The 112,933-nt window shown below is 70.9% G+C and carries 104 protein-coding genes and 1 tRNA gene (2 of these 105 running past the window's edge); 53 read left to right on the top strand and 52 right to left on the bottom strand.

What is annotated here, in order from left to right; translation table 11 throughout:
* On the top strand, positions 1-441 hold the 3' end of the coding sequence (locus ACIBCK_RS20810) for a DNA polymerase thumb domain-containing protein (protein WP_399392177.1). The gene continues 534 nt to the left of window position 1, outside the view; 441 of the gene's 975 nt are visible here — the last part of the coding sequence; its start codon lies off the left edge, out of view; it ends in the stop codon at positions 439-441.
* Positions 442-452: 11 nt separating this feature from the next.
* On the opposite strand, the gene ACIBCK_RS20805 is transcribed toward ACIBCK_RS20810, so the two are convergent.
* Together ACIBCK_RS20805 and ACIBCK_RS20800 are read right to left on the bottom strand one after the other, a co-directional pair.
* The gene (locus ACIBCK_RS20805; protein ID WP_399392175.1) at positions 453-1,316 is read right to left on the bottom strand and encodes an ABC transporter permease; all 864 of its coding nucleotides are present in this window, start codon (positions 1,314-1,316) and stop codon (positions 453-455) included.
* Positions 1,313-2,221, bottom strand: a complete 909-nt coding sequence (locus ACIBCK_RS20800; RefSeq protein ID WP_399392174.1) for an ATP-binding cassette domain-containing protein — start codon at positions 2,219-2,221, stop codon at positions 1,313-1,315. Before ACIBCK_RS20800 ends, ACIBCK_RS20805 begins: the two co-directional genes overlap by 4 nt.
* 133 nt (positions 2,222-2,354) lie before the next feature.
* On the opposite strand from ACIBCK_RS20800, the gene ACIBCK_RS20795 reads away from it, so the two are divergent.
* The 3 genes from ACIBCK_RS20795 to ACIBCK_RS20785 all read left to right on the top strand — a co-directional run bounded on the left by ACIBCK_RS20795 (position 2,355) and on the right by ACIBCK_RS20785 (position 5,440).
* A complete protein-coding gene (locus ACIBCK_RS20795; protein ID WP_399392172.1) occupies positions 2,355-3,686 on the top strand; it encodes a sensor histidine kinase in 1,332 nt (443 codons plus the stop codon).
* Positions 3,683-4,372 carry a response regulator gene (locus tag ACIBCK_RS20790; protein WP_399392170.1) on the top strand — a complete coding sequence of 230 codons (690 nt, stop codon included), beginning with the start codon at positions 3,683-3,685 and terminating at the stop codon, positions 4,370-4,372. The genes ACIBCK_RS20795 and ACIBCK_RS20790 overlap by 4 nt, the downstream gene beginning before the upstream one ends.
* 186 nt (positions 4,373-4,558) lie before the next feature.
* Positions 4,559-5,440 (top strand): esterase/lipase family protein, encoded by an 882-nt coding sequence (locus tag ACIBCK_RS20785; RefSeq protein ID WP_399392168.1) that lies wholly within the window; start codon positions 4,559-4,561, stop codon positions 5,438-5,440.
* A 61-nt stretch (positions 5,441-5,501) separates the two neighbouring features.
* Here ACIBCK_RS20785 and ACIBCK_RS20780 read toward each other — a convergent pair whose 3' ends face one another.
* Both ACIBCK_RS20780 and ACIBCK_RS20775 read right to left on the bottom strand, forming a co-directional pair.
* A complete protein-coding gene (locus ACIBCK_RS20780) occupies positions 5,502-6,515 on the bottom strand; it encodes a lytic polysaccharide monooxygenase (RefSeq protein ID WP_399392166.1) in 1,014 nt (337 codons plus the stop codon).
* Between the two features lie 286 nt (positions 6,516-6,801).
* Positions 6,802-7,488, bottom strand: a complete 687-nt coding sequence (locus tag ACIBCK_RS20775; RefSeq protein ID WP_367040368.1) for a response regulator — start codon at positions 7,486-7,488, stop codon at positions 6,802-6,804.
* A 226-nt stretch (positions 7,489-7,714) separates the two neighbouring features.
* Between ACIBCK_RS20775 and ACIBCK_RS20770 the strand changes: the two genes are divergently transcribed.
* Genes ACIBCK_RS20770 through ACIBCK_RS20755 form a run of 4 tightly spaced genes read left to right on the top strand, consistent with a single transcriptional unit; the run spans position 7,715 to position 11,199 of the window.
* Complete coding sequence (locus ACIBCK_RS20770) at positions 7,715-8,698, top strand: Bug family tripartite tricarboxylate transporter substrate binding protein (protein WP_399392318.1); 984 nt, start codon at positions 7,715-7,717, stop codon at positions 8,696-8,698.
* Positions 8,695-9,237, top strand: coding sequence for a tripartite tricarboxylate transporter TctB family protein (locus ACIBCK_RS20765; protein WP_399392163.1), 543 nt, complete (start codon positions 8,695-8,697; stop codon positions 9,235-9,237). Before ACIBCK_RS20770 ends, ACIBCK_RS20765 begins: the two co-directional genes overlap by 4 nt.
* Before the next feature lies 1 nt (position 9,238).
* Positions 9,239-10,747 carry a tripartite tricarboxylate transporter permease gene (locus tag ACIBCK_RS20760; RefSeq protein ID WP_399392161.1) on the top strand — a complete coding sequence of 503 codons (1,509 nt, stop codon included), beginning with the start codon at positions 9,239-9,241 and terminating at the stop codon, positions 10,745-10,747.
* Positions 10,744-11,199, top strand: coding sequence for a GNAT family N-acetyltransferase (locus ACIBCK_RS20755; RefSeq protein WP_399392159.1), 456 nt, complete (start codon positions 10,744-10,746; stop codon positions 11,197-11,199). Before ACIBCK_RS20760 ends, ACIBCK_RS20755 begins: the two co-directional genes overlap by 4 nt.
* A gap of 21 nt (positions 11,200-11,220) precedes the next feature.
* On the opposite strand, the gene ACIBCK_RS20750 is transcribed toward ACIBCK_RS20755, so the two are convergent.
* Positions 11,221-11,361 carry a hypothetical protein gene (locus ACIBCK_RS20750; protein WP_399392157.1) on the bottom strand — a complete coding sequence of 47 codons (141 nt, stop codon included), beginning with the start codon at positions 11,359-11,361 and terminating at the stop codon, positions 11,221-11,223.
* A gap of 108 nt (positions 11,362-11,469) precedes the next feature.
* Between ACIBCK_RS20750 and ACIBCK_RS20745 the strand changes: the two genes are divergently transcribed.
* On the top strand, positions 11,470-12,621 hold the full coding sequence (locus ACIBCK_RS20745; protein ID WP_399392155.1) for a methyltransferase domain-containing protein: 1,152 nt from the start codon (positions 11,470-11,472) through the stop codon (positions 12,619-12,621).
* A complete protein-coding gene (locus ACIBCK_RS20740) occupies positions 12,618-12,758 on the top strand; it encodes a hypothetical protein (RefSeq protein WP_399392154.1) in 141 nt (46 codons plus the stop codon). Before ACIBCK_RS20745 ends, ACIBCK_RS20740 begins: the two co-directional genes overlap by 4 nt.
* A gap of 29 nt (positions 12,759-12,787) precedes the next feature.
* Here ACIBCK_RS20740 and ACIBCK_RS20735 read toward each other — a convergent pair whose 3' ends face one another.
* Together ACIBCK_RS20735 and ACIBCK_RS20730 are read right to left on the bottom strand one after the other, a co-directional pair.
* Entirely contained in the window at positions 12,788-13,318 is a 531-nt protein-coding gene (locus ACIBCK_RS20735; protein ID WP_399392152.1) for a DUF402 domain-containing protein, read from the bottom strand.
* Positions 13,299-14,228 (bottom strand): GNAT family N-acetyltransferase, encoded by a 930-nt coding sequence (locus ACIBCK_RS20730; protein WP_399392151.1) that lies wholly within the window; start codon positions 14,226-14,228, stop codon positions 13,299-13,301. The genes ACIBCK_RS20735 and ACIBCK_RS20730 overlap by 20 nt, the downstream gene beginning before the upstream one ends.
* Positions 14,229-14,298: 70 nt before the next feature.
* Between ACIBCK_RS20730 and ACIBCK_RS20725 the strand changes: the two genes are divergently transcribed.
* Entirely contained in the window at positions 14,299-14,706 is a 408-nt protein-coding gene (locus tag ACIBCK_RS20725; RefSeq protein WP_399392150.1) for a GntR family transcriptional regulator, read from the top strand.
* 148 nt (positions 14,707-14,854) lie between these two features.
* Here the strand turns inward: ACIBCK_RS20725 and ACIBCK_RS20720 are convergent, their stop codons facing one another.
* Positions 14,855-15,949 carry a DUF5925 domain-containing protein gene (locus ACIBCK_RS20720; protein WP_399392148.1) on the bottom strand — a complete coding sequence of 365 codons (1,095 nt, stop codon included), beginning with the start codon at positions 15,947-15,949 and terminating at the stop codon, positions 14,855-14,857.
* Positions 15,950-16,100: 151 nt separating this feature from the next.
* Between ACIBCK_RS20720 and ACIBCK_RS20715 the strand changes: the two genes are divergently transcribed.
* The gene (locus tag ACIBCK_RS20715; protein WP_399392147.1) at positions 16,101-17,525 is read left to right on the top strand and encodes a xylan 1,4-beta-xylosidase; all 1,425 of its coding nucleotides are present in this window, start codon (positions 16,101-16,103) and stop codon (positions 17,523-17,525) included.
* Between the two features lie 50 nt (positions 17,526-17,575).
* Here the strand turns inward: ACIBCK_RS20715 and ACIBCK_RS20710 are convergent, their stop codons facing one another.
* The 6 genes from ACIBCK_RS20710 to ACIBCK_RS20685 all read right to left on the bottom strand — a co-directional run bounded on the left by ACIBCK_RS20710 (position 17,576) and on the right by ACIBCK_RS20685 (position 26,052).
* Positions 17,576-21,445 (bottom strand): lipopolysaccharide biosynthesis protein, encoded by a 3,870-nt coding sequence (locus ACIBCK_RS20710; protein ID WP_399392145.1) that lies wholly within the window; start codon positions 21,443-21,445, stop codon positions 17,576-17,578.
* On the bottom strand, positions 21,438-22,238 hold the full coding sequence (locus ACIBCK_RS20705) for a polysaccharide deacetylase family protein (RefSeq protein ID WP_399392143.1): 801 nt from the start codon (positions 22,236-22,238) through the stop codon (positions 21,438-21,440). The genes ACIBCK_RS20710 and ACIBCK_RS20705 overlap by 8 nt, the downstream gene beginning before the upstream one ends.
* Before the next feature lie 37 nt (positions 22,239-22,275).
* Positions 22,276-23,307, bottom strand: a complete 1,032-nt coding sequence (locus tag ACIBCK_RS20700; RefSeq protein ID WP_399392141.1) for a glycosyltransferase family 2 protein — start codon at positions 23,305-23,307, stop codon at positions 22,276-22,278.
* A complete protein-coding gene (locus ACIBCK_RS20695) occupies positions 23,304-24,137 on the bottom strand; it encodes a glycosyltransferase family 2 protein (RefSeq protein ID WP_399392139.1) in 834 nt (277 codons plus the stop codon). The genes ACIBCK_RS20700 and ACIBCK_RS20695 overlap by 4 nt, the downstream gene beginning before the upstream one ends.
* Before the next feature lie 381 nt (positions 24,138-24,518).
* Complete coding sequence (locus ACIBCK_RS20690; RefSeq protein WP_399392137.1) at positions 24,519-25,619, bottom strand: GNAT family N-acetyltransferase; 1,101 nt, start codon at positions 25,617-25,619, stop codon at positions 24,519-24,521.
* 1 nt (position 25,620) lies between these two features.
* Positions 25,621-26,052: a hypothetical protein gene (locus ACIBCK_RS20685; protein ID WP_399392135.1), complete on the bottom strand. Its 432-nt coding sequence runs from the start codon at positions 26,050-26,052 to the stop codon at positions 25,621-25,623.
* A 234-nt stretch (positions 26,053-26,286) separates the two neighbouring features.
* Between ACIBCK_RS20685 and ACIBCK_RS20680 the strand changes: the two genes are divergently transcribed.
* Positions 26,287-27,111: an SGNH/GDSL hydrolase family protein gene (locus ACIBCK_RS20680; RefSeq protein ID WP_399392133.1), complete on the top strand. Its 825-nt coding sequence runs from the start codon at positions 26,287-26,289 to the stop codon at positions 27,109-27,111.
* Between the two features lie 45 nt (positions 27,112-27,156).
* On the opposite strand, the gene ACIBCK_RS20675 is transcribed toward ACIBCK_RS20680, so the two are convergent.
* A complete protein-coding gene (locus ACIBCK_RS20675) occupies positions 27,157-28,848 on the bottom strand; it encodes a serine/threonine-protein kinase (protein WP_399392316.1) in 1,692 nt (563 codons plus the stop codon).
* Between the two features lie 488 nt (positions 28,849-29,336).
* On the opposite strand from ACIBCK_RS20675, the gene ACIBCK_RS20670 reads away from it, so the two are divergent.
* Together ACIBCK_RS20670 and ACIBCK_RS20665 are read left to right on the top strand one after the other, a co-directional pair.
* The gene (locus ACIBCK_RS20670) at positions 29,337-29,603 is read left to right on the top strand and encodes a hypothetical protein (protein WP_351165136.1); all 267 of its coding nucleotides are present in this window, start codon (positions 29,337-29,339) and stop codon (positions 29,601-29,603) included.
* Between the two features lie 200 nt (positions 29,604-29,803).
* Positions 29,804-31,531 carry an amidohydrolase gene (locus ACIBCK_RS20665; protein WP_399392131.1) on the top strand — a complete coding sequence of 576 codons (1,728 nt, stop codon included), beginning with the start codon at positions 29,804-29,806 and terminating at the stop codon, positions 31,529-31,531.
* A gap of 28 nt (positions 31,532-31,559) precedes the next feature.
* Here the strand turns inward: ACIBCK_RS20665 and ACIBCK_RS20660 are convergent, their stop codons facing one another.
* Positions 31,560-32,342 (bottom strand): ABC transporter permease, encoded by a 783-nt coding sequence (locus ACIBCK_RS20660; protein ID WP_399392129.1) that lies wholly within the window; start codon positions 32,340-32,342, stop codon positions 31,560-31,562.
* A 61-nt stretch (positions 32,343-32,403) separates the two neighbouring features.
* Positions 32,404-33,342, bottom strand: a complete 939-nt coding sequence (locus ACIBCK_RS20655; RefSeq protein ID WP_399392127.1) for an ATP-binding cassette domain-containing protein — start codon at positions 33,340-33,342, stop codon at positions 32,404-32,406.
* 63 nt (positions 33,343-33,405) lie between these two features.
* On the opposite strand from ACIBCK_RS20655, the gene ACIBCK_RS20650 reads away from it, so the two are divergent.
* Positions 33,406-34,116, top strand: coding sequence for a TetR/AcrR family transcriptional regulator (locus tag ACIBCK_RS20650; RefSeq protein WP_399392125.1), 711 nt, complete (start codon positions 33,406-33,408; stop codon positions 34,114-34,116).
* Positions 34,117-34,470: 354 nt separating this feature from the next.
* On the opposite strand, the gene ACIBCK_RS20645 is transcribed toward ACIBCK_RS20650, so the two are convergent.
* Genes ACIBCK_RS20645 through hmgA form a run of 3 tightly spaced genes read right to left on the bottom strand, consistent with a single transcriptional unit; the run spans position 34,471 to position 37,839 of the window.
* Positions 34,471-35,679 carry a type ISP restriction/modification enzyme gene (locus tag ACIBCK_RS20645; protein ID WP_399392123.1) on the bottom strand — a complete coding sequence of 403 codons (1,209 nt, stop codon included), beginning with the start codon at positions 35,677-35,679 and terminating at the stop codon, positions 34,471-34,473.
* Between the two features lie 15 nt (positions 35,680-35,694).
* Entirely contained in the window at positions 35,695-36,444 is a 750-nt protein-coding gene (locus ACIBCK_RS20640) for a GntR family transcriptional regulator (protein ID WP_399392121.1), read from the bottom strand.
* 48 nt (positions 36,445-36,492) lie between these two features.
* Positions 36,493-37,839, bottom strand: coding sequence for a homogentisate 1,2-dioxygenase (gene hmgA / locus ACIBCK_RS20635; RefSeq protein ID WP_399392313.1), 1,347 nt, complete (start codon positions 37,837-37,839; stop codon positions 36,493-36,495).
* Between the two features lie 102 nt (positions 37,840-37,941).
* On the opposite strand from hmgA, the gene ACIBCK_RS20630 reads away from it, so the two are divergent.
* From ACIBCK_RS20630 to ACIBCK_RS20600, 7 genes are all read left to right on the top strand, one after another.
* Complete coding sequence (locus tag ACIBCK_RS20630) at positions 37,942-38,574, top strand: TetR/AcrR family transcriptional regulator (protein WP_399392119.1); 633 nt, start codon at positions 37,942-37,944, stop codon at positions 38,572-38,574.
* A 122-nt stretch (positions 38,575-38,696) separates the two neighbouring features.
* Positions 38,697-40,949, top strand: a complete 2,253-nt coding sequence (locus ACIBCK_RS20625) for a molybdopterin-dependent oxidoreductase (RefSeq protein ID WP_399392117.1) — start codon at positions 38,697-38,699, stop codon at positions 40,947-40,949.
* Positions 40,950-41,070: 121 nt separating this feature from the next.
* On the top strand, positions 41,071-42,525 hold the full coding sequence (locus ACIBCK_RS20620; RefSeq protein WP_399392116.1) for a CitMHS family transporter: 1,455 nt from the start codon (positions 41,071-41,073) through the stop codon (positions 42,523-42,525).
* Entirely contained in the window at positions 42,525-43,763 is a 1,239-nt protein-coding gene (locus tag ACIBCK_RS20615) for an MFS transporter (RefSeq protein WP_399392114.1), read from the top strand. The genes ACIBCK_RS20620 and ACIBCK_RS20615 overlap by 1 nt, the downstream gene beginning before the upstream one ends.
* 62 nt (positions 43,764-43,825) lie before the next feature.
* The gene (locus ACIBCK_RS20610) at positions 43,826-45,214 is read left to right on the top strand and encodes an aldehyde dehydrogenase family protein (RefSeq protein ID WP_399392112.1); all 1,389 of its coding nucleotides are present in this window, start codon (positions 43,826-43,828) and stop codon (positions 45,212-45,214) included.
* A gap of 36 nt (positions 45,215-45,250) precedes the next feature.
* On the top strand, positions 45,251-46,333 hold the full coding sequence (locus tag ACIBCK_RS20605; RefSeq protein ID WP_399392110.1) for a Zn-dependent alcohol dehydrogenase: 1,083 nt from the start codon (positions 45,251-45,253) through the stop codon (positions 46,331-46,333).
* Between the two features lie 220 nt (positions 46,334-46,553).
* Positions 46,554-47,909, top strand: coding sequence for an MFS transporter (locus tag ACIBCK_RS20600; RefSeq protein WP_399392108.1), 1,356 nt, complete (start codon positions 46,554-46,556; stop codon positions 47,907-47,909).
* Here the strand turns inward: ACIBCK_RS20600 and ACIBCK_RS20595 are convergent.
* Together ACIBCK_RS20595 and ACIBCK_RS20590 are read right to left on the bottom strand one after the other, a co-directional pair.
* On the bottom strand, positions 47,875-48,918 hold the full coding sequence (locus ACIBCK_RS20595; protein WP_399392106.1) for an urea transporter: 1,044 nt from the start codon (positions 48,916-48,918) through the stop codon (positions 47,875-47,877). The two genes, ACIBCK_RS20600 and ACIBCK_RS20595, sit on opposite strands and share 35 nt — an antisense overlap.
* Before the next feature lie 93 nt (positions 48,919-49,011).
* On the bottom strand, positions 49,012-49,662 hold the full coding sequence (locus ACIBCK_RS20590; protein WP_399392104.1) for a TetR/AcrR family transcriptional regulator: 651 nt from the start codon (positions 49,660-49,662) through the stop codon (positions 49,012-49,014).
* 109 nt (positions 49,663-49,771) lie between these two features.
* On the opposite strand from ACIBCK_RS20590, the gene ACIBCK_RS20585 reads away from it, so the two are divergent.
* From ACIBCK_RS20585 to ACIBCK_RS20575, 3 genes are all read left to right on the top strand, one after another.
* Positions 49,772-50,923, top strand: coding sequence for an acyl-CoA dehydrogenase family protein (locus ACIBCK_RS20585; RefSeq protein ID WP_399392102.1), 1,152 nt, complete (start codon positions 49,772-49,774; stop codon positions 50,921-50,923).
* A 76-nt stretch (positions 50,924-50,999) separates the two neighbouring features.
* Positions 51,000-51,290: a YiaA/YiaB family inner membrane protein gene (locus ACIBCK_RS20580; protein ID WP_399392100.1), complete on the top strand. Its 291-nt coding sequence runs from the start codon at positions 51,000-51,002 to the stop codon at positions 51,288-51,290.
* A gap of 68 nt (positions 51,291-51,358) precedes the next feature.
* Entirely contained in the window at positions 51,359-51,982 is a 624-nt protein-coding gene (locus ACIBCK_RS20575) for a TetR/AcrR family transcriptional regulator (RefSeq protein WP_399392098.1), read from the top strand.
* Here ACIBCK_RS20575 and ACIBCK_RS20570 read toward each other — a convergent pair.
* Positions 51,973-52,437 (bottom strand): MaoC family dehydratase, encoded by a 465-nt coding sequence (locus tag ACIBCK_RS20570; protein ID WP_399392096.1) that lies wholly within the window; start codon positions 52,435-52,437, stop codon positions 51,973-51,975. The genes ACIBCK_RS20575 and ACIBCK_RS20570 overlap by 10 nt on opposite strands.
* Positions 52,438-52,566: 129 nt before the next feature.
* Here ACIBCK_RS20570 and soxR point away from each other — a divergent pair, with 129 nt between their 5' ends.
* The gene (gene soxR, locus ACIBCK_RS20565) at positions 52,567-53,034 is read left to right on the top strand and encodes a redox-sensitive transcriptional activator SoxR (protein WP_399392094.1); all 468 of its coding nucleotides are present in this window, start codon (positions 52,567-52,569) and stop codon (positions 53,032-53,034) included.
* A gap of 28 nt (positions 53,035-53,062) precedes the next feature.
* Here the strand turns inward: soxR and ACIBCK_RS20560 are convergent, their stop codons facing one another.
* Complete coding sequence (locus ACIBCK_RS20560) at positions 53,063-54,133, bottom strand: RNA ligase (ATP) (protein WP_399392093.1); 1,071 nt, start codon at positions 54,131-54,133, stop codon at positions 53,063-53,065.
* Between the two features lie 59 nt (positions 54,134-54,192).
* Positions 54,193-54,942, bottom strand: a complete 750-nt coding sequence (locus ACIBCK_RS20555; RefSeq protein ID WP_399392091.1) for a 3-keto-5-aminohexanoate cleavage protein — start codon at positions 54,940-54,942, stop codon at positions 54,193-54,195.
* Positions 54,943-54,983: 41 nt separating this feature from the next.
* Here ACIBCK_RS20555 and ACIBCK_RS20550 point away from each other — a divergent pair, with 41 nt between their 5' ends.
* Positions 54,984-55,502: a hypothetical protein gene (locus ACIBCK_RS20550; protein WP_399392090.1), complete on the top strand. Its 519-nt coding sequence runs from the start codon at positions 54,984-54,986 to the stop codon at positions 55,500-55,502.
* A gap of 33 nt (positions 55,503-55,535) precedes the next feature.
* Here ACIBCK_RS20550 and ACIBCK_RS20545 read toward each other — a convergent pair whose 3' ends face one another.
* On the bottom strand, positions 55,536-56,144 hold the full coding sequence (locus tag ACIBCK_RS20545) for a hypothetical protein (RefSeq protein WP_399392089.1): 609 nt from the start codon (positions 56,142-56,144) through the stop codon (positions 55,536-55,538).
* A 238-nt stretch (positions 56,145-56,382) separates the two neighbouring features.
* Between ACIBCK_RS20545 and ACIBCK_RS20540 the strand changes: the two genes are divergently transcribed.
* A complete protein-coding gene (locus ACIBCK_RS20540; protein WP_399392087.1) occupies positions 56,383-59,205 on the top strand; it encodes a penicillin acylase family protein in 2,823 nt (940 codons plus the stop codon).
* Between the two features lie 38 nt (positions 59,206-59,243).
* Here the strand turns inward: ACIBCK_RS20540 and ACIBCK_RS20535 are convergent, their stop codons facing one another.
* The 4 genes from ACIBCK_RS20535 to ACIBCK_RS20520 all read right to left on the bottom strand — a co-directional run bounded on the left by ACIBCK_RS20535 (position 59,244) and on the right by ACIBCK_RS20520 (position 64,727).
* Positions 59,244-60,515, bottom strand: coding sequence for a serine-threonine protein kinase (locus ACIBCK_RS20535; RefSeq protein ID WP_399392086.1), 1,272 nt, complete (start codon positions 60,513-60,515; stop codon positions 59,244-59,246).
* Positions 60,516-60,611: 96 nt separating this feature from the next.
* The gene (locus ACIBCK_RS20530; RefSeq protein WP_399392312.1) at positions 60,612-61,865 is read right to left on the bottom strand and encodes an MFS transporter; all 1,254 of its coding nucleotides are present in this window, start codon (positions 61,863-61,865) and stop codon (positions 60,612-60,614) included.
* A gap of 152 nt (positions 61,866-62,017) precedes the next feature.
* A complete protein-coding gene (locus ACIBCK_RS20525) occupies positions 62,018-63,343 on the bottom strand; it encodes an erythromycin esterase family protein (protein WP_399392085.1) in 1,326 nt (441 codons plus the stop codon).
* A 115-nt stretch (positions 63,344-63,458) separates the two neighbouring features.
* Positions 63,459-64,727, bottom strand: coding sequence for an exo-beta-N-acetylmuramidase NamZ domain-containing protein (locus tag ACIBCK_RS20520; protein ID WP_399392084.1), 1,269 nt, complete (start codon positions 64,725-64,727; stop codon positions 63,459-63,461).
* Between the two features lie 155 nt (positions 64,728-64,882).
* Here ACIBCK_RS20520 and ACIBCK_RS20515 point away from each other — a divergent pair, with 155 nt between their 5' ends.
* From ACIBCK_RS20515 to ACIBCK_RS20505, 3 genes are read left to right on the top strand one after another with little or no spacing between them, the layout of a single operon-like run.
* On the top strand, positions 64,883-65,650 hold the full coding sequence (locus tag ACIBCK_RS20515) for an SDR family oxidoreductase (RefSeq protein ID WP_399392310.1): 768 nt from the start codon (positions 64,883-64,885) through the stop codon (positions 65,648-65,650).
* Entirely contained in the window at positions 65,647-67,326 is a 1,680-nt protein-coding gene (locus tag ACIBCK_RS20510; RefSeq protein ID WP_399392082.1) for a class I adenylate-forming enzyme family protein, read from the top strand. Before ACIBCK_RS20515 ends, ACIBCK_RS20510 begins: the two co-directional genes overlap by 4 nt.
* A 49-nt stretch (positions 67,327-67,375) precedes the next feature.
* Entirely contained in the window at positions 67,376-67,969 is a 594-nt protein-coding gene (locus tag ACIBCK_RS20505; RefSeq protein ID WP_399392079.1) for a TetR/AcrR family transcriptional regulator, read from the top strand.
* 83 nt (positions 67,970-68,052) lie between these two features.
* Here the strand turns inward: ACIBCK_RS20505 and ACIBCK_RS20500 are convergent, their stop codons facing one another.
* The 3 genes from ACIBCK_RS20500 to ACIBCK_RS20490 all read right to left on the bottom strand — a co-directional run bounded on the left by ACIBCK_RS20500 (position 68,053) and on the right by ACIBCK_RS20490 (position 70,843).
* On the bottom strand, positions 68,053-69,267 hold the full coding sequence (locus ACIBCK_RS20500; RefSeq protein WP_399392077.1) for an acyl-CoA dehydrogenase family protein: 1,215 nt from the start codon (positions 69,265-69,267) through the stop codon (positions 68,053-68,055).
* Between the two features lie 7 nt (positions 69,268-69,274).
* Positions 69,275-70,309: a phosphotransferase family protein gene (locus ACIBCK_RS20495; protein WP_399392075.1), complete on the bottom strand. Its 1,035-nt coding sequence runs from the start codon at positions 70,307-70,309 to the stop codon at positions 69,275-69,277.
* Between the two features lie 237 nt (positions 70,310-70,546).
* Entirely contained in the window at positions 70,547-70,843 is a 297-nt protein-coding gene (locus ACIBCK_RS20490; RefSeq protein ID WP_367040291.1) for a hypothetical protein, read from the bottom strand.
* Positions 70,844-71,017: 174 nt separating this feature from the next.
* Here ACIBCK_RS20490 and ACIBCK_RS20485 point away from each other — a divergent pair, with 174 nt between their 5' ends.
* Positions 71,018-71,974, top strand: a complete 957-nt coding sequence (locus tag ACIBCK_RS20485; RefSeq protein WP_399392073.1) for an NADP-dependent oxidoreductase — start codon at positions 71,018-71,020, stop codon at positions 71,972-71,974.
* A 35-nt stretch (positions 71,975-72,009) separates the two neighbouring features.
* Here the strand turns inward: ACIBCK_RS20485 and ACIBCK_RS20480 are convergent, their stop codons facing one another.
* The 6 genes from ACIBCK_RS20480 to ACIBCK_RS20455 form a co-directional block, all read right to left on the bottom strand.
* Entirely contained in the window at positions 72,010-72,351 is a 342-nt protein-coding gene (locus tag ACIBCK_RS20480) for a DUF202 domain-containing protein (protein WP_399392071.1), read from the bottom strand.
* Complete coding sequence (locus ACIBCK_RS20475; protein WP_367040287.1) at positions 72,339-72,731, bottom strand: DUF202 domain-containing protein; 393 nt, start codon at positions 72,729-72,731, stop codon at positions 72,339-72,341. The genes ACIBCK_RS20480 and ACIBCK_RS20475 overlap by 13 nt, the downstream gene beginning before the upstream one ends.
* A 20-nt stretch (positions 72,732-72,751) precedes the next feature.
* Positions 72,752-73,288, bottom strand: a complete 537-nt coding sequence (locus ACIBCK_RS20470) for an NUDIX hydrolase (protein ID WP_399392069.1) — start codon at positions 73,286-73,288, stop codon at positions 72,752-72,754.
* Positions 73,289-73,333: 45 nt separating this feature from the next.
* A complete protein-coding gene (locus ACIBCK_RS20465) occupies positions 73,334-74,107 on the bottom strand; it encodes a glucose 1-dehydrogenase (RefSeq protein ID WP_399392067.1) in 774 nt (257 codons plus the stop codon).
* Positions 74,104-74,733 (bottom strand): TetR/AcrR family transcriptional regulator, encoded by a 630-nt coding sequence (locus ACIBCK_RS20460; RefSeq protein WP_399392065.1) that lies wholly within the window; start codon positions 74,731-74,733, stop codon positions 74,104-74,106. The genes ACIBCK_RS20465 and ACIBCK_RS20460 overlap by 4 nt, the downstream gene beginning before the upstream one ends.
* Positions 74,734-74,854: 121 nt before the next feature.
* Complete coding sequence (locus tag ACIBCK_RS20455) at positions 74,855-75,724, bottom strand: DMT family transporter (protein ID WP_399392064.1); 870 nt, start codon at positions 75,722-75,724, stop codon at positions 74,855-74,857.
* A gap of 189 nt (positions 75,725-75,913) precedes the next feature.
* On the opposite strand from ACIBCK_RS20455, the gene ACIBCK_RS20450 reads away from it, so the two are divergent.
* From ACIBCK_RS20450 to ACIBCK_RS20440, 3 genes are all read left to right on the top strand, one after another.
* Complete coding sequence (locus tag ACIBCK_RS20450; protein WP_399392062.1) at positions 75,914-77,569, top strand: FAD-binding dehydrogenase; 1,656 nt, start codon at positions 75,914-75,916, stop codon at positions 77,567-77,569.
* Between the two features lie 233 nt (positions 77,570-77,802).
* Complete coding sequence (locus ACIBCK_RS20445; RefSeq protein ID WP_399392060.1) at positions 77,803-78,762, top strand: hypothetical protein; 960 nt, start codon at positions 77,803-77,805, stop codon at positions 78,760-78,762.
* Between the two features lie 42 nt (positions 78,763-78,804).
* Positions 78,805-80,397 carry an APC family permease gene (locus ACIBCK_RS20440; RefSeq protein WP_399392058.1) on the top strand — a complete coding sequence of 531 codons (1,593 nt, stop codon included), beginning with the start codon at positions 78,805-78,807 and terminating at the stop codon, positions 80,395-80,397.
* Positions 80,398-80,459: 62 nt separating this feature from the next.
* Here ACIBCK_RS20440 and ACIBCK_RS20435 read toward each other — a convergent pair whose 3' ends face one another.
* Both ACIBCK_RS20435 and ACIBCK_RS20430 read right to left on the bottom strand, forming a co-directional pair.
* Complete coding sequence (locus ACIBCK_RS20435; RefSeq protein WP_399392056.1) at positions 80,460-81,857, bottom strand: gluconate:H+ symporter; 1,398 nt, start codon at positions 81,855-81,857, stop codon at positions 80,460-80,462.
* Positions 81,858-81,905: 48 nt separating this feature from the next.
* Positions 81,906-82,415, bottom strand: coding sequence for a gluconokinase (locus tag ACIBCK_RS20430; protein ID WP_399392053.1), 510 nt, complete (start codon positions 82,413-82,415; stop codon positions 81,906-81,908).
* Between the two features lie 189 nt (positions 82,416-82,604).
* On the opposite strand from ACIBCK_RS20430, the gene ACIBCK_RS20425 reads away from it, so the two are divergent.
* The 5 genes from ACIBCK_RS20425 to ACIBCK_RS20405 all read left to right on the top strand — a co-directional run bounded on the left by ACIBCK_RS20425 (position 82,605) and on the right by ACIBCK_RS20405 (position 89,263).
* Positions 82,605-83,306, top strand: coding sequence for a FadR/GntR family transcriptional regulator (locus ACIBCK_RS20425; RefSeq protein WP_399392051.1), 702 nt, complete (start codon positions 82,605-82,607; stop codon positions 83,304-83,306).
* Between the two features lie 35 nt (positions 83,307-83,341).
* A complete protein-coding gene (locus tag ACIBCK_RS20420; protein WP_399392049.1) occupies positions 83,342-83,743 on the top strand; it encodes a YchJ family protein in 402 nt (133 codons plus the stop codon).
* Positions 83,744-84,106: 363 nt separating this feature from the next.
* A complete protein-coding gene (locus tag ACIBCK_RS20415; RefSeq protein ID WP_399392047.1) occupies positions 84,107-86,983 on the top strand; it encodes a peroxidase family protein in 2,877 nt (958 codons plus the stop codon).
* Positions 86,970-88,373 (top strand): hypothetical protein, encoded by a 1,404-nt coding sequence (locus tag ACIBCK_RS20410; RefSeq protein WP_399392045.1) that lies wholly within the window; start codon positions 86,970-86,972, stop codon positions 88,371-88,373. Before ACIBCK_RS20415 ends, ACIBCK_RS20410 begins: the two co-directional genes overlap by 14 nt.
* Positions 88,374-88,462: 89 nt before the next feature.
* The gene (locus ACIBCK_RS20405; protein WP_399392043.1) at positions 88,463-89,263 is read left to right on the top strand and encodes an SAM-dependent methyltransferase; all 801 of its coding nucleotides are present in this window, start codon (positions 88,463-88,465) and stop codon (positions 89,261-89,263) included.
* Between the two features lie 89 nt (positions 89,264-89,352).
* On the opposite strand, the gene ACIBCK_RS20400 is transcribed toward ACIBCK_RS20405, so the two are convergent.
* A tRNA-Leu gene (locus ACIBCK_RS20400) sits at positions 89,353-89,440 on the bottom strand.
* A 181-nt stretch (positions 89,441-89,621) separates the two neighbouring features.
* Here ACIBCK_RS20400 and ACIBCK_RS20395 point away from each other — a divergent pair.
* From ACIBCK_RS20395 to ACIBCK_RS20385, 3 genes are all read left to right on the top strand, one after another.
* On the top strand, positions 89,622-90,974 hold the full coding sequence (locus tag ACIBCK_RS20395) for a M20/M25/M40 family metallo-hydrolase (RefSeq protein WP_399392041.1): 1,353 nt from the start codon (positions 89,622-89,624) through the stop codon (positions 90,972-90,974).
* A 184-nt stretch (positions 90,975-91,158) separates the two neighbouring features.
* Positions 91,159-91,392: a chaplin ChpH gene (gene chpH / locus ACIBCK_RS20390; protein ID WP_399392039.1), complete on the top strand. Its 234-nt coding sequence runs from the start codon at positions 91,159-91,161 to the stop codon at positions 91,390-91,392.
* A 141-nt stretch (positions 91,393-91,533) separates the two neighbouring features.
* The gene (locus tag ACIBCK_RS20385) at positions 91,534-92,277 is read left to right on the top strand and encodes a chaplin family protein (RefSeq protein ID WP_399392037.1); all 744 of its coding nucleotides are present in this window, start codon (positions 91,534-91,536) and stop codon (positions 92,275-92,277) included.
* 103 nt (positions 92,278-92,380) lie between these two features.
* Here ACIBCK_RS20385 and ACIBCK_RS20380 read toward each other — a convergent pair whose 3' ends face one another.
* Positions 92,381-92,569: a DUF5703 family protein gene (locus ACIBCK_RS20380; protein WP_055544534.1), complete on the bottom strand. Its 189-nt coding sequence runs from the start codon at positions 92,567-92,569 to the stop codon at positions 92,381-92,383.
* A gap of 47 nt (positions 92,570-92,616) precedes the next feature.
* On the opposite strand from ACIBCK_RS20380, the gene ACIBCK_RS20375 reads away from it, so the two are divergent.
* Complete coding sequence (locus ACIBCK_RS20375; RefSeq protein ID WP_399392035.1) at positions 92,617-93,399, top strand: hypothetical protein; 783 nt, start codon at positions 92,617-92,619, stop codon at positions 93,397-93,399.
* A 66-nt stretch (positions 93,400-93,465) separates the two neighbouring features.
* Here ACIBCK_RS20375 and ACIBCK_RS20370 read toward each other — a convergent pair whose 3' ends face one another.
* Together ACIBCK_RS20370 and ACIBCK_RS20365 are read right to left on the bottom strand one after the other, a co-directional pair.
* Entirely contained in the window at positions 93,466-95,970 is a 2,505-nt protein-coding gene (locus ACIBCK_RS20370) for a helix-hairpin-helix domain-containing protein (protein WP_399392033.1), read from the bottom strand.
* Positions 95,967-96,947 (bottom strand): aldo/keto reductase, encoded by a 981-nt coding sequence (locus ACIBCK_RS20365; RefSeq protein ID WP_399392031.1) that lies wholly within the window; start codon positions 96,945-96,947, stop codon positions 95,967-95,969. Before ACIBCK_RS20365 ends, ACIBCK_RS20370 begins: the two co-directional genes overlap by 4 nt.
* A 174-nt stretch (positions 96,948-97,121) precedes the next feature.
* On the opposite strand from ACIBCK_RS20365, the gene ACIBCK_RS20360 reads away from it, so the two are divergent.
* Together ACIBCK_RS20360 and ACIBCK_RS20355 are read left to right on the top strand one after the other, a co-directional pair.
* Positions 97,122-98,171 (top strand): LLM class F420-dependent oxidoreductase, encoded by a 1,050-nt coding sequence (locus ACIBCK_RS20360; protein WP_399392029.1) that lies wholly within the window; start codon positions 97,122-97,124, stop codon positions 98,169-98,171.
* A 230-nt stretch (positions 98,172-98,401) separates the two neighbouring features.
* Positions 98,402-99,181 (top strand): ferritin-like domain-containing protein, encoded by a 780-nt coding sequence (locus ACIBCK_RS20355; protein WP_399392308.1) that lies wholly within the window; start codon positions 98,402-98,404, stop codon positions 99,179-99,181.
* A 31-nt stretch (positions 99,182-99,212) separates the two neighbouring features.
* Here ACIBCK_RS20355 and corA read toward each other — a convergent pair whose 3' ends face one another.
* Complete coding sequence (corA, locus tag ACIBCK_RS20350; protein ID WP_399392027.1) at positions 99,213-100,220, bottom strand: magnesium/cobalt transporter CorA; 1,008 nt, start codon at positions 100,218-100,220, stop codon at positions 99,213-99,215.
* 53 nt (positions 100,221-100,273) lie between these two features.
* On the opposite strand from corA, the gene ACIBCK_RS20345 reads away from it, so the two are divergent.
* The 5 genes from ACIBCK_RS20345 to ACIBCK_RS20325 all read left to right on the top strand — a co-directional run bounded on the left by ACIBCK_RS20345 (position 100,274) and on the right by ACIBCK_RS20325 (position 107,003).
* The gene (locus ACIBCK_RS20345) at positions 100,274-100,960 is read left to right on the top strand and encodes a histidine phosphatase family protein (protein ID WP_399392025.1); all 687 of its coding nucleotides are present in this window, start codon (positions 100,274-100,276) and stop codon (positions 100,958-100,960) included.
* An 81-nt stretch (positions 100,961-101,041) separates the two neighbouring features.
* Positions 101,042-101,632, top strand: coding sequence for a DUF3090 domain-containing protein (locus ACIBCK_RS20340; RefSeq protein ID WP_399392023.1), 591 nt, complete (start codon positions 101,042-101,044; stop codon positions 101,630-101,632).
* Positions 101,596-102,435, top strand: coding sequence for an SCO1664 family protein (locus tag ACIBCK_RS20335; RefSeq protein WP_399392021.1), 840 nt, complete (start codon positions 101,596-101,598; stop codon positions 102,433-102,435). The genes ACIBCK_RS20340 and ACIBCK_RS20335 overlap by 37 nt, the downstream gene beginning before the upstream one ends.
* Before the next feature lie 162 nt (positions 102,436-102,597).
* Entirely contained in the window at positions 102,598-103,827 is a 1,230-nt protein-coding gene (gene mshC / locus ACIBCK_RS20330; protein WP_399392019.1) for a cysteine--1-D-myo-inosityl 2-amino-2-deoxy-alpha-D-glucopyranoside ligase, read from the top strand.
* Positions 103,828-103,940: 113 nt separating this feature from the next.
* A complete protein-coding gene (locus tag ACIBCK_RS20325) occupies positions 103,941-107,003 on the top strand; it encodes an NPCBM/NEW2 domain-containing protein (RefSeq protein ID WP_399392017.1) in 3,063 nt (1,020 codons plus the stop codon).
* Between the two features lie 67 nt (positions 107,004-107,070).
* Here the strand turns inward: ACIBCK_RS20325 and ACIBCK_RS20320 are convergent, their stop codons facing one another.
* From ACIBCK_RS20320 to ACIBCK_RS20310, 3 genes are all read right to left on the bottom strand, one after another.
* Positions 107,071-108,885 (bottom strand): S8 family peptidase, encoded by a 1,815-nt coding sequence (locus ACIBCK_RS20320; protein WP_399392015.1) that lies wholly within the window; start codon positions 108,883-108,885, stop codon positions 107,071-107,073.
* A 154-nt stretch (positions 108,886-109,039) separates the two neighbouring features.
* Positions 109,040-110,086 carry a PAC2 family protein gene (locus ACIBCK_RS20315; protein ID WP_399392013.1) on the bottom strand — a complete coding sequence of 349 codons (1,047 nt, stop codon included), beginning with the start codon at positions 110,084-110,086 and terminating at the stop codon, positions 109,040-109,042.
* Positions 110,087-110,226: 140 nt separating this feature from the next.
* Positions 110,227-110,898: a FadR/GntR family transcriptional regulator gene (locus tag ACIBCK_RS20310; protein WP_399392011.1), complete on the bottom strand. Its 672-nt coding sequence runs from the start codon at positions 110,896-110,898 to the stop codon at positions 110,227-110,229.
* Positions 110,899-111,080: 182 nt separating this feature from the next.
* On the opposite strand from ACIBCK_RS20310, the gene ACIBCK_RS20305 reads away from it, so the two are divergent.
* A complete protein-coding gene (locus ACIBCK_RS20305; RefSeq protein ID WP_399392009.1) occupies positions 111,081-111,623 on the top strand; it encodes a MarR family winged helix-turn-helix transcriptional regulator in 543 nt (180 codons plus the stop codon).
* A gap of 25 nt (positions 111,624-111,648) precedes the next feature.
* On the opposite strand, the gene ACIBCK_RS20300 is transcribed toward ACIBCK_RS20305, so the two are convergent.
* The 3 genes in view from ACIBCK_RS20300 to ACIBCK_RS20290 are tightly spaced (at most 18 nt apart) and all read right to left on the bottom strand, a layout consistent with a single transcriptional unit that may run on beyond the window.
* On the bottom strand, positions 111,649-112,677 hold the full coding sequence (locus ACIBCK_RS20300; protein ID WP_399392007.1) for a Rieske 2Fe-2S domain-containing protein: 1,029 nt from the start codon (positions 112,675-112,677) through the stop codon (positions 111,649-111,651).
* A 5-nt stretch (positions 112,678-112,682) separates the two neighbouring features.
* Complete coding sequence (locus ACIBCK_RS20295) at positions 112,683-112,907, bottom strand: recombinase-like helix-turn-helix domain-containing protein (RefSeq protein WP_399392005.1); 225 nt, start codon at positions 112,905-112,907, stop codon at positions 112,683-112,685.
* A gap of 18 nt (positions 112,908-112,925) precedes the next feature.
* Positions 112,926-112,933, bottom strand: partial view of a PDR/VanB family oxidoreductase gene (locus ACIBCK_RS20290; RefSeq protein ID WP_399392003.1) — the final stretch only. Its footprint extends 928 nt past the window's final position; only the last 8 of its 936 coding nucleotides appear in the window; its start codon lies beyond the right edge, outside the window; it ends in the stop codon at positions 112,926-112,928.

Here is a 112,933-nt window from a genome sequence, read left to right as displayed (position 1 = left end):
GCCCGCTCCCTCGCCGCCGAACGGCCCTTCCCGCGCGACGAGTTGGATCCCACGCGGCACCGCAGGGCGCTGCTCTCCCTCACCGAGGAACTCGGTGCGCGGATGCGCGACGAGGACCAGGTGTGCCGCTCCCTGACCCTCACCGTGCGCTACGCGGACCGTTCCACCACGACCCGCACACGCGCGCTGCCCGAGCCGACCGCGCACTCCTGCGCGCTGACCGGGTCCGCGTACCGGATGTACGAGGCGCTCGGCCTCCAGCGGGCCAGGGTGCGCGGCATCTCGCTGCGCACCGAAGGGCTCGGCCCCGCCGAACACGCCGCACACCAGCTGATGTTCGACCCGGTGGACGACAGGTCCCGCAAGCTCGAGGCGGTGGCCGACCGGGCGCGGGCGAAGTTCGGTCCTGGCGCGATCGTGCCGGGCACGCTGGCGGCGTAGCACCGCACTCCTCACAGATCCCGGCGGCGCACGGCAAGGACCATGACGATCACCGCGGCCACCGGCCACGCCGCGAACACGATCCACGCCTCCGTGACCGTCTCCGCGTACTTGGCCGGCGGGTGTTCCATCGCGGGGTTCTCGATGAGGGTGTTCCATGCCGTGATCGGCATCGCGTTGCCGAGCTCCGCCACCCACCGATATGTGTCGCCCTGGAGGAAGGCGGGCGCCAGGATCAGCGACACGAGGGTCGTGACGATGCTGCCCGTGGCGTGCCGCACGAGCGCCCCGACGGCCATGCCCACGAGCGCGCTCAGCGGGACGAGCAGCGCGGACGCCGCGACGGCACGCAGCGCGCCCGGATCGCCGATCGACAGGCCGCCGTGCTCCCGCAGGATCGCCTGCGTCACACCGAACGAGGCCACGGAGACGAGCACCCCGAGCACGGCTGTCACCGCCGACATGACGGCCGCCTTGGCCAGCATCACCGCACGCCGGTCGGGGACGGCCGTGAACGTCGTACGGATCAGACCGCTGGTGTACTCGCCGAAGACCGCGAGAGCGCCCACGCTGCCCGCGACGACCATCAGGATCTGCCAGGCGGGGTCGACGAACGCGCTGGACAGCGCGTCGTACCGCATCTGGGGCTCCAACCCCGGGGCTGGGTCCTGCCGTGAGAGCCAGTCGAGATTGGTCAGCGCCGAGTTCACGTTGATCCCGGTGACCGCCGGCGCGCCGATGGCGAGGACCCAGTAGGTCGAGCGCAGCGACCACAGCTTGATCCACTCGGCGGCGAGGAGATGGCGGAAACGGGCTCGTGGTCCGGTGGCCCCGGTGACTTCGGTGGCCGGGGAAGGGGTGATGGTGGTCGTCATCGGGCATCTCCCGCGAGGTATTCGACGCTGTCGGCGGTCAGTTCCATGAACGCCGCTTCCAAAGAGGCGGCGCGCGTGGCGAGTTCGTGGAGCCGTACCCCGTGCCGGAAGGCGAGGTCGCCGATGCGGGCCGCGGGCAGACCGGTGACGGTGAGGGCCTCGCGGTCCTCCTGGACGCAGGCGCCCTCGGCGGTCAGGAGCTCTTTCAGGGTGAGGGCGTCGGGTGTGCGCACCGTGACGCTCAGGCGCGTGCTGCGGGCGGCGAACGCGGTGACGCTCTCGGCGGCGATGAGCTCGCCACGGCCGATGACGACGAGCTGGTCGGCGGTGTTCTCCATCTCGGACATGAGGTGGCTGGAGACGAACACGGTGCGGCCATCGGCGGCCAGCCGGCGGAAGAGCCCGCGCACCCACAACACGCCTTCCGGGTCGAGGCCGTTGAGGGGTTCGTCGAAGAGGAGCACCGGCGGGTCGCCGAGCAGCGCGGTGGCGATCCCGAGGCGCTGGCGCATGCCGAGGGAGAAGCCGCCCACGCGCCGCCCGGCCACCTCGGTGAGGCCGACCTCGTCGAGGACCTCGGCCACTCTGCTCCGGGGGATGTCGTTGCCATGGGCCAGGGCACGCAGATGGGCGCGGGCCGTACGGCCGCCGTGCACATCGCCCGCGTCGAGCAGCGCACCGACGTGCCGCAGGCCGCGCGGCCGGTCCCGGAAGGGGATGCCGGCGATGGTGGCGCTTCCGCCGCTGGGGGTCACCAGGCCGAGCAGCATCCGCAGGGTGGTCGTCTTGCCCGCGCCGTTAGGGCCCAGGAACCCGGTGACCTGCCCAGGGCGCACCGTGAAACTCAGGTTCTGTACAGCGCTCTTGGCGCCGTAACGCTTCGTCAGTTCGTTGACCTCGATCATGAGGACCACGGTGCCGCCGACCGGGGCGGCACGGCATCGGGCCGAGGGCCACACCGCCGCGGGCCCAGGCAGCCCACGGGCGTACGACTCCGGGCCAATACCCCCGCGAGGAAAGGGCACATACGATCAGCGCATGGACATGGACCCAGGTCGGACCGCAGTCGAGGAGGGGTGGAGCCGACGCGTGCCCGGACGCCTGTGGCCGGCCGTGCGCACCGGCCTCGCCTGGACCGGGGCCGTCCTCTTCCCGGCCGTCACGTACGTCACGTTCTCCGACGGGCAGCAGGGCTTCGACCTCCTGATGGTCCTCGCGTCGATCCTGCTCCTCGCCGTGGTCGCCTCGCTGCTGCGGCGCAGGCCACTGCCCGCCCTGGCCCTGCTGCTCCTGGGCGGGGTCACGGCCACGATGGAGATGCGCACGACGCAGGTCAGCTATCTCCAGGCCCTGGTGGGGGTCTGCGCCGTCGGCTATCTCGCGGCCACCCGTCCGCGCCGTACGTCGGTCACCGCCGCCCTCCTGGCGTTCACGGCGCAGCTGGGCAGCCTCTTCGGCTTCCCGGTCGACCCCGACTGCTACCCCCGCCAGTACGAGAGTCACTGCGTGGCGGCGTCCCAGTGGGGCAACGACAGAGGTCAGGCCGCCGTGTTCGTCGCCGTCGTCCTCATCGCCGTCTGGATGGCGGGCAGTTCGGCCCGGGAACGCCGTGCCCATGCCGAAGCCCTGCGTGCCCAGAACACGGCCCGCGCCATCACCGCCGAACGGCTGCGCATCGCCAGGGAGTTGCACGACATGATCGCGCACAGCATCGGCGTCATAGCCATCCAGGCGGGTGTGGGCAGCCGGGTCATCGACACCCAGCCCGCGGAGGCCCGCAACGCCCTCAGGACCATCGAGGCCACCAGCAGGGAGACCCTCGCGGGGCTGCGCCGGACGCTGGTCGCGCTGCGCAGGTCCGAGCCGGAACCAGGAGCCGCAGCCGGAGCCGCCGATCGCGCCGCCGGCCGTACTGCCGACGGAGCCGCCACCGGTGACTCGTCCGCGCCGCCCCGTGAGCCCGCCCCCGGGCTCGCCGACATCGACCGACTCGCCGTGGCGGCCCGGGACGCCGGGGTCCGCGCGGAGATCCGCAGGGTGGGGGAGTGCGGGTCGCTGCCGGCCGACATCGACCTGGCCGCGTTCCGCATCCTTCAGGAGGCCCTCACCAACGTCGTACGGCACGCGGGAACGGACACCTGCCGGGTGACCGTCGAGCAGAGGGAGGGCGAACTGTCCCTCGCGGTCGAGGACGACGGGCGCGGTGGCCTGCCCGCCGGCACCGGGTTCGGCCTCGTCGGCATGCGTGAGCGAGTCGCCCTGCTGCACGGCCGGTTCACCGCTGGACCGCGGCCCGAGGGCGGCTTCGGGGTGACCGCGCTGCTGCCTCTGCCGCCGGTGGAGGCCCTGTCGCCGGTGGAGGCCCGATGACCGGCACCGCCGGCCCCGCCGCCTCCGCGGTCCGGGTGCTGCTCGTCGACGACCAGCCCCTCGTCCGCGCGGGCCTGCGCGTCCTGATGGCCGACACCCCGGACATCGAGGTCGTGGGGGAGGCGGGGACGGGCGCCGAGGCGGTCCGGATGGCCCGCGACATACGCCCCGACGTCGTCGTGATGGACATCCGCATGCCCGGCATGGACGGCATCGAGGCGACGCGTCTGATCACTGCCGAGCTGGGGCAGACGCGCGTACTCGTCCTCACCACCTTCGATGACGACGACCATGTGTACGGCGCGCTTCGCGCGGGCGCGAGCGGATTCCTCGTCAAGGACATGGCTCTGGAGGAGATCCTCGGCGCGATCCATGTCGTGGCCGCCGGTGAGGGCCTGATCGCGCCGAGCGTCACCCGGCGCCTGATCGCGGAGTTCGCCGCGCGGCCGGACCCGGCGCCGCGGGCGGACCGGCGGACGGTCGACGGCATCACCGAGCGCGAGTGCGAGGTGCTCACGCTGGTCGGCCGCGGTCTGTCCAACGCGGAGATCGCCGCTGAACTCTTCATCACCGTGGCGACGGTGAAGGCGCATGTGGCGCGGCTCTTCACCAAGCTGGACTCCCGGGACCGGGTCCAACTGGTCATCATCGCGTACGAGGTGGGGCTGGTGTCGGCCCCGCGGTAGGCCTCCGGGGTCCATGGCGGCGACAGGTCCCGGGGCGACCGTGCCAGTGCCTGCTGGAAGTTTTGCCGACGCGCAACTTCACACTTTTACTACTCGCCCGTAATTTGTCGTGTGCACGGCATCCTCGTGATCCGGATCACAGGGCTCACTCATCGCACCTCCCTTGAGCCGCAAGGAGATCACCCGATGCTGCCCTGGAGACGCACGCTCAGAGCGTTCACCGCCGCCCTCCTCATGACACTTCTCGTGACGGGCCTGCTCACCCTCACCCCCGCCGCCACCTCGGCGTCCGCCGCTCCCGCCGCTCCTGCTGCCACCTCGCGCGGCTGGAACGACTACGACTGCAAGCCGTCCGCCGCACACCCCCGGCCCGTGGTCCTCGTCCACGGCACCTTCGGCAACTCCATCGACAACTGGCTCGTCCTCGCGCCCTACTTGGTGAAGCGCGGCTACTGCGTCTACTCCCTCGACTACGCCCAGCTGCCCGGAGTGCCGTTCTTCAACGGGCTCGGTCCGATCGACAAGTCGGCCGAGCAGCTCGACGGCTTCGTCGACAAGGTCCTCGCCTCCACGGGCGCGGCCGAAGCGGACCTCGTCGGCCACTCGCAGGGCGGCATGATGCCCCGTTACTACCTGAAGTTCCTCGGCGGCGCGCAGAAGGTTAACGCCCTGGTCGGCCTCGCGCCGGACAACCACGGCACCACGCTGCTCGGCCTGACCGAGCTGCTGCCCTACTTCCCCGGCATCGAGGACCTGCTCACCACCAAGACCCCGAGCCTCGCCGACCAGGTGGCCGGATCGCCCTTCCTCACCAAGCTCAACGAAGGCGGCGACACCGTGCCCGGCGTGCGCTACACCGTCATCGCCACCAAGTACGACGAGGTGGTCACCCCATACCGCACGCAGTTCCTGAACGGCCCCGGCGTACGCAACGTGACCATCCAGGATCTGTGCCCCGTCGACGTGTCGGAGCACGTGGCGATCGGGATCCTCGACCGTGTCGCCCACCACGAGGTCGCGAACGCGCTCGACCCGGCGCACGCGACGCCGAGCACCTGCTTCTCCTGAGCCGAGAGCCGCCGCCGAGGGGTCTCAGCGGCGGCTCAGCGCGTCCTCGTTCTCAGAGGATTCAGCGGCCGTGGCGCGCCGTGCGGCGGCGGGCCGTGCCGAACATGGCCGCGGCGCCGATCGCGAGGGCGGCGGCGCCGCCGATCGCGATGTACGGGGTGGTGCTGTCGCCGCCGGTCTCGGCGAGGTTCTCGTTGGTGGCAGCGGCGGGCTTCGCGGCGCCGCCGTTCACCTCGGGCTGGTTCGCGGCGGTGTCGTCGCCCGGGGCAGGCGCCGCCTCGGAGGCGTCGGCGCCGGTCTCGGCGTCACTGTCGCCGTGGCCGTGGTGCTCGACGGTGGACTTGTCCGCGCCCGCGGCGATGTCCTGCTCGGAGGGCGCGGAGGCGGTCGGGGCCGGAGCCACGGCCTCGGCGCCGCCGCTGTCACCACCGCCGCTGTCCTTGCCGAAGACGACGTCGGAGCAGGTGTAGAAGGCCTCGGGGGAGTCCGAGCGCTGCCAGACCGAGTAGATCAGGTGGCGGCCCGACTTGGCCGGGACCTTGCCGTCGAAGACGTAGTCACCGTTCTCCATCTTCGGGTCGGCGACGTCGACGAACGGCTTCTCCTCCAGGTCCGACCACTTCAGGGGCTTGGACGGGTCGTACGAGTCCTTCGTGATGTACAGCTCGAAGGAGCCCTTGTGCGGGGCGGTGCCCTTGTAGCGGAAGGTGTGGTTGCCGCCGGACATCTTGCTCGACGGCCAGTCGGTGCGCGGCAGGTCGAGGCCCTTGTACTTGTCGTTGCCCGCGCTGCACAGCTTCCCGTCGGGGATGATCTCCTTCGACTTGCCCGCGGCGTTGGCGATGTTCACGCCGTTCCAGTCGTAGAAGGCCTGCACACCACTGGCGGCGACCGCGGCCTTGCAGGCAGCCGACTTCGGGGACTCGGGACCCTCCTGGAAGCACGCGGAGACACGGCTCACCGGGTCCGTCATCGAACCGTGCGCGGCGGCAGGGGCGGCCGACAGGGCGGTCAGGGCGAGCGGGGCGATCCCGACGGCGGCGATCGCGGCGACCTTGCTTCGGCGTGCGGTCATGAGTGGTTCTCCTCAGCGGCGGTTCTAGGGGGGTGGGGGACACGAGACGGTTGCGAACGGCCGGTGCCGCCCCCCGATCACGTGCGGCGCCGACGGTTCGTAACCGGCCCGGCGACGAGAAAACTAGCCGCTGAAATCCCCGAATTCGCCTGCTGGGAGGGGGTGATGGCGATCTTTATGGTGGGGTTAAGGGAGCCCTCAGGCTCCGCTCAGGTCGCGCCCGATTTGCCCCGCCGAGGCCACCGGCCCGCCGTCACCTTGCCCCGGCGAGGCCACCGGCTCGCCGTCACCGGACCCACCGGTACCGCCGCTCCGGTCGCCCCGTCCCCCCGTACCGCAACGTCACCTCGACGCGGCCCGTGTCCGCGAAGAACTCCAGGTAGCGGCGGGCGCTGACCCGGGAGAGCGCGCCCTCCTGTGCGCACTCCGATGCGGAGAGTCCGGCCGGGTGGCCCCGTAGCGTCTGCTCGACCAGGTCCGCGGTGTGTGCCGCCAGGCCCTTGGGGAGCTCGCGGGAGCCGGGCGGGCGGGGGCCGAAGAGCTGGTCGACGTCCTCCTGGCGCGCCTCGTCCAGACCGTCAAGGCGCGCCCGGAGCGCCGCCACGTGCAGCAACTGCTCACGCAGCGCCGCCTGGTTGAACGGCTTGATGAGGTAGTGCAGAGCCCCGGCCCGCAGCGCAGCCCGCACGATCCCCGCGTCCCGCGCGGCCGTGATGAACAGCGCGTCCAGCGGCTGCCGGTCCCGGTCGCGCTCCTCGACGGCACGCAACTCCCGTAGCACCGCGATGCCGTCCATATCGGGCAGATAGATGTCGAGGAGGACCAGATCGGGACGCAGCCGCTCCACCGCGGCCAGCGCCTCCGCACCGCTGTGCGCCACTCCCACCACCGAGAATCCGTCCACCGCGGACACATAACGGCTGTGCAGTTTGGCGACCATGAAGTCGTCGTCCACGACCAGCACCCTTGTCATCGCCGCAGGCTATGGGCGCGACCACAACGACCACAACGTCCGTTGATTCCGGAAGAGAGACAGCTTCTTAACGCGCAGGCAACATGTGGGCCACCTCACAGGTTCCCCGTCCCCACGGACGGCGGCCGGGTTCCCGCCCCCACGGGGAGCCCGGCCGCTCAACTCCTCCGTACCGAACGGCGTACGGAACCACGTACCGACTACGTACCGACAGGTGGTGGCACACGTGCGTCTGCGCACACCCCTTGCCCTGCTCGGGGCCGCGCTGCTCGTGCTCGCAGGGCCGCCGCTGCTCTCCACGGGCAGCGACGCCGAGACCGGCACCCAGATCCCCGGACTGCGCTTCATGGTCCCCAACACCCCGGGCGGCGGCTACGACATCACCGCCCGCACCGCGGCGAAGAACGCCGAGGACGCCGGACTCACCCACAACATCGAGGTGTTCAACCTGCCCGGCGCCGGCGGCACCGTCGGCCTCAGCCGCCTCGTCGGCGAGCACGGCAACGGCAAACTCGCGATGTCCATGGGCCTCGGCGTCGTCGGCGCCGCGCGCTCGAACGACTCGCCCAAGACCCTCGCCGACACCACCCCGATCGCCCGCCTCACCGAAGAGCCGGACGTCGTCGTGGTCGCCAAGGACTCCCCGTACAAGAACATCAAGCAGCTCATCACCGCCTGGAAGAAGAACCCGGGCAAGCTGCCGGTCGGCGGCGGCTCCTCCCCGGGCGGCCCCGACCACCTCGCCCCCATGCTGATGGCACGCGCCGCCGGGATCGCCCCGAAGAAGGTCAACTACGTGCCCTTCGACGGCGGCGGTGAACTCCTCGCCTCGATCCTCGGCAAAAAGGTCGCCTTCGGCGTCTCGGGCGTCGGCGAGTACCTCGACCAGATCAAGTCGGGCGAGCTGCGCCTCCTCGCCACCACCGGGCCCAAGCGGGCCAAGGGCCTGGAAGGGCCGACCCTCAAGGAGTCCGGCTACGACGTGGACTTCACCAACTGGCGCGGCATCGTCGCCCCGCCAGGACTCTCCGACGCCGAACGCAAGAAGCTCACCGGCCTGGTCAGGAAGCTCCACGACTCCCCTCAGTGGAAGAAGTCCCTCAAGACCAACGGCTGGGACGACGCCTTCCTCACCGGCGACAAGTTCGGCGACTTCCTGGCCGAACAGGACAAGAGCGTGGTGTCCGTGCTGAAGGAGCTGGGACTGTGACGACCCCGACCACCGAGACCCCGCCCGACGAGCACGGCGGCAGCCGCCGCGCCTGGCTGCGCGAACACTCCGAACTCGGCGTCAGCCTCATGCTGTTGGCCCTCGGCGCCCTCGTCCTCACCGACGCGCTCACCATGGACGTCGAGATCACCCAGCGCGGCCCCATCGGCCCCAAGACGGTCCCGATCGCCGTGGGCATCGGACTGCTCGTCGTCGCCGTGCTCCTCGCGATCGACGTCCTGCGCGGCGGCCGGGGCGAGGCCGAGGGCGGCGAGGACATCGACCTGTCCGAACCCGCCGACGGGCGCACCGTCCTGCTCCTGGCCGGGGTCTTCCTCGGCGCCGCCGTCCTCATCGAACCGCTCGGCTTCCCCGTCGCGGGTGCCCTGCTCTTCTGGGGCGCCGCATACGCGCTCGGCAGCCGGCACCTGGACCGCGATCCGCTCATCGCGGCGGGGCTCTCCCTCCTCACGTACGTCGTCTTCAACAACCTGCTCGGGGTGCCGCTGCCCGGCGGACCACTGATGGGAGTGCTGTGACATGAACGCCTTCAACTCCCTGATGGACGGCTTCGGCACGGCCCTCACCCCCATGAACCTGCTCTGGGCCGCACTCGGCGTGCTCCTGGGCACCGCGATCGGCGTCCTGCCCGGCATCGGCCCCGCGATGGCGGTGGCGCTGCTGCTGCCCGTCACCTACGGCCTGGAGCCGACCGGCGCGTTCATCATGTTCGCCGGCATCTACTACGGAGCGATGTTCGGCGGCTCCACGACCTCCATCCTCCTGAACACACCGGGCGAGAGCGCGGCGGTGGTGGCCGCCATGGAAGGCAACCCGATGGCCAAGGCGGGGCGTGGCGCACAAGCGCTCGCGGCCGCCGCCATCGGGCACTTCGCGGGCGGCATCATCGGCACGATCCTCCTGGTGGCCTTGGCGCCGACGGTCGCCGACCTCGCGGTCGACATCGGGGCGCCCGACTACTTCGCCATCATGGTGCTCGCGTTCATCGCCGTGACCTCGGTGCTCGGTTCCTCGCGCGTACGAGGTCTTGCCTCCCTCCTCATCGGCCTCACCCTCGGCCTGGTCGGCCTCGACCAGATGACCGGACAGCAGCGCCTGACCTTCGGCTCGCTCCAACTCGCCGACGGCATCGACGTGGTGATCGTCGCCGTCGGTCTCTTCGCGATCGGCGAGGCCCTGTGGGTCGCCGCCCATCTGCGGCGCACCAGCGGCGAGGCGATCCCCGTCGGCCGGCCCTGGCTGGGCAAGGCGGACGTCAAGCGCACCTGGAAGTCCTGGCTGCGCGGCCCGCTCATCGGCTTCCCGTTCGGCGCGATCCCCGCGGGCGGCGCCGAGATCCCCACCTTCCTCTCCTACGTCACCGAGAAGCGCCTTTCCAAGCACAAGGACGAGTGGGGCAAGGGCGCGATCGAGGGAGTGGCGGGCCCTGAGTCGGCATCGTCCGCTTCGGCGGCGGGCACCCTCGTCTCCATGCTGACGCTCGGCCTGCCCACGACGGCCGTGGCGGCAGTGATGCTCGCCGCCTTCCAGCAGTACGGGATCCAGCCCGGCCCGCTCCTCTTCGAGCGCGAGCCCGACCTGGTCTGGGGCCTGATCGCGTCCCTCTTCGTGGGCATGGTCCTGCTCCTGGCCCTGAACCTGCCGCTCGCCCCGGTCTGGGCGAAGCTTCTTCGCATCCCGAGGCCCTACCTCTACGCGGGCATCCTCTTCTTCGCCGCGGTGGGCGCCTACGCGGTCGGCGGCGAGGCCCTGGACCTGGTGATCCTGCTCATCATCGGCCTGATCGGCTTCGGCATGCGGCGCTACGGGCTGCCCGTCCTGCCCGCCGTCATCGGCGTCATCCTCGGCCCGAACGCGGAACAACAGCTGCGCCGCGCGCTTCAGATCAGCGACGGCAGCGTGAGCGGCCTGGTCGACACGCCCTTCTCGATCACGGTGTACGTGATCATCGCGCTGATCGTGCTCTGGCCTCTCCTGAAGAAACTGCTGGTGCGGGGCAGGAGGAGTGACGTAGACGTAAAGGCATGACCCGAGGCACGAACGACGACATCCGCCCCGCGACCGCCGCCGACGTCCCCGCCGTGCGGGCGGTGACGGACGCGGCGTACCACCCCTACATCGAGCGCATCGGTGTCGTGCCCGTCCCCATGGAGGCGGACCACGCGGCGGAAGTGGCGGCGGGGCGGGTGTATGTCACCGGTGACCCGGTGGTGGGTGTCCTGGTCCTCGTCCAGCGGGAGGACCACCTGTTCCTGGACAGCATCGCGGTCCACCCCGAGGCCGCGGGCCAAGGGGTGGGCCGCCGCCTGCTCGCCTTCGTGGACGAGCGGGCGCGGTCCCTTGGACTGCCGGAGGTCCGGCTCTACACGAACACGATGATGTGGGAGAACCAGAAGATCTACCCTCGGTACGGCTACGAGATGGTGGAGCGCAGGGTGGACGGCCCGTACGACCGCTACCACTACCGGAAGAGGCTCTAACTCCCTCCCCGCCCCGGGATCTCACCCGTCCGGCCACCAGGTCCGCTGGATGTCCTTGCGGACCTCCGAGCGCTCGCGGGGCCGCTCCTCGGCCTCGTACTTCTCCCGGATCTGCCGATTGGTGGGCTTACCGACGGTCTTGTGCACGGTCACACGGCGCATGGCTGCCTCCCTGTACTACCGATGTCCAAGGTGGGACGTCTGTAGACCTCTGCGGGGAGGGTTTCTCATCCGAGTTGGATTGTCAGTGGCGAGTGTCACCATCGCCGGATGACGATCGACTGGGACACAGAGGCGGCCACCTTCGACGACGAGCCGGACCACGGGCTGCGGGACGCGGCGGTGCGGGACGCGTGGGCGGGGCGCCTGCGGGACTGGTTGCCGGCGGCCCCCGGGGACGTTCTCGACCTGGGCTGCGGCACCGGGAGCCTCTCTTTGCTGGCCGCCGAGCGGGGGCACCGCGTCACGGCGGTGGACCTCTCCCCGAACATGGTGGAGCGGGCCCGCGAGAAGCTGGCGGGGCATGCGGCGGAGGTGCTGATCGGTGACGCGGACGCGCCCCCGGTGGAGGGGCGCCGCTTCGACGTGGTCCTGGCCCGGCATGTGCTGTGGATGCTGCCGGACCTGGAGGCGACGCTGCGGCGCTGGTGCGGGCTGCTGCGGCCGGGCGGACGCCTGATCCTCGTCGAGGGCGTATGGGGAACGACGAACCCCTCCGGCATCCCCGCGAGCCGCCTGATCGCGGCCCTGACGCCGTTGGCCGCCCGTCTGCACTCCGAACGCCTTTCGGGCGACGAGCTGTTGTGGGGCAAGCGAGTGGAGGACGAGCGCTACGCGGTGGTGGCGGTCCTCCCCGAGGCGCAGGCGCCCGTCCGCCACAAGGAGGTGGTGGACGTCCACCTCATCCTCCGCCGCGGCGACGAGATCCTCCTCGCCCGCCGCGCCAACACCGGTTACGGCGACGGCCTGTTCAACCTCCCCTCCGGCCACGTGGAGCCCGGCGAGGACGTCCGTACGGCGGTCATCCGCGAGGCACGGGAGGAGATCGGCCTCGACCTCGCCCCCGAGGACGTGAGCGCCGAACTGGTCCTCCAGCACAGGGGCCCTGGCGGGAAGGCCCGCATCGGCTGGTTCTTCGAGGCGCGGTACGGCGCGGGAGGCGCCCCCTTCAACGCGGAGCCGGACAAGTGCAGCGAACTCACCTGGCACAAGGCGGCCACACCGCCGGACGACATGGTGGCGTACTGCAGGGCGGCCCTCGAGGCCTGGCGGGCGGGGGAGCGGTTCGCGCTGCACTGGCAGGAGGAGGGGGACGCGGTGAGGTTCGAGAGGGGTGGGGCGGACAGGGCGGTGGCCCTTGCCCGCGCCGGGGGTGTGCACGAGGCGGGGGCGGGGGCAGTTGGCGGCAGCGACCCGGCTTGAACCACCTGGCGTTTCACGTGCCGAGTCCGGCGAAGCTCGACCGGCTGGTGGTGGAGGCCCCGGAGCACGGTTGGCGTTTGCTTCCGGAGCGGCATCACGAGGCAGGCTTCGAGGTGGAGTTTGTGGTCGAGGGCTGACGCTCGCTCGCCGGCCCCCGGCCACGTGGTCAGTGGTCGTCCGAGGTGGCGGGTCCGGTGGCTGGAGAGGGCGATGGTGGTGACAGGGGGGCGCCGGTGCGGGCCAGGTGCTCCAGTTCGTCCAACGCGGACAGGGCCTTGGACGCCGCCTCGGGGTCGCGGGTGGCCAGGCCGCTTTCCGCGAACTCGTCCTCGTCCAGGCGCAGGATCGTCCCGCCGTCCGCGGAGCACCACAGGTCGAGGTCCAGGTCCTCCACCGTGAGGGTGGCGCCGTTCCGCACCGCGGGGCGTGTCACGTCGCAGTACCAGCCCTTCAGGACGCCCGTGGACGTGCGGACCTCCTTCACGGAGTACCAGCGGTCTCGCCAGTAGTGCTCCGTGAAGACATCGCCCGGCTCGAAGCGTACGAAGCCGAAGTCCCGTACCCCGTCCGCCGCCCACGGTGCGCGGACCGTCACCACGGTGCCGTCGTCCGTCATCACCTCCGCCGGGTAGCGGATCTTCGTGCGGCCCGCCTTCAGCAGGATGACCTCCACCGTGTCAGCCGAGGTCTCGGACATGGCGTACCTCCGTCGCGCAGATCTCGTAGCCGAACCACTTGTTGATCGCCAGCATCGGCCCGTTCCCGGCGTCGTTGCCCGTGAACGCCTCCGTGTAGCCGGCGGCCCGCGCCCGATGCAGGGAGTCGTTCTTGGCGAGCTTGGCGAGGCCGCGCCCGCGGAACGCACGCCCCGTACCGGTCATGCCGCTCGCGTAGCGCGACGCGTCGTCCGTGCGGGCGAGCGTGAAGGCGGCGGGACGGCCGTCCACGACCGCCACGGTGGTCAGTTCGCGGTTCACCAAGGGGTGGTTCCAGGTCTCGGCGAGCCAGTGCCCGTAGTCCGTGAACTCCGCGGCCACATCGCTCGGTTCGTCCGCCACCGTCTCCGCGTCAAGATCGAAGAGGGCGCGCGGGTCGTCCCCGAACTCCGCTCCCGTACGCAACTCCACCCCGGCGGGCGCCTCTTGGCGCGGCGGCAACGGGCCACCTGTCAGGTCGAGGCGGAGGAAGTGGGAAGAGCGGCTCGCGCGGTAGCCGCGGGAGGTGGCGAAGGCACGGTTCGCGGGCTCGTCGAGGACCCAGGAGAAGACTGTCGTCGCTCCCTGGTCCGCGAGGTGAGCCTCCGCCGTGCGCAGGATCAGTGAACCCGCACCGAGACCGCGCCGCTCCGGCAGTACGTTGACGTTGGCGAAGCCCTGTCCCGGCTCGGGGCTGTCGTGGGCGAGGCCCACCTGCGCCGTGCCGACGATCTCCCCGCCGGCCTCGGCGACCAACTGGAGGTAACGGGAGCCGGGATGGGCGTGCGCCAGGTCGAACCGGACGGAATCCGCGGTGGCGAGCATGGCGGGCACGCAGGCGCGGCGGACGGCGGCGAAGGCCTCGGCGTCGGGGCCGTTGCCGGGGCGCAGGGCGCGGACGAGGACGGTCATGGGGCCGCACGCTACGCGCGTGGCGCGTCGGGGTGCCTCCTATTTTCCCGCGGTGCGGGACAATCGCCGCGTGACTTTGAAGATCGAGATCGAGAGTGACGGCAGCGCCGGGGGCGGCGCCGGTGCGGGTGGACTGCCGCCCTACGAGCAGGTGCGGACCCAGATCGCCGAGCAGGCGCGGGGCGGGACGCTGCCGGTGGGCTACAAGTTGCCGACCGTGCGGGGGCTCGCCCAGGAGCTCGGGCTTGCCGTTAACACGGTGGCCAAGGCGTATCGGGCCCTTGAGGCGGACGGGGTGATCGAGACGCGGGGGCGTCACGGGACGTTCGTGGCAGCGGCCGGTGACGCGGCCGCCCGGGAGGCGTCGGCCGCCGCCCAGGCCTTTGCCGAGCGGGCTCGGCGGCTCGGCCTCTCCGAGGCGGGGGCGCTCGCCGCTGCCCGGGATGCGTTGCGTGCTGCCTATGGGGACTCGGGGTGACTTCTACCCCGTGGCGGGGCGGTACTTGACGCCTGGCTGTTTCGGCACCCGGTAGCTTCGCGTTGTGCCCACCCTTCCCCAAGCTCTCGGCTTCGCTCGAGCAGGGGAGGCCCCAATCGCCCTGCGGAACGCCTGCCCACAACGGAAACTACAGATACAGCCCCGCGTCCGCCCCGCCCCGGGGGTCCGGGACCGACGTAGGAGACGTGCCGCGGCGCAACGCGTAGAGCTCGGCCAGCGTCGCGCCCTCGCGGGAAACCCCCTCCTCCGTGCCGAGCCAGTCGATCGACTCGGCGCGGGTCAGGCTCCCGACCTCGATGCGGGCGAGGCACCGGCCGGGGCGGACCACCGCCGGGTGGAGCCGCTCCAGGTCCTCGTTGGTGGTGACGCCGACCAGGACGTTGCGGCCCTGCCCGAGCAGCCCGTCCGTCAGGTTCAGCAACCGCGACAACGCCTGCCCGGCGGTGTGCTTCGCCTCCCCCCGGATCAGCTCGTCGCAGTCCTCCAGGAGCAGCAGCCGCCAGCGGCCCTTCGCCGTGCCGTCGTCCTCGCCGATCGCGATGTCCATCAAGTACCCGACGTCACTGAACAGCCGCTCCGGGTCCAGGACGCAGTCCACCTGGCACCAGTCACGCCAGGACCGCGCGAGCGTCCGCAGCGCCGACGTCTTGCCCGTGCCGGGCGGGCCGTGCAACAGGAGGAGGCGGCCCGAGATGTCCTCGGGGCCCGTCTTCATCAGGGTGTCCATGGCCTCGGCCACCGGCGCGGTGTAGTTCTCCCGCACCTCCTCCCACGTACCGGCGGCGATCTGCCGCGTGGTGCGGTGCGGGCCGCGCCTGGGGGACACGTACCAGAACCCCATGGTCACGTTGTCCGGCTGCGGCTCCGGCTCGTCCTGCGCGCCGTCCGTGGCCTGCTTCAGGACCTGCGCCGCGAGGTCGGCGCTCGTCGCCGTCACCGTGACGTCCGCGCCGCGGTTCCAGCGCGAGATCAGGAGCGTCCAGCCGTCGCCCTCGGCCAGCGTCGCGCTGCGGTCGTCGTCGCGGGCCGCGCGCAGCACCGTCGCACCCGGCGGCAGCAGCGTGGAACCGGACTTGACGCGGTCGATGTTGGAGCTGTGCGAGAAGGGCTGCTCGCCGGTGGCGAAACGGCCGAGGAAGAGGGCGTCCACGACATCCGACGGCGAGTCGCTGTCGTCGACGTTGAGCCGGATCGGCAGGGTGTCCTGAGGGTTCGCAGACATGCCGCCATGATCCGGCACACAAGTGCCCGCGTGCACCCCGGTTTACGCACTCCGCCGCACTCCCGCCGCACTCCGTCGTACGACGTTCGGTTGCGAACCCGTGGCACGGAACCTGTCCTACCGCCAACGGTCGCCGTTACTGTTGTCCTTGATGGCACGTCATGGGTGGAATTCGGGGGCACAGCGGTGGCGGCTCGCCGCGCTGCTCGGCGTCGCTCTGGCCGCACTGGCCCTGATCCTGACCGTCACCACCACGCTCCCCGGTGACGATTCGGGCACCGAAGGCACCACGCGTGACGGCGACAAGGTGCACGGCACCCCCGCCGTCCCGCCCGGTGACGCGGAGCCGGCCGTCGGGTGGGGCTTCACCCACACCCAGTACAGCGCGGACGAGGGCGGCGACGCGGCCACGCGCCGCGCCGAGGAGCTGCTCGCGGGCCTGCCGCGCCCGCTGCCGCAGATCCAGCACATCATGGGCTGGGGCGCGGGCAACCCCGAGCCGGTCAAGGGGCGTTACGACTTCTCGGCGATGGACCAGCGGATGGACTTCATCCGCGCCACCGACGGCACGCCGGTCGTCACCCTGTGCTGCGCCCCGGACTGGATGAAGGGCGGCGAGCCCGGCGCGGACAACACCGACTGGAGCCAGCAGGCCCTGGAGACCGCCCCGGAACCCGCCCACTTCGAGGACTACGCCAAGCTCGCGGCGACCGTCGCCAAACGCTACCCGGACGTCCGGCACTTCATCGTGTGGAACGAATTCAAGGGCTTCTGGAACAACGAGAAGGCCCGCTGGGACTACGAGGGCTACACCGAGCTCTACAACCTCGTCTACAAGGAGCTCAAGAAGGTCAACAAGGACATCATGGTCGGCGGCCCCTACCTCGTCATGGACAGCGTCGACCCGCGCCAGACCGAGGGCGCGTCGAGCGAGGTCGAGGGCGAATGGGGCCGCATGGACCAGCGGGCCCTCGACGCCTTCGACTACTGGAACAAGAACAAGACCGGCGCGGACTTCGTCGTCGTGGACGGCTCCAGCTACACCGTCGACGACGAGATGCTCCCCGACGAGTTCAAGGCCACCGAGAAGCTCACCGCCGTCGGCAAGTGGGTGCGGGAGCGCACCGGAGACCTGCCCCTGTGGTGGGCCGAGTACTACGTGGAACCGGGCGACAGCGACGACAACCGCGACGACTGGTCCGAGCCGCACCGCGTCGCCGTCCACGCCACGGGACTGATGGCGATGGCGCGCGGCGGCGCGAGCAGCGGCTTCTACTGGAACCCGCAGAAGAGGGGCGAGACCTGCGCGGGCTGCCTGTGGCGCTCCACCGAACTCGACGACGGGGGCACCGAGTTGCCGATGCTGGCGATGCTCTCCCGCTTCAGCGACGCGTTCCCGCCCGGCACGCGGTACGAGAAAGTCTCCGTCGCCGCCGATGACGAACCGAACGTACGCGTCCTCGCCACCAAGGAGACCATGCTCGTCGTCAACACCCTCGACCGCCCGATCGACGCGAAGGTCGACGGGCAACGCTTCAAGATGAAGGGGTACGAGGTGAAGTGGCTGAAGCGGTGATCCGCTTCAGCCCTCTGTGCCTACCCCCGGATTCTGCGCCCACCCCCGGATCACGCCATGGTCAGGAACCGCTGGATCAGTGACGCGAGCAGCACCGCGAGCAGCGGCAGCGAGAACCAGAAACTGCTCTGCAGCCAGCGCAGTTGCCGCACGCTCGGCGCCCACGCCACCCGCACGACCTCACGCGTGACGAGCAGCAGGACCACGGCGATCGCCGCGAGCGCGCCGATCACCGACCAGGGGGTCCACGTCACCTGCGGGCCGATCGGGCCCGGCTCGGCCTTGGCGACCTTGCCGTTCGGCTGCTTGCTCAGGGTGTAGAGGGTCGCGTCGTCGTTCGTCAGGACCTTCTTCAGCTCCCGGCGGTCGTCGAGGTTCTTGATCAGCCGGGTGTCCCACGTCCTGGAGTAGCCCACGTCCATCTGGAGATAGACCGTCTGACTCTTGTTGATCATCAGATACGAGTTGGGGCCCGCGTCCTTGAGCGCCTTCACCAGTCTGGAGACCAGGACGGGGTCGGCCGGGGCGAGGGTCGGGACGTAACTCACCTTCTCCATGTCCCGTGTGCCCCACGGCATCGCCGGCGTCACGTTGTTGACGGTGTCGTCGCTCATCCACAGCAGCCGCACCGTCGGATCGTCGTGCTCGTACACGTACTCCATCGCGGCGACCTCGCCGGCCCGGGTCCGCTCGAAGGGCTCGTTGCCCCAGCGCGCCACCAGGAAGCCGCCCATCAGGATGAGCCCCGCCATCAGTGCGGCGAGCGGCGCCAGACTCACCTTGTCGCGGTCCCGCTCCTTCGCGGTGATGCCCGCACGCGGGAAGAACGCGAGCCCGGCGAGGAGCGCGGCGCCCGGCAGCGCGAACATGAAGACCCGCAGGGCCATCTCGCCGCCGTACGACTGCATGCCGAAGCCCAGGAACGGGATGAAGGTCAGGACGAGCAGCGAGCGTTCCGTGTACTTGTGGTCGCGCCGCCGCCACCAGCCCCAGCAGGCGAACGCCATCACACCGCCTGCCAGCGCGACGCGCGCGTACAGGACGAGCTGGTGGGTCGAGCTGCCGCCCTCGATCCGGCCGGACACCGACGAGGTCACATTGCCGCCGACGCCGCCGATCCCGCCGAACAGCTCGTCGAAGTGCCCCGACCAGTACGGCTCGGCGAGGAAGCCCACCCAGACAGCGACCAGGACCGCGAAGAGGATCGGCAGCCCGCGCAGCTCCGAGCGGCCCACCAGGACGAGGCCGGCAAGGACACCGAGCATCACGAACGGCGTGAGCTGGTGCGCGGGGACCGTCGCAGCGAACAGGGCGATCAGGACGGCGAGCAGGACCGCGCGCTGCCGCCGGTCGGCGGGCTCGACCTCCAGCTCACCGGGGCGCCGCTTGGCCCACAGCACGTGCGGCGCGCGGAACCACACGAGGAGCACCGCGACGAACACCAGATAGAGCAGATAGGTGAAGCCCTGCGGGGAGAAGTAGTCCTGGCCGACCCAGCCGCTCAGCGCGAAGATCCAGAGACCGGCCCACTTGGCGCGCCAGGACGCCCGCATGGCGCGCACGAGCAGGAACATCGGTGCCAGGTAGAGCAGTTGCATGGCCAGCGGCCACCAGCGGATCACCTCGGTCATGTCCGAGACGCCGCACGCCTTCGCCACGAACGTGGCCGCGGCGAAGAATCCGGGCCAGCTCCAGCGCGCGTCCAGGTCGGGCACCGCGGAGCCGGTCCTGTCGATGTACTCCATGAAGCCCAGGTGCTGCCAGGCCGTCGCGAACCGCGGCTCGTCCTCGAGGACGGCGGGCAGCGCGTGCAGACACACCACCGTGGCGATCAGCGTCGCCAGGAGCAGGGCCTTGTGCGGCCGCTCCAGCCACAGCAGCGAGGCGAAGACGACGACGAGCAGCGCGGCCCCGACAAGGGTCGGCGCGGGCAGGATCGAGATGAGCCCGAGCCCACCCATCGCGTCCAGATCGCCCTCGGTCATGCCCACCGTGGGCAGCCAGTACAGGGCCAGCGCGAAGGCGAGGACGAGCGCCATGAGGACGGCGCGGCGGCGGGGGAGCGGTCCGGACGCGACGCCGGTCTCCGCCGGCTCCTCCGTCGCACCCGGTGCGGTGCCCGGCTCCTCGGCGGGCGCGGTGACGGCCGACGACACAGAAGGCGGGATCGCTGACGACGCCGCCGGTTCGCGCGGTCTGACCGGTGTTCGCAGCGCCCAGGTCGGGCGGTGCTCCAGGTCCCCCCTGTCCTGCATGTCCTCCCCCTCGTCCCCCGTGCCTGCCTCCGGGACACCGGCCTTCTTGAAGGCCGGTGTCCCGGACGCGGGCGTCCCCGGTCCCGGACGCATGTCGGGCCTGCGTTCGGGATGCTCGAAGTCCGGCTGCACCGCCAGCTGCAGCGTGTCCGAGTCCAGCGACTCGCGCAGGGCCCAGGCGGGCCCGCGCCGCCGCTCCTGCTGCTGACCCGCCTCGTCCGCGGACACTGTGGACGGCGGCACCGGCGCCCCCAGGTCCGCGAGATCACCGTCCGGCGCCCCGCCCGCGTCCGACCCCGACGGCCCGGCCCCCCGCGCCACGCGGTACAGCTTCGGCGCCACGATCGCCACGATCACCGCGAGGCTGCAGATCTCGGCGACCCCCGCCCCCGTGAGACCCATCCGAGGCAGCAGAAGCAGCGTCAGACCGAGCACGAGTGCGCACAACAGGCCCTGCATCCAGGCGATCCCCGACGTACGGCTCTGGGCGCGCTGCACCGCGAAGTACGTCTCCATGACGACCCGCAGCGCCGCGCCCACCGCGAACCAGCGCAGCAGCGGCGTCGCCGCGTCCGCGTACCCCTGGCCGAAGACCCGCAGGATGAACGGCGCCCCGACGAACAGCAGACCGCACACCGGCAGCATGATGCGCGCCATGCGGCGCAGCGCGGCCCGAGTGTTCGCCGCGAGCCGCGCCGGGTCGTGCGCGCCCTCGACGGTCAGCGAGGCGCCCATGTTGATGGCGAGCAGGTTGACCGTGCCGCCGATCGTGGTGGTGATGTAGAAGTACGCGTTGTCGACCGAGCTGACCTGCGAGGCGACGATCACCGGTACGAGATAGACCACGGCGAGCGAGAAGAGCGAACCGGTGTAGTCACCGGCAAGGAACCGGCCCATCTCGCGCAGCGTCGGCGGGCGCGTCTTGTCCTGGGTCGCCTTCACGTGCCGTGGCACGAGCCGCCGGAACACCAGCCAGCCCAGCGGGATGACGGACATGGCGATCGCGGCCACCCACGACACGAACACGCCCGCCGTCGGGATCGCCGCCGCCACCGCGATGAGCAGCCCCAGCTTGACGACCGAGAAGATCGTGTTGCCGACCGGCACCCACAGCGCGCTGCGCAGCCCCGTGAGCACCCCGTCCTGAAGGGTGAGCAGCGACCAGGCGATGACCGCGGCGATGAAGCCGAGACCGTTCAGCGGGCCGTGCAGGAACGCGTACGAGGGCCCCCACAGGTCGAGCGTGAACAGGAAGATCAGTGCGGCGCACGCGACGACGAGTGAACTGGTCGCGTACGTACGGAAGATGAGCCGGCCCGTGGCGCGTCCCGCGACGGGGATGAAGCGCGCGAGGGCCCCCGTCAGGGTGAGGGCGGTGAGCCCCGCGAGGAGCTTCATGGCGGCGATCGCCGCCGAGCCCTGGCCGACCGCCGACTCGGAGTAGTACCGAGCGGCGGCCAGCCAGAAGCCGACGCCGAGCACGCCGGAGATGCCGGTGTTCAGCATCAGCGCGTAGGCATTGCGGAACAACGGACTCCCGCCACCGCCGCCGCCCCGTCCGGGCAGCCGCATTCTGCGCGGCCTGCCCGACTTGCCGGACGGCTGCTGCTGTTCGCTGCTCGGAGTCCCAGAGACGTCTGCCTGGGCGGTCGACGTGTCAGACACGGGTACGAGTTGCCTTCCGGCGGGCCTGGCGGAATCTGCGGACCACGGCGTACCCCTTGGTGTGGGCACGGTCCCTTGCGAAAGTGCGGGCGATCGCACGGCCCTCGACGAGCCGTTCGAACTCCGCGATGCCGGTGGAGCGGCGCACGGTCACCCGCTGCAGGGCGTACGGCCCCTGCGTACGCCGCGCGAGGCCGTTGCCGACCGCGAGCGACTGGGCGAATCCGGCACCGCGCACCGTCTGGCGCACCCGACGGCTCGAATAGCCGTACGGGTAGGCGAAGGAGACCGGACGGGTGCCGAGCTCCTCGGTGACGATCTCCTTGCAGCGAAGCAGTTCGAACCAGAGGTCGTCGTCGTCCAGTTGGTCGAGCTGCGGGTGCGTATGGCTGTGCCCGCCGATCTCCGTGTTCGCCGCGGCCAGTTCGCGCACCTGGTCCCAGTCGAGCATCACGTCGAGGCCGCCCCCGGTGTCGTGCGCCCCGCGCAGCCAGCCCGTCGAGACGAAGAGCGTCGAGGCGAAGCCGTGCTTGGCGAGCACGGGCAGCGCGTGCCGGTGCACGCCCTCGTAACCGTCGTCGAAGGTGATCAGGACGGGCCGCGGCGGCAGGGCGCGGCCGGGAGTGCGCCAGATCGCGGCGAGCCCGGCCGTGCTCAGCGGTGTGAAACCCCGCTCGCCGAGCAGCTCGAGCTGCTCGGCGAACGCCCCTGGAGACACGGACAAGTCCCGTGTCTCCAGGGTCGGTTCATGCGCGATCGAGTGGTACATGAGTATCGGCACAGGAGCGTTCATGGCGGTCCCCCCAGGCCTGTCGGTGCCGCACCCGTCCTCATGCCGCAGCCCCCTCGCCGTCCGCATCCGTCCCCATCTCCACGACCGAGAAAGCGGCGCCTCCCCTGCGCGCGCGGACACTCCCGAGGACGTACCCCCCGGCTGCCGTGACCACGCCCGCCACGATGGCGCCCGCGCGGCCCGCGCCGCCGGGACGCGCGAGCAGCGCGTCCCGCAGACCGCGCCCGACCCCGGCCGGCAGGACGCGCGTGGCGTACCGCCGCTCGGACTCAAGGCCCTTGTCCGCGCCGACACTCCGGGCCACGAGCGCCTTGGAGAGGCCCTCCGCGTACGTCCGCGTGCGGAAGTACTGGAAGCGCTCCCGCGCCGCGGGGACCCGGTGGTGGATCACCGCGCGGTCGTCGATGAGCAGGATCGCGTCCGGCCTCGCCCGGGTGAGACGGATGCACAGCTCCGTCTCCTCGCAGCCGAGCGGACGCTTGTCGCCGTCACGCCCGATGCCGGTCGCGAAGCCGCCCGCCGCCTCGAACGCGGTGCGCCGGAAGGAGGCGTTGCCGCCCAGGACGTTGCGTACCCGCACGCGCCCCTCGGGCAGGCCCTTGTACGTACAGCCGACGACCCAGTCGAACTCCTCGGGGAACCAGGCGGGCCTGCGCCGTGACTCCCAGACGGGCATGGTGCGCCCGCCCACCGCGAAGACCTTCGGGTCGGCGTACCCCTCGGCGAAGTGGCGCAGCCAGTCCCGCTCCGCGACGGCGTCGTCGTCGAGGAACGCGATGATCTCGCCGCTGGAGGCGGCGATCCCGGTGTTGCGGCCCGCCGAGAGGCCGCGGGGGCCCGCGTTCGCGAGCACCCGCACCCCTTCGGTCTCCTTGTACTCCTTGGCCAGACGGTCGAGGAGCGAGGCGTTGTGATCCACCACGAGCAGCGTCTCCAGCGCCGTCAGGGTCTGCGCCCGCACCGAGGCGACCGCCGCGAGGATGTCCTCCCAGCGGTCCTCGGTGTAGACGCAGATGACGACGGAGACGCCCGCGACCGTGCTCCCCCCGTGCTGGCCGGGACCGCTCAAGACACCTCTCCCTGACGCGTGCGGAACGGAACTCCACGGGTACGACGGCGCTGCCCACGGCGGCTTGAGCGCTCCGTGAGGATCACCTTCAGGACGCGCAGCCCGTCGCGCACGGCGCTGAGGTTGCTCACGCCGTGGATGCGCAGATACTCGTGGCTGGGGATCTCCTGCACCTTGAGCCCCGCCTTGACGACCCGGATGTTCATCAGGGTCTCCACCTCGAAGCCCGTGCAGTCGAGCTCTATCTTGTCGAGGCAGTGCCGCCAGAAGGCGTTGTAGCCGTAGCACAGGTCGGTGTAGCGGGCGCCGAACTTGGCGTTCACGACGGAGCACAGGACGTGGTTGCCGAGCTTGCGGATCGGCGTCATGTCGTCAGTGGCACCGCCGTTGGCGAACCGCGAACCCTTGGCGAAGTCCGCACCCGAGACGAGAGCGGAGACGTAGCTGACGATCTCGTGGCCGTCGGCTGAGCCGTCCGCGTCGACCATCACGATGATGTCGCCGGTGCACGCCTCGAATCCGGTGATCAGGGCATCGCCCTTGCCCTTGCCGAGCTGCCGGACGACCTTCACGTCCGGCCACAGCTCGCGCGCGACGGCCACCGTGTCATCCGTCGAATTTCCGTCCACGAGTACGACCTCGTGAATCCAGTCGGGCAGGGTCTTGAAAACGTAGGGAAGATTCTCCGCTTCGTTCATGGCGGGAATCACGACACTCACCGGTGGTGTGATCGCCAGGTGTGAGGAAATCGGCCGGTAGTTACCGGACAGTGTCGGCTTGTCTAACGGGTCTGGACCCGGCTCGGTGGCCGGGTGCACGACAGAACTCATGAGTCTGATCCCTCTCGTCCGGTGGACCGCCCACCCCCGGGCAGTCCGGATATGTATCCGGTTCGAAAGGGGGGTTCTCACTTTGCGCATGACGAAATAGATCTCCGTGCATGCCGAGTGAGCTGGCATTGCGCGGGACGTGACTCGGCACGAATTCAGTCGCCGAGCACGGCACCCCCCTACCGCGCCCCGCGCCGGTTCCACACGCGACCCTGAGCCCTCCCCTGGATCGCACTGCGTGATGGACCGATGCGGGTGGATGTACGACGGTATTGATGATTGACACCGTATGGCAAGACCTGGAACGAGGCCTCACCCTTTTGATGAAATGGCCGGTCTTGGTGGCCACATATGGAGCGCTCTGTTCCTTGTCGCTCTCTCTTATTCCTTCTTTCTTGATCGAATTTGGCCCACTCGTTTCAGCAGCTTGTCGGCCGGTTCGAACAGCTCCGGTCGTGACAGGACGGTGTTGCGCAGCGCCCTGACCGGAGCGCGCCGCGCCCGGTGCCCGATCGCTGCCGGATGGCGCAGAGCCACCCACCCCTCGGACACGGTGAGTTCGCGTGTCTTCAGGGAGTCCTTGTACTGCTTCTGGCCCCGCCCCAGATCGAGATACGCGATGCCGTCGGCGGCGGCGGCCTCGGCCATGCGCAGATGCATGACCAGGCCGGGCGAGTACTTGGCGAACGCCGGGTCGTAGGCGGGGAACCACTGGGCGATGATCCGCTCGGAGCGCAGCCCGAAGTGCGCGGCCACCGGCACCTCGTCGACGTACAGCACGGAGAGCAGGCCGGCGAACTGATCGGACCTGGTGTGGAAGAGCTGGTGCACGAGCTGGTTGATCCAGGCCTGTGCGAAGCGGTCGCTGCGCCCGGTCCTGCGGTACTGGGCCGACTTCCACTGCATCAGGGTGCGCAGGGCCGCGGGGTCGCGCTCGTCGTGCACGTAGCGCACGGAGCCGTGGTCGCGGCCGAGCCTGCGCTCCTTGGAGAAGGTCGTACGGGCGAACTTCGGCGACTTCGCCCTGAGCCGGCCCAGATATGCCTCGTACCCCTGGTCGATGTCCATGACGGGGGAGGCGAAGGAGCCGGCGGCGCCCGCCTCGAACGGCTCCTGGCCCGTGGCCAGATGGTCGAACTCGTACATCGCGAGCCCGCAGGCCCGTAACAGTTCTCGCGCGTCCCAGGTGAAGCCGGGCCGGTGCACCAGGCCCTGGCAGTCCGAGACGCCGAGGCCGATGGCCCGGCCGACGCCGGTGATGGATCTCTGGAACGGGAAGAAGGCCGCCGGCTCGCCGCCCTCGCGTACGACCGCGATCCGCACCCCGCGCCGCCAGTGACCCACCGCGAGGGTGAACTCGGGGGAGAGGAACGGATTGCCGAGTTCCGGCGAGCCGTTGAGGTGGGCCTTGGACTGCAGCGCCGTCCAGGCCGCCCGGTCCGCGGCGGTGAGTTCCCCGGGGCGGTGCACGGTGATGTCCACGTCAGGAGGTCCGACTCGTCGGGGCACGGCGTCGCAGCCGACGTGCCAGTACCAGCAGATGGATGAGCGTGCCGATCGCGGTGATGGCGGCGACCCCGCCGCGCACCGACCACATGTGGAGGGCGAGCATCGCCTGGGCCACCAGCAGATTGACCGCGACGGCCCCGGAAACGGAAGCGATGATCCGGCCCCACGGGTCAAGCCCCCTGAGCGCGGCGGCGATCGCCGAGCCGGGCACCGCCAGGAGAAAGAACAGGGTGAAGGGGCCGCGCAGCGGCGAATCGATGTCCGTGAGCGCGAGCATCGCGCCGACGGCGCCCACCGCCACGGCCGTGCCCGCGAGCAGCGAGAGCGCGTCGTCGCGTCGGACCGGCCGGTCGTCGGGCTCTCGCCCGGTGTCTGATGACGGTGACTTGATCCTGATGGTCTGCATTGGCGACTTTGCCCCCCGACGCGCCGGATGCCGGGCTTCAATGTCGCGCAGTCCACGGCAGCGCGTCAAGATGCGGAGGGAGTGTGGAGATGTTCGACGTCGGGCCCCTGAACCACGACGGAACTCCCTGCGAGGGCAAGGGAATTGCAGGAGAACTCATTGACATGAGCACTACCGACGCCCTGGGGGGAGTGGTACCACAGTCGTGGCAGAAATCCTGCTAAGGGAGGTTCCATGAGATTGTCCCGAATCACGGCATACGCTTCCTCACTCCTCCTCGCCACCGCCTTCGCCCTCACCGGGGCCACAGCGGCTCAAGCGGACCAGCAAACCGACCAACAGGCCGCCGCCACCGGCTATGTGGCGCTCGGCGACTCCTACTCCTCCGGCGTCGGAGCCGGCGGATACGACAGCGGCAGCGGCGACTGCAAGCGCACCCCCCGCGCGTACCCCGCGCTCTGGGCGGCCGCCAACTCACCCTCCAGCTTCCACTTCACGGCTTGCTCGGGCGCCCGTACGGGTGACGTGCTGGCCAACCAACTCGGCCCGCTCGGCTCCGGAACGGGCCTCGTCAGCCTCTCCGTGGGCGGCAACGACGCCGGCTTCGCCGACGTCATGACGACCTGTGTGCTCCAGTCCGAGAGCAACTGTCTCGCCCGGATCGCACAAGCGCGCAGTTACGTCGAGACGACGCTCCCCGGCAACCTCGACCGGGTCTACTCGGCGATCAGCGCCAAGGCACCGGCCGCCCAGGTCGTCGTGCTCGGCTACCCCCGCTTCTACAAGCTCGGCGGCGGCTGCCTCGCCGGCCTCTCCGAGAAGGAGCGCGGCGCCATCAACAGCGCCGCCGACTTCCTCAACTCCACGACCGCCAAGCGCGCCGCCGACCACGGCTTCACCTTCGGTGACGTGGCCTCCACCTTCGCCGGGCACGAGATCTGCTCCGGCAACCCGTGGCTGCACAGCGTCAACTGGACCAACATCGGCGAGTCCTACCACCCCAAGGCCGCGGGCCAGTCCGGCGGCTACCTCCCTGTGTTCAGTGCGGCGGCGTCCTGATCCACCCCTCCTGATCCACCCCCTCCTGATCCACTGTGTACGGCCCTACTCGTTCGGCGCATAGGAGGAGGCCCCGCCCGTCGGGGTCTCCTCCTCGCATGTCACGGAGTACGCAACTGAGTTCGAGTCGGCCTTCACCGGGCTGCGCACCTCCACGCTGATCTCGTTCTGATGCGTGGAGCCCGGTTCCCCGTCGACCGTCTCCGTGTGATGCACCTGCTTGGTCCTCCCCCCGCCGGAGGCGAAGCTGAGCGTCTTCCAGCCGGGGTCGCTCGGCTCGCCGGAATTGGTCACCCAGCGGTAGTCGACGGTGACCGGGACCCGCCCCACGGTGAACGTCGCCAGGAACGCGGGTGCCTGCCCGGCGGCCGGCGGACAGGCACCGCTGTACTCCGTGTTCGCGCCGGTGACCGAGACCTTGACGGACTGCGCCGGGTGCGTGGTCGTGCCGCCGCCGTTGCCGCCACCGCCGGTGTTGCCGCCTCCGCCGCCACCGTCCGTGGAGCCGCCGCCGGTGGAGCCGCCGTCACTGCCGCCGCCGTCGCCCGACCCGCCGCCGCCGTCGCCGCCGTCCGACGTGCTGCCGCCGTTCTTGCCGCCGTCGGAGCCACCGCTCCCGTTCCCGCCGCCGTCACTTCCACTGCCCTCGGAGGCCCCGCTCGTGGTGCCGCCCCCGCCCCCGTCGTCGCGGTTGGCCAGGGCGTAGATGAGTCCACCCAGGGCGAGCGCCAGGGCGACCAGGCCCGCGGTGAGGACGAGGGCCGTGCGGCGCGAGCGTGACACAGGAGCTGTGGTGGTCGTCGTGACGACGGGCTCTTGCCGGTACGGAGGAGGCGGAGGCGGCGAGGGCGCTTGCTGGTGTTGATGTTGCTGCTGTGATGTGACGGTCGGCATGTACGGAAGGGGCGTCGCCACCTGCGGGGTGCCGCCCGCCGCGACGAGCCGCAGTTGGTTCTCCGCATCGGCGGCGGAGATCCGGGCCGCGGGGTCCTTCCGCAGCAGCCCTTCGATGACCGGGACCAACGGCCCCGCGTTCCTGGGCGGGGGCAGCTCCTCGTCGACGACCGCGCGCAATGTACTGAGCGGGGTGTCCTGCCGGAACGGCGAATGGCCCTCCACGGATGCGTAGATCAGCACGCCCAGCGACCACAGATCCGACTCGGGCCCCGGGCGCTGCCCCAACGCCCGCTCCGGGGCCAGGAATTCGGGTGAGCCCACCACCTCACCCGTCATCGTGAGGGCCGAACTCCCCTCCACCATGGCGATCCCGAAATCGGTGAGGACGACACGGCCGTCGTTCGCGATGAGTACGTTGCCGGGCTTGACGTCGCGGTGCAGGACCCCGGCGTCATGGGCCGCGCGCAGGGCGGCCAGCACCTCGGCGCCGATACGAGCGGCACGCTTCGGGGCCATCGGGCCCTCGGCGTCCAGGACGTCGGACAGGGAGAGACCCCGCACGATCTCCATGACGATCCACGGACGCCCGTCCTCGCTCGCCACGTCATAGACCGTCACCACATTGCGGTGCGGGATACGGGCGGCGGCCCACGCCTCGCGCTCCAGGCGGGCGTACAGCCGGTCGACCTCGCCGGCCGGGAGCCCCGCGGGCGCGCGCACTTCCTTGACGGCGACCTCGCGGCCGAGGACTTCGTCGCGGGCCCGCCAGACCGTGCCCATGCCGCCCTCGCCCAGCGGGGCGAGCAGGCGGTAGCGCCCCGCGATCACACGCTCGTTCACGCTCACGGGGGTCCCCCATCCGCAGCCGTGCGATTCTCCACAAAACTACCTCAACCGAGCCCGGTTGCCGCCCCCTTGGGAAGCGGTGCGTGGCCCGACGCGGCCGGAGCCGCACCCGAGGGCGCCCGCCGCTCCGCACGCGCCCCCTCGCACGCGCACGCTTCTTGTCTCCGTCGCACGCAGTGAGATCGCCCACGTCCCGGCAGCTGTACGCCGACGCTGCTCGACGGCGAAACGCCCGCCACCAGCGAGGACCCCCGTGCGTTCGCCGTGTCACTCACCGTGACCTTCGCGCCGGACGGCAGCTCAGAGAGGCCCAGTAACGCCCCGCTTGTCCAACTCGCCCTGGAATCAGTTGGATTCGGAGAGTAATCGTCAACCGCCTTACGGGGTAGGTGAATCCTGTGACCGGGATACACGAGTGTCGTGATGGGGCGATAGGGTTAACCTGCCCTGGGCCGGGTGCCCTCGTACGGGTGGGGAGTGACATGGAACAGATAACGGTGCGCAGCAGGGCGCGTGTCCCTGCGATCACCTGCGGGAGCAGCGCGACCAGCTCGCGTCTCGACCGCCATCTCTCAGTGCTGGGCGGCCCCGCCGTTCCGCAGCGCGAGACGGCGGAAGCGACGCTGCTGATGCGTGAGCTGACCTCACGGGGTGCGCATGATCACAGTGGCCGCGGTGCACGTGTGCGGAGGGTCTCCCTCTTCGCTCCCTTGCGCAGGCTGCGGCGGTCGCTCTTTGGGGGTCGCTGACCACGGGTGGTCGGGGGTTCGGGCCGCCGCTCAGCGGCGGATTGCTCCCACCCACCCGCCCCTTCCCTCTCCTTACGCGTCACTCATTACGTACCCCTCGTAACACCCGTGTCATGCGCACCTGTTGACGCCGCAACTTTCCGGCCCCAGTGTGGCTGGTCGATTGGCCGATACACCCAACCTCACCCCCGGAGGTGCGCGTGTGTGACCTGCACGATCAGCATGAGCATGAAGCACTCCCCGCGAGCGGCCCGTCGCTGAGCCGCCGCCACATCATGCAGCTCCTCGGCGCGGCCGGTGTCACCGCCGGTGTCATGACCGCCGACGCCGACCCGGCGATGGCCGCAGGTGCCGACGACAGCCCCGCCGCCTACGAGGCTCCCGGAGACCTCGCGGCCGACACCCCCGCCAAGCGCGCGGCGCTCGACTGGATCACCTCCCACGACGACCGGATCACCGGCCTCAACGCCGAGATCTGGGACCACGCCGAGCTGTCCCTGCGCGAGTGGAAATCGTCCATCGCCGAGGCCGAATTCCTCGAACGGGCCGGATTCGACGTGCAGTTCGGCACCGCGGGATTCCCGACGGCGTTCACCGCGACGTTCACGCACGGCAAGGACGGCCCGGTCCTCGGCTTCAGCGGGGAGTACGACGCGCTGCCCGGCCTCTCGCAGAACAAGGGCGTGGGCCACCACGATCCGCGCGAGTACATCCACGATCCGTTCGCGCCCAGCTACGGCCCCGGCCACGGCTGCGGCCACAGCGCGCTCGGCACGGCGGCGGCCGCCGCCGCGGCGGCCGTCGCACAGGCCGCGAAGAAGCACCGCCTTCCCGTCACCGTGAAATTCTTCGGCTCCACGGCCGAGGAAGCGCTGATCGGCAAGACGTACGCCGTCAGCAAGGGGGTGTACGACGGACTCGACGCGTTCCTGGACTGGCACCCCTCGACGGCCAACGCGACCGGCTGGGGCACCACCACCGCGATGACCGCCGTCACCTTCACCTTCCTCGGCGTGGCAGGCCACGGCGGCACCCCGCTCGGCAACAAGTCGGCGCTCGACGCCGCCGTGATGATGGCGACGATGTCGGAGTTCCTGCGCGAGGAGAACCTCGCGCCCAGCGGCCGTCTGCACTGGGTGATCAACAACGGCGGTGACATCCCGAACGTCACCCCGGAGATCGCCGAGATCTCGTACTACGTACGCGAAGGAAGCCCCGCCCGCGTCAAGGTCCTCCTGGACAAGGTGATCGCCGTCTCCGAGGCGGCGGCCAAGGCGTCCCAGACGACCGTCCGCCACCGCGTCACCTCGGCCTGCTGGAACCAGCTCCCGGCCAAGGCCTTCGCCGAACTCCTGCACGCGAACATGCGGGAGATAGGCCCGCCCCGATTCACCGACGCAGCGCATGAGTTGGCCAAGGAGCTCCAGGAGTCCCTCGGTCTCCCGCAGAAGGGCATGCACGACGAGATCGGCGAGCTGACCCCGCCCAACCCGGTGTTCATGGGCGGCGGTTCGACGGACGTAGCCGACATCAGCTGGAACGTCCCCACCGTCTCGATGGGCGCCGCCCTCGCCCCCATCGGCACCAAGATGCACACCTGGTCCACCGCCGCCTGCGCGGCGGCGGCCCCCGGCCAGGCCGCGGTGATCGCCGCGGCGAAGTACCTGGCGGCGACGGCGGTCGACCTGATCACGCAGCCCGAACGCCTGAAGGCGGTCAAGGACGAGTTCAAGGAGCGCACGAAGGACGTCAGTTGGCGGACCGCCCTGCCGGACGGTTACGAGCCGCCGATGTACGAACCTCCGGCGTGGTTCCTGAAGAAGACGGGCCAGAAGTGGCCGCCGCCGAACATCACATGGCCGCCGAAGCGGGTGGTGTCCCAGGAGAAGTTCTCCTCGCTGGGGCCGGAGCTCGCGCCCCAGAAGTAGGCCGCCCGCGGCAACTTCGGCAGTCCGTTCACCGTCCGCCGCGCGTGTACCGGCGGACGGCGAGCGGCACGCACACGGCGAGCAGCACGAGCGACCAGAGGACCGACCCGGCCACGGGATGCGCCACCGGCCAGGCGGCGTCCGTCGGCACGGCCGCGTTGCCGAACAGCTCACGCACCGCCGTGGCGACCGCGCTGATGGGGTTCCACTCGGCGACGGTGCGCAGCCACCCGGGGAGCCCATCGGTGGGGAGGTACGCGTTCGAGAGCAGCGGCAGCATGAACGTCGCGCTGCCCAGCTGCCCCGCCGCTTCCTCGCTCTGCGAGGCGAGCCCGAACAGGATGCCGACCCAGGTCGTCGCGAACCGGAAGAGCAGCAACAGGCCGAAGGCGGCGAAGGCTTTCAGAGGCCCGCCCTCGATCCGCCACCCCATCGCGAGCCCGACGAGTATCAGCGGCACGAGCCCCACGGCCGTGGTCAACAGGTCCGCGACGGCCTGCCCGAGCGGCACGGCCGAGCGGCTCATCGGCATCGTACGGAACCGGTCCATGACGCCCCGGTGGGAGTCCTGGGCTGCGGTGAACATGCCGGTCATGATGCCGTTCGCTGCGGTCGCGACGAGCATGCCCGGAACGAGGTAGGCGCGGTAGTCGGAGCCGGGCATGGCGAGGGCGCTGCCGAAGACGTAGCCGAAGAAGAGCAGGAACACGATGGGCAGCGTCTGCGTCATGACGAGGATGGCGGGCGCGTGCCTGATGCGCTGCAGATGCCGGCCGAGGATGGTGGTGCCGTCGTAGAGGATGACGCTCAAGGGGAATCCCTTCGGGGCAATCGGGTGGGTGGGCGGGAAACATCCGCCGCGAAGCGGCGGCCTAGGAAACACGAGCGACGAGCCGCAGAAACACCTCGTCAAGCGTCGGCGCCCGCAGCGTCGCGTCGACGACAGGCACCCCGGCGGCATCAAGCTCCCGTACGACGCGCGGCAGCGTGAGCCCGGAGTCGAGAGCGACAACCCCGGCGGTACGCCGCTCGGCATCCAGGACGGGCTCGGCCCCGGTGAGCTGATCCAGGACGACCGCGGCAGCGGCCAGCGCCTGCTGGGCCGAGTCCTTCGGGAGGACCACCTCGACGTAACTCCCGATCTGCGCCTTCAACGCGGCCGGCGTCCCGCGATGCGCGACCCGCCCCCCGTCGATCAGGACGACGTCGTCGGCAAGCTGATCCGCCTCCTCCAGATACTGCGTGGTCAGCAGCACGGTCGTCCCCTCGGCGGCCAACTCCCGCACCGCGTCCCAGATGCCGTTGCGGCTGTGCGGATCGAGCCCGGTGGTGGGTTCGTCGAGGAAGAGCACCCGAGGCCGCACCAGCAGACTTGCCGCGAGGTCCAGCCGCCGCCGCATGCCACCGGAGTACGTCCGCGCGGGTCGGTCGGCTGCGTCCGTGAGGCCGAACCGTTCGAGCAGCTCATCACCCCGCGCCCGCGGAGCCCGCAGCAGTCGGGCGAAGAGCCGCAGATTCTCCCGCCCCGTCAACTCCCCGTCGACGGAGGCGTACTGCCCGGTCACGCCGATGAGCCCGCGCACCGCGGCGGCATCCCGCACCACGTCGTGCCCCGCCACGAACGCCCGTCCGGCGTCCGGGGTCTGGAGCGTGGTGAGCAGGCGCACGGCGGTCGTCTTGCCCGCCCCGTTGGGGCCGAGCAGCCCGCAGACGGTGCCCTCGACGACGGCGAGGTCGAGGCCCCGCAAGGCGTGCACGTCACCGAAGCGCTTCTCCAGACCTTCACTAAGTACAGCGTACGTAGAAGTCATGTCCGCACCGTACCCCACTACGTACGCTGTACGTAACTAACATGGTGAGCGAGGTGATGATCAATGGCGGGCCGAGCGGCCGAACCGGAAGTGATCTGGGCGCGCCCCGAGCGTGCGGGCCGCGGCCCGAAGCCCGCGTACAGCAGGGCGGACATCGCGGCGGCCGCCGTCCGCATCGCCGACGCGGACGGCATCGACGCGCTCTCCATGCGCAGGGTCGCGGCCGAACTCGGCTGCGGCACGATGTCGCTCTACAACTACGTGCCGCGCAAGGAAGACCTGAACGAGCTGATGGTCGACGCGGTGAGCGGTGAGTACGAACTGCCGGCCGGGCCGCCGGGCGGCGACTGGCGCGCCGAGATGCTGGCGCTCGGCCGCCAGACGCGCGGGATCATGCGACGCCACCCGTGGCTGCCGAGGATCATGTCGGCGCTGTACGGCTTCAGCCCGAACGCCCTGCGCTACTTGGAGCACTGCCTGGGCGCCCTCGAAGGGCTCGACGCGCCGTACGGCACCAAGATGGAACTGATCGGCATGATCAACGGCTCGGTCATGACGTACGTCGTCAACGAGTTCGCCATGGCGGAGCGCGCGCGGGCACTGCCGTGGTCGGAGGAGCAGGAACAGCGGGCGCGGCTCGCGTACCTCGCCGGCCAGGTCGCGGGCGGGTCCTATCCGCGGCTCGCGGAGGCACTGGCGGAGGGGCCTTCGCCCGGGGACGCGGACGAGCTCTTCGACCGAATGCTCAACCGCCTCCTGGACTCGTTCGCCTAGCCTTCCTGGCCCGCCCCGAAGGGGCGCGGGGAACTGCGCGCTCAGCCGCGGCCGGGCTGCGGGAGGGCGACTGGGTGCTCTGGCCGTTCAGGTGGCGCTCGGGCCAACTGGCCCAGCGGGGGGAGTGCTCCGAAGGGGCGCGGGGAACTGCGCGCGCAGCCACGGCCGGGCTGTGGGAGGGCGACTGGGTGCTCTGGCCGTTCAGGTGGCGCTCGGGCCTACTGGCCCAGCGGGGGGAGTGCTCCGAAGGGGCGCGGGGAACTGCGCGCTCGGCCGCCGTCGGGGCGCGGATAGGCGACGGGAGTTGGCCGGCGAGGTGCGCGAGTCGCGCCCGCCGGGACGGCCCCGGTTCGGTCAGAGGAGGGCGAACTGGCCGCCCGGCCCCTCCTCGTGGTGGTCGAGCACCGACGCGGGGCGCCGCGCGGCGTCCGGCGCGGGGAGCACGCCCGCCCGGCGCAGCGCCGACGCCGTGACCCGGGAGCCGAGGTCACCGGTCAACTCCGCTCGCAGCGGTTGGAGTTCCGCGAGGAGGGCTAGCGCCGTGATGAGCTCAAGCAGCTCGGACGTCCAGGCCTGCGGCCACTCCGCGGGCCGGATCGCTTCCAGGGCTTCCGGGGAGCCCGCCTCGCCCGTCTCCGTACGCCGTGCGAACCACAGCTCAAGGACCCGCACCCCGCTCACCTCGAACTCCCACGCCTCCCGCGGCACCGGAGAGATGCGGCCCGCGTCCACACACAGGGCCTCCTCGTCGGCGTCGTACGAGATCTCCGCGGGGCGGGCGGGGAACGGCGCCCGTACGTAGGGCCGCCGGCCACCGGGAAGCTTCGGCCGGGCGCCGTCGCCGCGGGCCTGGAGCGCGAGGATGCGGCGCCCCAGTTCCGTGCCCCGCGTCCAGACGTCGGCGTCCGAGGTCAGCGGCACCCGGCACCCGCCCGGCGAAGCCTCCGCGACGGTGAGCGTCCAGGCCAGCAGGTCCACGGCACCGACGTCCAGGCCGAGCGCGGCGGAGAGGTGGGCGAGCAGACCGGGCGCCGCATTGGGTTCGAGGCCGCCGGGGCGGCGGAACAGCGGACGGATGCGGCCGGGCCGCCCGGCGGGGGAGCGCCCGTCCGGCAGCACGGCGGACGCAAGGACCGCGGGGCCCGTGGAACCGGTGACGTGCCCCTGCTCGACGAGGTACAGCTGGCCCTCGCCCGCGACCCGCCACAGCTCCGGGCGCGCGGCGTCGATGAGCCGGTGGTCCGGGATCAGCCACTGCTCGTCGAAGGGGCCGTGCAGGACGCGCACCGGCTCGGGGCAGGGCCCCGACGCGGCGGCCAGCGGGACCGTCGCGCCCTGGTGGCCCGGGAGTTGGGCGACCGCGGTGTGCAGGGTGCGCGTGCGCGAGGGGGAGAGCAGCCGCTCCCGCTCCGCCGTGTCCGCCTGCACGAAACGGGCCCAACGGGCTTTGAGGGATGCGGCGTCAGGGCCCATCGGCCACCCGCGGCCCGGCCGGAGCGGTGCGACGGACCACGGCATCAGGTCGGCGAGCAGCGCCGCTTCGTCGTGCGTCACGCCCGGCATCGTACGTCGAGACCCTTACGTCGCGTCGAGGGTGACCGTGAAGGAGAAGCGGTCGCCGCGGTAGTGGATGCGCGCCACGTCCAGGGCGCGTCCGTCCTCGTCGTACGTGATGCCGGTGTAGTGCAGGATCGGGCTGAGCAGCGGTACTTCGAGGAGGCGGGCCGTCTCCGGGTCGGCGAGCGTGGCCTCGACGGTGTCTGTTATGCGGCTGATGCGTACGCCCACCACATCGCGCAGGACCTTCGTCATGGGCCAGCGCGTCAGGTCGTCGAGGTCGATGCGTTCGGCGAGCTCGGGGCGGATGAAGTTATGGGCGTGATTGGTCGGTTCGCCCGTCTTCTCGTCGCTGCGCAGCCGGTGGTACGTCGCCACCTCGGCCAGATCCGGGAAATGCTCGGCCAGTTCGCCGGAGACCGGAGCGGTGCCGTGCGCGAGCAGCCGAGTGCTCATGCCCGACTGCTGGGCCACGATCGCGTCGACGGAGCCGAGCAGCCGGACCGGCGAGCCGCGCTGGGCGCTGGGCTCGATGAATGTGCCGCGCCGCCGGTGCCGGGTGATCAGGCCCTCGTCCTCCAGCTCCTTGAGCGCCTGGCGCATGGTCAGGACGCTCACGCCGTAGTGCCCCGCGAGCTGCTCCTCGGTGGGCAGCCGGAGCGGGGCATCGGGCGTGCGGCCGAGTATCGAGGCGCGCAGGGACTGCGACACCTGATACCAGAGCGGCAGTTTGCGATTCAGGACGATCGAGTCCGGGGCGAAAGCGGTCACGGTCTCTCCGAATCAGTCCGAGTCTGTCGCATCGGCTTCGAAACGGGGTCAGTTTCGAAAATGGCGCTCCAGACCCTCCCACACATCGTCGTATCCGCGCTGCAGATGGGCGGCCTGAGCTGCCTGTTCGGTCGCCGTCACCGGCCAGCGCGTCTCGAACATGAAGGCAAGCCCGTCGTCGATCTTCTGCGGCTTCAGCTCGGCGGCGGAGGCCTTCTCGAAGGTGTCGCGGTCGGGGCCGTGCGCCGACATCATGTTGTGCAGCGAGCCGCCGCCGGGCACGAAGCCCTCCGCCTTGGCGTCGTACGCGCCCTCGATCAGGCCCATGTACTCGCTCATCACGTTCCGGTGGAAGTACGGCGGTCGGAAGGTGTCCTCGCCCACCAGCCAGCGCGGCGCGAAGACCACGAAGTCGACGCCCGCGAGGCCCGGGGTGTCCGACGGCGAGGTGAGCACCGTGAAGATCGACGGGTCCGGGTGGTCGTAACTGATGGTCCCGATGACGTTGAAGCGGCGCAGGTCGTACACGTACGGGACGTGGTTGCCGTGCCAGGCGACGACGTCGAGCGGCGAATGGTCGTAGGTCGCCCGCCACAGGTTGCCGCAGAACTTGTTCACGACCTCCACCGGGCGGTCGACGTCCTCGTACGCGGCGACCGGAGCCCTGAAGTCCCGTGCGTTGGCGAGGCCGTTCGCGCCGATCGGGCCCAGGTCGGGGAGCTGGAACGCCGCCCCGTAGTTCTCGCACACGTACCCGCGGGCGGTCTCGTCGAGCAGTTCCACCCGGAAGCGCACCCCGCGCGGAATCAGCGCCACCTCACCCGGCTCCGCGCGCAGCAGGCCGAACTCGGTGCGAAGGAGCAGACCGCCCTGCTCGGGTACGACGAGGAGTTCGCCGTCCGCGTCGCTGAACACCCGCTCCATCATGGAGGAGTTGGCGTGGTAGAGGTGCACGGCCATGCCGGTGCGCTGGGTGGCGTCCCCGTTGCCGCCCAGCGTCCACAGGCCCGCGAGGAAGTCCGTGCCGGGCGCGGGCACCGGGAGCGGGTTCCAGCGCAGCCGGTTGGGGTCGGGCGTCTCGGTGAACGGCGCCGTGCGGATCGCGCCGTTGTCGATACGGGTGAACGCCGGGTGCGCGGCCGAGGGGCGGATGCGGTAGAGCCACGAGCGGCGGTTGTGGGCGCGGGGCTCGGTGAAGGCGGTGCCGCTCAGCTGCTCCGCGTAAAGGCCCAGGGGAGCGCGCTGGGGCGAGTTGCGGCCGTGCGGCAGGGCGCCGGGCACCGCCTCGGAGCTGTGTTCGTTGCCGAAGCCGGTGAGGTACGTCAGTGCCTCCGCCGTCTTGCGCGGGTCGTTCGCGTCCGCACGTCCGGCGTCGCTGGTGTGTTCCCGGCTCATCATCGCTCCCTCGTCAACGATTCCTATGGGTCACCGTAGGATTCACGTTTTCCTTCCGCAAGGGGGATCCATGGATGTGAACAATGCTCTACTCTCCCGGGGATGCCCCACCGTGATCAGAAGAAGCCGCCGCCGCCCCCGAGAACCCTGCGCCGCGTGCCCGTGCAGGAGCGCAGTGCCGAGCGGCTGACCCGCATCCTCGACGCCTGCGCCGACCTTCTCGACGAGGTCGGGTACGAAGGTTTGAGCACCCGCGCCGTCGCCACCCGCGCGGGCGTGCCGATCGGCTCGGTCTACCGCTTCTTCGGCAACAAGCGGGCCATGGCCGACGCCCTGGCCCACCGCAATCTCGACGCCTACGGGGAGCGCGTGGCGGCCCGTATGGCCGGGGTGGAGCGCGGTGACTGGCGCGGCGCCGTCGACGCGGCCTTCGACGAGTACCTCGCCATGAAACGGAGCGTCCCCGGCTTCGGCCTGGTCGATTTCGGCATCCCATCGGCGCCCGACGCGATGCCCGACGCCAACTCGGACGTCGCCGAACGGGTCGCGGGACTGCTCGCGGCCCACCTCGACCGGCCGCTGGACAAGAAGCTGCGCCGCACGGTGCTCGTCGGCGTCGAAGCGGTCGACGCCGTCCTCCAACTCGCCTTCCGCGCACACCCGTCGGGCGATCCCGACCTGATCGACGAGACGCGGGCCCTGCTGCACTCCTACTTCGCGGGGTCGCTGGACTGACACCGGGGGCATCCGCGACGGCGGTTTCGCGCTCTGACCCTTCGCGGGTCCTGACGCCATGCATACCGGTCGGTATGGTGAGAGCGCACGTGCGTTGTAGCCGCCGCCCCGGAGGGTCCTCCATGCCCAGCACCGCCCTGCGTATCTGCCCCCTCTGCGAAGCCACCTGCGGGCTCACGCTCACCATCGAAGGGGCCGCCGACGGCGCGCGCGTGACCGGTGCGCGCGGGGACCGGGACGACGTCTTCAGCCGCGGCTTCATCTGCCCCAAAGGCGCTTCCTTCGGAGAGGCCGACTCCGACCCCGACCGCCTGAAGCACCCCCTCGTACGCAAGGACGGCGTACTCCAAGAGGCAAGCTGGGACGAGGCGTTCGACGCCGTCGCCGCAGGTCTTCGCCCCCTGATCGAGCGGCACGGGCCGCAGGCGGTCGGCGTGGTGCTCGGCAACCCGAACGTGCACACCATGGCGGGCGGCCTCTACCCGCCCGTGCTGCTGAGCTCGCTCGGCACCCGCAACATCTTCACCGCGAGCACCGTCGACCAGATGCCCAAGCACGTCTCCAGCGGGCTCCTCTTCGGCGACGCCTTCGCCATCCCCGTGCCCGACCTGGACCGCACCGGCCATCTGCTCCTGCTCGGCGCCAACCCCCTGGAGTCCAACGGAAGCCTGTGCACCGCCCCCGACTTCCCGGGCAAGCTGAAGGCGCTGCGCGCCCGCGGCGGCACACTCACCGTCGTCGACCCGCGCCGCACCCGCACCGCCAAGCTCGCCGACCGGCACCTCGCGATCCGGCCCGGCACGGACGCGCTGCTGCTCGCGGCCATGACTCATGTCCTCTTCGAGGAGAAGCTCACCGACCTGGGCGTGCTCGAAGACCAGGTCGAGGGCGTCGACGCCGTGCGCGAGGCCATACGTCACTTCACCCCCGACGCCGTCTCCGCGGCCTGCGACGTGCCCGCCGACACCATCCGCGCACTCGCCCGCGAGCTGGCCGCCGCGCCCACCGCCGCCGTCTACGCCCGCGTCGGAGCGAGCACTGTCGCCCACGGCACCCTCACCAACTGGCTCGTCGACGTCCTGAACGTCCTGACCGGCAACCTCGACCGGCCCGGCGGCGCCCTCTTCCCGCTCTCGGCCACCGACCGCGCGCCCCGCCCCGCGGGCCCCGGCAAGGGATTCGCCCTCGGCCGCTGGCACAGCCGCGTCAGCCGGCACCCCGAGGCCAAGGGTGAACTACCGATCGCCGCGCTCGCCGAGGAGATCGACACCCCCGGCGACGACGCGATCCGCGCGGTCGTCGCCGTCGCGGCCAACCCCGTCCTCTCCGCGCCGGACGGCGACCGCCTCGACAAGGCCCTGGCCGCACTGGACTTCATGGTCAGCGTCGACCCGTATCTGAACGAGACCTCACGCCACGCCCACGTGGTGCTGCCACCGCCCCCGCCCTCCCAGAGCGCGCACTTCGACTTCGCCTTCAACGGATTCGCCGTACGCAACCAGGTCCGCCACACCCGCGCCGCACTGCCCCTGGCGGACGGCAGGATGGCGGAGACGGAGATCCTCGCGCGTCTCGTCCTGGCCGCGAGCGGCATGCACGGCGCCGATCCGGCAGCCGTCGATGCCATGGTCATCGACAAGACCCTCGGAAGGGCCGTCACCGAGCCGCACTCCGCCGCGTACGGCCGCGACCCCAAGGAACTGGCCGCTCTCCTCACCGGCGACAGTGGCCCCGAGCGGCGGCTCGACCTGATGCTGCGCCTTGGCCCCTACGGCGACGGCTTCGGCGCACGCGCGGACGGCCTGACCCTGGAGAGGCTCCTCGCCCACCCGCACGGCATCGACCTCGGGCCGCTCGAACCCCGCCTCCCGCAGGTCCTCAAGACGCGCAGCGGACGGGTGGAACTCCTCCCGGGACCGATCGAGGACGACCTGCCGCGCCTCACCGAGGCGTTGCGGACCGCCCCGGACGAGCTCGTCCTCGTAGGACGCCGCCATCTGCGCTCCAACAACAGCTGGATGCACAACGTGCGCACCCTCACCGGCGGCTCCAACCGCTGCACCCTGCACGTCCACCCCGAGGACGCGGCCCGCATCGGCATCGAGAACGGCGGCCACGCGCGCGTGGAGTCCGCCGGCGGCTCGCTCACCGTCCCCGTGGAGGTGACCGACGCCGTGCGCCCCGGCGTGGTCAGCCTGCCGCACGGCTGGGGACACGACCGCCCCGGCACACGCCTCACCGTCGCCGCGGAGAACCCCGGAGCCAATGTGAACCAGCTCCTGGACGGCACGCTCCTCGATCCGCTCTCCGGGACGTCCGTGCTCAACGGCTTCCCGGTGTCCCTGACGCCCCTTGCGCCGGCAGCAACTCGTTGACCTGGAGTTTTGCGCTTATTGCTCACACGTCAACATCTTGTTAACGCTTGAGAACGGGTCCTAACGTCAACCGGACCGCCAGACCTGGTGGGAGTTCGATGGTGAACGTTAGGTAGCCCCCATGCTGACAATCCTCGGATTCGTCATGATCGCCACCTTCCTGGTGCTGATCATGATGAAGAAGATGTCGCCGATCGCGGCACTGGTGCTGATCCCCGCGCTCTTCTGCGTGTTCGTAGGAAAGGGAGCCCATCTCGGGGACTACGTCCTCGAAGGCGTCGGGAATCTGGCGCCCACGGCGGCCATGCTCATGTTCGCCATCGTGTACTTCGGCGTCATGATCGACGTCGGCCTCTTCGACCCGATCGTCCGGGGCATCCTGCGCTTCTGCAAGGCGGACCCGGTGCGCATCGTGGTCGGCACCGCGCTGCTCGCCGCGATCGTCTCGCTGGACGGCGACGGCTCGACGACCTTCATGATCACGGTCTCGGCGATGTATCCGCTCTACAAACGCCTCAAGATGAGCCTCGTCGTCATGACGGGCGTCGCGGCCACCGCCAACGGCGTCATGAACACCCTGCCCTGGGGCGGCCCCACGGCCCGCGCCGCGACCGCGCTCAAGGTCGACGCGGCCGACATCTTCGTGCCGATGATCCCGGCGCTCGCCATGGGCCTCGTCTGCGTCTTCCTGCTCGCTTACGCACTGGGCCTTCGGGAGCGCAAGCGGCTCGGCATGCTCTCCCTGGACGAGGTCCTGGAGAAGGAGACGGCGAACGAGACGGTCCTGGTGGGCGCGGGTGGCGGCACCGGAAACGGCGGGCGCATGTCGCTCACCAAGAAGACCACCGGGGGAGCGGGCGCGGGTTCCGGCACGGACGCCTCCGACGCCTCCGACGCCTCCGACGCCTCCGACGACGCCGACGAGGACGACGGCTTCCAGGGACTCGACCCGAACCGCTCCACCCTGCGCCCCAAGCTCTACTGGTTCAACGCCGGCCTCACCGTGGTCCTGCTCACCGCCATGATCATGGAGTGGCTGCCGATCCCGGTCCTCTTCCTGCTCGGCGCCGCGCTCGCCCTGACCATCAACTTCCCGCACATGCCCGACCAGAAGGCCCGTATCGCCGCCCACGCGGAGAACGTCCTCAACGTCACCGGCATGGTCTTCGCGGCCGCCGTCTTCACCGGCGTCCTCCAGGGCACCGGCATGGTCGACCACATGGCCACCTGGCTCGTCGACGCGATCCCGGAGGGCATGGGCCCGCAGATGGGCCTGGTCACCGGCCTTCTCTCGCTGCCGCTCACCTACTTCATGTCGAACGACGGCTTCTACTTCGGCGTCCTGCCGGTCCTCGCCGAGGCGGGCCAGGCGCACGGCGTCAGCACCCTGGAGATCGCCCGCGCCTCGATCGCGGGCCAGGCCCTGCACATGTCGAGCCCGCTGGTCCCCGCCGTGTACGTCCTCGTCGGCATGGCGAAGGTCGAGTTCGGCGACCACACCAAGTTCACCGTCAAATGGGCCGTGCTCACCTCGCTCGTGGTGCTCGGCTCCGGAATCCTCTTCGGCATCATCTGATGCGATGGACGCCGGTGCTGCCGTCGCCACCGGGCCGCGCCTGGTTGCTGCGCCTCGTCATCGCCTTCAGCTTCGCGCAGGGGGCGGTGTCGATGGCGCGTCCCGCCGTCTCCTACCGGGCCCTCTCGCTGGGCGCCGACGAGCGGGCGATCGGCGTCATCGCGGGCGTGTACGCGCTGCTCCCGCTCTTCGCCGCCGTGCCGCTCGGGCGCAGGACGGACCACGGGCGGTGCGCCCCGCTGCTTCCGGTCGGCGTCGTGCTGATCGCCGGCGGGTGCGCGCTCAGCGGCACCGCGGGGTCGCTCGGCGCGCTCGCCGCCTGGAGCGGCCTGATGGGCCTCGGTCACCTCTGCTTCGTGATCGGCGCCCAGTCGATCGTCGCCCGGCAGTCCGCCCCCGACGAACAGGACCGCAACTTCGGGCACTTCACGATCGGGGCCTCGCTCGGGCAGCTGGTCGGGCCGATCGCCGCGGGCTCCCTCATCGGCGGGGACATGGGCCGTACGAGCGCGCTCGCCCTGCTCGTCTCCGGAGCGGTCGCGGCGGTCTCGCTCACCTCGCTATGGCGCATCGAGCACGCCGGGCCCGCCGGAGCATCGTCGAAGCGCGGGGACCGGGTCCCGGTGCTCGGCATCCTGCGCACCCGCGGTGTGCCCGCGGGGATCTTCATCAGCCTCGCGGTGCTCTCCGCCACGGACATCCTCACGGCCTATCTGCCGGTGGTCGGTGAGCACCGGGGCATCGCGCCCGCGACGGTCGGCGTGCTCCTCTCGCTGCGGGCCGCCGCGACGATCGCCTGCCGGCTCGTGATGACGCCGCTGATCAACCTGCTCGGCCGTACGGCGCTGATCGTGGTCACGTGTCTGCTGGCCGCCCTGCTGTGCGCGGGAGTCGCGCTGCCGGTGCCGGTGTGGGGGCTCGCGGTGATGCTGGTGCTGCTCGGCTTCTGTCTGGGGGTCGGACAGCCGCTGTCGATGACGACGGTCGTCCGGGCGGCCCCGGAGGGGGCACGCTCCACCGCGCTCGCGCTGCGGCTCACCGGAAACCGGCTCGGACAGGTCGCCGCGCCGGCCGGGGCCGGGCTGATCGCCGGGGTCGCCGGCGTGGCGGCGCCGTTCGTGATGCTGGGCGGGCTGTTGCTGGTGGCGGCCGGGCTGGGGCTGCGGCGTGAGCCCGCGAGGCCTACCCAGGACCCACCCCTCCCGACCCCCCTGGTGCCGAAAAACTATCAGCGCTAGTTTGGAGTGGACGACGTGCGGGCGACCATGTGAGTCGTGCGGACGACTACTCGAGGAGTGCGATGAAGGCCCACGACGGCATGTACATCGGCGGCGCCTGGCGGCCCGCCGTCGGCACGGACACCATCACGGTCCTGAACCCGGCCGACGAGCAGCCGGTCGGACAGGTCCCCGCCGGTACGGCGCAGGACATCGACGCGGCGGTGCGCGCCGCCCGCGAGGCCTTCCCCTCCTGGGCCGCGACCCCGCCAGCCGAGCGCGGCGCGCTCATCGGGGCGCTGCGCGATCAGCTGGTCGCCCGCAAGGACGAGATCGCCGAGACGGTGACGGCGGAGCTGGGCTCCCCCCTGCCGTTCTCGGAGATGGTGCACGCGGGCGTGCCGATCCTGGTCTCGGGCTCGTACGCCGAGCTCGCGGCGACATACTCCTTCGAGGAGAAGATCGGCAACTCCACCGTCTACATGGAGCCGGTCGGTGTGGTCGGCGCGATCACGCCCTGGAACTACCCCCTCCACCAGATCGTCAACAAGGTGGCCCCCGCGCTCGCCGCGGGCTGCACGGTGGTCCTGAAGCCCGCCGAGGACACCCCGCTCACCGCCCAGCTCTTCGCCGAGGCCGCGCACGACGCGGGCATCCCCGCCGGTGTCTTCAACCTCGTCACGGGCCTCGGTCCGGTCGCGGGGCAGGCCCTCGCCGAGCACGAGGGCGTCGACCTGGTCTCCTTCACCGGCTCGACTGCGGTCGGCAGGCAGATCGGCGCCACCGCGGGCGCCGCGGTCAAGCGCGTGGCCCTGGAGCTCGGCGGCAAGTCCGCCAACGTCATCCTGCCCAGCGCCGACCTGACCAAGGCCGTCAAGGCCGGCGTCGCCAACGTCATGTCCAACTCCGGCCAGACGTGCAGCGCGTGGACCCGCATGCTGGTGGACTCCGCGCGCTACGACGAGGCGGTCTCGCTCGCGGCGGACGCCGCCGCCAAGTACGGCTCCCGCATCGGCCCCGTCGTCAACGCCAAGCAGCAGGCACGCGTGCGGGGTTACATCGACAAGGGCGTCGAGGAAGGCGCACGCGTGGTGGCCGGCGGCTCCGAAGCACCGCGCGAGCAGGGCTACTTCGTCCAGCCGACGGTCTTCGCCGACGTCACCCCCGAGATGACGATCGCGCAGGAGGAGATCTTCGGCCCGGTCGTCTCGATCATCAGGTACGAGGACGAGGACGACGCCCTGCGGATCGCGAACGGCACCGTGTACGGGCTCGCGGGCGCCGTCTGGGCCGCCGACGACGCGGAGGCGATCGCGTTCGCCCGCCGCATGGACACGGGCCAGGTCGACATCAACGGCGGCAGCTTCAACCCCCTTGCCCCCTTCGGTGGTTACAAGCAGTCGGGAGTGGGACGCGAGCTGGGCCCGCACGGGCTCACGGAGTACCTCCAGACGAAGTCCCTCCAGTTCTGAACCCTCCGCTACCCGCCCTTCAAGGAGTACGTCACCGTGGTCCGCGCCGCTGTTCTGCCCGCCGTCGGCTCTCCCCTGGAGATCACCGAGATCGACCTGCCCGAGCCGGGGCCCGGCCAGGTGCGGGTGCGTCTCGCCGCCGCCGGGGTCTGCCATTCCGACCTGTCCCTGACCAACGGCACGATGCGGGTGCCCGTGCCCGCCGTCCTCGGGCACGAGGGCGCGGGGACGGTCGTGTCCGTGGGTGAGGGGGTCGCGCACGTCGCGCCAGGCGACGAGGTTGTGCTCAACTGGGCGCCGTCCTGCGGCAGTTGTCACGCCTGCACGCTCGGAGAGGTGTGGCTGTGCGTGAACGCGCTCGCCGGCGCCGCCGACGTGTACGCCCGCCGCGCGTCGGACGGCGCCGACCTCCACCCCGGCCTGAACGTAGCGGCGTTCGCCGAAGAGACGGTGGTCGCGGGCAACTGCGTGCTGCCGGCCCCGGTCGGGGTCCCGCTGACGGACGCGGCGCTCCTCGGCTGCGCCGTGCTCACCGGTTACGGCGCCGTGCACCACTCGGCGAAGGTCCGCGAGGGCGAGACGGTGGCGGTCCACGGCGTCGGGGGCGTGGGCCTCGCCACGCTTCAGGCGGCACGGATCGCCGGCGCCTCGAAGATCATCGCGGTCGATGTGTCCCCGGCGAAGGAGGAGTTGGCGCGGTCGGCGGGAGCGACGGAGTACGTGGTGGCCTCCGAGACGACGGCGAAGGACATCCGCAAGCTGACGGGTGGCCAGGGTGTGGACGTGGCGGTGGAGTGCGTCGGGCGCGCGGTGACGATCCGTACCGCCTGGGAGTCCACGCGGCGCGGCGGGCGTACGACGGTGGTCGGCATCGGCGGCAAGGACCAGCAGGTCACCTTCAACGCCCTGGAGATCTTCCACTGGGGCCGGACGCTCACGGGCTGCGTGTACGGGAACTCCGACCCGGCGGCGGATCTGCCGGTCCTGGCGGACCACATCCGGGCGGGGCGGTTCGATCTGAGCGGCCTGGTGACGGACCGTATCGCTCTGGACGGCATCCCGGCGGCCTTCGAGAACATGGTCGCGGGGAAGGGCGGGCGGGCGTTGGTGGTGTTCTAGGCGTTCTCAGCCCGTCCGGCGTTTGAGGACGAACTCGGCGAAGCCGGTGATCGACGGTAGGCATCGGTCCCGGCGGAGCCGGGTTTTCGGGAAGGGGCGGGGTCGGGGAAGGAAACCCCCTGCGTGAACCGTTGACCACATACCCACCGGTCGGTACGGTCCCTGCAATCACACGCCCACCCCCCGTCCCGTCCCCGGACCCACCGGAGTGTGCAACCGCATGGACCCCGCACCGTCCTCCGTAACCCCCCTCTCCGCTCCCGCTCCCGCGTCACCGGCGGACCCCCACCGCCGCAAGGTGGCCACCGCGGCCGCGCTCGCCTCGGCCGTCGAGTGGTACGACTACTTCGTCTTCGGCATCGCCGCGGCCCTCGTCCTCGGCGACCTGTACTTCCCCTCCGGCAGTTCGTCCGCCGGAGTCCTCGCCGCGTTCGCCACCTTCGCCGTCGGGTTCCTGGCCCGGCCCGTCGGCGGCATCATCGCCGGTCACCTCGGCGACAAGCGGGGCCGCAAGCCCATGCTGGTCCTCGCGCTGACCCTGATGGGCCTTTCCACCACGGGCATCGGCCTGCTTCCCACGTACGAGACGGTCGGCATCGCCGCGCCGATCCTCCTCGTCACCCTCCGCGTCCTCCAGGGCATCGCGGTCGGCGCGCAGTGGGGCGGCGCGATGCTGATGGCCACCGAGTACGCCCCCGAGGGCAAGCGCGGCCTCTACGGCAGCCTGGTCCAACTCGGCGTCCCCATCGGCGTGGTGACCGCCAACACGGTCTTCCTGATCGCCGGTGCCGTCACCAGCGAGAGCACCTTCGAGGCGTGGGGCTGGCGGGTGCCCTTCATGGTCGGGCTCCTCGTGCTCGTGCTCGCCTGGTACATCCACACGCGCGTGGAGGAGACCCCCGAGTTCCGCGAGGCGGAGAGGGCACTCGCCGAGAAGGAGAAGGCGCAGAAGGGCGCAGGCGGCGAAGAGGGCAACTCGCCCCTGCGCACCATCCTCCGCCACCACCTCGGCACGGTCTTCCTGGCCGGTGGCTCGTTCGCGGTGAACACCGCCACCTTCTACATCATCATCACCGGCGTCCTCGACTACACCACCCGCGAACTCGACATGAAACGCAGCGCGGTCCTCACCGTCTCGCTCTGCGTCAGCCTCACCCAACTCGCCCTGATCCCGGCGTCCGCCGCGCTCTCCGACCGCATCGGACGGCTGAGGATCTACGCCATCGGCGCCGCGGGGCTCGCGGTCTGGGCCGTGCCGATGTTCCTGCTCATCGACACCGGTTCACTGCTGTGGCTGGCCGTCGGCACCTTCGTCACCAGCTGCTTCCTCAGCATCATGTACGGGCCGCAGGCCGCGCTGTTCGCCGAGTTGTTCACGGCCGAGATGCGCTACACGGGAGCCTCGCTCGGCTACCAGATCGCGGCCGTGTTCGGCGGCGGTCTCGCTCCGTTCGTGATGGTGCTGCTCCTGGAGGCGACGGGTACATCGATGGCCGTCGCCGCCTACATCATCGGCCTCGCGGTGATCGCTCTGATCTCCATCAAGGTGCTTGCGGGGCGGGCGAGTTCGCGCTGACGGCGGCGTTCGTGACCGGCTGCGGCCCCGTCCGGGCCGACGGCGCCGCGGCCGGTTTGCCCAGGCGCGAGAACGACTTCGCCGCCGCCAGGAACGCGAGGGTCGTCAGCACGAACGGCCAGGTGAACGCGTGCCCGCCGGACGGGGCGAGGAGCGCCGTCAGGGCCGAACCCCCGATGGTCGCGGTGGCGGCGCCCACGAGCGCGTACGCGAGGGTGATGCCCCGGACGGGCAAGAAGACGCCGCACAGCGCGAGTGCCACGAGCACCGCGTTGTATCCCATCGTGCCGTCCGCGATCCGCGCGGCCGGCGCCCCGAGCGCGATGGCGGTGCCGATGCCCGTCAGGCTGCCGAGGCAGGCCACGGCACCCGCGCGACGGCTCGCGACGAAGAGGCCGACGAGCACCAGCGCACCGACGTACCACTGCGGCATGAAGAAGATCTGGGCGAAGCCCGCGAGGAACGCCCGCGCCAGATCGGCGGGTTCGATCGCCGTCGGACCGCTCGCCGCCTGCGTCAGCGCCGCCGGGTCGACCCTGTGGTGCCAGACCCGCTCGAAGCCGGGCGCCGCCATCGTCGTCACGCTCGCGAGCAGGCAGTACGGGAGCGTGAGCGAGGGCAGGCCCCAGACGGCGAGGAAATTGCTGGCCGCCGCCGTCACGACCGTGACCACCACGCAGCCCGCGAGGGCGAGCACGGCCGTCGACAGATGCCCGGCGCCGAGGAACACCGCGAAACACAACGCGGTGAGGCAGGCGTTGAAGCCTTCGAGCCCGGTCGTCACCCGGTCCCGCGCCGCCCCGAGGAGCAGCGCCGTGCCCGTACCGACCGCTGTCCCCGCAAGGCCGTAGAGCCCGTACTCCCAGCCCGCCGCGAAGAGCGCCACGCAGAAGAGCGCCCCCGCCACCGCGCTGGGCAGGAAGGTGACCTGCGCCTGGCCCCGCAGGACTTGAGCGGCGAAGACCTGCGCGCCGAAGAGCGGACGACTGGCATCCGTTGAGTGCCGCACGGCTCACTCCCGTGTTACGTCCGTGTTTCCCCCGACAAGACGGATGCACCTTACAACCACCCGCCCGTGTGCCGCGAGACCGCGGTGGGCCCGTCACGCCGTCGGCGCCGCCACCTGCGTGTACTGGAGGGCGAGTCCGTCGAGCAGCGCGCGCAGACCCGCCTCGAACGCCCGCTCGTCGACCTCTTGCTGACGTTCGGCGAGAAGGTGGGCCTGGCCCAGGTGGGGATAGTCGGCGGGATCGTACGCGGTCGCGTCGTCCACGAAGCCGCCCGCGAAGGAGCCGAGCGCCGAGCCCATGATGAAGTAACGCATCAGCGCGCCGATCGACGTGGCCTGCGCGGCCGGCCAGCCCGCGTCGACCATCGCCCCGAACACCGCGTCCGCGAGCCGCAGTCCGGCCGGCCGGCGGCCGGGGCCGCTCGCGAGCACCGGAACGATGTTGGGGTGCACAGTGAGCGCCGCGCGGTACGAGACGGCCCAGTCGTGCAGCGCCGTCCGCCAGTCGCGCTCGTCGGCGGCCTCGAACATCGACAGGTCGACCTGCGCGCTCACCGAGTCCGCGACCGCCTCCAGGATCTCGTCCTTCGTGCGGAAGTGGTTGTAGAGCGAAGGCCCGCTGACCCCGAGCTCGGCGGCGAGGCGGCGGGTCGAGACGGCCGCGAGGCCCTCGGTGTCCACGAGCGCGCGCGCCGTGTCGACGATGCGTTCTCTGCTGAGGATGGGCTTGCGCGGTCGGGCCATGCGGCACATAGTAGGGCTGCCGCAATAAACTAGCAGTGCTAATTTAAATCCCGGCAGAAGACCGACCCGCAGACTGGGCCCAAGAGCCGAACCGAAGAGGTGCCACGCGATGAATCTGGAGCTCAGCGAGGAGCAGACCGCCGTACGGCAGCTCGCCAAGGACTTCGTGAGCCGCGAGATCGCGCCCCACGTCATCGAATGGGACCGCGCGGAGAGCGTGGACCGGGCGATCGTGAAGAAGCTCGGCGAGGTCGGCTTCCTCGGGCTCACCGTCGACGAGGAGTACGGCGGCTCGGGCGGCGACCACCTCGCGTACTGCCTGGTGACCGAGGAGCTGGGGCGCGGCGACTCCTCCGTGCGCGGCATCGTGTCGGTCTCGCTGGGACTCGTGGCCAAGACCATCGCGTATTGGGGGAGCGAGGAGCAGAAGCGGCAGTGGCTGCCCGGACTCACCTCCGGTGAGTACGTCGGCTGCTTCGGGCTCACCGAGCCGGGCACCGGTTCCGACGCGGGGAACCTCTCGACGAAGGCCGTGCGCGACGGCGGCGACTACGTCATCAACGGCTCGAAGATGTTCATCACGAACGGCACATGGGCCGACGTCGTGCTGCTCTTCGCCCGGACGAACGACGCCCCCGGACACAAGGGTGTCTCCGCCTTCCTCGTGCCGACCGACACTCCGGGCCTGAGCCGCCGTACTATCCACGGCAAGCTCGGCCTGCGCGGCCAGGCCACCGCCGAGCTGGTCCTCGAAGACGTCCGCGTACCGGCGTCGGCCATGATGGCGCCCGAGGGCAAGGGTTTCTCGGTCGCCATGTCGGCGCTCGCCAAGGGACGGATGTCGGTCGCCGCCGGGTGCGTGGGCATCGCCCAGGCCGCCCTCGACGCGGCGGTGACGTACGCGACCGAGCGCGAGCAGTTCGGCAAGCCCATCGCGGGACACCAGCTGGTGCAGGAGCTGATCAGTGACATCGCGGTGGACGTGGACGCCGCGCGCCTGCTGACCTGGCGGGTCGCCGACCTCATCGACCGCGGGCAGCCCTTCACCACGGAGTCCTCCAAGGCCAAGCTGTTCGCCTCCGAGGCCGCGGTGCGCGCCGCCAACAACGCGCTCCAGGTCTTCGGCGGCTACGGCTACATCGACGAGTACCCCGCGGGCAAGCTGCTGCGCGACGCGCGCGTGATGACGCTCTACGAAGGCACCAGCCAGATCCAGAAGCTGGTCATCGGGCGCGCGCTGACGGGGGTCTCCGCGTTCTGAACGCGGCTCGAACTGAGTACGCAAGGTGAGTACGCGAGCGGATGTGGCGCCGCCGCTCACGGCCGAAGCTCTGATCATGAGTGAGACACCGGTCAAGCAGCAGAGCACCACCGCCTACTACGGTCAGGCCGTCGCATCGTTCGCCGTGGCGCTCGCCGCCGTGGCGATCGGCATCTACAGCCTCGACGTCAGCGGCTGGATCCGCGCCTTCCTCGCCATCTCCGTCCTGTACCTGACGACGTCCGCGTTCACCCTCGCCAAGGTGGTCAGGGACAGACAGGAGGCGGACCAGCTCGTCAGCCGCGTCGACCAGGCCCGCCTGGAGAAGATCCTCGCCGAACACGACCCGTTCAAGCCGGTGGCCTGACGGCTCCCTAAGCGCTTGCTCACCGTCAGGGGTATGGTGTCCCTCCCGACCGGCGGAAGGAGTGGGCGATGAGCACGGCGGAGCAGACCGAGGGCGAGGACCTGCCATGGGGCGAGGTCACGCCCGATGCGGCGCGGCGGCTGCTGGTCGCCGCCGTCGAGGCCTTCGCCGAGCGTGGGTACCACGCGACGACGACCCGGGACATCGCCGGCCGCGCCGGCATGAGCCCCGCGGCGCTCTACATCCACTACAAGACCAAGGAAGAGCTGCTCCACCGCATCAGCCGGATCGGCCACGACAAGGCCCTTCGGGTCCTGCGCACCGCGGCGGACGGTCCGGGCAGCGCGGCGGAGCGGCTCGCCGACGCCGTACGGTCCTTCGTCCGCTGGCACGCGGACCATCACACCACCGCCCGCGTGGTCCAGTACGAGCTGGACGCGCTCGGCGACGAGCACCGCGCGGAGATCGTCGCGCTGCGCCGCCAGTCGGACGCCACTGTGCGGGACATGATCAACGACGGGGTGCGGGACGGGGAGTTCGACGTCCCCGACGTGCCGGGCACCACGCTGGCCGTGCTCTCGCTCTGCATCGACGTGGCCCGCTGGTTCAACGTCGCGGGCACCCGGACGCCCGACGAGGTCGGCGCACTCTACGCCGACCTCGTGCTGCGGATGGTCGGAGCTCAGAAGTAGTAGCGGGACACCGACTCCGCGACGCAGGCGGGCTTGTCGCCGCCCTCGCGCTCGACGGTGACCTTGGCCGTGATCTGCACGCCGCCGTCCTTGGTCTCCTCGACCTCCGTCAGCACGGCGGTCGCCCGCACCCGGGAGCCCGAGGGCACCGGCGAGGGGAAGCGGACCTTGTTGGTGCCGTAGTTGACGCCCATCTTCATGCCCTCGACCCGCATCACCTGCGGCACCAGGCTCGGCAGCAGCGACAGCGTCAGATAGCCGTGCGCGATGGTCGTCCTGAAGGGACCCTGGGCCGCCTTCTCCGCGTCCACGTGGATCCACTGGTGGTCGCCCGTGGCGTCGGCGAACAGGTCGATCCGCTTCTGGTCGACCTCCAGCCACTCGCTGTACCCGAGCTGCTCGCCGACTCCGGCACGCAGGTCGTCGGCCGACGCGAAGATCCTCGGCTCTGCCATGTCCCTGGCCTCCTCAAAGTATTCGAACTAAGCGCTTGCTCAGCATGCTGGGTGCGCCGACGTGTGTCAACGGAGCGGCCGATCGGAGGGGTCGGCACGGCCGAGGGGTGGGCCATTAGGCTTGGGCGGGTGCCCCAGATCCCAGAGAAGATCCACGAGCTCACCGTCGGCCAGCTCTCGGCCCGCAGCGGTGCGGCCGTGTCCGCCCTGCATTTCTACGAGTCCAAGGGCCTGATCACCAGCCGTCGCACCTCGGGCAACCAGCGCCGCTATCACCGGGACGCGCTGCGCCGTGTCGCCTTCGTCCGCGCCGCCCAGCGTGTCGGCATCCCGCTCGCCACGATCCGCGAGGCGCTCGACTCGCTCCCCGAGGAGCGCACGCCCACCCGCGAGGACTGGGCACGCCTCTCGGAGACCTGGCGATCGGAACTGGACGAGCGCATCAAGCAGTTGGGCCGACTGCGCGATCACCTCACGGACTGCATCGGCTGCGGCTGCCTCTCCCTGGAGACGTGCGTGCTCTCCAACCCCGACGACGTCTTCGGCGACCGCCTCACCGGCTCCCGTCTGCTGGCGGAGCGCCGGCCCGGGGCGTGATCCCGGACCGCCCGCCCCGGCCGGGGAGTTACTCGAACTCCGTGCCGCCCTTGCGCGTCAGATAGGCGGCGCTGACCGCCTTGGCGATGGCGCGGCCCCCGGTCACGGGGGAGTACCGCTCGACCGCGGGGCGGATCACGACGCCCTCGCGCAGATGCAGGGCGCGGCCCGACACCGTCTCCCGTCCCGTCGCCACCTCCAGGACGCGCTCGGCGTCGTACGGCCCCTCGTACAGGCGTGGCACCAGGGGCAGTTCGCCCTCCAGCAGCGCCGCGGGGTCGAGCCACCGGACCTCGCCGTCGATGTCGGCGCTCACGTCGAAGACCGCGTAGCCGAGCGTCTCGCGGCGCCCGTCCGCGCCGTACGTCAGGTCCTGAACCCCCGCTCCGTACACCTCGCCGAAGATGCCGACCCGGCGCGCGCCGAGCCGCTGTGCCAGCGAGGCGGCCACCGCCGCGACTTCGTGACCGTGGACCGCGCGCCAGTAGAGATTGCGCGGATCCTCCTTCAGCGCGAGGGACTTGGAGCCGAAGCCCTTCGATGAGACGTGCACCCGGCCGCCCTCGTCCGCCACGTACGTCAGCAGGCACGCGGAACCGTGCAGCTTCTCCGTGACCACCACGGCCTCGCCCGGAGCGAAGACATCGGGGTATCGCTGGATGTTCTCGATGTCCACCCACGGCAGCAGATCCGGCGCGGACTCGACGTCACCGTTCATGGTGGGCGGTATCGGCGGCACCCACTTCAGGACACCGAGACGCTCCGCGAAGTCCGTGCCGTCGGCCGCGGCCCGTGCCAGGTCGACCTCCGCGAGCGCCCGCGGCCTGCACACGATGCCCTGGGACAGCTCGCCCCGCAGCCGTACCGCCTTGACCCGGTCCGACTTGCCGCCCGCCAGCCGTCCGGTGAGCCCCAGCTCCTCGATCAACTCCGCGGGCAGCACGGACTGCTCGGGGATGTAGAGCGCCACGTCACCCGTGCGGTACGCGCCCTTGGCGACGACCGCGCGGTACAGGCCCACCTGGGCGAGTTCGAGGGCGTCGGCGTTGGGATGCTCGTGGACGGTCAGCACTTCGGCGGTGACGCGCAGCGTCGACATGGGGCGGGCTCCTTGGTTCTACGCGCCGTGTCGGCACGCGCAGATGTCTGTCATCGACGTCAACTCTGCCGACGGCAAACCGCTGGAGCGATCGAATATCCACCTGCTATCGAGAGCGCGGCCGACACCAACTGGGCGTTCGACCCGGCGGGTTCCCCGTCCGGCAGGGTCAGGGTGTCCTCCAGACCGATCCGCGTCGCGAGGCCCAGGCGACCCGCGAGGCGCAGTACCGGCCAGGTGCCGCCCTCCTCGCCGTGCAGCAGGACGGGGCGGCTGTGCGCGCGGCCGATCACGGCGATCAGGGCACGGGCCGAGTCGCGGGCCGTGGCCGGGTCGGGATCGGTCACCTCCGCGAGGACCCGCAGGACGCGCGGGCCGAGCGGGGAGGCCGCGAAGCGTTCCGCGGCGTCCGTGCCGGACCAGATGCCCGCCTCCACGCCGACCCCCCGGTCCAGGAGCGCCTCGGCCACCGCCTCCGCGCCGGGCTCGTGCCAGTTCACCGACGCGTGGTCGGGCAGCACCGTCCACGCGCGGATCCGCGCCACCCGCTGTGCGGGGTCCGGCTCGGCCCAGGCGCCCGTGGTCACGCCGACCGGTACCGATGCGGTGGAACGCACCGCTTCGAGCGTGGCCGCAACCGCACGTGGCGCCAACGTGTCTTGTCCACAAGGGGACTTGGGGTGTACATGGACATCCCGAGCACCGGCCGCGACAGCTTGTGCCACGGACTCGGCCATCGCCCCGGGTGACAACGGGATCGACGCACCATCGCTCGCGCCGCGGGCGCCGTTCACGCAAACCTGCATCACCGAAGGACAGTACAGACGACGACACACAGGGGGAAAGGCCGATGGGCATCGCCATCTGCTCGTTGCTGTGGAGCGCCGCACACTCGGGGCGGCAGAAGATCACGTACGACAGCGACGGCTACCACCTCGTGCGGTTCCCGTACGCGGACGCCGAGGAGTCGTACGACCCGTGGCACATGCACGACCCGGGCAAGGGGGGCACGAGCCCGTCGAAGTTCCCGGACGCCAGGTCCGGGCTCATCTGGCCGAGCCACGACGGCTGGGGCACCCTGTCGGCGATGATCTTCTGGGAGCCGGACAGCCGGCCCACCGAGTACCGCGCGCGCTTCGTGCGCGATCCGCTCGGCCTGTCCACCGGGTACGACTCGACGGCCACCACCGACTGGGTTCCCACCAGGGGCGGGCAGTACCGGACGCACACCTGGCAGATGTTCGTCCACCCGCAGACTCCGGTCGGCCTGAAGCTGTCGGCGCGCGGCCCCGGCGACGTGAAGATCGCCGCGCCGCTGATGTTCGCCGAGCTCAAGCTGGCCATACAGTCCGACGTGGCGACGCCCTAGCCGCCGTACACCCACAGCCGGTCCGGCCGGACCTCATGCCGAGACCAGCGGCCGTGTCCGCCGGGCCCGTGCCCTCGCCATCGCGGCGGGCGTGAGCACCGGGGCCGGCACGACGATGCCGCAGCCCGTGCAGACGGCGCCCGAAGAGGGCTCGTGCGCCAGGCCGTGGGTCCAGACCAGGTCGGACCGGTCGCACACCGGGCAGCCCGTGCCCGGCTCACGCTCGAGGGCCGCTATCAGCCGGCGCAGCACCTCGGCGAGCGGTCCCGAGGGATGCACGCCGGGGTCGTCGCACCAGGCGACCCCGAACCCTCCCCAGGTGCACCGGTGCCAGTCGTCCACGCTGCCGGGGCTTCGGAGCCCGTCGTTCTTCTCCTTGCGGCGGCGCTCCGCGAAGCCCGCCTCGTAGGCGAGCCAGACCGCGCGCGCCGCTTCCAGTTCGTCGAGCGCGGCCACCAGCCGCGCCGGGTCGGGTGAGCGGTCCTCGGGCCCGAAGCCCGCCCGGGAGCACAGATGGTCCCAGGTCGCCCGGTGGCCGTAAGGGGCGAACCTCTCCAGGCACTTGCGCAGTGAGTACCGCCGCAGTGCCAAATCGCTCAGCGGATCGCGCACCTGTCTCGCGAGACTCCGGAATCCGGCCATCGCCCTGCACCTCCGTCGCACGTTCTCGGACGTTGCCGAATAGACGTATCGACACGCGATTCGGCTCCCTCGACTTCCATCCGATTTTCGATGACTGACATAAGACGGCCGTGAGCTGGAGCTATGTGCGGTTATTGAAAAGGCGACGCATGCTCATCTTCCGGGTTCGGCAACCCGCCAGTAACCTCCGCCTCAACTCCCTCCCACAGGAGCACAAGCGGAGCCCAGAGGAGCACACATGCGTCAACGCATCGTCCGGCTCAGAACCCTCACCGCCACTGCGGCGTTCGCGCTCGCCGCGTCCCTCCTCTCGCCACAGTCGGGGACGGCGGCCGACGAGCCCCCACCGGTCACCGATTACTGCGAGGGGCAGTGCGCCGACGTGCTGCCACCCGGTGCCAACGGCAACGCCACACTCGCCGAAATACTCGCCCACCGCGTCTTCGGAACTCAGCCCAAGCACGCCGATGACCAGTTGGGTCCGTACGACGCCCTCTCCTCCGGCTATCCGTCACTCACCGACGGCAAACTGACGGAATTCTTCAACGACGCGTCCTTCGGCGTCCGCGAGGGCCAGGTCGCCTCCGTCACCCGACCCCGCGACGACGTGACGATCACCCGGGACAAGAAGTACGGCATCCCGCACATCAAGGGCTCCACGCGCTACGGCACCGAGTTCGGCGCGGGCTTCGCGGCCGGGCAGGACCGGCTCTGGCTCATCGACCTGTTCCGGCACATCGGCCGCGGCGAGCTGACGTCGTTCGCGGGCGGCGCGCTCGCCAACCAGGGTCTGGAGCAGCAGTTCTGGCCGCAGGCCCCGTACACGGAGAAGGACCTGGAGAAGCAGGTCGAGTACATCAGGTCGACGCAGGGCGAGCGCGGCAAGCAGGCCATGGAGGACGCCCAGGCCTACATCGACGGGCTCAATGCCTACCGCGTGAAGTCGAAGAACGGCCGCTACTTCCCCGGCGAGTACGTCCTCACCGGCAAGATCGACGCGATCACCAACGTCGGCGAGATCGAGCCCTTCAAGATCACCGACATGATCGCGCTCGCCTCCGTCGTCGGCGGTCTCTTCGGCAACGGCGGCGGGGGAGAGGTCGACGCGGCGCTCTCCCTCCTCAAGTCCCAGGAGAAGTACGGCATCGAGAAGGGCACGAAGGTCTGGGAGTCCTTCCGCGCCCGCAACGACCCCGAGACCGTGCAGACCATCCACGACGGCACGAGCTTCCCCTACGCGGGCAAGCCCGAGAACGCGCGCGGCACCGCGATGCCCGACGCCGGTTCGGTCGAACGCGAGCAGCTCGTGTACGACCGCGAGGGCGGCGCCAAGTCCGCGTCCAAGGCCCCCAAGGACCCGGTGAAGGCACCCAAGAGGCTCGAACCGCTCCAGGGGATGTACGACGACGGAGTGCTGCCCGCCGACCTGTTCCAGCGGGACGGCCACAAGAAGGGCATGTCGAACGCCCTCCTCGTCTCCGGGAAGCACACCGCGAGCGGCAACCCCGTCGCCGTCTTCGGACCCCAGACCGGCTACTTCGCCCCGCAGCTCCTCATGCAGCAGGAACTCCAGGGCCCCGGCATCAGCGCCCGCGGCGTCTCGTTCGCGGGCGTCGGCATGTACGTCCAGCTGGGGCGCGGCCAGGACTACGCCTGGTCGGCCACGTCCGCCGGGCAGGACATCACGGACACGTACGCCGTGGAGCTCTGTGAACCGGGCGGCGGCGCCCCCACGAAGCAGTCCGCCCATTATCTCCACCACGGCACCTGCACCCCCATGGAGAAGCTGGAGCGCAAGAACGCCTGGAAGCCGACCCTCGCCGACTCCACGGCCGCGGGCTCCTACCGCATGCAGGTGTTCCGCACCAAGTACGGCGTCGTGACGCACCGCGCGAGCGTCGAGGGCAAGCCCGTCGCGTACGTCTCGCTGCGCTCCACCTACCGCCACGAGGCCGACTCGATCATCGGCTTCCAGATGCTGAACGACCCGACGTACGTGAAGGACGCCTCGACCTTCATGAAGGCGGCCCAGAACATCAGCTACGCCTTCAACTGGTTCTACGCCGACGCGCGCGACACCGCGTACTACAACAGCGGCGCCAACCCCGAGCGGGCCAAGGACATCGACCCCGCCCTGCCCGTCAAGGGTGAACAGGCCTACGAATGGCGGGACTTCGACCCGGAGAACAACACCTCAGCCCAGACCCCGGCGGCCGAGCACCCGCAGTCCGTCAACCAGGACTACTACATCTCGTGGAACAACAAACAGGCCAAGGACTTCAGCACGGCGGGCTTCGGCCTCAGCGCCGTGCACCGCGGCGACCTGCTCGACGGACGGGTGAAGAAGCTCACCGAGGAAGGCGGCGTCACGCGGGCCGCGCTGACCCGGGCCATGTCCGAGGCCGCGGTCACCGACCTGCGCGGCGAACAGGTGCTGCCCGAACTGCTCAAGGTGCTCCGGAGCAAGCCCGTCACCGACCCCCAACAGGCGCAGGCCGTCCAGCAGTTGGAGGCCTGGCGAAAGGCCGGCGCGCAGCGCAACCAGACGGCGGCCGGCTCCAAGACGTACGCCCACCCCGACGCCGTACGCATCATGGACGCCTGGTGGCCCCTGCTGATCGAGGCGGAGTTCAAGCCGGGCATGGGCAAGGAGCTGTACGACGCGCTGACGGCGCAGCTGAGCACCGACGAGTCACCCTCGGCCGGGCACGGCCCGACCGGCGCGCACGCCGGCTCGGCCTTCCAGTACGGCTGGTGGGGGTACGCGGACAAGGATCTGCGGGCCGTGCTCGGGCAGCCCGTCGAGGGCGGTCTGGGTGAGGCGTACTGCGGGGACGGCAAGCTGGACGCCTGCCGTGACGCGCTTCTTGCCACCCTGACGCAGGCCGTCGCCAAGCCCGCGGCCGAGGTCTATCCCGGCGACGACAGCTGCAAGCCCGGCGAGCAGTGGTGCGCGGACTCGATCATCCACCGGGCGCTCGGCGGCATCACGCACGGGCCGATCCAGTGGCAGAACAGGCCCACGTACCAGCAGGTCGTCGAATTCCCGAAGCACCGCTAGCAGCACTTCAACAGTTCAACAGTTCAACAGGAAGGGAATTACGCCAGCGGAATCCGCCCTGCGGCGAACACGACACGCGCCAGTTCCTCGTGGCAGATGTCGCTGTGCGCGCCGGAGGGCGGACCACCGCGCCGCACCACCGCCGACGCGTCCACGCTCACACACCCCTTGGCGGGGATCGCCCGGCCCAGCTTGACGCGCTTGGCGCCGTCCACCGCCCGGATGCCGTCGTAGCCGATGGCGCCCCAGCGCTCCCAGAGGCCGAGGAACGTCGAGGAGTCCCCGGCGGTCTTCGACGCCAGGGGGTAGATCTTGCCCAGAGCGTCGTCGTGCCGCGAGTAACAGGACACCAGCGGCCCGTCGATCCGCCGCTGCACGCCGCTGAGCGCGCCGCCGCGCGAGGGCGCGTGGGGCAGCCGCCTGGAGAACGCGTAGTGCGAGAAGGCCCCTTGGAGCAGCGTCGTGGACTTCACGCTGCGCACCGGCGCGGGCATCCCGCGCAGCGCGTACGACACGAGCCGTGCGCCGAAGCTGTGCCCGATGAGGTGCATCCGTACGTCCGGTGCCTCGCGGGCCAGCAGCCCGATCGCGGGGCCGAGGCCCAGCTGGCCCACGGAGCCCGCCCGGCGCTTCATGGCGTAATAACTTGCCTGGCGCAGGAGTTCATGTGCCCCGTTCCAGAGCCGTTTGCGCAGGCTGCCGAAGAGCTCCTGCTGTCCGGTGCCCTCCATCGCCGCGGCGAACATCTGGCACACCTCGACCGCGTCGTCGGTCAGCATGGCGGGCAGGCCCGTCCAGGTGTCGTTGGCGAAGCGCCAGGCGGCGCTGTTCTGGTGCACGGCGACCAGGTCGCGTACGAGGCGGCTGTACTCGTACAGGCGCGTGGTCACCTCGGACCGCTCCGCAAGCAGCGCCCCGATCCGCCGGAGGTCCTCGTCATGACCGGGGAACGCGCGGGCGAGCAGGAGCCGGGTCGGCTCGTCGAGCAGGGGCCCCGCGCCCGGCGCCGGGCCCGGTCCGGTGGCCGTGAGGGAGGGTTCGAAGTCCGGGATCGGCTCGTCGGGGAAGCGGATGGCGGGCCAGAGCACACCCACGTACCCCAGGCGCACGCGCGGGCCCGCGAGGTCCCGGCAGGGTGCGAAGAACCGCCGGTAGAGGTCGGTCGCCATGTCTTGGTCGTTGTTCCAGCCGTGCGCCAGCACGAGGAGATCGGTGACGTGCTCGGCGGCCACCTCGGCGAGGAGATGGTCGCGTTGCGTGGTGTTGACATCCCCGTCGGCGTCGAAGGTCAGTTCCCAGTAGGGCTCCACGCGGCCCATCGTCCTGCGGGCCCGCTGTACTGACCAGATGTCCCGCAGCAGGCGTTGCGACAGACGCCCACCACGTACCTCGGGTTCACGCCGTTCTCACGCCAGTTCCCGCTCACGGGTTTCCGGCAGCGCGAGCACACACACCAGGGACACGATCGCCATCGCGCTCACGTACCAGCCCACCGACGAGGAACCGAAAGCGGACTGCAGCCGCGTCGCCACCAGCGGGGAGACCGCGCCGCCGAGCACACCGCCCAGGTTGTAGGCGAGCGAGGCGCCCGAGTAGCGGACGTTGGTGCCGAACAGCTCCGGCAGATACGCGCCCATCGGCCCGTAGACGACGCCCATGCAGAACAGCGCGCCGCCGAGCGCAAGCGCCATCAGCACCGGCTGCTCGGTGTCCAGGAGCGGGAAGAGGACCAAGCCCCACACCACCGCGAGCCCCGCGCCGACGAGGACCAGCTTGCGTCGCCCCGCGCCGTCGGAGCGGGTCGCGGCGAGCCACGTACCGGCCGCGAGGAAGAGACAGGCGACCAGCGAAAGGCCCAGCATGGTGTTGCGCGGGACACCCAGGGTGCCGGTGGAGTAGGCGAGGCAGTAGGTCGTCGCCGTGTAGAAGAGTCCGTACGCGATGATCATCCCGCCCGCGCCGAGCAGCAGTTCGCGCGGATAGCGCCGCAGCACGTCGAGCGTGGGGACCTTGCTGGCCTCCTGCGCGTCCATGACCTTCGCGAAGACCGGCGTCTCGCTGATGCGCAGCCGTACGAAGAGCCCGACGCCGACCAGGAGGAAGGAGAGAAGGAACGGCACGCGCCAGCCCCAGGAGCGGAACGCGTCGTCGGAGAGGACGGCGGAGAGCAGCCAGAAGACGCCGGTCGCCGCGAAAAAGCCGACGGACGGGCCGAGTTGGGGGAAGGCGGCATACAGGCCGCGCTTCTTCTTCGGCGCGTGCTCCACCGCGAGCAGCGCGGCCCCGCCCCACTCGCCGCCGAGCCCGATGCCCTGTAGGAAGCGCAGCAGGATCAGCAGGACGGGCGCCCAGATGCCCAACGTGCCGTATCCGGGCAGGAGTCCGACGAGCGCCGTCGAGAGGCCCATGAGCAGCAGCGAGGCCACGAGCACCGACTTGCGGCCGACCCGGTCTCCGAAGTGCCCGAAGACCACCGAGCCGATGGGGCGCGCCGCGAACGCCACCGCGTAGGTGGAGAAGGAGGCGAGGGTGGCGTTGACCGGGTCCAGGGTCGGGAAGAACGCGTCGTTCAGGACGAGCGCGGCCGCCGTGCCGTAGATGTAGAAGTCGTAGAACTCGATGGCCGTCCCGATGAACGACGCGACGGCCACCCGGCGCATGCTCTCGGGACTGCCTTCGGCGCCGTCTGCGCCGTCCGCGCCGTCATCGCTCCGGACCTGCTGCTTCTCTGCTGCTGTCGTTTCACTCCGCACGACCGGCACTGTCGCGTTGGATGTAGGGACCAGTCAATACCTGGGACGGCTCGTCTCGGTCATTGAGACTGCCGGTGAGCTGCGGTGACGCGGTGCAGATGAATGAGGATGTCGTGCGTGGGGGCGAGCCGGATCGTGTGCGGGCCGTCCGGGAACGCCGTGCCGATGCTCTTGGTCAGCCGGCCCTTCTCCAGCCATTTCCGGGCGGTCGCCGGTGCGGTCCGCATGTCCAGGAAGTAGTCGTCGTGGCGCACCTTGTCGAGCGTGTACTCGTTCATGCCGCGCGTGGCCGCGCCCACCGAACGCGGCTTCCACACCTCGGACTCCGCGCTCTGCGCCATGAGCGACCCCCGGTCGAAGGTGAACCCGATGCTCACATACCGCTTGCCGAGCCGGTCCCGCAGGAAGGCCCCCTGCATCTTCGGATATTGCGGGTCGTAACTCTCGTATCCCACGTGGGAGTTGTGCGCCGACAGGAGCACCTTGTCACCGGTCTGCCGCTGCCACCAGGCGGTGTTCCGCGCCATGAGACGGTCGCGGTACAGCATGCCGTCCTTGATCCCCTCGGGAGTATCGAAGGGGAAGGCGTAGATCGTGGAGGTCTGTGAGACGGAACGGGCGTGATGCACGACCGTCGCGAACTCCCGGTCGCGGGAGGCGGGTTGCAGGCCCTGTACCCGCTTCAGTGCCTCCCGCGCCTTCTCTGCCAGCTTCCGCCGCTCCTCCAGGGGCCTCGCCATGTATGTGTCGCCGTCCGAGAGCCTGCGGATCGGCGCGTACAGCTCCGTGATCCTGGGCAGCAGAGCGGGCTTGTGCGCGCGGACGTAGTCCTCGACCCCGTCGAACAACTCGTGGCCGATCTCTGGGTAGTTGAGGTCGTCGCCCATGAAGCGCACCTGGCGGTCCGGGTGCTTGTCGTTGTACGCGCGCATCCACGTCAGGAGCTCGACGTACTCCTCGGTGTCCCAGGGTGTCTTCGCCAGCTCCTTGTGGACGAGTTCGCGCACGTCGCCCTCTCCCCCGCGCACGTACGCGTCGAAGCGCAGCCCCGTCGTCCAGCTGACCTCCTGGGCGAAGGTGGTGAAGCCTTTCTCCTCCACGAGATAGCGGAAGACGCGGTCCTTCATGGTGAAGAACTCGTGCGAACCATGTGTGGCCTCGCCCAGGCCCACCACCGAAGCGTCACCCACCATCCGCCCCATCGGCCGCAGGTCCTTCGTGGAGCCGCCCGGATCGGTTGCGCGCAGGGGGTGGGCGGCGTGCTCGATCGCGGGGACGGGGTCAGCTGACGTGGGCGACGCGCCGGCCTGTGGGGCGACGAGCACCCCAAGGCCGAGCGTCCCGGCCAGTGCCAGCGGAAGTGTGCGGCGTACCGTCCGTGCCATGCGGGGCCTCCTCAACTCGGTTGTACGGAGCTGAAGATCAGGATTCCGGCCCGGCAGGGGCACCTGCCAACCGGCAGGCACCCCTTTCGCCGGTGGGGCCTTCCCCAGCGAAGACCTACCGGTAGTGCAGATACCGCCTGCGCACCGCACGGAAGCGCGCGAGATCGTCCTGCCAGGCGTCCACCACCGCGTCCGTTTCCGCGCCCGCGTCGATCATGGTGCGGACCCGCGTGGTGCCCGTCAGCTTGTCGATCCAGTTGTCGGGGCGCCAGGCGAAGCCGCTCCACGTCTTCTTGGCGGTGACCAGGAGCGCGATGCCGGTGCGCACCGGGTCGAACGACTCGCGGTCGTGCACGTGCAGCTGGACGCCGCCGATCGTCTTGCCCTGGAACTTGGAGAACGTCGGCGCGAAGTAGGCCTCCCTGAAGTGCACGCCGCGCAGGCCCGCGTCGTTGGCGGCTTCGGCCCACTTCCGGTCGATGCCGTCCGCGCCGAGCAGCTCGAAGGGGCGGGTCGTGCCGCGTCCCTCGGAGAGGTTCGTGCCCTCGAAGAGGCAGGTGCCGCTGTAGACGAGGGCGGTTTCCGGCGTCGGCATGTTCGGGCTCGGCGGCACCCACGGCAGCGCGGACGCGTCGTAGAAGTCCGAGCGCTTCCACCCGGTCATCCGTACGCTCTCCAGCTCGACGGGGCGCTCCAGGAACTCGCCGTTGAACAGCAGCGCGAGCTCCGTCACGGTCATCCCGTGCGCCTGCGCTATCGGCTGCCTGCCGACGAACGTGGCGAACTCCTTGTGCAGGACGGGCCCCTGCGCGGCGCGCCCCGTCACGGGATTGGGCCGGTCGAGGACGACGAACCGCTTGCCCGCGAGCTCGGCCGACTCCATGCAGTCGAAGAGCGTCCAGATGTACGTGTAGAAACGCGCCCCCACGTCCTGGATGTCGAAGACGATCGTGTCGACTCCGGACGCCGTGAAGATGTCGGCGAGGGCCTTGCCGCTCTTCTGGTACGTGTCGTAGACGGGCAGCCCGGTGGCCGGGTCGTCGTAGCGCCCTTCGGAGCCGCCCGCCTGAGCCGTGCCCCGGAAGCCGTGCTCGGGCCCGAACACCGCGACCAGGTTCACGCGCTCGTCGGCGTGCATGACGTCGACGATGTGGCGCACGTCCCGGGTGACTCCGGTCGGGTTGGTGACGACACCGACCCGCTCGCCGTCCAGGAGCGCGTAGCCGTCGGCGGCCAGCCGGTCGAAGCCGGTGCGCAGCCTTCGGCCGCCGCCCGATCCGCCCCCGCCTCCGGCCGCGGCCGCCGGGGCCGCCGATGTGAGGGCGGTGGCGGTGGTGGCGGCCAGCAGGCCTCGTCTGGACAGGCTGCGTCGGGACAGGTTCATGCAGAGACCTCCGTGTGCGCGGTGGCTGTCATGGCCACGCACGCTAGCGCGCGGACTCCGACCGGGGAACGAACCCGGCTGCCCGACCCTCTTCCATCCGTACATACCGACTGGTTAGTCTGCGATCACAGCGGAGCCGCAGTCGAAGGAGACTGATCGTGGAGACCCTGCAGGACAAGGGAGTTGTCGTCACCGGTGCCGGGGGCGGGATCGGGGCCGCGCTGGCCCGCCGGTTCGCCGCCGCCGGGGCGCGCGTCGTGGTCAACGACCTGGACGCGGCCAAGGCCGGGGCGGTGGCCGACGAGATCGGCGTCGTCGCCGTGGCCGGCGACGCGTCCGCGATCGTGCCGGAGGCGAGAGAGGCCTTGAGCGGCACCGTCGACGTGTACTGCGCCAACGCGGGCCTCGGCTCCGGCGGCTCGGAGGCCGCGCCCGAGGAGGTCTGGGCCACGGCCTGGGACGTCAACGTCATGGCCCACGTCCGCGCGGCCCACGCGCTGCTGCCCGACTGGCTGGAGCGCGGCAGCGGCCGCTTCGTCTCCACCGTCTCGGCGGCGGGGCTGCTCACCATGATCGGCGCCGCGCCCTACAGCGTCACCAAGCACGGCGCCTACGCCTTCGCCGAGTGGCTCTCGCTCACGTACCGCCACCGCGGCATCGACGTCCACGCGATCTGCCCCCAGGGCGTCCGCACGGACATGCTCGCCGCGACCGGCACCGCGGGCGACCTCGTCCTCACGCCCACCGCGATCGAGCCGGACGCCGTCGCGGACGCGCTGTTCGCGGGCATGGCGGAGAACCGCTTCCTGATCCTGCCGCACCCCGAGGTCGCCGAGTATTACCGCATCCGCGCCGCCGAGCCCGACAAGTGGCTCACCGGCATGAACCACATCCAGCAGAAGTGGGAGGCGACGGAGCAGTGAGCGAACCTCTGCCGGCCCCCGACGCCTCCATATACGCCGCGAAGCCCTGGCTCGGCCGCCTCACCGAGGCACAGCGCGGCCCGGTCGAGCCCGCCGCCTCCGTCGTGCATGCCTTCCGCGCCTCGGTGCTCAGGGCACCCGAGCACACGGCCCTCGCCTACTTCGACGGGCGCCTGAGCTACCGCGAGGTGGACGCCCTCTCCGACTCCGTCGCCGGACATCTGGCCGCGCGCGGGCTCGCCCGGGGCGACCGGGTCGCGATCCTGCTCCAGAACACCCCGCACTTCGTGATCGCGCTGCTCGGCGCGTGGAAGGCGGGCGCCACGGTCGTGCCGGTGAACCCGATGTACAAGTCGGCGGAGGTCGCTCACGTCCTCGCGGACGCCGACGTGACGGCGCTGATCTGCTCGGACCGCGCATGGGAGTCGTATCTGCGCGAGACGGCCGCCGCCTCGCCCGTCCGCTTCGTGCTCACGGCGTGCCAGCTCGACCTGCAGACCCGGGGCGACACCCGTGTCCTCGACTTCGAACGCCTCCCGCAGGCCGCCGACGCCGACGATCTGGTGACGGTCGCCCGGCAGGAGCTCCCGGCCCCGGGCGACCGCCAACTCGGCCCATCCGACGTCGCGTTGATCAGCTACACGTCGGGTACGAGTGGCCGGCCCAAGGGCGCCATGAACACCCACGGCAACATCACCTACAACGCCGAGCGGCAGCGCACGGGCTCCGGCATCCCGGAGGGCGCCTGCTACTTCGCGATGGCGCCGCTCTTCCACATCACCGGCATGGTCGCGCAGGTCGCCGCCTGCCTGACCAACGCGGGCACCCTCGCGCTGGCCTACCGCTTCGACGCGGGGGTCGTCCTGGACGCCTTCGCCGAGCACCGCCCCGCGTACACCGTGGGCCCCTCCACCGCCTTCATGGCGCTCGCCGCCCACCCCTCCGTCACGCGCGCGCACTTCGACTCCTTCGCGATGATCTCCTCGGGCGGCGCGCCGCTGCCGCCCGCCCTGGTGGAGAAGTTCCGCGCGGGCTTCGGCCCCTACATCCACAACGGCTACGGCCTCACCGAGTGCACCGCGCCCTGCGCCTCCGTCCCGCCGGGCCAGGAGGCCCCGGTCGACCCGGTGTCCGGCACGCTGGCCGTCGGTGTCCCCGGCCCCGAGACGGTCGTCAGGATCGTCGACGACCACGGCGCGGACGTCCCCTTCGGGGAGCAGGGCGAGATCACCGTGCGCGGCCCGCAGGTCGTGCCCGGCTACTGGAAGCGCCCCGACGCCACGAACGAGGCGTTCCCCGACGGCGAGCTGCGTACCGGCGACATCGGCTTCATGGACCCGCAGGGCTGGCTCTACGTGGTCGACCGCAAGAAGGACATGATCAACGCGTCCGGTTTCAAGGTCTGGCCGCGCGAGGTGGAGGACGTCCTCTACAGCCACGCGGCCGTCCGCGAGGCGGCCGTGATCGGTGTCCCGGACAGCTACCGCGGCGAGACGGTCAAGGCCTTCGTCAGTCTGCGCCCGGAGGCCGACGTGACGCCGGACGATCTCGCGGCGTACTGCAAGGAACGGCTCGCGGCGTACAAATACCCCCGCGCGGTCGAGATCCTGCCGGAGCTGCCGAAAACCACTAGTGGGAAGATCCTCCGGCGGGAACTGCGTTCCCGGAACGACTAGGGCTCTCGGCAGATCGGGAGCCAGCCAACTCGAAAGGCAGGTGGCGGCAGTGGCCAGGACGACGGACGGTGACGGCACGCCCGTCCCTCAGCGGCTGCTCGCCGCCGCCACGCGGCTCTTCGCCGACCGCGGCTACGACCGCACATCGGTGCAGGAGATCGTGGAGTCGGCAGGCGTCACCAAGGGTGCGCTCTACCACTACTTCGGCTCCAAGGACGATCTCCTGCACGAGGTGTACGCACGTGTCCTGCGCGTGCAGCAGGAGCGCCTTGACGCCTACGCGGACGCCGACGCCCCCGTCGAGCAGCGGGTGCGGGACGCGGCGGCCGATGTGGTCGTCACGACGATCGACAACCTCGACGACGCCTCGATCTTCTTCCGCTCCATGCACCATCTGAGCCCGGAGAAGAACAAGCAGGTACGGTCCGAGCGCCGCCGCTACCACGAGCGGTTCCGCGCACTGATCGAGGAGGGCCAGCAGGCCGGCGTCTTCTCCAAGGCGACCCCGGCGGACCTGGTGGTGGACTACCACTTCGGCTCGGTCCACCACCTGTCGACCTGGTACCGCCCGAACGGCCCGCTCACCCAGCAGCAGGTCGCCGACCACTTGGCGGACCTGCTGCTGAGGGCGCTGCGGCCGTAGGACGAGCGCCCCGAAGGGGCGCGGGGAACTGCGCGATCAGCCACGACGCACCCGCAGCGACGCACAGTCCCCCGGCAGGGCCCCTACAGGTATTTCTTCAACTCCCGGCGCGCCAGCGACCGTTGGTGCACCTCATCGGGCCCATCAGCCAACCGCAGAGTCCTCGCAGCCGCCCACAGCTCGGCGAGCGGGAAGTCCTGGCTCACACCCCCCGCCCCGTGCAGCTGGACCGCCTGGTCGAGGATGTCGACGACCGTGCGCGGGGTGGCGATCTTGATGGACTGGATCTCCGTGTGCGCGCCCTTGTTGCCCACGGTGTCCATCAGCCACGCGGTCTTCAGGACGAGCAGCCGCAGCTGCTCCACCGCGACCCGGGCGTCCGCGATCCACTCCTGGACGACGCCCTGCTGGGCGAGGGGCTTGCCGAAGGCCGTACGCGCCACCGCGCGCTGACACATCAGCTCGATGGCCCGCTCGGCCATGCCGATGAGCCGCATGCAGTGGTGGATACGGCCGGGGCCGAGGCGCGCCTGGGCGATGGCGAAGCCGCCGCCCTCCTCGCCGATCAGATTGCTCACCGGGACCCTGGCGTGGTCGAAGACGACTTCCGCGTGCCCGCCGTGGGAGTGGTCCTCGTAGCCGTACACCTGCATGGCGCGCCGTACCTCGACACCCGGGGTGTCGCGCGGCACGAGCACCATGGACTGCTGGCGGCGCGGGTCGGAGTTCTCGGGGTCCGTCTTGCCCATCAGGATGAAGATCCGGCAGTCCGGGTTCATCGCCCCGGAGATGTACCACTTGCGTCCGGTGATGACGTAGTCGTCGCCGTCACGCTCGATGAGCGTGGTGATGTTCGTGGCGTCGGACGAGGCCACCTCCGGCTCGGTCATCGCGAACGCCGAGCGGATCTCACCGGCGAGCAGGGGCTCCAGCCACTGCTTCTTCTGCTCGTCGTTGCCGAACTGGGCGAGGACTTCCATGTTGCCGGTGTCCGGGGCCGCGCAGTTCAGCGCGGTGGGCGCCAAGTGGGGGGAGCGGCCGGTGATTTCGGCGAGTGGGGCGTACTGGAGGTTGGTGAGCCCGGCGCCGTGCTCGGCGTCCGGCAGGAAGAGGTTCCACAGGCCCTGCTTGCGGGCCTCGGCCTTCAGTTCGCCGACGATCGCCGGGGTGTCCCAGGGTGAGGCGAGCTGGGCGCGCTGCTCGTCGGCGGTCTTTTCCGCCGGGTAGACGTGCTCGTCCATGAAGGTGAGGAGCTTGGCGCGCAGCTCTTCGGTGCGGGCGTCGAATGCGAAGTCCATGGCTGTCTCAGCCTTCCTGTCGTCCTTGGAGGGTGGTGAGGCCGTGCTCGATGAAGACGGGGACCAGCTCCCCGATGCGGTCGAAGCCCGCGCCGACCGTCTGGCCGAGCGTGTACCGGTAGTGGATGCCCTCCAGGATCACGGCGAGCTTGAACCACGCGAACGCCGTGTACCAGGCGACCGCGGAGACGTCGCGCCCCGAGCGCGCGGCGTACCGCTCGATCAGCTCGGCGGCCTGCGGGTGGCCGACCGCGCCCGCGGTGGTGCTGATGGGGGAGCCCGGAAGTTCGAGCCGGGTGCTGTACATGACGAGCAGCCCGAGGTCGGTGAGCGGATCGCCGAGAGTGGACATCTCCCAGTCGAGGATCGCCTTGATCTGGTCGTCGTCGCCGATCAGGACGTTGTCGAGGCGGTAGTCGCCGTGCACGACGGTCGGCGCGGGGGAGACGGGCAGCTGTCGCCCCAGGGCGGCGTGCAGCTCGTCGATCCCCGCCAGGTGGCGGCCCCGCGAGGCGTCGAGCTGCTTGCCCCAGCGGCGCAGCTGCCGGTCGAGGAAGCCGTCGGGCCGCCCGAAGTCACCGAGGCCGACCGCTTCGGCGTCCACGGAGTGCAGGTCGACGAGGGTGTCGACGAGGCCGATGACCGCCGCGTGGGTGCGCTCGGCGCCCAGCGGCGCGAGCTCCTCGGCGGTGCGGTACGGCGTGCCGTCCACGAAGTCCATGACGTAGAAGGGCGCACCGAGCACGTCGACGTCCTCGCAGAGCAGCACCGGCGCCGGTACCGGAACCTCGGTCCCTCGGTGCAGGGCGCTGATCACCCGGTGCTCGCGCTTCATGTCGTGCGCGGTCGCGAGCACGTGGCCGAGCGGTGGCCGCCGTACGACCCAGCGCGCGTGGCCGTCCGTCACGGCGTACGTGAGGTTCGACCGGCCGCCCTCGATCAGCCGGGCGGTGAGCGGTCCGCCCACGAGGCCCGGCCGCTCGCGGTCCAGATGGCCGCGCAACTGGTCGAGATCGAGGCCTGGTGGATGGTCTGAGCTCATCTTCGCTCCTGGTCGGACGGTCGTCGTCTGAGTGCCGCGCCGCTGACGCGCGGCGCCGCGCTGACGTTCATGATGCCGACCAGTCGGTATGTAGTCCAGAGCGCAGGGGGAACGTGATCAGGATCGCGGCGGCGCGAAGGTGTCCGTACAAGCCGATCCCCCGCCACAGACTGCCAGTTGGCGCCCGTGCGGGGGAAGGCGGCCGAGACCGTGGCTCTCGGTGCGGGCCCGGTGGCCTCAGTGGTCGTCCCAGTGGCCGTCGTGCGCCGCGTGCCGGTGGCCGTCGTGGACGTAGTCGACGTGGTCGCCGTGCAGCACGGAGCTGTGCCCGCAGCCCTCGCCGTGCCGGTGGTCGTGCCCCTCGTGCACCGCGTGCTCGTCGGGCTCGCACTCGTCCCAGTGGCCGGAGTGCAGGCGGTGCATGTGGCCGTCGTGGGCGTAGTCCACGTGGTCGCCGTGCGGCACCTCGGGGTGACCGCAGGCCGGGCCGTGGACGTGCTCGTGGACGGGGTGTTCGTGGTGGAGCGTGGTCATGGCGTGCGCACCTTCTGCTGGGAGGGGATGACCCTCTCAGGCTAGTACTCAATGCCCCTTTGATGGGGATATGGAAGCCTTGTTGATGTTTCCACCACCGGACCACCCGGACCGCCACCGCACCAGCGCCCCACAAGGGCGATCCCACGAAGGCACTCCCATGAAGCCGACCCCATGAAGGCGATCAGCTACCGCCGGTACGGCGGCCCCGAAGTCCTCGAGTACGGCGACGTGCGCGACCCCAAGGTCGGCCCCGACTCCGTTCTGGTGAAAGTCCGCGCCGCGTCGGTGAACCCCGTCGACTGGAAGTGCATGGGCGGGCACCTCGACGGCATCCTCGACCCCGTTTTCCCGGTGATCCCGGGCTGGGACGTCGCGGGTGTCGTGGTGCAGCCGGGCGCCTCCACCCCGGAGTACGTGGTGGGGGACGAGGTCATCGGCTACGTACGCGAGGACTTCCTCTCGCGCGGCACCTTCGCCGAGTACGTCGCGGCGCCGGTGCGCACCCTGGCGCGCAAGCCACGGAACCTCACCTTCGAGGAGGCCGCCGGTCTGCCGCTCGCCGGTCTCACCGCCTACCAGGTGATCGTCAAGACCCTCGAGGTGACGGAGGGCGCCGTCGTCCTCGTGCACGCGGCGGCCGGGGGTGTCGGCTCGATCGCCGTCCAGCTGGCCCGGCACGCGGGCGCCCGCGTCATCGGCACCGCGAGCGAGCACAACCACGACTTCCTGCGCGAACTGGGCGCGGAACCGGTCACCTACGGCGACGGGCTGGCCGATCGCGTGCGAGCCCTCGCGCCGGAGGGAGTGGACGCCGCGTTCGACACGGTCGGCGGCGAGACCCTCAAGGTGTCCGCCGAAGTCCTCGCGCCCGGCGGCCGTCTGGCGTCGATCGCGGACCGCGCGGTCATCGGCCTCGGCGGCCACTACTGCTTCGTACGTCCGGACGCCGACGATCTCCAGCGCCTGACGCAGCTCGTGGAGCAGGACGTCGTCACGGTCCATGTCTCCGAGACGTTCCCGCTGGAGAAGGCGGCGGACGCCTATCGCCTGAACGCGGAGGGCGGCACGCGGGGCAAGATCGTGGTCACCGTGGACTGGACGGCCGAGGACGGGACCTCCCGGCACTGACGGCGCGCCTCCCGAAGGGGCGTTCCCGGGGGCGTTCAGAACACCATGGCCGTCGCGCACGCGGCCAGCGCCATCGTGCACAGCGCGGCCGTCGCCGCGGCCCGTGCCGGGAGCCGGACCGGCCTGCTGCTCGCGGCGAGTTCGGTCATCCTGCGGTGCGCGACGCCCAGGAAGCCGAGCCACAGGAGCAGGCAGAGGGCGCAGGCGATGACGGCCACCGCGGTGGTCCCCTCCTGCAGCGCGGCCCGCGCCGCGAGGACCGCAGCGACGGTGCAGGACAGGGTCGTACGCCGCCACGCGAGCCGTGTGCGCTCCGGCTGCAGCCCCGGATCGCGCTCGGGGACGGCCACCTCGCCCCGGTCGGTCACCCCTCCCACCCGAAGAGCACGACGACGACCATGGCGAGCGCCACGACGGCGACGGCCAGGCTCAGCGCGGTCGGGAAGCGCGAGACGGGCAGATCCTCGCCGCGCCGCATCGCCCGCTCGCAGCGCACCCAGTGGTTGACCGCGCGCAGCGAGCTGAGCACACCCGCGGCGAGCAGGGCGAGGGCGAGCCCGATGCGCCACCCCCAGCGCAGATCCGGCAGGAACTGGTCCACCGCGAAACCACCGCCGATGAGGGCGAGCGCGGTGCGCAGCCAGGCGAGGAAGGTGCGCTCGTTGGCGAGCGAGAAACGGTAGTCGGGGGTGTCGCCCTCGTCGCGGATCCGCTCGGGCGCGAACCACAGGCGCAGGCTCTGTACGAAGTTGCTCACTCGCCGCACCCTAACCCGCCCTAACCCGCACGGAACTCCCGCAGCCGCTCGTACGCGGCGAGCCCGTCCGGCACCCAGTCCCACTCGCCGAGCCGCTCCGTCAGCTCCTCCTCGGTGACGAAGGCGTGCCAGGCGACCTCCTCGGCCTGCGGGTCCACGGGCAGGTCGCAACGCACCTCGTAGAGGTACGACCACCAGGTGTGCCCCGCGCCGTCGTCGTACAGGAACTTGAACAGCGGTGTGGGCCGGGGCAGTCCCTGGACCCCGAGCTCCTCCTCCGCCTCGCGCAGGGCGGCGTCGTCGTAGGACTCGCCGACTCCGACGACACCGCCGACGAACATGTCGTACATCGAGGGGAAGACCAGCTTGACCGGTGTGCGCCGGTGCACGAACACGCGGCCCTCGGCGTCCCGCGCCTGGATGAACACGCAGCGGTGGCGCAGGCCGCGCGCGTACGCCTCACCGCGCGGGGCCTCGCCGACGACCTCGTCGTTCTCGTCCACGATGGACAGGATCTCTTCGCTGGGGTCGGGCACAGGCCTGCTGTTCGTCGTCATACCGGCCATCCAACCCCACCGTGCCGCTCGCCCGACCGGCCGACCTCACTGCCCCATGACGTACTGCACGGTGGGGCCCGCGGTCCAGCCGCCGTCGACGGCGAGCTCGGCGCCGGTCACGTACGAGGCGGCGTCCGAGAGCAGGAAGACCATGGCGCCCGCGATCTCGTGCGGCTCACCGACCCTGCCCATCGGGGTGTTGGGGTACTTGCCCTCGCCCTTCTCGATGCCGACCTGCGCGGTCATCGGGGTGTACGTCATGCCCGGGTGGACGGAGTTGACGCGGATGCGGGCGGTGCCGAGCTCCACGGCGCCGATCTTGGTGAGGCCGCGGACGCCCCACTTGGACGCGCCGTAACCGGCGGTGAGCGCCAGGCCCATGAGCCCGGCCGCGGAGGAGATGTTGACGATGGAGCCGCCGCCGGCCTCCTTCATGGCCGGGATGACGCTCTTCATGCCGATGAAGACGCCGGTGAGGTTGATGTCGAGGACCTTGCGGAAGTGCTCGACCGACTCCGACTCCAGGAATTGGCCCGTGGATATACCGGCGTTGTTGACCAGGCCGTGGATCCCGCCGAACTCGGTGAGCGCGAGTTCCACGACGCGCCGCCAGTCCTCTTCCGACGTCACGTCGTGGTGGGCGAAGCGGGCGCGCTCGCCGAGCTCGGCGGCGGTCGCCTCGCCTTCCGCGTCGAGCACGTCGGTGAGGACGACGTTCGCACCGGCGGCGACCGCCTGGCGCGCGGCCTCGGCGCCGAGGCCGCGGGCGGCTCCGGTGATGACGACGGTCCTGCCGGTGAGGTCGTGCGCTCGGCTCATGGTTCTCTCCGTGGGACGGGGGCCCGCAGCAGGGCCGTGGTGGTCTCTACGAGGTCGGCGAGGAAGAAGCCCTCGTCGGTCAGGGGGGTGGCACCGGCCAGGTACTGGCCCGCGCGGTCGGCCATGGCGGCGCCGACGAGGGTGAGGGCGAGGTCGATGCGTTCCAGCCGGACCGGCTCCGGGAGCAGCGCGGCGAGGCACTCATCGACGCGGCTGATCAGATCCCAGTAGGTGGTGCCGTCGAGGGTCGGGTGCGGGGTGCGGGTACGGACGCCGCTCTCGTGGCTGAGCTGGGTGGAGATGCGCAGGCAGCGGCGGCCCCGCTCGGTACGGAGCTCGGTGGCCTCGGCTGCCACGAGGGCGCCGAGCAGCCCGGGGAGCCCGTCCGGCGCCTGCTTCAGCTCGGCGGCCAGCACCTGCTCCGTACGGGACTGGCGCTCGGCCATGACGGCGTCCAGGAGGCCGGCCCTGCTGCCGAAGTGGTACTGCACGGCGGAGGGGTTGCTCTGCCCCGCGAGCCGCACGATGTCCCTGAGCTGCGCGCCGTGCACGCCTTGCGCGGCGAACACTTCCTCGCCCGCGCGGATCAGCTTGTCCCGGGTTTCGGGTCCGGAGGTCCTGGCCATGGGGTCATAATAATGCTCGCCATTACTAAAAGCGGGATCTGGCCGGAAGTTCAGCCCGTCCGGCGTTTGAGGACGAACTCGGCGAAGCCAGTAATGACGGCGCCGAAGGCCCCCGGGCCCGTCATCGCGCCTCGGCCCTCGGCATCGCCGGATGCAACCCCAGCAGCACGATCCCGCCCACGATGGCCGCGAGGCCCACCACCTGCCAGGTGAGGGCGACCGCGTCCATCCGTAGCTGGTCACCCATGAACCCCACCCCGCACACGATCCCGGCCAGGGGCTGCGCCGCGGTCAGCGCGGGCAGCGACATCCGCAGCGGCGCCGTCTCGAAGGCGCTCTGCACCAGCAGCAGCCCCGTCACCCCCAGCACCACCACCGCGTACGGCTGCCACCCCGTCAGCAGCTCCGACCAGCCCCCGGCGGAGAACCGCCCCCCGCTCACCCGCGTCAACGCGTCCTGCACGCCGTACAGCAGCCCCGCCGCGACGCCGAGCAGCACCGGCCCCGCGGTGAACCGGTGGCGTGACCCCTTCGCGTACACCGTCAGGAGCATCGCGATGCCCACCATCACGCCCATGATCAGCCACTGCCGCAGCGGATCGGACTCGGAGTCCCCGCCCCGTGGCTCACCGGCCACGATGAACGCGGTGACCCCACCGGCGAGCAGCACGAGCCCCGCCCAGCCCTGACGACCGAGGGACTGCTTCGTCCGGTACCGGGAGAGCGCGAGGGCGAAGATCAGGTTCGTCGCCAGGAGCGGCTCCACCAGGGAGATCTCGCCCGTGCCGAGCGCGAGCGCGCCGAGCACCATGCCGCACACCATGAGACCGATCCCGCCGAGCCACTCCGGCACCCGCACCAGGTCGAGCAACAGCCGCGGCGAGAGGAAGTCGCTCAGCGGAGCGCGCTGCGCCGCGTCCTGCTGGAACACGAAGCCGAAGCCCAGGCAGCAGGCGGCCGACACGGAGAGGACGAGGACCAGGACCGACACGTCGTACCTCAGGACGGGAGACGGGCTCGAGGCGGACCGGAAAGTGGTGGTTTGGCGGTACCCGGCCGACGATAGCCCTCCTCGGGACGCTCCGCCCCACGAGTCACCCGGGCCGAATGGTTGACGCGGGTCCCTTCGCTGCCCAGGATCTGACTCACCAGTAAGCCCCTGCTTAGGAGGAACCCCCGGATGGCCTACGACGCAGACGTCATCGTGATCGGCGCGGGCCTCGCCGGCCTCGCGGCCACCGCGGAACTCGTCGACGCGGGCCGCCGGGTCATCCTCGTGGACCAGGAGCCCGAGCAGTCGCTCGGCGGTCAGGCGCACTGGTCCTTCGGAGGGCTCTTCTTCGTCGACTCCCCGGAGCAGCGCAGGCTCCGCATCAAGGACTCGCACTCCCTGGCCATGCAGGACTGGATGGGCACGGCCGCCTTCGACCGCCCCGAGGACCACTGGCCCCGCAAGTGGGCCGAGGCGTACGTCGACTTCGCCGCGGGCGAGAAGCGGGCCTGGCTGCACGGACAGGGCGTGCGGTTCTTCCCCGTGGTGGGCTGGGCCGAGCGCGGGGGCTACGACGCGCAGGGGCACGGCAACTCCGTGCCGCGTTTCCACATCACCTGGGGCACGGGCCCCGGCCTCGTCGCCCCCTTCGAGCGCAGGGTCCGCGAAGGCGTGGCCCGCGGGCTCGTCCAGCTGAAGTTCCGCCACCGGGTCTCCGGCCTCTCCCGCAGCTCGGGCAGCGTGGACACCGTCTCGGGCGAGATCCTCGAACCGTCCGACGCCGAGCGCGGCACGGCCAGCAGCCGCGAGGTCACCGGATCCTTCGAGTTCAGGGCGCAGGCGGTGATCGTCACCTCCGGCGGCATCGGCGGCAACCACGACCTCGTGCGCGCCAACTGGCCCGAGCGGCTCGGCACCCCGCCGGAACGGATGGTCTCCGGCGTGCCCGCGCACGTCGACGGACGGATGCTCGGCATCACCGAGACCGCGGGCGCACGGCTCATCAACCGCGACCGCATGTGGCACTACACCGAGGGCATCCAGAACTGGAACCCCATCTGGGACAACCACGGCATCCGCATCCTGCCGGGCCCCTCCTCGCTCTGGCTCGACGCGCGCGGCGACCGTCTTCCCGTGCCGCTCTTCCCCGGCTTCGACACCCTCGGCACGCTCGAACACATCATGAAGTCGGGTTACGAGTACACGTGGTTCGTCCTCAACCAGCGCATCATCGGCAAGGAGTTCACGCTCAGCGGCTCCGAACAGAACCCCGACCTCACCGGCAAGTCCGTGCGCGGCGTCATCGACCGGGCCCGCGCGGACGTGCCCGCCCCGGTGAAGGCGTTCATGGACAACGGCGCCGACTTCGTGGTGGAGAAGGACCTCTCCTCGCTGGTGCGCGGCATGAACGCGCTCACCAAGGAGCCCCTCATCGACGAGGCCGCGCTGCACCGCACCATCGCCGCGCGCGACCGGGAGATCCGCAACCCCTTCACCAAGGACCTCCAGGTCACCGCCATCCGCGGCGCCCGCAAGTTCCTCGGCGACCGGCTCATCCGGGCGGTCGCCCCGCACCGCATCCTCGACCCCGGGGCGGGCCCGCTGGTCGCCGTGCGGCTCAACATCCTCACCCGCAAGACCCTCGGCGGCCTGGAGACCGACCTCTCCTCGCGCGTCATGGCCCAGGGCGGCGAACCGCTCCCCGGCGTGTACGCGGCGGGCGAGGCCGCCGGGTTCGGCGGCGGGGGAGTGCACGGCTACCGCTCACTGGAGGGCACCTTCCTCGGCGGCTGCCTCTTCTCGGGGCGCACGGCGGGCCGGGCGGCGGCCAAGGCGGTGGGCTGAGCCGCCAAGTCGGTGCGTCGGCCGGGGCGTTCGCCGGGACCACCCGGTGATCGTCACCGCTTGTCCGAATCGTGTCCTTGCGGGTAACTCCGCAGGTGGGGGATGAAGTCTGCGGATTCTGAAACGAGTTGGTGAAGGGCCCCGGCGTGGGCAGACCTTGACTGGAGGGCTGCCTACCGCTTTGCTGTGCGTGATCATCCGCACGCGAGCCGCGCCGGGGAGGAAGTCCCGCGGTGTCACCACCCCCACCCCCCTTGGGCCGTTCCCGCAAGCGAGCGGCCTACGTTTTCGACTCCGCACTCGACGACACCGAACTCGCCGGCGCCCGCACCGCGTTGGCCCAGGGCCGCTGGACCGAGGTCCGCGCCCTGCTCGCCGCCACCGGTGACGACTGGGACCGCAGGGGCCACCGGTTCGACGTACTCGCCCAGGAGCCCACCACCACGGCCTGGGCCCGCGACTGGCGGCTCGCGGAGCCGGAGAGCACCGATGTCCTCGTGCTGCTCGCCTATGCGTCCGTGCACCTCGCGCTGCGCGGCAAGGGCCGCTCGGAAAAGGCGCGGGAGGCCTGCCGTGAAGTGGCCGCGGCGCTGCCCGCCGACCCCACGCCGTGGCTCGCGCTGCTCACCCTGGAGCGTTCGCTCGGCCGTGAGGAGGACGTGGTGCGGCTCTTCGACGAGGTCCGCCACCGGCATCCCGAGCACCACCACGCCCACCACCTGATGGTGGCAAGACTCGCCGAGCGGCGCCCCGCGGCGGGCCAGGACCCGCTGCACGAGGTGTACGACTTCGCCGCGTGGGCGGCCGAACAGGCCCCCGACGACTCGCCGTTGGCGGTCCTGCCCGTCATCGCGCACGCCGAGCGCTACCGCGTGCTCGCCGCAGCGGGGAGCGAGCCCGTGGACCCGGCGGCGTCCGAACACTGGACGGGACGCCGGGCCCGGCAGGTCATGAAGGCCGCCTTCGACTGGTGGCTGGAGTGGGAGATGCCGGTGAGCGCGACCCACCCGCGCGGCCACGTCGACCTCAACTTCCTCGCCCACGCCAAGTTCTGCGAGGGCCGGGCGGCCGAGGCCGCCGCCCTCTTCCACCGCATCGGGCGGCACGCGACCCGAGCCCCCTGGTCGTACCCCGACCGGGACCCGTACAAGGCGTTCACCGCTGCGCGCGACGCCGCGCTCGGCTCCGCCTGAGAGACCGCATCCAACCGGCCCACTCGAAAGGACAACCGCGCCATGGCGACGGGCAGTTCGAGCAGCACGAGCGACACGAGACCCGCGAGCGCGAAGGGCGCAGCCGACGGCAGCGGGATCAGCACGTACAAAGGCCAGGAGACGGCCCTGCGCGCAGGACGGCTCGGCACGGCGGGCCTTCTCCTGTCCGTGCTCGCGGCGACCGGGCCGCTCATGGTGGTCGCGGGCGTCATGCCCACCACGTATGGCGTGATGGGAATCGTCGGGCAGCCGCTGCTCTTCCTCATCCTCGGCGTGGTCCTCGGCCTGTTCAGCTTCGGGTACGCCGAGATGAGCCGCCACGTCCACAACGCGGGCGCCTTCTACGCGTACATATCGAGGGGCCTCGGCGGCACCGCGGGCGCCGGTGCCTCGCTGGTCGCGCTCGTCGCCTACAGCGTCCTTCAGGCGGGCCTCTACGGCCTCCTCGGCTTCGAGGTGTCCGGGCTCCTGAACACCTACTTCGACGTCGAAGTCGCCTGGTGGATACCGGCACTTGTCACCGTCGCCGTCGTCGGCGTGCTCGCCTGGCTGAAGATCGACCTGAACGCGCGCGTGCTCGGCGTGCTGCTGCTCATCGAGGTGGCGCTCGTCGTCATCTTCGACATCGCGGCCATCGCGGACCCGGCCAAGGAAGGCCTGTCCCTGCACGCCTTCAACCCGGACACGCTCACCGGCGCGGGCGTCGCCACCTCGCTCTGCTTCTGCATCGCCGCCTTCACCGGCTTCGAGCAGGCCCCCGTGTACGCGGAGGAGACGAGCCGTCCCCAGGTCGTCGTCGCCCGCGTGATGTTCTTCGCCGTCGGCTTCGTCGCGGTCTTCTTCGCGATCAGCTCCTGGGCGCTCACGGTCGCGGCCGGCCCCTCCGGCATCGTGCCCGCCGCACAGGAACAGAGCGCGGGGCTGCTCTTCGGGCTCACCGAGTCGCGGCTCGGCGGCACCTTCACCGACGTACTCCATGTCCTGTTCGTGACCGGCATGTTCGCGGCGATCCTCTCCTTCCACAACGTGGTCGCGCGCTACGCCTTCGCCATGGGCCGCGAGGGCCTGCTGCCCGCCGCGTTCGGCAGGACCAACACCTCCACCGGCGCGCCCGGCACCGGCTCCCTGCTCCAGACGGTCATCTCCGTCGTCATCGTGGTGGCCTTCGCGGTCACCGACGACGGTGCGTTCGGTGACCCGACCGCGCCGGTCCTGCACCTGTTCACCTGGGGCGGCAACATCGGCGCTCTCGGCGTGATCCTCCTGATGGCCACCGCGTCCGTCGCGGTCATCGTCTTCTTCGTACGACGCGGCGCCGCGCGCGCCCAGGCCTGGCGCATCACCGCGTCCGCGCTCGCCGCGGCCGGCCTGCTCGTCATCGCGGGCTACACCGTCAAGGACTTCGACGTCCTGGTCGGCGCCGGCCCCGGCTCGGCGCTCAGCTGGGTACTGCCCGGCATCATCCTGCTCGCCGCCGTGATCGGACTGGTCTACGGCGCGGTCCTGCGCCGGGCCAGGCCGAATGCGCACGCGCGGATCGGCCTGGGCAACGAGGCGTTCCAGCTGGAGAAGGCGGCCGAGGAGCCGGTCGGCCAGGCATCAGGGCGCGCATGACGAGAACGCCGGGCGGGCTGGAACATCCGGCCCGCCCGGCGTTCTCGGTGCCGGGGACTGCGCTACAACACGAGTGACAGCAGCAGGACAAGACCGCCCGCCACCACGGAGATGATCGTCTCCATGACGGACCAGGTCTTGATCGTCTGCCCGACGTCAAGCCCGAAGTACTCCTTGACCAGCCAGAAGCCCGCGTCGTTCACGTGCGAGAAGAAGAGCGAACCCGCACCGATGGCCAGCACCAGGAGCGCCGTGTGCGCGGTGGACATGTCCGCGGCCAGCGGAGCGACGAGCCCCGCCGCCGAGATGGTGGCCACCGTCGCGGAGCCCGTGGCGAGGCGTATCACCACGGCGATCAGCCAGGCGAGCAGCAGTGCCGGGATCGACCAGTCCTTGGAGATGTCGAGGACCATCTCACCGACGCCCGACGCGATCAGGGTCTGCTTGAAGCCGCCGCCCGCGCCCACGATCATCAGCACACCGGCGATCGGCGCGAGCGACTTCTCGACCGTCGTCGAGAGACGGTCCTTCGTGAAGCCTGCCGCCCGGCCCAGCGTGAACATGCCCACGAGGACCGCGGCGAGCAGCGCGATCAGCGGTGAGCCGATGACGTCGAAGACGCGCTGCACCGTGTGCTCGGGATTGTCCACGATGATGTCGACCAGGGCCTTGGCCAGCATCATCACGACGGGCAGCAGCACCGTCGCGACCGTCACGCCGAATCCGGGACGCTTCTCCAGGTCCTCCGAGGGACGCTGCGGCATCATCTTCTCGGGAGCCTGGACGTCCACCCACTTCGCCGCGTACTTGGAGAAGACGGGACCGGCGATGATCACCGTGGGGATGGCGACGAGCACGCCGAGGGCGAGGGTGACGCCCAGGTTCGCGTCCACCGCGTCGATCGCGACCAGCGGACCGGGGTGCGGCGGGATGAGGCCGTGCATCACGGAGAGACCGGCCAGGGCCGGGATGCCGATCCGCATCAGCGAGTAGTTGCCGCGCTTGGCTACCATCAGGACGACCGGGATCAGCAGCACGATGCCGACCTCGAAGAAGAGCGGAAGCCCGATCACCGAGGCGATCAGAACCATCGCCCACGGCATCGAGCGCCCGCCCGCCTTGGCGAGGATCGTGTCGACGATCTGGTCCGCGCCGCCCGAGTCGGCCAGCAGCTTGCCGAGGATCGCGCCGAGCGCGATGAGCACACCCACGCCCGCGACCGTCGAACCGAGACCCTCGGTGAAGCTGACGATCGCCTTGTCGAGCGGGGCGCCGGCGAAGGCGCCGAGGGCGAGCGAACCGATGGTCAGGGCCAGGAACGCGTGCAGCTTGAACTTCGTGATGAGCAGGACGATGACGGCGATGCCCGCGAGGACGGCGATACCCAGCTGGGCATGGCCAGCGGAGGTGATCGGCTCGGCGGCGTCCGCTGCCAGCATCTCAACGCTGAGACTGGTCACGGTGGCTTCCTTGTACGTCTGGGGTGGGGGGTGCGGGGGACAGGGGGACTACTGGTCGAGCCGGCCGAGCGCCACGAAGGCGCGCTCGCTGATCTCTTCCGGACTGCCGGTGACGTCGACCGCGACGCCCGCCTCGTCCGCGCCGAGCGGCTGCAGCGTGGCGAACTGCGAGTCGAGCAGGGCCGTCGGCATGAAGTGGCCCTGCCGGTGGGACATCCGGTCCTCGATGAGGGCCCGGTCGCCGGTGAGGTGGACGAAGACCACGCCGGGGGCCGCGGCCCGCAGCCGGTCGCGATAGGCGCGCTTCAGCGCCGAGCTGCTGACCACACCGCCGAGCCCGGCCCTGCCGTGGGCCCAGGCGCCGATGGCGTCGAGCCACGGCCAGCGGTCGTCGTCGGTCAGCGGGGTCCCGGCCGACATCTTGGCGATGTTCGCCGGGGGGTGGAAGTCGTCGCCCTCGGCGTAGGGAACGCCGAGCTGCGCTGCGAGCAGGGGGCCGATCGTTGTCTTGCCGGTTCCTGCCACGCCCATGACCACGACGACGTGGGGGGTGCTCATCGCTGTCCTGCCTCGCTGTCTTCTTCGACATCGGTCCGAAACGAGCCGTCGGTCCGGAACGAGCCACGGGACGGGGGAGACCCGTGGCTCGTTCACGTCACTGAAACCCATTAGGTCTGACAAATTCAAGAGTCTGTGACACAAAAGTCTGACTTTTTGTTCCCGAGGGTCCCCACATACCCTGACGACATGACCGATCAGGCCCGTGGGCTGCACGCTCGCGTACTGGAAAGCCTCGGGCCCGCCATCACCGGCGGTGAGTACCCGCCGGGCAGCGTGTTGCGCACGGACGAGCTGGCCCAGCGCTTCGAGGTGTCACGCTCCGTCGTGCGTGAGGCGGTGCGGGTCCTGGAGTCCATGCACCTGGTCGAGTCCCGCCGCCGGGTCGGCGTGACCGTGCGGCCCACCGAGGAGTGGAACGTCTACGACCCCCAGGTCATCCGGTGGCGTCTGGCCGGCGCCGACCGGCCGCGCCAGCTGCGCTCCCTCACGGTCCTGCGCTCGGCGATCGAACCGGCCGCCGCGGGGCTCGCCGCCCGGCACGCCACCCCCGAGCAGTGTGCGGCCCTCACCGAGTGCGCCCTCGGCATGGTCGCCACCTCGCGTGGCCAGCAGCTGGAGGGCTACCTCTTCCACGACATCAACTTCCACCGCATCGTCCTGAACGCGTCGGGCAACGAGATGTTCGCCCGCCTCGGGGACGTCGTCGCCGAGGTCCTCGCGGGCCGCACCCACCACCAGGTCATGTTCGAGGACCCGGACCCGGCGGCCGTCACCCTGCACGTCAGGCTCGCGGAGGCGGTGCGCGAGGGCGACGCGGCGCGGGCGGAGGAGCTGACGCGGGAGATCGCCGTGGGTGCGCTGCACGAGCTGGACATCCTCGCCCCGTAACTGATCGACCCCTTCCGTCGAGGACAATGGTCCGCATGTCACGACGCGCCCCCGCCGCCAAGTCCTGCCCCTGCGGCCACCCCGAGCCGTACGAGAAGTGCTGCGGGCGGCTGCACCGGGGTGAGGCCGCGGCCGGCGTGCCCGAGGAGCTGATGCGCTCCCGCTACTGCGCCTTCGCCGTCAAGGACGAGGCATACCTCCTGCGCACCTGGCACCCGCGCACCCGGCCGCCCCGCGTCGAGTTCGACCCGGGCATGCGCTGGGTCGGCCTGGAGATCCTGGACACCGCCGACGGGACCGCGTTCCACACCACCGGCACCGTCGAGTTCCGGGCCCGCTACACCGACGGGGGCCGCCAGGATGCCCTCCACGAGCGGAGCCGATTCGAGCGGCTCGACGGTGCCTGGGTGTACGTCGACGGGGCCTTCATCGACTAGCGGGCGGCGCCGCCTGCGCCGTCGGCCGGCCCGCGAGGGGCGCGCGCCGACCCGTAGCGGACCGGCCATGGGCGCCCTCCCGCTCCTGGGATTGCTGGGAGTGGAGGCCCCAGTGGGACTCACGGACGATCACCCGCGCCCCATCACACCATCGCCGCGGCCCGCCGACGGGCCCAAATACCGCTGCCCGCCTGCCTGTTCGAGGCCCGGGTAGCGCCCCGCACATAGGCGGGAACCCGCGCTGTGGCCGTCCGACGCCGCCAGTAGCGTCCTAGGCCCTGTCGTCGGACAGGGCCGCGAGGTCCTGCCGCGACACAGGGGCGAGCCCCCGTCCCGTACGCCTGCGTGCGAAGGAAGCGCCTGATGGCCGACACCGGACAGTACGAGCAGACCTACGAGCGATACGTGGGCGGCAGCCCCGAGGCGGAGCACCGTCTCTTCGAGCGCCTGGCCCGCGAGATCATGAAGGTCCAGGCGAAGAACCGGCGCACCAGCGGCGCCGGTTCCGTCGCGCGCACCCAGCACGCGAAGCCCGCGCTCGGTGTGGAGAACGCCCGCCTCACCTTCCGCGAAGACCTGCCCGAGGCCCTGCGCGGCGGATTCGCCGAGCCAGGCGCGGAGTACGCGGCGATCGTGCGGCTCTCCAACGCCAGTGGCACCCGGCAGCCCGACGCCGCGGCCGATCTGCGGGGCGTGGCCGTGCGCGTGACGGTGTCGGCCGAGGAGAGCCATGACCTGCTCGCCACCAACTTCCCGGTGTCGCACGCCCGCGACGCCCGCGAGTTCGTCGCCTTCGCCAAGGCCATGGCGGGCGCGAACACCACCGTGCAGAAGGCCTTCGGCCTCTTCGTGAAGCTCCCGCCGGCCGTCGGGCTCTCCACCGCCACCCGGATGCGGCGCAACATCCAGGCCGCGACCCGGCACAAGGTCAACAGCCTCGCCAAGGAGACGTACTGGAGCCGCGGCGCCATCCTCTGGGGCGACGCGGGCCCCGTCCGCTATCTCCTGCGCCCCGTCGCGGGCAGCGCCCCCGAGCCGAAGCCCGAGCGCCGCGACCCGGGCTTCCTGCACCGCGAACTGGCGCACCGCCTCGTCACGTCGGACGTCGTCTTCGACCTGTGCGTGCAGCGGTACGTGGACGAGGTGCGCACCCCCGTCGAGGACGGCTCCGTGGAGTGGAAGGACACCGTCACGCCCGCGGTGCCCGTCGGGCGCCTCACCGTTCCGCGCCAGGACCTCACCACCGCCGAGGCGCAGGCGGCAGCGGGGCGGGTCGAGGAGCTCGCCTTCAACCCCTGGTACACGACCGACGCGTTCCGCCCGCTCGGCAACCTCAACCGCGCCCGCAAGGCCGCGTACGAGGCGAGCGCCGCCCACCGCCAGGGCCTGCGCTTCACCACCGCGGAGCCGCTGCGCAACACCGTGCTCGGCATCCCCGTCGGCCGGTTCTTCGCCGCACTCAACCGCTATCTGCCGTGGCACAGGCTGCCGTTGGCGGCGAGCCTGCTCAACCTGGTCTTCCTGCGCAAGGCCCTCAGGCGCCTCAACCTCATCGACACCGACGTCCACGAGGCGCCCCCGAAAGCCGTCCGCGTACCGGCGCCGCCCGACGAGCGGCTGCGCACCGCCCGTTCGTACGACGGAACGTACAACGACCTCTCCGCGCCCTCCATGGGAGCCGTGGGCGCGGCCTTCGGACGCAATCTGAAGCCCGATTACCGGCCCGACCTCTTCGACACCCCGAACCCCGTCACCGTCAGCCGCCAACTCCTCCAACGCGACACCTTCGTGCCGGCGACCTCGCTCAACATCCTGGCCGCGGCCTGGATCCAGTTCCAGGTCCACGACTGGGTCAACCATCGCCGTCACCCCGTCGGCGGCAAGGCCGTCGAGGTCCCGCTGCCGCCCGGCAGTACCTGGCACAACACCCCCGGCGGGCCGCCCGAGAACGTCATGCGCTTCGCCGAGAACGAGGGCATTCACCTCCCCGGCGACCAGCCGCCGATCCTCTTCGCCAACACCGCCTCCCACTGGTGGGACGGCTCCGAGGTGTACGGCGCCGACGAACGGACCGCGAAGTTCCTGCGCGAGCCCGGCGGCAGCGCCGACCTGCGCCTGGAGGAAGGGCACCTGCCTGTCGGCCAGAACGGCATCCCGCTCACCGGCTTCAACGAGAGCTGGTGGCTCGGACTCAGCGCCATGCACACGCTCTTCGCCCGTGAACACAACGCGGTCTGCGCGGCCATGCGCCGCGAATACCCGGCGATGAGCGAGGACAGCATCTATCACGCGGCGCGTCTGGTGGTGTCCGCCCTCATCGCCAAGATCCACACGGTGGAGTGGACCCCGGCGATCCTCGCCACCGAGGCCATCAAGCTCGGCCTGCATACCAACTGGGAGGGCCCGCCCAGCAATTGGCTCAACAAGCTCGGCCTGTGGCTCCTGGAATCCCACTCGCTGACCGGCATCCCCAAGACCCTGCCGGACCACCACGCGGCGCCCTACTCCCTCACCGAGGACTTCGTCACCGTCTACCGCATGCACCCGCTGATCCCCGACGACTACGTGATGCGCGAGCACCACTTCGGGCAGCGCCTGGAGAGCCTGTCCTTCCAGGACATCCAGGGCGGCGCGGCGGAGGCCGCCATCCGCAAGACGGGCCTCGCCGACACCCTCTACTCGCTCGGCATCGCCCACCCCGGCGCGATCACCCTGAACAACTTCCCGCGCGCGCTCCAGCGCTTCGAGCGTGACGGCGAGATCATCGACCTGTCCGTCGTCGACCTCGTCCGGACCCGCAGGCGGGGCGTGCCGCGCTACAACGACTTCCGCGCGGGCCTGCACAAGCCGCGCATCCGCCGCTTCGAGGACCTCAGTCAGGACCCCGGGACCGTCGCGCGCCTCAAGGACGTCTACGGCTCCGTCGACGAGATCGACACCGTGGTCGGCCTGTTCGCCGAGAACCCGCCCACCGGCTTCGGTTTCAGCGACACGGCCTTCCGCGTCTTCATCCTGATGGCCACGCGGCGCCTGCAGAGCGACCGCTTCCTGACCGTCGACTACCGCCCCGAGATCTACACGCCGCTGGGCATCGAATGGGTCGAGAAGAGCGGCATGAAGTCCGTGATCCAGCGGCATGCCCCCGACCTTGCGGGACTGCTGCCGCGCGACGCGAGCGCGTTCGCGCCCTGGCGGCAGGTCGAACCGGCCCGGGACGGAGACAGCGATGCCACCGACTGAGGGCGGCGACGAAAGCCGGGTGAACGGCCACCACCCCGGGCTCGCCGACCTCTTCGTACGCCCGCTCCTGGAGACGGTCTGGCGCCGCCGCACCCACCGGGTGAGCCGCGGCGCCACCGTCCCCGCCGGATCGATGAGCTACGTCTCCAAGGACGCCCCGCAGCCGCTGACCGAGCTCGAGGAAGCGGTCCTGATCGCCCTCACCGGCTGTACGGGCCTGACGATGCCCGACCGCCCCTTCGAGGATCCGCGCAACGGCAAGCCGATCATGGCGAAGCCGAACCTGACCATGGCGGGGCGCACGGCGGGCAGCCCCGACAACGCGCAGGGCACGCACTTCTTCCTCATCAACGACACCGGCACGTACTACCTGCGGAAACTGCCGCCGGCGCCGGAGGAGCCCTTCGACGACGCGACGCTGACCGCCCGTGCCCGTGAGGCCAAGGTCAAGGTCCTCGACCACCGTCTCGACGTGGCGGATGGCCTGCGGGACTTTCCGGCCTACCTGGACTCGAACCGCTTCCTGTCCAACCTGCCGGGCACCACGATCCTGTTCCCGGTGGTGGACCTCTCCCACCAGTACATCAACGCCCTGATGTACCTGCTCACGCAGCCGGACGGGGCGCGGCCCACGCTCGTGGACGACCGGAACTTCTACCGCCCCGCCGGCGTGAAGAAATGGATCAAGAACGGGTTCCTGAACGAGAAGCTGAAGCTACCGCTGGGCGCGCTGGGCCCGCTGCGCACCCAGATCGAGGCGGACCTGCTGCTGCAGAACCTGATGCTGGTGGCGGACGCCATGGGCCTCGGCGCCTGGATCCACGCATCCATCAACCCCCAGATCGCCCTGGGCGACCCGAAGTTCTCCCGCGCCTACGGAAAGATGCTCGGCTTCACCTTCGTCACCCCGCGCTGGCGCCCGGCCGACATCTGGCGCTGGCACATCCCGCTCCCCAAGTACGCGAACGTGCGCTCGCACCCCGTGGGCCTGAAGGGCCCCGGCGGCGAGCAGCTGATCTCCGCGACCTGCCCGCCCGCCTTCGCGTCGATGTCCGACGCGGTGGACGCGGTGATCCGCGAGAAGTTCGGCCCCGGCGGCGTCTACGGCGACAAGGACGTCTTCAGCCGCATCTACCGGGACGACTACGGTCAGCGCTACCTCGCCGAGGCGAGCGAGTACGAGGAGCGGGTGATCGAGTGCGCCCGCGACATCTGCACGTACATCCTGACGACGCACCGCCGTTTCCCCGCGCACACGGACGCGATCCACGTCCCCGGAGTCTGGCTGCAGGCCCACCACGTGGAGAACGAGTACTACGACAAGTACTTCACCCAGGGCCTCACATCGGCACACCGGCGCCACGGTGGCCTGTGGGACGGCCGCGGGTGAAACCCCGCGACGCGTCGGGCTGTTCGATCGGCGGTTCGGTCCGTTGTAGCGTCTGAAGATCTTGTCGGCGGGAAGAGCGGAGCGGGCCCATGGACAGCGCAGGCGATCGGATCGACACCTCGACCGCGCATTCGGCACGGGTGTACGACTACATCCTGGGAGGCAAGGACCATTACCTTGTCGACGCGGAGGCAGGCGACGCCATGTGCGAGCACTGGCCCGCGCTGCCCGTACACATGCTGGAGAACAGGCGGTTCATGCACCGTGCCGGGCGCTACCTCGCCCAGGAGCAGGGTGTACGCCAGTTCCTCGACATCGGTACCGGCCTGCCCACGGCCCCCAACCTGCACGAGGTGGCGCAGGAGGTGGCACCTGAGTCCCGCGTCGTCTACGTCGACAACGACCCCATCGTCCTGGCGCACGCCCGCGCCCTCCTGCAGGGCTCGTCCGAGGGGGCGACCGCCTACGTCGACGCCGACATGCACGACCCGGACGCCATCCTGAGCAGTCCCGGATTCCGTGCGCTGATCGACGTGAACGAGCCCGTCGGCCTGATGATCATCGGGATCCTCCACTTCATCCTGCCGCCGGACGACCGGCGTCTGGTTCAGCGGCTGCTCGAACCGCTGCCGTCGGGCAGCTTCCTGGCCATGACCATCGGCACCGCGGACTTCGCTCCCGAGGAGGTCGGCCGGGTCGCCGAGGAGTACGCCCAGCAGGGCATGCCCATGGCGCTGCGCGACCTGCCGACGGCCACCTCCCTCTTCGACGGGATGGACCTGGTCGGCCCCGGAGTCACCCAGGTTCACAAGTGGCGGCCCGGCCCGGAGCAGGACGGCATCGACGACCGTGCCATCGCCATGTACGGGGCGGTGGCACGCAAGCCCTGACCCACTGCGTCGCCCGGGGGGCCTCCCCTCCGGGCAACGCAAAGCGCCGGCCGGGATCTCTCCCGACCAGCGCATGTGTGGTGAATCTCTGGTGTCCGAGGGGGGACTTGAACCCCCACGCCCGATAAAGGGCACTAGCACCTCAAGCTAGCGCGTCTGCCATTCCGCCACCCGGACCGGTGGTCTGTCGCGGTTTCCCGCGGCGACGTGGAAAACCATAGCAAACATTCGGGGGCCTCCGATCACACAGGTCAGGAGCGTGAACGGCGTGCGACGGCGGGTGCCCGGCCTTGGGTGTCGGAGGGTGGACGCGGGAGGATGAGGAGGACCACCAGCAGCGATAGCGGGAGGAACCATCGTGAGCGAGTCGAGCAGGGCCGACAGGGCGGGCGACACGGACCGGTCGCGGGCCGTCACCGGTGAGGACGAGGTCGTCGATCTCTGCCGCGATCTGATCCGCATCGACACCAGCAACTACGGCGATCACTCGGGCCCGGGTGAGCGCAAGGCCGCCGAGTACGTCGCGGAGAAGCTCGCCGAGGTGGGGCTCGAACCGCAGATCTTCGAATCGCACCCCGGCCGCGCCTCGACGGTGGCCCGCATCGAGGGCGAGGACCGCTCCCGGCCCGCGCTGCTCATCCACGGCCACACCGACGTCGTACCGGCCAACGCCCAGGACTGGACGCACCACCCCTTCTCCGGGGAGATCGCGGACGGCTGTGTGTGGGGCCGAGGCGCCGTCGACATGAAGGACATGGACGCGATGACCCTCGCGGTCGTCCGCGAGCGCATGCGCACCGGCCGCAAGCCCCCGCGCGACATCGTGCTGTCCTTCATGGCCGACGAGGAGGCGGGCGGCACGTACGGCGCGCGTTACCTCGTCGACAACCACCCGGAGCTCTTCGAGGGCGTCACGGAGGCCATCAGCGAGGTCGGCGGCTTCTCCTTCCAGGTCAACGAGGACCTGCGGCTCTACCTCATCGAGACGGCCCAGAAGGGCATGCACTGGATGAAGCTGACCGTGGACGGCACCGCCGGCCACGGTTCGATGATCCACAAGGACAACGCCATCACCGAACTGTCCGAGGCGGTGGGCCGGTTGGGGCGGCACAAGTTCCCGGTGCGGGTGACCAAGACGCTGCGGCACTTCCTGGACGAGCTCGGCGACGCGCTCGGCACCGAGCTCGACCCCGAGAACATGGACGAGACGCTCGCCAAGCTCGGCGGCATCGCCAAGCTCATCGGCGCATCGCTGCAGAACACCGCCAACCCGACACAGCTGGGCGCGGGCTACAAGGTCAACGTCATCCCGGGCCAGGCGACGGCGCACGTCGACGGGCGCTTCCTGCCCGGATACGAGGAGGAGTTCCTCGCCGACCTCGACCGGCTCCTCGGCCCGAACGTCAAGCGCACGGACGTGCACGCGGACAAGGCCCTGGAGACCACCTTCGACGGCGCGCTCGTCGACGCCATGCAGACGGCGCTCCAGGCCGAGGACCCGATCGCCCGCGCCGTGCCGTACATGCTCTCCGCGGGAACCGACGCCAAGTCCTTCGACGACCTCGGCATCCGCGGCTTCGGCTTCGCGCCCCTGAAGCTGCCGCCGGAGCTGGACTTCGCGGGCATGTTCCACGGCGTGGACGAGCGGGTGCCGGTGGACGGCCTGAAGTTCGGTGTGCGCGTGCTCGACCGTTTCATCGACGCGTCCTGAACGCCGGTCCGTGCGCCCCCGCGTGACGGAAATACGTGCTGAAACGAAACTCCAATAATCGTCAGCGCGTGCGTACTTGACTGAAAAGAGTGAAAGGGACCATACGCTCGTAGCCCCGTTACTTCCTTCTCGTTACAGGTGGTGCGGTCCGCGGCTGGGATCGCATTGCCAACAAGGAGGAATAATGATCAAGAAGATCGTCGCCGCTGCGGCTGCAACTGGTGGTCTCGTGCTCGCGGGTGCGGGCATCGCCGCTGCCGACGCCGGCGCTCAGGGTGCCGCCGTGAAGTCCCCCGGTGTGCTCTCGGGCAACGTCATCCAGGTGCCGGTGCACGTGCCGGTGAACGCCTGTGGCAACACGGTCTCCGTGATCGGGCTGCTGAACCCCGCCTTCGGCAACACCTGCGTCAACAAGTGACGTTGCAGTGCCTCACCCCATGAGGGTCTGAGTCCCTGGGCCCCGGAGTGCACGCCATGCACTCCGGGGCCTTCGGGCATTTCCGTGTGCGCGCCCCGAGGCGCGCACGCATTCCTGAAGGTCACAAGGCAGGGAAAACCTATGCGACAGGTCACTCGTAAAGGCCTGATCACGGTTGCGGCCGCGACGGGCGTGCTCGCCATCAGCGGTGGATACGCGCAAGCCGACTCGGGCGCCCGCGGGGGTGCATCGGATTCTCCGGGCGTGCTGTCCGGCAACTCGGTCCAGCTCCCGGTCGACGTGCCGGTGAACGTCTGCGGCAACAGCGTCAACGTCGTCGGGGTGCTCAACCCCGCGATGGGCAACAACTGCGCCAACACCTCCGACGACGACGGAAGCGGTCCGGGCAAGCCCTCGGGCGGCGGCTCGTCGGCGGACGGGCACACCAGTGACTCGCCGGGCGTCGGCTCGGGCAACAACGTACAGCTGCCGGTCGATGTGCCGGTCAACGTCTGCGGCAACAGCGTCACCATCGGCGGTCTCGGCAACGCGACCGGCGGCAACGACTGCGTCAACGACTCGGGCGATGCAACCCCTCCGGGCAGCGAGAAGCCGCCCACGAAGCCCGAGCGGCCGCCGGGCGGCCAGGAGGAGAAGCCGGAGACGCCCGGACAGCCGAAGACGCCGGACGAGCCGGATGTGAAGCCGGTGGACGACCGGGCCATGCCGAACCAGCCGGGGGCGCAGACCATCGCGCAGCCCAAGGGCTCGGAGACGCTTGCGTCGACGGGCGGCGAGCTGCCGGTCGGTGTCGTCCTTCCGGTGGGCGCGGGCATGCTGCTCGCGGGCACGGTGCTGTACCGCAGGTCGCGGTCGGCCGCCTGATCGAGGGGCGTGCCGCCACCTCATCTGGTACGCCACCTCATCGAGTACGGAGTCGGAGGGTGTCCCGCCTGGTCGGGGCACCCTCCGTACTCGTTCGATCACTTCACCAGGTGGCCCGCAGCTGGCGGATGATCCGCCGCTTCAGCCGCACTCTGCGGCTGCCGTCCGAGTGCAGGCTCAGGCGGTCCAACTCCCAGTGTCCGTACTCCGCGTGGTCCGTCAGCAGGCGCGTTGCTTCCTTGCGGGTCACCCCGCGCGGCACATACACGTCGACAAATTCGTATTCCGGCATCGCATCTATTGTGCAAGTACCGGGCCAGTACGGATAGCGTCTGCACTATGTCTGATGCTGCGCAGCCCACCGCTGCCGAGGTACGCGCCGCCGCCGAGGCGGTCAAGACCGCGCTCGACCGTCACCTTGCCGCGGTCGAACGCAGGTCGGGCGAGGACGACCCGGCCGTCTACGAAGCGTTCAACGAGCTTGCCGCGGCGGCGGAGGAGTATGACGAGCTCCTCTACGACCGCTATGACGAGGTCACCCCCTTCGAGATCCCCGGCTCGGACAGCGGCGTGCTGCCCCCGTACCAGGGCCCGGAGGAGGCGAACGCCCTCAGCGTGCTGATCCGCAGGGACTACGCCGTGGCGGAGCCGCAGCGGCTCCGCACGCAGGCCCAGCGGATCGCGGACCTCGACTCGGGCACGGCGGGCGAGAGCCCCGCGGCAGCGGCGGCCGGCAGCAGCGTGCACACCGCGCTCGGCGTCCTCTTCGGTGAGTTCGAACCGGACGAAATCGCCTCCCGGCACAAGGAGTTCGGTCTGGAGGAGGGTGACTCCACGCTCTGGGTCACCGCGGCGGACGAGCCCGCCGAGCCCGGCGAGTGGCTGGACGCCCCCTTCGACCACGCGGACCCGTACCGCGTCGTGTGCCGGTTCGACGTCAGCGCGGTCTTCGACGACGACCCGGACGACGACGGGATCGACTCCGGAGTCCGTGTCCGCGTTGACCGGGACGCCGTGGCGGTCCTGGAGGAACTCGACGACGCCGACGAAGCCGATGACACCGACGAGGTGGACGTGATCGACATCGATGACGACCGGAGCCCTCTGGACGCGGATCGCTGATCCGCGGGGCGCCTTTCCGGGTGCCGCCGGTCAGGGCGGTCACCCGGAGTCGCTGGTCGGCGCGCCTCAGGCCGTGGCGGGGACCTGGGGGCGCAGGAGGGTCTGGAGGCGCGTCGTGCGGGCCTTCGCGGGGATCTCCGCCACCGCGCGCGGCAGCGCCTGCTCGGCTCCCTGGACCACCGAGAGGTGCCGCTCGCCGCGGCTGAACGCGGTGTAGACCCAGGGCCTGCTCAGGGCCGCCGTCGCGTCGCCCGGCAGCACTACGACCGCCGCGGGCCAGCTCAGGCCGACCGCCTGGTGCGCGGTGAGCGCCCAGGCGTGCCGCACCGTCTGCTCCACCTGCTCCTTCGGTACGACCACGGGGGCGCCGTCACACTCCAGGTGCAGCCCCTGCGCGTCGGCCCGCAGGACCCGGCCCAGCGTCGTGCGGCCCGGCGCCGGAACGTGGGCGACGCGGTCGCCGGGGTCGAAGCCGCCGAACCGGCCGGGGCCGGGGTTCAGCCGCTCCTTGAGCGCGGTGTTCAACGCGCGCGTGCCCGCCGCGCCGCCGTGCCCGGGAGTGATCACCTGGGTGTCCTCCGTGGGCACCCCGATCGCCCGCGGCACCGAGTCCGCCACGAGCTGCACCGTGCGGTGGACCGCCTCGCCCGCATCGCGCACGGGGACGATCACGACTTCCTTGCCCGGCGCCTCCACCTGGTTCAGCTCGCCGATGCCGATGCCGGAGACGAGCTCTCCGATGGGCCCGGGGTCCGGGACGCGCGAGACGACCTGGGGGCAGCAGCGTGCCGCGAGGAGATCCGCGAAGACCCGGCCGGGGCCCGCCGACCACAGCACCCCCGGATCGCCGCTCAGCACCAGCCGGGCGCCGTCCGGCAGGGACTCCACCAGCATCGCGGCGGTCTCCACGTCCAGCTGCGGTGCGTCGAGGACCACCAGGAGGTCGAGCGCGAGTGCTCCGTCGCTGTCCCGCCCCGGGCCTTCGGCCCCGGAGAGCAGCCCCGCCACGGTCACGGCGCCCGTCTCGTCCGGGCGCCCTTCGCCCGTGCCCGTCTCGTCAGGGGCCGCCTCGTCCGAGCCCGTTAGCCGGGCGATGTGCCGCCGGCCCGCGGAGCTGTGCGTGGCCGCCCACGTCCGCAGGCCGAGACCCGCGGCGACCCTCACCAGCGCGGCGGGCTCGGCGCGTGCCGCCTCGCCGCCGGTGTGCAGGACCAGGCCGTGACCGGCCACCGCGCGGATCAGCTCGGCGGTGGAGCCGGACGCATCGGCCGCCGCGGACTCCCATGCCGCGGCCTGTGGGCCCGAAGCCTCGTCCTTCGGCAGAGAGTTGATCACCCGGGCGAGGCCGTCGGCGAGGCTCTCCTCCGCGAGGGCGTACCGCTCCAGACCGACCAGGACGCGGACCGGCTGCTCGGTCTCCTCGCCCTCGCCGTCGCCCTCTTCCTGTGCGGGGGCCGGTGCTCCCGGTGTCTCGATGGCGTCCTGGAAGACCAGGATGTCGCCCTCCGCGATGGCGCTCTGCACCGCCGCGTCCGGATCGGGCACGGCACGCTGTCCGAGCGCCGCGGTGAGCGCCGCCGCGTCCAGGGCCGTGTGCCCCGCGACGGCCGCCTGCTCCAGGAGCCAGGCGGTGACCGCGCGGCCCCTGCGCTCGTCGTCGGGACCGCACTCCGCGCCGAGCAGCGCCCGCGCGAAGCCGTCGGCCTGCTCCGTGCGTACTCCGCCGACCCGCAGCAACTGCCAGGGGTCGTCGCGCAGTTGGGTGGCGGCGCCTTCGCCGAGCGCGGCAGCCGTCCGTGTGGCGAGGGCGGCGGGCGCCCCTCCGTCGGCGAGCACGGCACGGACCGCTTCCACGGCTTCGTCGCCGGGGCCCGAGGCGGCCGCCACGGCGGGCTGAGGCCGCCGCACCGGCTCCGGCGCGGTCCTGCGGGGCGCTGGTCCGGGCTCGCTGAAGGCGCTGGCGACGGGCTTCTCCCCGCTCTCCACCGCGCGCACGGCGGCCAGCAGATCGGCGGCCTTGCCACTGAGCTTGGCCCCGGCGTCCACCGGCCCCTGCTTGGCGGCCTTCCGCTCGGCGATCCGCTCCTGGAGCTCCTGCTGGGCGGCGATCTCCGCCTCGGTCTCGGAGAGCTCCTTGCTCTCGCCGGCGGCGCCGCTGCCACCAGCACCCTCCGGCCCGGCGGAGCCGTCCGCTCCGGCTGCCCCCTCGGAGCCTGCGGTGCCTGCCGCGCCCTCGGCCTCCGGCGCCCCCGCCCCGTTCGCCTCCGCGGCGGCAGCGGCGTGTGCGTCAGGTCCGCCGGAGCCGCCCACTTCGGCTGCCTCGTCGGAGCCGCCCACTTCAGCCGCCCCGTCGGAGCCCTCCGCTCCGGCCGCCCCGTCGGAGCCGCCCACTTCAGCCGCCCCGTCGGAGCCGTCCGCTCCGGCCGCCCCGTCGGAGCCGCCGGTGCCTGCCGCGCCCTCGGCCTCCGGCGCCCCCGCCCCGTTCGCCTCCGCGGCGCCTGCCCCACTTGCCTCCGCGGCAGGGGCCCCCTCCGCTTCCTTCGCGGCAGCGGTTTCCGGCTCCGTACTCACAGCGTGCTCCAGTCCTGATCGGGGTAGCGGTGCACGGGCGCCGACACGTCGTCGAGCGCCTGGCAGATCTCGTCAGGAAGACTAAGGGTCTCCACTGACAATGCGGCCGTGAGCTGCTGCGCGTTGCGCGCGCCGACGATCGGTGCGGTGACTCCGGGGCGGTCGCGCACCCAGGCGAGGGCGACTTGGAGGGGCGTGGCCGCGAGGCCGTCCGCCGCCGTGGCGACCGCGTCGACGACCCGGCTCGCGGTCTCGTCGAGATAGGGCGCGACGAACGGCGCGAGGTGCTCGGAGCCGCCGCGCGAGTCGGCCGGGGTGGAGTGGCGGTACTTGCCGGTGAGCACGCCGCGGCCGAGCGGCGACGAGGGCAGCAGCCCCACGCCGAGGTCCATCGCCGCGGGTAGCAACTCCCGCTCGACGCCCCGCTGCAGCAGGGAGTACTCCATCTGCGTACTGGCAAGGCGGGTCCGTGACCCCGGGGCGGCGAGCTGCCACGTCGCCGCCTTGGCGAGCTGCCAGCCGGAGAAGTTCGAGATGCCCGCATAGCGTGCCCGGCCGCTGCTGACGGCGATGTCCAGGGCTTGGAGCGTCTCGTCCAGGGGCGTGCAGGGGTCGAAGGCGTGCAGCTGCCACAGGTCCACGTACTCCGTGCCCAGGCGGGCCAGGGAGGCGTCGAGCGCGGAGAGGAGGTGGCCCCGCGAGCCGTCGAAGCGGCGGTCGGGGTCGGGCACGCTGCCGGCCTTGGTCGCGATGACCAGGTCGCGCCGCGGCACCAGCCGTTCTATGAGACGGCCGAGCAGATACTCGGCCTCCCCGTCGCCGTACACATCAGCTGTGTCGATGAGGCTGCCGCCCGCTTCCCAGAACACCTTCAACAGATCGGCGGCGTCGCTCTCCTGGGTGTGCCCCCAGGTGAGGGTGCCGAGTCCGATCCGGGACACGCGAAGGCCGGTACGGCCGAGATGCCTCTGCTCCATGGGCGCTGAGATTACTGGCCGTGCTCCAGCGGCGTGAGGGGCTGTGGACAAACCCGCGACTGTGGAGAACCCGACAACCCCCGGCCACCCGCACGCCCGCCGCTGACGGACGCCGCACCCACGCGCTACAGTCCCCGGCACAAGGACGTTACTGCTCAGTAAGGGGATTCGGCCATGCAGCTCGGGATCAACCTCGGCTACTGGGGCGCGGGGATGGACGCGGACAACCTCGCCGTCGCCAAGGAGGCCGACAAGCTCGGCTACGCGGTCTGCTGGGCCGCCGAGGCCTACGGCTCGGACGCCGCGACGGTGCTGTCCTGGGTGGCCGCGCAGACCGAACGCATCGACATCGGATCCGCGATCTTCCAGATCCCGGCCCGGCAGCCCGCGATGACCGCCATGACGGCCGCCACGCTCGACTCGCTCTCCGGCGGCCGCTTCCGCCTGGGCCTCGGCGTCTCGGGGCCGCAGGTCTCCGAGGGCTGGTACGGCGTCAAGTTCGACAAGCCGCTCGCCCGCACCCGCGAGTACGTCGAGATCGTCCGCAAGGCGATGACGCGCGAGCGCCTCAGCTACGAGGGCGAGCACTGGACGCTCCCGCTGCCGGACGGACCGGGCAAGCCCATCAAGCTCACCGTCCACCCGCAGCGCGAGCACATCCCGCTCTACATCGCCGCGATCGGCCCCAAGAACCTGGAGCAGACCGGTGAGATCGCCGACGGCGCCCTGCTGATCTTCCCCGCGGCCGAGCACCTCGAGGAGACGGCGATCCGTCACCTGCGGGCGGGGCGCGAGAAGGCGGGCAGGACGATGGACGGCTTCGACGTGGTCCCGACGGTGCCGCTCGCGGTGGGCGACGACGTCAACGGCCTCGCGGACATGTTCCGTCCGTACACCGCCCTCTACGTGGGCGGCATGGGCAGCCGCAAGCAGAACTTCTACAACCAGCTCGCCCAGCGCATGGGCTACGAGAAGGAAGCGGCCGAGATCCAGGACAAGTACCTGTCCGGCGACAAGGAGGGCGCGGCGGCCGCCGTGCCGCGCGAGCTGATCGACTCGACCACGCTGCTCGGCTCCGTGGACCGCATCGCCGACCGGATGCAGGCCTACGCGGCCGCCGGGGCCACCACGCTGACGCTGGCGCCGGCCGGCTTCACGCTGGATGAGCGGATCGCGGCCCTGCGCGCGGGGACCCAGGCCCTGGAGCGCGCCGGCCTGGCGTAACCGGAGTAACCGGAGGAGAAGTTCTGCGGCCGTGGTGGGGGCTCGGGGGTCTTCCCCGCCACGGCCGTCACGGGACACAACGCGTCACGGCGCCCCTCGGTTACGGCCACGCCCGTGCGCAACTGTCCTTCGTTTGGCGGAGCCGTCCGCGGCAGCTGTTGCCACACCCGCGCCGCCGCATTTGACTTGTTGTCTGCGGAGGTCCGCGCGGAGGCATGGAGGTGCCACTGATGCTGTCGGCCAGGAGTGTCTTCGAGGAGATCCTCGACAACGACGAGTCGTTCCAGCTCTTCTGTTCCATCGCCGCCAGCGGGGAGTCGCAGGGCGGCTGGGAGAACGCGCGCATCGCGGCGCTGCTCCCCGAGGGCCAGCGCGCCCTCACCGCCAAGGTCACCCGGCACGGCGCCGACGAGGACAAGCACGGGCGGATCTTCAACGCCCTGCTGAAGAAGCGCGGCCTCGAACCCGTCCCGGTGCCGCCCGAGACGGACTACACCATGCTCCTGGAGCAGAAGGGCATCGGCCTCACGCACGAGAAGCTGCGCCGCGAGGAGCCGCTGACCGAGCGGGACGTCGTGGTCTACCTCTCGCACAGCCGAGTCACCGAACAGCGAGCCGCCGACCAGATGGACATGCTGGTCACGTACTTCGGCGACCACCCCGAGGTCGGCAAGGCCATCAGGATGATCTGCCACGACGAGGACAACCACCTCGCGTACTGCCACGAGGAGCTGCTGAGCCTCGCGGCGGCCGGACACGGGCGGACGATCCTGGACACCCTGCACGAGTGCGCCCGTGCCGAGACGCGCGTGTACCGGGACGTGAGCATCGCCGTGATGGGCCACATGGGACGCATCCTGAACTGGCCGAAGCCCAAGGCCGCGGCGCTCGCCTCGGGCGTCAACGCCATCTACGCGTACGAACGCCTCGGCGGATGGCGGCGGATGGTCTCCCTGAAGATGCCCCAGCGGCGCGACGCCCTCGGCGGGCCCGCCACGTCGTTCGCCTGAGACGTTCGCCTGAGCCGGACCCGACCGCCGGTCAGAGCCAGCCGCGGCGCTTGAACAGCCGGTAGAGGAAGAACTCGATCGCGACCATCAGCAGGATCACGGCCGGGTAGGACCACACCCAACGCAGCTCGGGCATGTGGTCGAAGTTCATGCCGTAGACGCCCGCGATCATCGTCGGGACCGCCGCCATGGCGGCCCACGCCGAGATCTTCCGCATGTCGTCGTTCTGCCGCACGCTCATCTGCGCCAGGTGCGCGGAGAGGATGTCGGACACCAGTCGGTCGAGGCTGTCCACCCAGTCGTTCACGCGCGTCAGATGGTCGCTGACGTCCCGGAAGAACGGCTGGGCCGTGTCCTTCACGAAGGGCACGTCAGGCGCGAAGGGACCCGTTCCGGAGAGGCGCATCATGGGCATCGCCAACGGTCCCGTCGCCCGGCGGAACTCGACGATCTGCCGCTTGAACCGGTAGATCCGCGACGCCGTGTTGCGGCTGCCCCCGCTGTCGGGCGAGAAGACCTCGGCCTCCAGCTCCTCCAGGTCAGTCTGCAGCTCGCCCGCCACGTCCAGATAGTGGTCGACCGTGGCGTCGGCCACCGCGTACAGGACGGACGTGGGGCCGTGCCTGAGCATCTCGGGCTCCGCCTCCATGCGATGGCGTACGGCACCGAGAGGCGAGCCCTCGCCGTGCCGGACCGTCACCACGAAGGCGTCGCCGATGAAGACCATCACCTCGCCCGACGAGACGATGTCGTTGTCCGGCTCGTACACGACCGGCTTCAGGACCACGAACAGCGAGTCGTCGAACACCTCGAGCTTGGGCCGCTGGTGCGCCTTCAAGGCGTCCTCCACCGCCAGCGGATGCAGCCCGAACTCCCTGCTGACCTCGTCGAACTCCGCCTCGGTCGGTTCGTGCAGGCCCACCCAGACGAAGGCGTCCCCCGCGGCACGCGCGGAGCCGAGGGCGTCGGAGAAGTCCGCCTCGCACTCGGTGCGGCGCCCGTCCCTGTACATCGCACAGTCCACGATCACGGAGCGCATTCTTCCGAACCTGCGCTCGGGGCGCACCCCCGCGTCGGCTTAGGCTGGCCCGCATGCCCACGCTGATCCTCGTCCGGCACGGACGATCCACCGCCAACACCGCGGGCCTGCTCGCCGGGTGGACCCCCGGCGTGGCCCTGGACGAGCGCGGCGCCGCACAGGCCGCCGCGCTCCCCGGACGCCTCGCGGACCTGCCGCTCGCCGAAGTCGTCACGAGCCCGCTGCAGCGCTGCCAGGAGACCGTCGCACCGCTGCTCGCCGCACGGCCGGACCTGCGGACGCACACCGACGACCGCATCGGGGAGTGCCACTACGGCGACTGGTCGGGCCGCAAGCTCGCCGAGCTGTCCGACGAGCCGCTGATGGAGGTCGTACAGCAGCATCCGTCGGCCGCCGCCTTCCCCGGCGGTGAGTCCATGCGCGCCATGCAGACGCGGGCCGCCGAGGCCGTACGCGAGTGGAACGCGCGCGTGGAGCGCGATCACGGCCACGACGCGGTGTACCTGATGTGCTCGCACGGCGACATCATCAAGTCCCTTGTCGCGGACGCCATCGGCCTCCACCTGGACCTCTTCCAGCGCATCTCCGTCGAGCCCTGCTCCGTCACCGCCATCCGCTTCACGCGCCTGCGTCCCTTCCTCGTACGCCTGGGGGACACCGGCGACTTCGGGTCGCTCGCGCCCCGCGCGGAGCCCTCGGGCGGCGACGCGGCGGTGGGGGGCGATGCGGGAGCACCGTGATCGTCACCCGCAGTAGGGTGCAGTCGTCGCGCCGAACAGGCGCAAATGATCAACCGCAGTCGATCCCAATGGAGACAGGACGTGTCGCGTCAGGTGTTCCTCTACGACCCGCCGGAACGCTTCGTGGCCGGAACGGTCGGGCTCCCCGGACGGCGTACCTTCTTCCTCCAGGCCTCCGCAGGGGTCCGGGTGACCAGCGTCGCCCTGGAGAAGACCCAGGTGGCCGCGCTCGCCGAACGCATGGAAGAGCTGCTCGACGAGGTCGTGCGGCGCAGCGGCGGCAACGCCCCCGTGCCCGCCGTCGCACCCACCGAGGTCAGTGACAGCGCGCCCCTGGCCTCCCCCGTCGAGGAGGAGTTCCGCGTCGGCACGATGGCGCTGGCCTGGGACGGCGACGAGGAGCGGATGATCGTCGAGGCGCAGGCTCTGGTCGAGCTGGACGCCGAATCCGACGAGGATCTCGCGGAAGCCGAGGAAAGGCTTCTGCAGGACGAGGAGAACGGGCCGCCGATGCTGCGCGTGCGGCTCACCGGCGCGCAGGCGCGCGCGTTCGCCAAGCGCGCCCTCGACGTCGTGAACGCGGGCCGCCCGCCGTGCCCGCTGTGCAGCCTCCCGCTCGACCCGGAAGGACACGTATGCCCGCGGCAGAACGGATACCGGCGGGACGCGTGAGTCCGGCCTTCGGCGCCGACGCCGTCGAGCTGCTCGCCCGGGGCGAGCTGACCGTCCGTGGACGGATCCGTGAGGCGTCGAACGCGGTCCTCTATTGCACCGTCTCGTACGAGGGCCGGGAAGCCGCCTGTGTCTACAAGCCCGTCGCCGGGGAGCGCCCCCTGTGGGATTTCCCCGACGGGACGCTCGCGCAGCGGGAGATGGCCGCGTACGAGGTCTCCGAGGCGACCGGGTGGGGCCTGGTACCGCCGACCGTCCTGCGGGACGGGCCGCACGGCGAGGGCATGTGCCAGCTGTGGATCGAGGGCTCGCAGGAGGAAGGGCCCGAGCTCCTCGCTCTCGTCGAGGGTGACGAGCCGTCCGACGGCTGGAAGGCGATCGGTTTCGCCGACGTGGGGGAGGGGCGCGCGGCGCTTCTCGTGCACGCGGACGACGAGCGGCTGCGGCGGCTCGCGGTGCTCGACGCGGTGATCAACAACGCGGACCGCAAGGGCGGGCATCTGCTGACCTCCGGGGAGCGTCTCTACGGCATCGACCACGGGGTGACGTTCAACGCCGAGGACAAGCTGCGGACGCTGCTGTGGGGGTGGGCGGGGGAGCTGTTGTCCGCCGAGGCGGTGGAGGTGCTCGGGTCCCTGCGGGACGGGCTCGGTGCGGGGGCGCCGCTTTGCCTGCGGCTGGGCGAGCTGATCACCGGACCTGAGGTGGACGCGCTCCGTGCGAGGGTGGACGCCCTGCTGGCGTCCGGGCTGCATCCCGCACCCGGCGGCGACTGGCCCGCCATTCCGTGGCCGCCGGTCTGATCGGTACCCCGCAGCTTCGGCGTTGTGCCCACCCGTTCCGCCCTGCGGAACGCCTGCCCACAACGGGGGCGGCTGCTCGCTGCGGCTTGATCGCACCGCACGAGGCGCCCCCGCCAGATCCCCCACTCGTATGCGGACGCTCCGTCCGGTTAGGCTCATGGCATGCATGCCTGGCCCGCTTCTGAGGTCCCCGCCCTGCCCGGCAAGGGCCGCGACCTCCAGATCCACGACACCGCGACCGGTGGCCTCGTCACCCTTGACCCCGGTCCCGTCGCCCGTATCTACGTCTGCGGCATCACCCCGTACGACGCCACCCACATGGGTCACGCGGCGACCTACAACGCGTTCGACCTCGTGCAGCGCGTGTGGCTCGACACCAAGCGGCAGGTTCATTACGTCCAGAACGTGACCGACGTGGACGACCCGCTCCTTGAACGTGCCATCCGCGACGGCAAGGACTGGATGGAGCTCGCCGAAGGCGAGACCGCCCTGTTCCGCGAGGACATGACCGCCCTGCGACTGCTCCCGCCGCAGCACTACATCGGAGCCGTCGAGGCGATACCCGGCATCGTGCCGCTCGTCGAACGGCTCCGGGACATGGGCGCCGCCTACGAGCTGGAGGGTGATGTCTACTTCTCGGTCGAGTCCGACCCCCACTTCGGTGAGGTGTCCGGTCTCGACGCCGCCGCGATGAAGCTGCTCTCCGCCGAGCGCGGGGGCGACCCGGACCGTCCGGGCAAGAAGGACCCGCTCGACCCGATGCTCTGGATGGCCGCCCGCGAGGGCGAGCCGAGCTGGGACGGTGCCTCGCTCGGCCGTGGCCGCCCCGGCTGGCACATCGAGTGTGTGGCCATCGCCCTCGACCACCTGGGCATGGGCTTCGACGTGCAGGGCGGCGGCTCCGACCTCGCCTTCCCGCACCACGAGATGGGGGCTTCGCACGCCCAGGCGCTCACCGGCGAGCACCCCTTCGCCAAGGCGTACGTGCACGCGGGCATGGTCGCCCTGGACGGCGCGAAGATGTCCAAGTCCAAGGGCAACCTCGTGTTCGTGTCGAAGCTGCGGCGGGACGGGACCGACCCGGCCGCCATCCGCCTCGCACTGCTCGCCCACCACTACCGCGCCGACTGGGAATGGACCGACTCCGTCCTGACCGAGGCCGAGGAGCGCCTCGGCCGGTGGCGTGCCGCCGTGTCGCGTCCCGACGGACCTGACGCCGACGCGCTGGTCGAGGAGATCCGCGAGGCCCTCGCGAACGACCTGGACGCTCCCACGGCGCTCGCCGCCGTGGACCGCTGGGCCGCCCGCCAGGACGCCGAGGGAGGCACGGACGAGGGCGCCCCCGGTGTCGTATCGCGTGCCGTGGACGCACTGCTGGGCGTCGCCCTGTAGCCGCCGGCTGGCAGTAGTCACCGCTTCACCGAATGGGCCGCTCCCGGAAATCCAGGGAGCGGCCCATCAAAGTCCATGGCCATGACACCCGTTGACGCGCTAGACCACCGGCCATGAGATCACCCACCCGCTTCAGACGGGCGGCCGTCGCCGCCGCCCTGCTCGGCCTCCTCGCGGTGTTCGCCGGCCCCGGTGGCGGCGCCGCGCAGGCCGCCGACGATCCCGCGACCACGGTCGGGGACGTCACGGACTTCACCGCCGACGGCTCCGTCTACCGCCTCACGGCGGGCACGGCCGAGGCCCGCGTCAGCTTCGTGTCGAAGGAGACCTTCCGGCTCGAACTCGCCCCGGAGGGCGACTTCACCGACCCCACCGGCAAGGACATCGTCCTGCCGCAGGGCGAACCGCCCCGCACCAAGTGGGCCGACAAGGGCGACCGGTACGAACTCAGCACCTCCGAAGTGACCCTGCGCGCCTACAAGTCACCGCTGCGCTTCGCCCTGTACCGCGCCGACGGCACCCAGGTCTGGGCCGAGTCCAAGGGCCTGAGCTGGACGAAGGACGCCACCACACAGAGCCTGGCCCGCGGCGCCGACGAGCAGTACTACGGCGCCGGAATGCAGAACGGGCGCGGCAACACCTCGCACCGCGGCAAGAAGGTCGAGGTGAGCGTCGACTACAACTGGGACGACGGGGGCCATCCCAACTCCGTGCCCTTCTACCTGTCTTCGGAGGGCTACGGAGTCTTCCGGAACACCTACGCCCCCAACACCTACGACTTCGCCGAGCCGGTGACGGCCACCGCCAAGGAACAGCGCTTCGACGCCTACTACTTCGCGGGGCGCGGCAGCGACGCCGCCAAGGACGTCATCGGGCAGTACACGAAGCTCACCGGGAAGCCTTTCCTGCCGCCCATCTACGGGTTGGAGATCGGTGACGCCGACTGCTACCTCCACAACGCCAACCAGGGCGAGCGGCACACCCTGGACTCCCTGAAGATCGCCGACGAGTATCTGAAGCACGACATGCCCAACGGCTGGATGCTCGTCAACGACGGCTACGGCTGCGGCTACGAAGACCTCGCCGAGACCGCCAAGGGGCTCCAGGACCGAGACATGCAGCTCGGCCTGTGGACCGAGGACGGCCTCGACAAGATCGCCGAACAGGTCAGGGCGGGCCAGCGCGTCGCCAAGCTCGACGTCGCCTGGGTCGGCGACGGCTACAAGAAGGCGCTCGACGGCTGCAAGGACGCCTACAAGGGCATCGAGGACAACAGCGACGCCCGCGGCTTCACCTGGGCCCCCGAGAGCTGGTCGGGCGCCCAGCGCTGCGGAGTGCAGTGGTCGGGCGACCAGAGCGGCAGCTGGGAGTACATCCGCTGGCAGATACCGACGTACGCGGGCGCGACCATGTCCGGCCTCGCCTACACGACCGGTGACGTGGACGGCATCTTCGGCGGCAGCGCCAAGACGTACGTACGCGACCTTCAGTGGAAGTCGTTCCTGCCCGTCACGATGACGATGGACGGCTGGGCGGCCACCGACAAGCAGCCCTTCCGGTACGGGGAGCCGTACACCTCCATCAACCGCACGTACCTGAAGCTGCACGAGTCGCTGCTGCCCTACTTCTACTCATACGGCCACGAGGCGACGAAGACGGGCGTCGGCGCCGTGCGCCCGCTGGCCCTCGAATACCCCGGCGACCCGAAGGCCGCCACCGACGCGGCCAAGTACGAGTTCCTGGCGGGCGAGGACTTCCTCGTCGCGCCCGTCTACCAGGACACGACCGTGCGGGACGGCATCTACCTCCCCAAGGGCACGTGGACCGACTACTGGAGCGGCCGCACCTACCAGGGTCCGACCACCGTCGACAACTACAGCGCGCCCCTCGACACCCTGCCGCTCTTCGTCAAGGGCGGCGCCACCGTGCCGATGTGGCCCGGCGGCATCAGGTCCTACAAGGACCGCACCGCCGACTCGCCGCTCGCCTGGGACATCTACCCCCAGGGCAGGTCCTCCTTCGAGCTGTACGAGGACGACGGCGAGACCCGGCAGCACCGCGCAGGCAAGTACGCCACCCAGCGTGCCGACGTCGACGCGCCCCGCTCCGGGGCGGGCGACGTGCGGGTGCGGATCGGCGCGAGCAAGGGGGAGTTCAGCGGCAAGCAGACCAAGCGGCCCTACGCCTTCACCCTGCACACCGGTGACGCGCCGAGCCGCGTGGAGCTGGGCGGCGACAGGCTGCCGCGGTTCACGTCGAAGGCGGCGTACGAGAAGGCGTCCCAGGGCTGGTTCTACGACCGGGACGACCGGGGCGGTGTCGTCAAGGTGAAGACGCCGGCGCTCCGCACGGACCGGGCGTTCGAGATCGAGCTCGACGACACCAGCGCGGTCGGGGGCGCCGTGCCCGGCGCGAGCGCCACGCTGAACGCCCCCGCGGGACAGGAGCTCGGCGCGGGGACGGCGGGCAAGGTCGCCGTCGACGTCACCGCGGGGACACGGGACGCCACCGGCGTCGATGTCACCCTTGACGTCCCGAAGGGTTGGACCGCGGGCACCGCCCACGCAGGCCGCGTCGAGGCGGGCACCACCCGGCGCGTCGAGGTCACCGTCACTCCGCCCAAGGACGCCGAACCCGGCGAACAGCCGCTGACCGCGACGGCCCGCCACCGCGCGGCGGGCCAGGACCGCACCGCCGTCCAGCGCGTCGCGGTCGCCGTGATGCCTCCGGCGCCGACGGCCGACACCTGGGCGAGCGACATGGTGTGGCTCAAGTCGGCCAACGGCTACGGCCCCGCCGAACGCGACCGGAGCAACGGGGAGTCGGGCGCCGATGACGGCCACACGCTGACCCTCGCGGGCACGACGTACGAGAAGGGGATCGGTACCCACGCCGACTCCGCGATCGAGGTGTACACGGGCGGCACGTGCTCGAAGTTCACCGCCGACGCGGGCATCGACGACGAGATCAACGGCTACGGAGAGGTGGCGTTCTCGGTCGAGGCCGACGGCAAGGTGCTGTGGACCTCGCCCGAGGTGACGGGCGCTTCGGCGACCGTGCCGGTGGACGTCGACGTCAGCGGGGCCCGGCACGTGGAACTGAAGGTGACCGACACCAACGGCTCCAAGAGCGGGGACCACGGGGACTGGGCAGCGGCGAAGTTCCACTGCGCGTAAGCCGGTTCACCGGCAGGGAGCGGCATCCGGGCGAAGGAACCGCGCCCGGATGCCGCACGCGAACGCTTCAGCCCGTGACGACCAGGCCGACGACCTCGTCGTCCGAGAACCAGACGCGTACGTCGGGGTGGCCCGTCGCGAAGGCCGCGTGCACCGCCTGGCGGACGTCGGGGGACGGTTCGTTCAGGTTGCGCCACTCCCCGGCGACGAACAGCCGCAGGCGCGGCGGGAGTTCGGGAGGGTAGGGGAGCAGTTCGTCCCAGTAGCGCTCGGCCCGGCCCGAGCCCACCGCCGACGGCAGCAGGCCGGCCACCGCCGACTTGATGTCGGGGCGGTTGCCGATCCGCTGCGACGCCGGGCGGCCCGGCGCGTCCTGCTGCGGCGAACCCGTCGAACGCAGCACCTCACGCGCCCGGTCCGGCGTCATCAGCTGCCGGCCCGCGGCCTTCAACATGCCCTGCAGACAGGCCAGGGCGCCGACGACGACCGGCGAGGCGGACGAGGTGCCGGAGAACGTGTCGGTGTACCAGGCGCTCTCTTCCTCGCCGCCCTGAAGGTCACCCGGCTGGTTCCAGGCGCCGCCGGTCGTGGTCGTCTCACGGCCCCAGCCCTGTGCGTCCACCCGGGCGCCGTAGTTGGAGAACCCGAGGCGCGAGCGGTCCGGGCCGTGATCGCGGCCGTGGGTGCCGGGCGGCGGCGCCCCCGCGCCGACCAGGACGGCGCGCGAGGGCCGGTGGGCGGGGTTGAAGGGGTTGCGCCACCACGCGGGGAACTCGTCGGGCCCGCGCTCGTACACCGAGTCGTCCAGGGACTCCGCGCCGTTGCCCGCCGCCCCGACGACGATGACGCCCTGCGCGGTGGCGTGGCGGATCGCCGCGTAGTCGTCGGGCCACCACTCCAGGGCGATGTAACCCCGCTGGTCGTCGCGCGGCTCGAAGCCGAACCGCGGTCCCGGGCGGTGCAGTTCGATGAGCACGATGTCGCCGGGGCCGAGCCGCTGCGCCGCCGCGTGGATCGTGGCCGCCGTACCGAGAGGCTGGACGGAGGCCGCCGAGGTCATGGCCTCGGGCGCGATGCCGGTGATGCCCGCGGAAGTACGGTCGCCGCCGATCACGCCCATCACCGCGGTGCCGTGGTTGCGCCAGGCCACGTCCTGGACGGGCGTGCCGATGACCACGCCGGCGAGCTTGCCGGTCAGGTCCTCGTGGCCCAGCTGCCAGGCGCCCTCGACGTCGATCACCGTGATGCCCTCGCCGCAACCGCCGAGCCGCTGCCAGGCCCAGTGCGCGTCGACGCCGTCGGGCGCGGGGCGCAGATAGCCCTGGCGGGCGGTGAAGTCGGGGGTGACGGGGGCGCCTTCCTTGCGGCGGCCGGTCTCGCCGAGGTCGGGGGACCCGGGCGGGAGCGTCCCGGACGGACCCGACTGGCGCTGCGGCGGGGGCTGCGGCCGGTCCGTCGAGCCGAGCGACGCCGGTACGGCACCGGGCTTGACGTACGCCGTGTCGATCCCCGGCAGCGCGGCCACCCGCGAGCGCAGCTCCTGTGCCCTGCTCTCGCCGCCGCGCACGCGGTAGAAGAGCGCCAGCTCGGGGAGGCCGTCGCCGTCATCCGACGCGGTGTGCTGCCGGGCCGCCGGGCGCAGCCGCTCCTCGTCGCCGAACAGCGGTTCCAGGACGAGCTGTTCAGCACTGAGGAACGTGTTGAGGGCGGACACGTCGGAGCCCGCCGCCGAGCGGACGCCCTCGGCCTGGGCGCGCAGCCGGGCCTCCGGCCGTGCGACGACGATCAGCTCCTGCTCGGACGCGCGGTAGGTGAATCCCGCCCCGTCGGGTCCGGGGGCACCGGCCCCCGGGCCCCCTGCCGGCTCTACCTGGTCGGTCATCGCTTCACCGCAATTCGTCCGGGAGGTGATGCCCCGCCTCGATGCGGCCATGAGCCGAACGAAAGCGGCCATGAGCCGAACGAAAGAAGGGCGGCATCCCTAAGAATGCCGCCCCGTGCCGCTCTTCGTGCCGTAGTCCTCGGATTGTCCCGAATCAGTCCTCGGAGGAATCAGCGGGTCCGGATTCGCCGCCGCTCTCCTCGTCCGGTCCGGCTCCCGTGCCCGTCCCGGCGCCCGGTTCCGTGTCCGGGCGCGTCTGCGGCTTCGGGGGCCGCGTGCGGTCACCGCCCGTGCTGTCGCGCAGGTACGGGACCGCGTCGCCGCCCTCAGTGGCGTGGCCGCCGGGCTGCGGAGGACCGCCGCCGTCGCGCCGCCGCAGATAGCGCTCGAACTCGCGGGCGATCGCCTCGCCGGTCGCCTCCGGCAGCTCGGCCGTGTCCCGCGCCTCTTCGAGGGACTGGACGTACTCGGCGACCTCGCTGTCCTCGGCCGCCAGCTGGTCCACACCCACCTGCCAGGCGCGTGCGTCCTCGGCGAGGTCACCCTGCGGGATGCGCAGGCCGATGAGGTCCTCAAGGCGGTTCAGGAGGGCCAGCGTGGCCTTCGGGTTGGGCGGCTGGGAGACGTAGTGCGGTACGGCAGCCCACAGGCTCACCGCGGGGACGCCCGCGTGCGTGCAGGCTTCCTGAAGGATGCCGACGATGCCCGTCGGGCCCTCGTACTTCGTCTCCTCCAGGTCCATGGTGCGGGCCAGGTCCGGGTCGGATGTGACGCCGCTGACCGGGACGGGGCGGGTGTGCGGGGTGTCACCGAGCAGCGCGCCCAGGATCACCACCAGCTCCACGCCGAGCTCATGGGCGAAGCCCAGGATCTCGTTGCAGAACGACCGCCAGCGCATCGACGGTTCGATCCCGCGCACCAGCACGAGGTCGCGCGGCTTGTCACCGCCCACACGGACCACCGAGAGCCGGGTCGTCGGCCAGGTGATCTTGCGGACGCCGCCCTCCAGGAAGACCGTGGGGCGGTTGACCTGGAAGTCGTAGTAGTCCTCGGCGTCCAGCGCCGCGAAGACCTCGCCCTTCCACTCCTTGTCGAGATGCGCGACCGCGGTGGAGGCGGCGTCGCCGGCGTCGTTCCAGCCCTCGAACGCGGCCACCATGACCGGGTCGACCAGCTCGGGTACCCCCTCGAGCTCGATCACCCAGGCCTCCTTCCGACGTCCTTTACGTACGCCCCAACCTTACGGCGTCCGGCGGGTCCCTCCGCAGCCCCCTTGCGCGGGCCGCGATGGATGGATCATTGCCCCGCGGGAGGCCCGCACACTCCCTCGGCGGCCCTGCTTCACAGCGTCGAGCGCAGCCACTGCTCCACGCTCGCGATGTGCACCGTCGCCCATGACCTGGCCGCCTCCGCGTCGCGGTCGCGCAGTGCGGTGAGGATCGCGCGGTGTTCGTGCAGGGTGCGGCTCACGGCGTCCTCCTGGGTGAGGCCGCGCCAGACGCGGGCCCGGGTGGTGGGTCCCGAGAGGCCGTCGAGGAGCGAGCAGAGCACCGAGTTGCCGGACGACTGCACGATGCCGCGGTGGAACTCCAGGTCGCAGGCGACCAGCTCCTCCACCGAGGGCGCAGGACCGAGGGCGTCCAACTGGGCGCTCAGCACGTCGAGTTCGGCCTCGGTGATGTGGGCGCTCGCCATCGCCGTGGCGGCCGGCTCCAGGATGCGGCGCACGGCGAGGAACTCCAGGACCGTGTCGTCGCGGTGGAAGTCGACGACGAAGCTCAGGGCTTCGAGCAGGAGCTGCGGGTCCAGACTGGTGACGTACGTACCATCGCCCTGGCGTACGTCGAGGATGCGGATCAGCGAGAGGGCACGCACCGCCTCGCGCAGTGAGTTGCGTGAAAGGCCCAGGTCGGCGGCGAGTTCACTCTCCTTGGGCAGCCGGTCGCCGGGACGCAGCGCGCCGGAGACGATCATGCCCTTGATCTTTTCGATGGCCTCGTCGGTGACAGCCATGGGACCTCGCCTCGCAAGACAGAAGACATCCGATGTATCGCACGAGTATGTCGTGTCCCAGCGCTGTCGTGCACGTGGTCCCGCGAATCCGTACTTCTCTCAGGGCTAAGGTTTCTAAGATCTCCGTGACTGACCGCGGGACGGCACTGCCCGGGGGACGGGCGAGAGGGAGGCTACGGCACATGGCCGGGAAGAAGTCGGCGGGACCCCAGCGGGACGCGGTCGCGTCGATCATCGAGGACTGGGCGAGGGAACGGCCGGATCTCGACACCGCGCCCCTGGAGGTTCTCGCGCGGCTGCACCGGACCTTCTTGCGCTACAACACCAGGCTCACCGCGGCGATCGAGCGGCACGGCCTCGCGGTCGCCGGGTTCGACGTGCTGACCGCGCTGCGCAGGGCCGGGGCGCCCTACCGGCTCACGGCGGGCCAGCTCGCCGACTCCGGTCTCGTCTCGTCGGCCGGGGTGACACTGCGCATCGACCGTCTGGAGAAGGACGGTCTCATCGTGCGCGAGCGCGACGCGGAGGACCGCCGCGTCGTCTACTCGCGGCTCACCGATACGGGCCTGGTCAAGATCGACGAGGTGTTCGCCGAGCATCTCGACAACGAACGCCGGATGCTCGGCGGTCTCTCCCCGGCCGAATGCCGCCAACTGGCGCGCCTGATGTCGAAGTTGGAGCGGTCCATCACCGACTCCGACGAACCCCGGGAAGCGGAAGCCTGAGCTCTACGAGCCGGCGGCCTGAGCCCTACCCGCCAGCGGCCTGAGCCTCCGCCTCCGCGCGGTACATCCGGCGCAGCCGGACCACGCCCAGGTCGTGCTGGTAGAGGTTCTCGCGCTGGTCGGCGTCGGCGGGCATCGCCTCCAGCATCACCCGGTCCTGTTCGAGGACCTGCCAGTGGCGCTCCTCGATGAGGGTCCTGTAGAGGAAGCGCCAGGTGTCGCGCTGCCAGCCCTGCACGCGGCGGTAGCGCCAGAAGAAGACACCGGTGCGGTTCTCGTCGACCGGGCAGACCATGCCGACGATCCCGAACGGGCCGCCGGGGCCCGCCGACGGCGGGTACGGGATGGTGAGGTCCACCCAGTCCACGCCGGTGCGGCACAGCTCCACCCAGTCGAAGTTGACGCCCCGCTGGTCGGTCTTCTCGAAGAAGTAGCCGCGGTCCGTCTCCCGGATGCGGAACTTGGCGGTGGTGTCGCCGTCGTACATCGTGTGCGACTCGTGGTGCAGGAACGCGCCGTGCATCGGGTCGAGGAGGTTCTCCACCGCGAACCGCCACGGTCCGTCCCACTCCGCGTAGCAGAGGATCGCGTCCACGTCGGGGTCGGTGAGCGGCTCGGGGAGTGTCAGTTCGGCGGGCTCCGGGTGCCGTTCGTCGCCGAAGTACGCGAGGATCGCTCCGCCGATCTCCCGCACGGGCAGCGTCGTGACGAGCTTCTTGCCCTCCAGGTTGCAGCCGGGCAGGCCCGGTACGGAGGAGACCGTGCCGTCGGTCTCGATCTCCACGCCGTGGTACCAGCAGGCCACCCGGTCACCGAGGTGTTTGCCCAGGGAGAGGGGCGCCCCGCGGTGCGGGCAGCGGTCGGCGAGCATCGACAGGGCGCCGTCGGAGCGGCGGAAGAGCAGCCACTGCTCGCCCAGCGCGGTGACCTTGCGCATGGCGCCGGGGGCGACGAAGTCCGAGGGGACGACGGGGTGCCACTGGTTGCGCAGGCCGGTGGCGTAGATGTGGTCGGCGGAGGCGGTGGGGCCGACGCGGGGAGTCAGGGTGGTCATCGGGGTCACGCTCCCAGTCGGTTCATCTCGGCACGGAAGGATTCTTCGGTCCACGGGGCGCCGTCGGGCGCGTGCACCTGACGGGCGTTCAAGCCGCGTACGACGTCGGCGAGTTCGTGGCCATCCTTGGTGAAGACCTCTTCGAGGGTGGCGGCGAGCTTGTACTCATAGGGGGTCGGCTCGTGCGTCCGGGACTGGTGGACGTTCAGGTACGGCCAGGGGGTGGTCACTGTTGCCTCCGGTGGGGATTACAGGT

This window comes from Streptomyces sp. NPDC051218, from assembly GCF_044455475.1.
In the GTDB taxonomy this organism is placed as follows: Bacteria; Actinomycetota; Actinomycetes; order Streptomycetales; family Streptomycetaceae; genus Streptomyces.
This window is presented reverse-complemented; position numbering and strand designations above follow the sequence as displayed.

Excerpts from the sequence above, each read along its gene's own strand:
- ACIBCK_RS20805 (WP_399392175.1), bottom strand. The coding sequence starts at position 1,316 with ATGACGACCACCATCACCCCTTCCCCGGCCACCGAAGTCACCGGGGCC.
- ACIBCK_RS20800 (WP_399392174.1), bottom strand. The coding sequence starts at position 2,221 with ATGATCGAGGTCAACGAACTGACGAAGCGTTACGGCGCCAAGAGCGCT.
- ACIBCK_RS20795 (WP_399392172.1), top strand. The coding sequence starts at position 2,355 with ATGGACATGGACCCAGGTCGGACCGCAGTCGAGGAGGGGTGGAGCCGA.
- ACIBCK_RS20790 (WP_399392170.1), top strand. The coding sequence starts at position 3,683 with ATGACCGGCACCGCCGGCCCCGCCGCCTCCGCGGTCCGGGTGCTGCTC.
- ACIBCK_RS20785 (WP_399392168.1), top strand. The coding sequence starts at position 4,559 with ATGCTGCCCTGGAGACGCACGCTCAGAGCGTTCACCGCCGCCCTCCTC.
- ACIBCK_RS20780 (WP_399392166.1), bottom strand. The coding sequence starts at position 6,515 with ATGACCGCACGCCGAAGCAAGGTCGCCGCGATCGCCGCCGTCGGGATC.
- ACIBCK_RS20775 (WP_367040368.1), bottom strand. The coding sequence starts at position 7,488 with ATGACAAGGGTGCTGGTCGTGGACGACGACTTCATGGTCGCCAAACTG.
- ACIBCK_RS20760 (WP_399392161.1), top strand. The coding sequence starts at position 9,239 with ATGAACGCCTTCAACTCCCTGATGGACGGCTTCGGCACGGCCCTCACC.
- ACIBCK_RS20755 (WP_399392159.1), top strand. The coding sequence starts at position 10,744 with ATGACCCGAGGCACGAACGACGACATCCGCCCCGCGACCGCCGCCGAC.
- ACIBCK_RS20750 (WP_399392157.1), bottom strand. The coding sequence starts at position 11,361 with ATGCGCCGTGTGACCGTGCACAAGACCGTCGGTAAGCCCACCAATCGG.
- ACIBCK_RS20745 (WP_399392155.1), top strand. The coding sequence starts at position 11,470 with ATGACGATCGACTGGGACACAGAGGCGGCCACCTTCGACGACGAGCCG.
- ACIBCK_RS20735 (WP_399392152.1), bottom strand. The coding sequence starts at position 13,318 with ATGTCCGAGACCTCGGCTGACACGGTGGAGGTCATCCTGCTGAAGGCG.
- ACIBCK_RS20730 (WP_399392151.1), bottom strand. The coding sequence starts at position 14,228 with ATGACCGTCCTCGTCCGCGCCCTGCGCCCCGGCAACGGCCCCGACGCC.
- ACIBCK_RS20720 (WP_399392148.1), bottom strand. The coding sequence starts at position 15,949 with ATGTCTGCGAACCCTCAGGACACCCTGCCGATCCGGCTCAACGTCGAC.
- ACIBCK_RS20715 (WP_399392147.1), top strand. The coding sequence starts at position 16,101 with ATGGCACGTCATGGGTGGAATTCGGGGGCACAGCGGTGGCGGCTCGCC.
- ACIBCK_RS20705 (WP_399392143.1), bottom strand. The coding sequence starts at position 22,238 with ATGAACGCTCCTGTGCCGATACTCATGTACCACTCGATCGCGCATGAA.
- ACIBCK_RS20695 (WP_399392139.1), bottom strand. The coding sequence starts at position 24,137 with ATGAGTTCTGTCGTGCACCCGGCCACCGAGCCGGGTCCAGACCCGTTA.
- ACIBCK_RS20685 (WP_399392135.1), bottom strand. The coding sequence starts at position 26,052 with ATGCAGACCATCAGGATCAAGTCACCGTCATCAGACACCGGGCGAGAG.
- ACIBCK_RS20680 (WP_399392133.1), top strand. The coding sequence starts at position 26,287 with ATGAGATTGTCCCGAATCACGGCATACGCTTCCTCACTCCTCCTCGCC.
- ACIBCK_RS20670 (WP_351165136.1), top strand. The coding sequence starts at position 29,337 with ATGGAACAGATAACGGTGCGCAGCAGGGCGCGTGTCCCTGCGATCACC.
- ACIBCK_RS20655 (WP_399392127.1), bottom strand. The coding sequence starts at position 33,342 with ATGACTTCTACGTACGCTGTACTTAGTGAAGGTCTGGAGAAGCGCTTC.
- ACIBCK_RS20650 (WP_399392125.1), top strand. The coding sequence starts at position 33,406 with ATGGCGGGCCGAGCGGCCGAACCGGAAGTGATCTGGGCGCGCCCCGAG.
- ACIBCK_RS20645 (WP_399392123.1), bottom strand. The coding sequence starts at position 35,679 with ATGCCGGGCGTGACGCACGACGAAGCGGCGCTGCTCGCCGACCTGATG.
- hmgA (WP_399392313.1), bottom strand. The coding sequence starts at position 37,839 with ATGAGCCGGGAACACACCAGCGACGCCGGACGTGCGGACGCGAACGAC.
- ACIBCK_RS20630 (WP_399392119.1), top strand. The coding sequence starts at position 37,942 with ATGCCCCACCGTGATCAGAAGAAGCCGCCGCCGCCCCCGAGAACCCTG.
- ACIBCK_RS20625 (WP_399392117.1), top strand. The coding sequence starts at position 38,697 with ATGCCCAGCACCGCCCTGCGTATCTGCCCCCTCTGCGAAGCCACCTGC.
- ACIBCK_RS20620 (WP_399392116.1), top strand. The coding sequence starts at position 41,071 with ATGCTGACAATCCTCGGATTCGTCATGATCGCCACCTTCCTGGTGCTG.
- ACIBCK_RS20615 (WP_399392114.1), top strand. The coding sequence starts at position 42,525 with ATGCGATGGACGCCGGTGCTGCCGTCGCCACCGGGCCGCGCCTGGTTG.
- ACIBCK_RS20610 (WP_399392112.1), top strand. The coding sequence starts at position 43,826 with ATGAAGGCCCACGACGGCATGTACATCGGCGGCGCCTGGCGGCCCGCC.
- ACIBCK_RS20600 (WP_399392108.1), top strand. The coding sequence starts at position 46,554 with ATGGACCCCGCACCGTCCTCCGTAACCCCCCTCTCCGCTCCCGCTCCC.
- ACIBCK_RS20590 (WP_399392104.1), bottom strand. The coding sequence starts at position 49,662 with ATGGCCCGACCGCGCAAGCCCATCCTCAGCAGAGAACGCATCGTCGAC.
- ACIBCK_RS20585 (WP_399392102.1), top strand. The coding sequence starts at position 49,772 with ATGAATCTGGAGCTCAGCGAGGAGCAGACCGCCGTACGGCAGCTCGCC.
- ACIBCK_RS20580 (WP_399392100.1), top strand. The coding sequence starts at position 51,000 with ATGAGTGAGACACCGGTCAAGCAGCAGAGCACCACCGCCTACTACGGT.
- ACIBCK_RS20575 (WP_399392098.1), top strand. The coding sequence starts at position 51,359 with ATGAGCACGGCGGAGCAGACCGAGGGCGAGGACCTGCCATGGGGCGAG.
- ACIBCK_RS20570 (WP_399392096.1), bottom strand. The coding sequence starts at position 52,437 with ATGGCAGAGCCGAGGATCTTCGCGTCGGCCGACGACCTGCGTGCCGGA.
- ACIBCK_RS20560 (WP_399392093.1), bottom strand. The coding sequence starts at position 54,133 with ATGTCGACGCTGCGCGTCACCGCCGAAGTGCTGACCGTCCACGAGCAT.
- ACIBCK_RS20550 (WP_399392090.1), top strand. The coding sequence starts at position 54,984 with ATGGGCATCGCCATCTGCTCGTTGCTGTGGAGCGCCGCACACTCGGGG.
- ACIBCK_RS20545 (WP_399392089.1), bottom strand. The coding sequence starts at position 56,144 with ATGGCCGGATTCCGGAGTCTCGCGAGACAGGTGCGCGATCCGCTGAGC.
- ACIBCK_RS20540 (WP_399392087.1), top strand. The coding sequence starts at position 56,383 with ATGCGTCAACGCATCGTCCGGCTCAGAACCCTCACCGCCACTGCGGCG.
- ACIBCK_RS20530 (WP_399392312.1), bottom strand. The coding sequence starts at position 61,865 with ATGCGCCGGGTGGCCGTCGCGTCGTTCATCGGGACGGCCATCGAGTTC.
- ACIBCK_RS20525 (WP_399392085.1), bottom strand. The coding sequence starts at position 63,343 with ATGGCACGGACGGTACGCCGCACACTTCCGCTGGCACTGGCCGGGACG.
- ACIBCK_RS20520 (WP_399392084.1), bottom strand. The coding sequence starts at position 64,727 with ATGAACCTGTCCCGACGCAGCCTGTCCAGACGAGGCCTGCTGGCCGCC.
- ACIBCK_RS20500 (WP_399392077.1), bottom strand. The coding sequence starts at position 69,267 with ATGGACTTCGCATTCGACGCCCGCACCGAAGAGCTGCGCGCCAAGCTC.
- ACIBCK_RS20495 (WP_399392075.1), bottom strand. The coding sequence starts at position 70,309 with ATGAGCTCAGACCATCCACCAGGCCTCGATCTCGACCAGTTGCGCGGC.
- ACIBCK_RS20490 (WP_367040291.1), bottom strand. The coding sequence starts at position 70,843 with ATGACCACGCTCCACCACGAACACCCCGTCCACGAGCACGTCCACGGC.
- ACIBCK_RS20485 (WP_399392073.1), top strand. The coding sequence starts at position 71,018 with ATGAAGGCGATCAGCTACCGCCGGTACGGCGGCCCCGAAGTCCTCGAG.
- ACIBCK_RS20470 (WP_399392069.1), bottom strand. The coding sequence starts at position 73,288 with ATGACGACGAACAGCAGGCCTGTGCCCGACCCCAGCGAAGAGATCCTG.
- ACIBCK_RS20465 (WP_399392067.1), bottom strand. The coding sequence starts at position 74,107 with ATGAGCCGAGCGCACGACCTCACCGGCAGGACCGTCGTCATCACCGGA.
- ACIBCK_RS20460 (WP_399392065.1), bottom strand. The coding sequence starts at position 74,733 with ATGGCCAGGACCTCCGGACCCGAAACCCGGGACAAGCTGATCCGCGCG.
- ACIBCK_RS20450 (WP_399392062.1), top strand. The coding sequence starts at position 75,914 with ATGGCCTACGACGCAGACGTCATCGTGATCGGCGCGGGCCTCGCCGGC.
- ACIBCK_RS20440 (WP_399392058.1), top strand. The coding sequence starts at position 78,805 with ATGGCGACGGGCAGTTCGAGCAGCACGAGCGACACGAGACCCGCGAGC.
- ACIBCK_RS20430 (WP_399392053.1), bottom strand. The coding sequence starts at position 82,415 with ATGAGCACCCCCCACGTCGTCGTGGTCATGGGCGTGGCAGGAACCGGC.
- ACIBCK_RS20425 (WP_399392051.1), top strand. The coding sequence starts at position 82,605 with ATGACCGATCAGGCCCGTGGGCTGCACGCTCGCGTACTGGAAAGCCTC.
- ACIBCK_RS20420 (WP_399392049.1), top strand. The coding sequence starts at position 83,342 with ATGTCACGACGCGCCCCCGCCGCCAAGTCCTGCCCCTGCGGCCACCCC.
- ACIBCK_RS20415 (WP_399392047.1), top strand. The coding sequence starts at position 84,107 with ATGGCCGACACCGGACAGTACGAGCAGACCTACGAGCGATACGTGGGC.
- ACIBCK_RS20410 (WP_399392045.1), top strand. The coding sequence starts at position 86,970 with ATGCCACCGACTGAGGGCGGCGACGAAAGCCGGGTGAACGGCCACCAC.
- ACIBCK_RS20405 (WP_399392043.1), top strand. The coding sequence starts at position 88,463 with ATGGACAGCGCAGGCGATCGGATCGACACCTCGACCGCGCATTCGGCA.
- chpH (WP_399392039.1), top strand. The coding sequence starts at position 91,159 with ATGATCAAGAAGATCGTCGCCGCTGCGGCTGCAACTGGTGGTCTCGTG.
- ACIBCK_RS20385 (WP_399392037.1), top strand. The coding sequence starts at position 91,534 with ATGCGACAGGTCACTCGTAAAGGCCTGATCACGGTTGCGGCCGCGACG.
- ACIBCK_RS20380 (WP_055544534.1), bottom strand. The coding sequence starts at position 92,569 with ATGCCGGAATACGAATTTGTCGACGTGTATGTGCCGCGCGGGGTGACC.
- ACIBCK_RS20375 (WP_399392035.1), top strand. The coding sequence starts at position 92,617 with ATGTCTGATGCTGCGCAGCCCACCGCTGCCGAGGTACGCGCCGCCGCC.
- ACIBCK_RS20365 (WP_399392031.1), bottom strand. The coding sequence starts at position 96,947 with ATGGAGCAGAGGCATCTCGGCCGTACCGGCCTTCGCGTGTCCCGGATC.
- ACIBCK_RS20360 (WP_399392029.1), top strand. The coding sequence starts at position 97,122 with ATGCAGCTCGGGATCAACCTCGGCTACTGGGGCGCGGGGATGGACGCG.
- ACIBCK_RS20355 (WP_399392308.1), top strand. The coding sequence starts at position 98,402 with ATGCTGTCGGCCAGGAGTGTCTTCGAGGAGATCCTCGACAACGACGAG.
- corA (WP_399392027.1), bottom strand. The coding sequence starts at position 100,220 with ATGCGCTCCGTGATCGTGGACTGTGCGATGTACAGGGACGGGCGCCGC.
- ACIBCK_RS20345 (WP_399392025.1), top strand. The coding sequence starts at position 100,274 with ATGCCCACGCTGATCCTCGTCCGGCACGGACGATCCACCGCCAACACC.
- ACIBCK_RS20335 (WP_399392021.1), top strand. The coding sequence starts at position 101,596 with ATGCCCGCGGCAGAACGGATACCGGCGGGACGCGTGAGTCCGGCCTTC.
- mshC (WP_399392019.1), top strand. The coding sequence starts at position 102,598 with ATGCATGCCTGGCCCGCTTCTGAGGTCCCCGCCCTGCCCGGCAAGGGC.
- ACIBCK_RS20325 (WP_399392017.1), top strand. The coding sequence starts at position 103,941 with ATGAGATCACCCACCCGCTTCAGACGGGCGGCCGTCGCCGCCGCCCTG.
- ACIBCK_RS20320 (WP_399392015.1), bottom strand. The coding sequence starts at position 108,885 with ATGACCGACCAGGTAGAGCCGGCAGGGGGCCCGGGGGCCGGTGCCCCC.
- ACIBCK_RS20310 (WP_399392011.1), bottom strand. The coding sequence starts at position 110,898 with ATGGCTGTCACCGACGAGGCCATCGAAAAGATCAAGGGCATGATCGTC.
- ACIBCK_RS20305 (WP_399392009.1), top strand. The coding sequence starts at position 111,081 with ATGGCCGGGAAGAAGTCGGCGGGACCCCAGCGGGACGCGGTCGCGTCG.
- ACIBCK_RS20300 (WP_399392007.1), bottom strand. The coding sequence starts at position 112,677 with ATGACCACCCTGACTCCCCGCGTCGGCCCCACCGCCTCCGCCGACCAC.